Source organism: Micromonospora sp. SD19, from assembly GCF_054462275.1.
In genome coordinates, this window is record NZ_JBTLMN010000012.1 from 1 (window position 1) to 115343 (window position 115343).

The window sequence follows — 115343 nt, forward strand, 5'->3', positions numbered from 1 at the left end:
GGGGCGCGGGCGCGGGGCGCGGGCGCGGGGCGCGGGCGGGGGGCGCGGGCGCGGGGCGCGGGCGCGGGGCGCGGGCGCGGGCGCGGGGCGCGGGGCGCGGGCGCGGGGCGCGGGCGCGGGGCGCGGGGCGCGGGGCGCGGGCGCGGGGCGCGCGAGAACGGACCATGCGAGGCGGACGAGCGGTGCGGGCGGGGGCAGGCGCCCGGGGGCGCTCCGCGTGATCTATCCGGTGCCCACCCACGCCCAGTGCCGCGACCAGGGCAACCCGGTCAGGGTTCCGGGGCAGCCCGACCCACGCAGGGATCAAGCCTGACCGCCCGGAGTGGGTCGGGCTGCCCCGGAACCCCCACACCGCAACCACCCACGGATCCGCCAGCTCCGGCCGTCCCCGTCCACCCGGTCAGAGCGCGCCCGGGCCCAATCCCCAAACCGGAACCACCCGCAAGAACCAACGAGACGATCAGTGATCAGCGCTGTTCCAGTCCCGGCCCAGGCCGACCGACACCTCCAGCGGCACCGACAGCGGGTACGCCTCGCCCATCTCCCGCCGGACCAGTGCCTCCAAGGCCTCCCGCTCACCCGGCGCGACCTCGAAGACCAGCTCGTCGTGCACCTGCAGGAGCATCCGTGAGCGCAGCCCGGCCTCGCGGATCGCGGTGTCGACGTGCAGCATCGCCACCTTGATGATGTCGGCGGCGGAGCCCTGGATGGGGGCGTTGAGCGCCATCCGCTCGGCGATGTCACGCCGCTGCCGGTTGTCGCTGACCAGGTCGGGCAGGTAGCGGCGCCGGCCCAGGATGGTGGAGGTGTAGCCGTCCTGGCGGGCCCGGGCGACCACCTGCTGGAGGTAGTCGCGCACCCCGCCGAAGCCGGCGAAGTAGTTCTCCATCAACCCGCGCGCCTCTTCGGTGCTGATGCTGAGCTGTTGGGACAGGCCGAAGGCGCTGAGCCCGTACGCCAGGCCGTAGTTCATGGCCTTGATCTTGCGGCGCTGGTCGGGGGTGACAGCGTCGAGCGGAACCCCGAAGACCGACGAGGCGGTGGCGGCGTGGAAGTCGGCGCCGGAGTTGAACGCGTCGATCAGCGCGTCGTCCGAGCTGAGGTGCGCCATGATGCGCATCTCGATCTGGCTGTAGTCGGCGGTGAGCAGACTCTCGTAGCCCTCCCCCACCACGAAGGCCCGGCGGATGCGGCGGCCCTCCTCGGTGCGGATCGGGATGTTCTGCAGGTTGGGCTCGGTGGAGGAGAGCCGACCGGTGGCCGCCACTGTCTGGTTGAAGGTGGTGTGGATCCGGCCGTCGTCGGAGACCGACTTGAGCAGACCGTCGACTGTCGACTTGAGCTTGGCCACGTCCCGGTGGCGCAGCAGGTGGGCCAGCACCGGGTGCGGCTGCTGCGCGTAGAGCCACTGCAGGGCGTCGGCGTCGGTGGTGTAACCCGTCTTGATCTTCTTGGTCTTGGGCAGGCCCAGCTCGGTGAAGAGGATCTCCTGCAACTGCTTGGGCGAGCCGAGGTTGAACTCCCGGCCCACCGCCTCGTACGCGCCCTGCGCGGCGGCCTTCACCTCGGCGGCGAAGTGGGCCTCCAGCTCGGAGAGGTAGTCGGTGTCGGCGGCGATGCCGGTGCTCTCCATGGTGGCCAGCACCCGCATCAACGGCAGCTCCACGCCCGCCATGAGCCGGGCGGACTGCTCGCCGTCGCGGGACAGCTCGGCGTCGATCGCGTCGGCCAGGTCGAGAGTGGCACGGGCCTGGAGCATCAGGTTCTGCTCGACGACCCCTTCGTCACCGAGCCCGTCGAGGGTGAGCTGGCCGGACTCCGGGACGTCCACCCGCAGCTCCCGGTGCAGGTAGCGCAGCGCCAGGTCGGTCAGGTCGTAGGACCGCTGGTCGGGCCGGGCCAGGTACGCGGCGATCTGGGTGTCCCGGACGATGCCGGTGAGCTGCCAGCCGTGCGCGGCGCAGGCCAGCACTGCCGGCTTGCTGTCGTGCAGGACCTTGGGGCGCTGCGCGTCGGCCAACCAGCCGGCCAGGGCGGCCTCGTCGGTCGGGTCGAGCTGCGCCGGGTCGATCCAGGCCGCCGCGCCGCCGGCGGTGGCCAGCGCGAGACCGGTGATCGAGGCGGTGTGCCGGCGGTTGGGGCCGGTGTCGAGTTTGACCGCCAACCCGACCGGGGTGCCGGTCGGGACGTGCGTGCTCAGCCACCCGGCCAGCGCGCCGGGCTCGGTGAGCACCTCACCGGCCAGGTCGAAGCCGGACTCGGCCTCCGGCTCGACCGCCTCCAGGTACTGGTAGAGGCGGTCGCGCAGGATGCGGAACTCCAGGGTGTCGAAGACCTGGTGCACCGCCTCGCGGTCCCAACCCGTCCAGCGGGTGTCCTCGGGGAGCAGCGGCAGCTCCAGGTCGGAGACGAGTCGGTTGATCTCGTAGTTGCGGATCACGTCGGCGAGCCGCTCCCGCAGGCTGTCGCCGGCCTTGCCCTTGATCTCGTCGGCCCGGGCGATCACGCCCTCCACCCCGCCGTACGTGGTGATCCACTTGGCGGCGGTCTTCGGGCCGACGCCCGGGATGCCGGGCAGGTTGTCGCTGGTCTCGCCGACCAGCGCGGCGAGATCCCGGTACTGCTGAGGCGGAACGCCGTACTTCGCCTCGATCGCGGCCGGGTCCATCCGGGCCAGGTCGGAGACGCCCTTGCGCGGGTAGAGGACGGTGATCTGGTCGTCGACCAGCTGGAACGCGTCGCGGTCACCGCTGCTGATCAGCACCGACATGCCCTGGTCGCGGGCCTGGCAGGCGAGCGTGGCGATCACGTCGTCGGCCTCGAAGCCCTCCTTCTCGACCACCGGGATCTGCAGCGCGGCCAGGACCTCCTTGACCAGGCTGACCTGGCCCTTGAAGTCGGTCGGGGTCTCGCTGCGGCCGGCCTTGTACTCCGCGTACTTGTCGGTGCGGAAGGACCGGCGGGAGACGTCGAAGGCCACCACGATGTGGGTGGGCTGCTCGTCGCGCAACACGTTGATCAGCATCGAGGTGAAGCCGTACACCGCGTTGGTCGGCTGACCCGTCGTGGTGGAGAAGTTTTCCACGGGCAGGGCGAAGAAGGCCCGGTATGCCATGGAATGTCCGTCGACGAGAAGCAGGCGCGGTGTCGTAGCTGTCACGGCAGCGACTCTAGTCCGTCGCACCGACATCCCCGACCTTCGGCACGGGGTGCCGCAACGACTGCCGACCCGAACGCCGACGGCCGGCCACCCCCGCGAGGGGATGACCGGCCGCCGGCTCGGGTGGCTCAGGCCACGCCGAGGTACGCCTCCTTGACCGACGGGTCGTGCAGCAGGTCCTGACCGGACCCCTCCTTCACGATCCGACCGGTCTCCAGCACGTAACCGCGGTGTGCCCGCGACAGCGCCTGCTGGGCGTTCTGCTCCACCAGCAGGATCGTGGTGCCCTGCTGGTTGATCTCCGTGATGATGTCGAAGATCTGCCGGATCACCAGCGGGGCCAGCCCCATCGACGGCTCGTCGAGCAGCAGCAGCTTCGGTCGGCTCATCAGCGCCCGGCCGACAGCGAGCATCTGCTGCTCACCGCCGGAGAGGGTGCCACCGGCCTGCTTGCGGCGCTCGGCCAGTCGCGGGAAGAGGGTCAGCACCCGGTCCAGGTCGGCGGCGATGCCGGCGGAGTCCCGCCGGGTGTACGCCCCCATGTCCAGGTTCTCCATGACCGTCATACCCGGGAAGATCTGCCGTCCCTCCGGCGACTGGCACAGCCCCCGGACCACCCGCAGGTCGGCCCGGAGCTTGCTGATGTCCTCGCCGTTGAACGTGATCTTCCCGGCGGCCAGCGACCGGGTCCCGGAGATGGCCCGCATGGTGGTGGTCTTGCCGGCGCCGTTCGCGCCGATCAGGGCCACCACCTCACCCTCGTTCACGGTGAGGCTGATCCCGTGCAGCGCCTCGATCCGACCGTACGCGACGGCGACGTTCTCCAGCTCAAGCAGCGTCATCGGCGGGCTCCCCCAGGTACGCGGCGATCACCTTCGGATCGCGGCTGACCTCCGCGGGCGCACCCTCGGCGATCTTGCGGCCGAACTCCAGCACCACGATCCGGTCGGTGACACCCATGACCAGCCGCATGTCGTGCTCGATGAGCAGCACGGTCAGGCCCATGTCCCGGATCTTGCGGATCAGGGTGAGGAGTTCCTCCTTCTCCGCCGGGTTGAAGCCGGCGGCCGGCTCGTCCAGGCAGATCAGCTTCGGCTCGGTGGCCAGCGCGCGGGCGATCTCCAACCGACGCTGGTAGCCGTACGGCAGGTTGCGCGCCTCGTCGTTGGCCCGGTCGGCGATGCCGACGAACCGCAGCAACTCCAGCGCCTTGGCCTCGGCCGCCCGCTCCTCCAGGATGTGCCGGGACAACCCGAACGTCTTGGCGAACGTGCGACGCGTCTCCTGCCACGTCCGCTGGATGCCCGCCTCGGCGGTCACCTGCGGCAACTCGTGCGGCTTCGGCTTCTTCCGGGGCACCCGGAAGAGCGCTCCGGGCACGCTGGTCTTGTGCCGGGAGTCGGTGCCGACCATGACGTTCTCCAGTGCCGTCATCTCCGGGAAGAGACGGATGTTCTGGAACGTACGGGAGATGCCCAACTGGCTGATCTGATGCGGCTTGCGGCCGGTCACCTTCTGGCCGCGGAACCGGACCGCACCGGAGGTCGGCTTGTAGACCCCGGTCATCACGTTGAAGCTGGTGGTCTTGCCGGCGCCGTTCGGCCCGATGAGGCCGAGGATCTCGCCCTCGTAGATCTGGAAATTGATCTTGTCAAGGGCGACCACACCACCGAAGCGCAGCGTGACGTCGTCGACTTCGAGCAGTACCGACCGGGGCCCCGGCTGGGCCGGGATCTTCGGCGCGGACGTGCTGGTGGTCTGGTCAGACATGAGCGGGCGCCTCCTCTGCCTCCGCCGCGCGATCCTTCAACTCGCGGGCTCGCCGCCGGCTCGGGATCAGACCCTGCGGACGCAGGATCATCACCAGCACCATGGCCAGACCGAAGACCAGCCACCGGTAGTCGGCGAAGTCCCGGAACCGTTCCGGCAGGTACGCCAGCAGCACCGCGCCGAGCGAGACACCGAGCATGTTGCCGGAACCGCCGACCACGACCATCGCGACGAAGAGGATCGAGAGGTTCGCGTTGAACTGGGTCGGGTCGATGAACGCGTTACGGCTGCCGAAGAGGAAACCGGACAGGCCACCGAGCGCCGCGCCCATGGCGAACGCCCACAGCTTGAACTTGAACGGGTACACGCCCATCACGGCGGCGGCGTCCTCGTCCTCGCGGACCGCGAGCCAGGCGCGACCGACCCGGCTGTGCTCCAGCCGACGAACCAGGATCACCATCAGCAGGACGAAGGTGATCGCCAGCCAGTACCAGGGCTTCGCGTCGATCAGACCGAAGACCTTGTTGTCCGCCGACGGCGGACCCTCCGGACCCGGAATTGCCGAGATACCGACCGGACCGTTGGTGACCCCGGTGGCGTTGCGGGCCACGATGCGGATGATCTCACCGAAGCCGAGCGTGACGATGGCCAGGTAGTCACCGCGCAACCGAAGCGTCGGCCAACCCAGCAGCACACCGGAGATCATCGTCAGCACGATCGCGAGCAGGAGGCAGATCCCCCAGGTCACCGCCCAGGTCGGCGGCAGGTCGAACTCCTGCTGGATCCACTTGACGACCGGCGAGTTCACCGAACCGAACAGCGCCACGCTGTAGGCGCCGATCGCGAAGAATCCGATGTAGCCGAGGTCGAGCAGGCCGGCGAGGCCGACCACCACGTTCAGGCCGATCGCGACCAGGACGTAGATGGCGCAGACGAAGAGCACGCCCGCCCAGTTGTTGCCGCCGGCGATCGAGTCGGTGCGGAGGTTGTTCAGACCGGGGATCATCAGACCACCGGGCAGCTTGCCCAGGTACGGCAGGGTGTAGACGAAGACGAGCAGGGCGGCCACGCCGATGGCCTTTTGCCACTTCGGCAGGGCCCCCCAACGGTCGCCGATCGAGGTCAGGAAACCGACCCGGCGGCGATCTGCGGAGCGAATCTTGTCGATCATGCGCGGGCCCTCCCGAGCGACTCACCCAACAGGCCGGTGGGCCGGAACATCAGCACCACGATCAGCACCACGAAGGCGATGACGTCCTCCCAGTTGGACGCGAAGAGCGTCGCGCCGTAGACCTCGACGATGCCGAGGAAGAGGCCACCGAGCAGCGCACCGCGCAGGTTGCCGATGCCGCCGAGCACCGCGGCGGTGAACGCCTTCAGACCGAGCACGAAGCCGATGCTGTTCTGGGTGAAGCCGAACCGCATGCTCCACAGCAGCGCGGCGGCGCCGGCCATGATGCCACCGAGCACGAAGATCAGCATGATCACGCGCTCCTGGTTGACGCCCATCAGCGCGGCGGTCTCCGGGTTCTGGGCCACCGCACGCACACCCCGGCCGTAGCGGGTGCGGTTGATGAACCAGTCCAGCAGCGCCATCATCGCCACGGCCGCGACGAAGACGATCAGCTGGATGTTCGTGATCGCGGTGTTGCCGATGGTGAACAGGGTCTCCTGCTGGATGATCGTCGGCATACCGATGATCTGCCGGGGCCGGCCGAACACATCCGGCAACGCGCCACCGAGCAGCTTCGGCAGCACCTGCCCGAAGAGCTCCACGAAGACCAGTGACAGACCGATCGCGGTGATCAGGAAGATCAGCGGCGGCGCGTTCTTGCGCCGCAGGGGCCGGTACGCGACCCGCTCGAGCGCCAGGGCTGTGCCGCCGGAGGCGACCGCCGCGACGATCAGACCGAGCACCAGGAAGAGGATCGCCTGGCCGATGGGCGGGTTATTTTGCACGCCGAGTTGGTTCCACAGGATCAGCACCGCGAAGGTACCGACCATGAACACTTCGGAGTGCGCGAAGTTGATCAGGCGAAGGACGCCGTAGACGAGGGTGTAGCCAAGGGCGATCAGGGCATAGATGGCGCCCTTGGACAGGCCATCGACCGTGTGCTGGCCGAGATGGCCGATCAGTTCATCGAAATGCACCGGGGGTCTCCTTGAATCGAGTGCGGCCGGGGTGAGACACCCCGGCCGCACTCCATTGCGTGGGGCGTCAGCTGAGCTTGAGCTCCTGCAGCGCCTCGATGGCCTCGCCCTTGATCTGGTAGGCCCAGATGACGACCTTGGTCGGGTCAACGTCACCCTTGGCGTCGAACTTGATGTACTTCGACACACCCTGCTTGTCGTACGACTTCACGAACGCCAGGATGTCCGCCCGGGTCTTCTTGCCAGCCTTGAAGGCGTCCAGGTAGATGGTGGCGCCGTCGAAGCCCTCAGCACCGTAGGAGCCCGGCGGGATGCCGAACTTCTTCTGGTAGTCAGCGGAGAAGGTGCCGCCGGCCTTGTCGGCCGGGAGGCACGGGCAGGTGATGATCGCGCCCTCGGCGCCACCGGAGGCACCCTTCGGGAACGCGGTGTCGTAGAGACCGTCCGGGCCGACGAACTTGGCCTGGACACCGGCGGCACGCATCTGCTTCACCAGCGGAGCGGCCTCACGGGTGTAGCCGCCGTAGAAGACGAAGTCCGCCTGAGCGGCCTTGATCTTGGAAACGGTGGCGTCGAACTGCGTCTGCCGCTCCTGGATCTTGTCCTTGTTGACGACCAGCGGGCCGAGCTGCTTGCCCAGCTCGTCGGTGATGCCGGCGCCGTAGGCGCTGGCGTCGTCGACCATGAAGACCTTCTGCGCGTTCTGGGTCTTCAGGTAGCTCGCCACCGCGCCGGCCTGCGTGCCGTCGTTGCCGACCACGCGGTAGAAGGACGTGTTGCCCTTCTGGGTCAGGTCGGTCCGGGTCGCGGACGGGCTGACCATCGCCAGGCCCGCGGCCTGGTAGATCGGCATCGTCGCGTCCGACTCACCGGAGAAGTGACCACCGATGACACCGAGGAACGAGTTGTCCCCAGCGATCTGGTTCGCGAACGGGGTCGCCACCGCGGGGTCACCCTGGGTGTCGAACTCCTGCATGGTGACCTTGCAGTCCGGGTTCGCCGTGTTGAACTGCTCCACGGCGAGCTTCGCGCCGTTCAGCGACGGGATCACCAGACCCGCGTTGTCACCCGTGAACGCGCCGAAGATCGCGATCTTGCCACCGCAGTCGCCCGACGCGGTCCCACCGTCGCCGCCACCGGAATCCTGGCAACCAGCCGCGACCACCAGGGTCGCGGCGAGCGCTACGGTGCCCAGCGCCCGTACATAGCTTCGCCTCACGGCTTCCTGACCTCCTCGAGATGCGGACGCGGCTGACCCGAAGCGACGGCGACAGCAGCAGACCCGCAATTCCACCCACCCCGCAGGGACGCCCCCTGCGTTACGGCTCGTGATGGCGGAGCGTACCGACACGACATACCGTCCCGGAAGGCCTGAAGGCGGGGTCTGCGAAACCGTTACGAAGACGTGGGCAATCATGTCGATGTCCGTAACAGGTGAATCCGCCGGACGGTCCTTAAAACCACGCCCGGTCGACGTCCAGCAGCGCCCACCCCGCCCGCGCGAACCCGACGAAAAGCCGACTGACCTGCGCAAACGCCCGCTCGGGTCAGCTGCCGGGGTGAACCCTCACCGCACCGGCGGCGATCAGGCGCCCAGGCCGGTCGCCGACCACAGCCCGGCCCGGGTGCCGTCGTCCGCCGCCAACCACCACCGGTCACCCACCGCCATCAGCGTCACGTCCCGGTCAACGCCCGCCGGCACATCGAGGGGCATCGTCGCCTCCCGCCACGAACCACCCCGGTCGGTCGACACCCACACCGAGTGCCGTGCCCCATCCGTCACCGCGGCGAACAGACTGCCGCCGGACGACACCAGCGAGCCCACCCCCGGCACCCCGGCCCCACCCCGCCGCCCGAACGCGCCGCCAGCCACCCAGCCCGACGCCTCCTGCCGCCACGCGCCGAACGTCCCCCCGCGCAGCCCGACCGCCACCGGCACGCCGTCGACCAGCACCACCCGCTGCAACTCCTCGTACTCCGGCCCACCCGGCAGCACCGTGCGCCGCCACGACCGCCCGTCCGGCGACGACCACACCGCCGGGTCACGATCGATCCGGCCAGCCGGCAACAGGCCACCCACCGCCAGCCACCCCGACGACGTCGCCACCGCGTCGAACGCCCAGGTCACCCCCGCCGCGTCACTGGCCAGCTCCGGTGCGCCCTCGACCAGCGCGAACTCCGCCGCGGCCGGCGACGCCACCCAGGACGCCGCACCCGCCGACCGGTTACCGACGATCAACCAACCCGGCGGGCCGGCCGTCAGCCGGGACACGTTCACCGCCGTCGGCCCGCCGTACGTCTCGAACGGCGCCTGCACCTCGACCAGAGCGCCGTCGGCCACCTGCCGCCACGTGCTCACCCGCGGGTAACCGTGCGCACCGCCGACCTTCGCGCCGATCAACGCCACCTGCCCGTCCCGGCAGGCCGCCGACAGGAACACGTTCTGCCGGCCGTAGTAGGAATCCGGACGCACCGGCAGCACGCTCCACGTCGTACCGTCCACGCTGGTCCAGGCCGCCGGGCGGGTGCCACCGTCGGCGTCCACGACACCACCGACCACGAACCACCGGCCCGCGCACGACGCCGCGTCCCGCACCAGCGGACGACCCTCGCCACCCGGCGGCGTCGGCAACGTCAGCGGCTGCCAACCCGGCCGCAGCGGCGGCGCCGGGGCCGTCGTCGACCCCGCGCCGCTCGGCGCGGCCGGCCCGTCGCACCCGGCGAGCAGCAGCGCGAAGAGGCCGAACACCGCGATCACCCGTCGGACGGACACCCGTCGATGCTAACCAGCAGAGCCCGCACATGGTGGCCCGGCACGGCCCGGCGTCGCCCGGACCGCTCAGACGGTCGGCTGCTGCGACACCTCGCCACCGGCGGTCTCCGCGAGGATTCGCTCGGCGACCTCTTTCATGGTCATCCGGTGGTCCATGGCCGTGCGCTGGATCCACTTGAACGCCTGCGGCTCGGTCATCCCGTAGGTGGTCATCAGCGCGCCCTTGGCCCGCTCCACCGACTTACGGATCTCCAGGCGGTCGGTCAGGTTCGCGACCTCCGCCTCCAGGGCCGCGACCTCCGAGTAACGCGACAGCGCGATCTCCACCGCCGGGACCAGGTCGCTCTTCTGGAAGGGCTTCACCAGGTACGCCATCGCGCCCGCCGCCCGCGCCCGCTCCACCAGATCACGCTGGCTGAACGCGGTCAGAATGATCACCGGGGCGATCCGGGCGCCGGCGATGCGCTCGGCGGCGGCCAGCCCGTCCATGATCGGCATCTTGATGTCCAGGATGACGAGATCGGGCTTCAGCTCCTCGGCGAGGCGAACGGCTGTCTCACCGTCGCCGGCCTCCCCCACCACCTCGTAACCCTCTTCGACCAGCATCTCGGCGAGGTCCAGCCGGATCAGCGCCTCGTCCTCGGCGATCAGTACGCGCCTGCGCTCGGCATCCGTCGGCGTCTCAGCCACCAGCCCTACCCCCACCATCGATCACTGCACGGCTACCACCCATGCTCCCGCATGAGAGTAGTCGGGTACAGTAGGCGCCACCCGCCGGGATGGTGGAACGGCATACACGGAAGTCTCAAACACTTCTGCCCGAAAGGGCTTGCGGGTTCGAATCCCGCTCCCGGCACTCTTGTCATACGCCTGTTCGACGATGTGGACGTGCATCCACCGCAGATGCGGGCACAGGCCCGCGCGCTCCGCGTTCGCGGACACAGCATTCATTCCGTAGCTCGGAAGCTGTCGTTGCCGTACGCAACCGTCTGGCACTGGTGCGTCGATCGACCCGAACCGGTGCGGCGCGGCACGGAACTGCGCTGCTTCCGATGTCGGCCGGATGTCGACAATCCGACCGACCCCGGGGCCTACGCCTACCTGCTCGGTCTCTACCTGGGCGACGGCCACCTGGTCACGACGGCGCGTGTTCCGGTGTTACGCATCTACTGTTCCGATGCCTGGCCCGGACTGATCGAGGCGTGCGACGTGGCCATGCGAGCCGTGTTGGCCTCCAGGGTGCAACGGATCCAGAAGCAGGGTTGCGTGGGCGTGCAGAGTTACGGCCTCCACTGGCCCTGCCTGCTCCCGCAGCACGGTCCCGGCAAGAAGCACGAGCGACCGATCGTCCTCGCCGACTGGCAACGGCCGATCATCGAACAGCACCCCGGCGACTTTCTGAGAGGGCTGTTCCACTCCGACGGCTGCCGGGTCGCCAACCGGGTGACCGTGCGCGGCAAGGCGTACGTCTACCCGCGCTACATGTTCGTCAACGAGTCGGCCGACATCATGGGGCTCTGCCAGTGGGGCCTCGACCTGCTGGGCATCGCCTGGCGGATGAACCGGCGCAACTCGCTGTCGGTGGCCCGGCGCGCCGCGGTCGTCACCCTGGACCGCCACGTCGGTCCGAAGTCTTGACCGGTCAGGCGATCGTGTCGAGGGCGTGGGCGAGGTCGGCGCGCAGGTCCTCGGGGTCTTCCAGACCGACCGAGAGGCGCAGCAGGGCGGCGGCGGGTTTGGCGTCGCCCTCGACCGGCCGGTGGGTGAGCGAGGCCGGGTGCTGGATGAGGGTGTCCACGCCGCCGAGCGAGACCGCGTGGGTGATGAGCCGGCAGGCACCGGCGACGGTCGCGGCGGCGGGCGCCCCGCCGCGTACCTCGAAGGCGAGCAGGCTGCCGGGTCCGGTCATCTGCCGGCCGACCAGCGCCGCCGGGTCGTGCACCGAGGGGTGGTGCACCCGGTGTACGGCGGGGTGGTCGGCGAGCCAGCCGGCGAGTTTCTCGGCGGTGGCCTGTTGGGCGCGGACCCGCAACGGCAGGGTCTGCAGGCCACGGTGCAGCAGGTAGCCGCCGAGGGGGTGCAGGATCGCGCCGGTGACCGCGCGGACCTGGCGTAGGCGCACGGCCCAGGTGTCGTCGCAGGCGACGACGCCGGCGAGGACGTCGCCGTGCCCGCCGATGCTCTTGGTGGCGCTGTGCAGGACGAGGGTGGCGCCGTGGCGGGCGGGCTGTTGCAGCACGGGGGTGGCGACGGTGTTGTCCACCAGCAGTGGGATGTCGCCGGCCGCGGCGGCGAGGGCGGCGATGTCGACCAGGTCGAGGGTGGGGTTGGCGGGTGTCTCGACGATGATCAGTGCGGTGTCGGGGCGGATGGCGGCGGCGACCTCGTCGGGGTGGGCCCAGGTGACTGTGGTGCCGAGCAGGCCGGTGGCGAGGATGTGGTCGGTGCCGCCGTAGAGGGGTCGGACGGCGACGACGTGCCGGCGGTCGTCGCGGGCGGCGGCGAGCAGGGTGGCGGTGAGGGCGGCCATTCCGCTGGCGAAGGCGACGGCCTGGGCGGTGCCCTCCAGTTCGGCGAGGGCGCTCTCGAAGCGGGCGACGGTGGGGTTCCAGAGCCGTTGGTAGACGGCGCCACCTTCGGCGGGGAGGGTGCCACCGGTGGCGAGCTGCTCGTAGGCGTTGCCGCCGTCGTCGACCGAGGGCAGTGGGTTGGTGGTGGACAGATCGATGGGCGGTACGTGCACGCCGAGGGTGCGGAGGTCGTCGCGGCCGGCGTGCACGGCCCGGGTGTCCATCGGTGTCATGGCGGTAGCGTCGAACATCTGATGCTATGACGGCAATAGTTCGGAAAACTATTCTGTGAAAAGCTCTTGTTTCGGCAGAGAATTCGGCAAAGGATGCGGGGATGCCCCCCGAGCCGAATGATGTGCGGCCGTACCCGGCCCTGGACGAGGTGGATCGCGCGATCCTGACCGAGCTGGCGGCGGACGGCCGGCTGCCGAACAACGCGCTCGCCGAGCGGGTGGGGGTGGCGCCGTCGACGTGCCTGACGCGCACCCGGGCGTTGCGCGAGCGCGGTGCGATCCGTGGTTTCCACGCCGAGGTGGATCCGGCGGCGCTCGGCCTGCCGTTGCAGGCGTTGGTGTCGGTGCGGTTGACAGCGCACGAGCGGGCGGCGGTGGACGCGTTCCGGGCCCGGTCGGTGCGGCTGCCCGGGGTGGTGTCGGTGTTCCACGTCGCCGGTGCGGAGGACTACGTGCTGCACGTGCGGGCGGCGTCCGGCGACGCGTTGCGCGACTTCGTCCTGGACCACCTGGCGGTCGACCCGGTGGTGCAGCACACCCAGACCAGTCTCATCTTCGAGCAGGCCCGCGGGATGGGTTGAGCGGCGGGTGAGCTGGCCGACGAAAACCCGGATGTCGGAACAAAGCCGGTCGGTGCCGGGTTGGCTGACCTTGTGATCACCGTACCGTTGTCTGTTCTTGATCTTGCCCCGGTCGCCAAGGGCGCCACCGCTGGCGCGGCCCTGCAGGCCACCACCGAGCTGGCCCGCCGCACCGAGGAGTTGGGCTACCACCGGTTCTGGGTGGCCGAGCACCACAACATGCCGGCGATCGCCAGCTCCGCGCCCGCGGTGCTGCTGGCGCACCTGGCGGCGAACACCTCGACCATCCGGCTGGGCTCGGGTGGGGTGATGTTGCCCAACCACGCGCCGCTGGTGGTGGCCGAGCAGTTCGGCACCCTGGAGGCGCTGCACCCCGGTCGGATCGACCTGGGCATCGGCCGGGCGCCGGGCACCGACCAGATGACCGCGTTGGCGTTGCGGCGCACCATGGAGGGCCTGTCGGCGGAGCACTTCCCCCGGGAGCTTGCGGACCTGATGAACTATTTCAGCGGGGAGAAGCCGGGGCAGATCGTCGCCACCCCGGGTCGCGGTGAGCAGCCGGCCGTGTGGCTGCTGGGCTCCAGCGGTTTCAGCGCCCAGCTCGCCGGCCTGCTCGGCCTGCCGTTCTCCTTCGCACACCACTTCAGCTCGGCGAACACCCTGCCGGCGTTGGCCCTGTACCGGCAGCACTTCCGGCCGTCGCAGTGGCTGGACAAGCCGTACGCGATGGTGGCGGTCAACGCGGTGTGCGCGGACACCGACGAGCGGGCCGAATGGCTGGCCGGGCCGAGCGCCCTGTCGTTCCTGAAGTTGCGCTCCGGGCGGCCGGAGCCGCTGTCGACGCCCGACGAGGCGGCGGCCTACCCGTACACGGAGATCGAGCGGGAGTTCGTGCTGCAACGCCGCGACGGTCAGGCGATGGGCTCGCCGGAGACGGTACGTCGGCAGCTGACCGAGTTGCAGGAGCGCACCGGCGCGGACGAGCTGATGCTGACCACGCTGGTTTACGACGTGCAGGACCGGGTGCGGTCGTACGAGCTGATCGCCGAGCAGGTGGCGGGTGGTCTGCGCCAGCGGGCGTGAAACACGATCTTCACGTCAGCGTCACCCCGCCGACCCGGACGGTGCCTAATGTTGGTGCCGGTGGTGGTACGGCATTCCCGGTCGGGACGGGTTGGGAATGCCGCGGTGTGGCGCACCGGGCCGGAGCTGAGCGGATTCCGCGGCTGCGGCCCGGTGCCTGCCACCCTAGGCGACCCCGGTCGGGACCGCCAGAGCTCGCATCACCGTAGGTGGATGTCCGGCGTCGGTGGGGTGCCCATTCCGTTGCCGATGAAGAACCCCGGGTGCGGCGGTTGGTTGTAGGCGGTGTTCTGCCACGCGATGGCCACCCGGTACTGCGGGTCGTGCATCAGGGTGTAGATCCGGGTGCTGGTCGGGGTGGGTGTGCTGTAGATGCGCAACGCCCGGCTGTCGGTGGTCCGCCAGATCACCTCCTCGCGCCAGTCGCCCAGGATGTCGCCGGAGAGCGCCGGGGTGGCCTTGGTGCCGTTGTTGGACGCCACCCCGCTGCCGTCGAGCAGCCGGGTCTCGCCGCCGGTGCCGTACTTGTCGATCCTCGTGCCGTCCAGCAGTTCCCGCACCGGGTCACCGTCCCACCAGGCGAGGAAGTTCGCCGAGGACGGCTTGCGGCCGACGTTCTGCCCCCTGGTGTTGGCCAGTCCGGCGACCGCTGACGACCACGACTCCGCGCCAGGACTGCCCGCCCAGATGTCCGCGGAGACACCCCGGCCGTTGTCGCCGGACGCCGGCGTGGACCAGAGGACCTGACCGGTACGGGCGTCGGCGAAGTAGGAACTGGGCTTGCTGCCGTCCTCGTCGACCTTGAACACCTCCAGTCCGGCGCGGCCCGGGTCGAGGTCCCCGACGTGCAGCGCGTCGCCGTGGCCGTTGCCGGTGGAGTGCAGCAGCCGGCCGTTGTCGTCGATGGTGGCGGCCCCGTACACGATCTCCTGGCGGCCGTCGGCGTCGACGTCGGCGACGGAGAGTTGGTGGTTGCCCTGACCGGCGGCGGCGCCGTTGCCGGAGGAGTTCGAGTCGAACGTCCAGCGCTTGGTCAGCGTGCCGTTGCGGAAGTCCCAGGCCGCGATCACCGCGCGGGTGTAGTAACCCCGGGCCATGATCAGCGAGGGGCGCTGCCCGTCCAGGTACGCGGTGCCGGCGAGGAACCGGTCCACCCGGTTGCCGTACGAGTCACCCCAGGACGACACGGTGCCGCGCGGCGGGTCGTAGTTCACGGTGGAGGCGATCGCGCCGGTCTGCCCGTTGAACATGGTCAGGTACTCCGGGCCGGACAGCACGTAGCCGCTGGAGTTGCGGTAGTCCGCCGACGACGAGCCGATGAGCTGACCGGTGCCGGAGCGGGTGCCGTCGGCGGTCTTCATGGCCACCTCGGCGCGGCCGTCGCCGTCGTAGTCGTACACCTGGAACTGGGTGTAGTGGGCGCCGGCCCGGATGTTGCGGCCCAGGTCGATGCGCCACAACCGGGTGCCGGTGAGTGTGTACGCGTCGACGTAGACGTTGCCGGTGTAGCCGGACTGGGAGTTGTCCTTGGCGTTCGACGGCTCCCACTTGAGCACGATCTCGTAGCTGCCGTCGCCGTTGAGGTCACCGACGGAGGCGTCGCTGGCGCTGTAGGTGTAGCTCTCCCCGCTCGGGGTGCTGCCCCCGGCCGGGACCTGCAACGGCACGTCCAGGTAGCCCGCGCCGAACTGCAAAGCCGGTGCCGACGCCGCCTGCTCGGCGCCGCCCACCACGGCCCGCACCGTGTACGTCGACCCGGCCGCCGCGCCGCTGTCGAGGTAGTTGGTGGCGCCGGTGATCGGGCTGGCGTTGACCCTGGTGGATCCCCGGTAGAGGTTGAACGCCACCCCGGAGGTCTCGGTGCCGAGAAGCCGCCAGGAGACCAGGTTGCCGCCGCCGGAGCGGACGCTTATCAAGCCTCGGTCCAGGTTCTCCATCTGCACCACCCCGGCCGCCGGCGGGGGCGTGGTCGGGGGTGGCGGGGTGGTCGGGGGCGGGGTTGTCGGCTCGCCGGTGGGTGGGGCGCCGGTGCAGGTGGTGCCGTTGAGCGCGAAGCTGCCCGGCACCGGGTTGCTGCCGGTCCAGGAACCGTTGAAACCGAACGAGGTGCTGCCGTTGGTGGCGATGGCGGCGTTGTGGTCGACGTTGCGGGCGGTGACCTGGGCACCGGACTGGGTGACCGTGGCGTTCCACGCCTGGGTGACCTGCTGGCCCGCCGGGTACGACCAGGTGACGGCCCACCCGCTGACCGGGTCACCGAGGTTGGTGACGGTGACGTTGGCGCCGAAGCCGCCCTGCCACTGGTTGGTGATTTGATAGTCGACCCGGCAGCCGACGGCGGCGGCCGAGGCGACGACCGTACCGAGGGTGCCGGCCACGACGGTGGCCGCCGTGGTGGCGGCGAGCAGGATCAGCCGATGTCTGGACGGGTGCATGCACTGCCTCCGGGATCCGGTGGTGATCGCTGCGGCACACCGGCCCTGCCCGGGGAAGCACGGTGGACCAACCCCACCGCGACGGCGGCGGACGGCGATCTGATCGGGGGTGAAACGCCCTGGAACTCACGGATCCGACTCACCGCGATCGTAGGGCAAGCGCTTTCCGACACGCAACATCGACGCCTGTCGCTCGCTCTGGATTGAGCTTCCGGTCTTGCCCGGACGATCGATGCCTGGTCAACTCGTGCCGGTGAACCCTCACCACATGGACCCCGCCGAATTCCGTCGCGCCGGGCACGCCGTCGTCGACTGGATCGCCGACTACTGGGCGACAGTGGAGCAACGACCGGTCACACCGACCGCTCCCCCGGGCACCGTGGCCGCCGCCCTGCCCGGCGCCCCGCCCACCACCGGCGGCGAACCGGTCGAGGCGGTCCTCGCCGACCTGGACTCGATCGTCGTACCGGGGCTGACCCACTGGCAGCACCCGAGCTTCTTCGGCTACTTCCCGGCCAACACCTCCGGCCCGAGCGTGCTCGGCGACCTGGTCAGCGCCGGGCTCGGCGTCCAGGGCATGCTCTGGACCACCAGCCCGGCCTGCACCGAACTGGAGACGGTGATGATGGACTGGCTGGCCCACCTGATGGACCTGCCACAACGGTTCCACTCGGCCGGCACCGGCGGTGGGGTCATCCAGGACTCGGCCTCGTCGGCGACGCTGGTGGCCACCCTGGCCGCGCTGCACCGGGCCAGCGACGGCCGGTGGCGTCACGCCGGCATCGACCGGCGCTACCGCGCCTACACCTCCGTGCACGGGCACTCGTCCATCGAGAAGGCCGCACGGCTCGCCGGGCTGGGCGACGACGGCGTCCGGTCGATCGCCGTGGACCCGGACACCCAGGCGATGCTGCCGGGCGCGCTCCGGACCGCGATCGAGGCCGACCTTGCCGCCGGCGACGTACCGGCCATCGTGGTGGCGACCATCGGCACCACCTCCACCACCGCCATCGACCCGCTGCCCGAGATCGGAACCATCTGCGCCGAGTACGGCATCTGGCTGCACGTGGACGCCGCGTACGCGGGCGCCGCCGCCGTCTGCCCCGAGCTGCGGTGGTCGCACGCCGGCCTGGAGTACGCCGACTCCTACTGCTTCGACCCGCACAAGTGGCTGCTCACCGGCTTCGACTGCGACACGTTCTGGGTGGCCGACCGGGCGGCGCTGATCGAGGCGCTGACCGTACTGCCGGAATTCCTGCGCAACGCGGCCTCCGAGTCCGGTGCGGTGATCGACTACCGGGACTGGCAGGTGCCGCTGGGCCGACGGTTCCGAGCCCTCAAGCTGTGGTTCGTGCTGCGCTGGTACGGCGTCGAGGGGCTGCGGGCGCACATCCGCTCCGGGGTGGCGCTGGCCGAGCGGTTCGCCGAGCGGGTCCGCGCCGACGACCGGTTCGAGGTGGCCGCCGCGCACCCGTTCTCACTGGTCTGCTTCCGGCTGCGCGCCGACGACGACACCAACGCGGCGTTGCTGGCCTCGGCGAACGCCACCGGACAGGTGCACCTGACGCACACCCGGGTTGCCGGCCGGTACACGCTGCGGCTGGCGGTCGGCGCACCGCAGACCACCGAGGCGCACATCGACGCGGCCTGGGCCCTGCTCTCCAGGACCGCCGACACACTGCCCACCCCCTAACCCCACGCCGCACCGCCGATCCACGCCCCTCCCCCGACCTTGCGCGGTTCTCGACGACGAGCAGCGACCGACCGGGGCGGGGTTCGGGGCGCCCACCCCCGCAAGGTCACGCTCGATCCTGGATGTAGTGGCCACGAAACCCCCGGATGCCACTACATCCAGGATCTTGCGCGATCTTGCGGCGCGGGGGGCGCGGGGGCGGGGCGGCGGGCGGCAGGGCGGGGCGGCACGGGGTCAGCGTGCGGAGGGGCGTAGCGGTGCGGCGAGGCCGGGCAGGACGGCGGGGCCGAGGTGCGGAGGGCCGGGGGCGCGGACGGCGGGGGGGGTCAACGTGCGGTGGGGGTACCCGTCGCGGCGAGATCGGCCGGGACCTCGCCGGCAGCGGCGGCGCGGGACGTCGCGGCACCAGCGGCAGACTCCCCGGCGGGAGCGGGCGCGGCTTCGGCGTGGGCGTGGCGGGTGCGGCGCAGGGCGCGCACGGCCAGCACCAGGGCGGCCAGCCAGCCGGCGGCCAGGAGCGCGTACACGGCGGGGCGGGCGGGGCCGCCCAGTTCGGCGGAGCGGAGCAGGGTGCGGGCGTTGGTCAGCACGATCACCCCGCCGACCGCAGCGCCGAGCAGTTGGGCGGGCACGATACGCACCAGCCAGGCGGCCAGCGGGGCGGCGATGAGCCCGCCGATGAGCAGCGCGGCGACGGTGGGCAGCAGGAACCCCTCCGAGCCCAACCCGATCAGGAAGCCGATGCTGGCCGCGCCGGCCACGACGAACTCGGCGGTGTCCACCGAGCCGATCACCTTGCGGGGTTCCATCCGGCCGGAGACCAGCAGCGCCGGGGTGGCCACCGGGCCCCACCCGCCGCCGCCGGTCGCGTCGACGAAACCGGCGACCAGGCCCAGGGGGCCGAGGAAACGACCGCGGAGCCGTCCGCCGACCCGGTCGGTGCGCAGCGGGCGGGCGAAGCGGACCAGAAGGTACGCGCCGAGCGTGAAGAGGATGCCGGCCATCCACGGCGCGGCGGCCTCGGTGGAGATCGAGCTGAGCACTGTGGCGCCGGCGAAGGCGCCGATCGCGCCGGGCAGCGCGATGCGGGTCACGACCCGCCAGTCGACGTTGCCGAACCGCCAGTGCGCGACGCCGGCGGCGAGCGTGGTGCCGATCTCGGCCAGGTGCACCGAGGCCGAGGCGGCGGCCGGGGCGACCCCGGCGACCAGCAGCAGCGTGGAGGAGGTCAAGCCGTACGCCATGCCGAGCGAACCATCGATCAGTTGCGCGACGAGCCCGACCAGAGCAAGGACCAACAGCTTGCGCACGAGCGCCCCCTGACTTTTCGGCATCTCCTATCGACTTGGTCGACAATGCGGGATGGGGCAGCCAGGGTCAAGCCCCCGATCGGTGGATGGGACGCGCCGGGTCAGCGCCCGGGTGACGCCGATCCGGGTGGTGGGCCGGCGATCAGATCCAGGCGCGCGGGTCGGCGGCCAGCTCGGTGACCCGCGCGGGTAGCGCGCCCGCTGCCACGTCGGCGACGCTCACCAGTTCCAGGATCTCCCGCTCGCTCGCCCGCAGCGCGATCCAGACCTCCTGGAGGGCGCGGGCCGGGCCGTGGTAGCCGAGCTGCTCGGGGCGCTGCCCGCGGACGTGGGCGAGGGGGCCGTCGATCACCCGGATCACCTCGGCGAGGGAGATCTCCTCGGCGGGGCGGGCCAGCCAGTAGCCGCCCTCCGGGCCGCGCTGGGCGTGCACGATGCCGCCCCGGCGCAGCTGCAGCAGGATGCTCTCCAGGAACTTCGGCGGAATCTCCTGGGCACGGGCGATCTGGTCGGCCGTGACCGGTCGGCCGCGCCCGGGACCGCTGGCCGTCGCGGCAAGCTCGGCGGCCGCGCGGAGGGCATAGTCGACCCGGGCGGAGAGGCGCATGCCGGCAAGGTTAGTCCCTGGTCAACCGGGCAGGCGGGCGACCCTCGGCCGATCGGCCACGCATCGATCAAAAGTGCCGCCGCCGGCACCCGACGCGCGCCGCCGGAACTGACCGGTGCGGCCCGTCATGATCCACCGCGCGGTGGCGGCCGAAATGCCGGCCCGGAGCGTCCCTATGCTGGGCGTGAAGACGAATGTCCGGCCCTTTACCCGGCCGCCAGCAACATATTGATAAACACCCGGGTCCGCTCGGGGGGAAGGCAACACGATGACCGATATCGCGACCCGCACCTGGGATGGCATGACCATCCCGGTCGCCGGCACCTATCTTCTCGATCAGGCGCACAAGCGGATCGGTTTCCTGTCCCGGCACATGATGGTCAGCCCGGTACGCGGCGAGTTCGCCGAGGCCACTGCGCAGATCACCGTCGCCGAGGACCCGCTGCTCTTCTCGGTGACGGCCACCATCATGTCGGCGAGCATCACCACCGGGAGCGTCGATCGGGACACGCATCTGAAGAGTGCCGATTTCCTCGACGTGGAGCGCTTTCCCACCCTCGAATATCGAAGCACCGGTATCACATGGCAGGGCAACGAGGACCCCATATTCCAGTGGGCGCGCCTGCGCAACCACCGGCTGGGCGGACGAGGCCGGAGTCACATTGTTCCGCCGCAGTCCGACGGTATTCCCGGACGATTCGTCCTCACCGGTGAGCTGACCGTGAAGGGAATCACCCGGGCCGTCGACCTGGAGGTGAATTTCGGCGGCGCTCGTCGTGATCCGTACGGGCAGAACATCTTCGGATTCAGCGCGACGGCGAGCATCAACCGCGAGGACTACGGCCTGCTCTGGAACGTCGTCCTGGAGAGCGGCGGGGTGCTGGTCGGCAGGACGGTGCAGATCGAGATCGCCGGAGAGGCCATCTACCAGGCCTGACCCGCCGCATCCCCGCCAGGAGCCTGGCGGGGATGGGTGGACGCGTCAGGCGCCGACGCGGCGCAGCAGACCCTCCTGGACGGCGCTGGCGATCTGCCGGCCGTCAGTGGTGAACATCCGGCCGGTGGCCAGCCCGCGCGCGCCGGACGCGGACGGGCTCAAACAGTCGTAGAGGAACCACTCGTCGGCCCGGAACGGCCGGTGGAACCACAGCGCGTGGTCCAGGCTCGCGCCGACCAACCCGCCCGGCCCCCACACCTCGCCGTGCGCGGAGAGCACCGAGTCCAGCAGGGTGAGGTCCGAGGCGTAGGTGAGCGCGCAGGCGTGCAGCAGCGGGTCGTCGGGCAGTTTGCCGTCGATGCGCATCCAGACGCGCTGGTGCGGGTCGGCGGGCCGGTCGCCGGGGCGGACCCAGCCGGGCTCACCCACGTAACGCACGTCGATCGGACGCGGGATCTGACCCCAGATGCCCAGCCGCTCCGGGTAGCGGGAGAGCCGGTCGCTCATCGTCGGCACGTCCTGCGGCATCGGGACGTCCAGCGGGGCCGTGACCTGGTGGTCCAGGCCCTCCTCGGCCCGCTGGAACGACGCCGACATGAAGAAGATCGGCTTGTCGTGCTGCAGGGCGACGGCCCGGCGGACCGAGAAGGACCGCCCGTCGCGGATGTTCTCCACCTGGTACTCGATCGGCTCGACCGGGTCGCCGGGGCGGACGAAGTAGCCGTGCAGCGAGTGCACGAACCGCTCCGGGTCGACGGTGCGGCCGGCGGCGACCAGGGCCTGGCCGGCAACCTGGCCGCCGTACACCCGTTGTGGGCCGACCGGGGGGCTCATCCCCCGGAAGGTCATCTCCCCGGTCGGATCGAGGTCCAGCACCTCCAGCAGCTGGTCCACCGCCGCCTGGCCGACCGCGACCCGACCGTCGCTCACTGCAGCGCCCGCGCCGACGCGGCGTCGACCAGCGAGCCGAGCTGGTGTACGCGCAGCGTGTTGGTCGAGCCGGGGGTGCCGGGAGGGCTACCCGCCACGATCACCACGTAGTCGCCGGGGTTGGCCCGGTCGAGGCCGAGCAGCGCCTGGTCGACCTGGCGGAACATGTCGTCGGTGTGCTGCACGAACGGCATCAGGAAGGTCTCCACGCCCCAGGTGAGGGCGAGCTGGTCGCGCACCTCGGGGACCGGCGTGAAGGCCAGCAGCGGCAGGTCGCAGTGCAGCCGGGACAGCCGGCGCACGGTGTCACCGGTCTGCGAGAAGGCGACGAGCGCCTTGGCGTTGATGGCCCGGGCGATCGACGATGCGGCGACGGTGAGGGCGCCACCGTGGGTACGCGGGTCGTGCTGCAACCGCGGCACCCCGATCGAACCAGCCTCGGTGGTCGTCACGATCTTGGCCATGGTGCTGACGGTGAGCACCGGGTACTTGCCGACGCTGGTCTCGCCGGAGAGCATCACCGCGTCCGCGCCGTCGAGCACCGCGTTGGCGACGTCGGACGCCTCCGCCCGGGTGGGGCGGGAGTTCTCGATCATCGAGTCGAGCATCTGGGTGGCCACGATGACGGGCTTGGCGTTCTCCCGGCACAGCTGCACGGCGCGCTTCTGCACCAGCGGGACCTCGTCCAGCGGCATCTCGACACCGAGGTCACCACGGGCGACCATGACGCCGTCGAAGGCCAGCACGATGGCCTCCAGGTGCTCCACCGCCTCCGGCTTCTCGACCTTGGCCAGCACCGGCCGGAACACGCCCTCCTCGGCCATGATGCCGTGCACGAGCTTGATGTCCTCGGCGGAGCGGACGAAGGAGAGCGCCACCAGGTCGACACCGAGACCCAGGGAGAAGCGCAGGTCCTCGGCGTCCTTCTCCGACATGGCGGGCACGCTGACCGCCACGTTGGGCAGCGACACGCCCTTGTTGTTGGAGACCGGGCCGCCCTCGGTGACGAGGCAGCGGATGTCGTTGCCGGTGACGTCGGTGACCTCGACGGCGACCCGACCGTCGTCGATCAGCAGCCGGTCACCGGGCTTCACCTCCTGCGGCAGCTTGCGGTAGGTGCAGGAGACCCGCTCCTTGGTGCCGATGATGTCGTCGCCGGTGATGACGACCGAGTCACCGGTGCGCCACTCGTGCGGGCCGTCGGCGAACCGACCGAGCCGGATCTTGGGGCCCTGCAGGTCGGCGAGGACGGCGACCGGCTTACCCGCTGCCTCCGACGCCTCCCGGACCAGTCGATAGACCGCCTCGTGGTCGGCGTGGCTGCCGTGACTGAAGTTCAGCCTCGCCACGTTCATGCCGGCCTCGACGAGACCCCGGATGCGCTCCGGGGACGAGGTGGCGGGACCAAGAGTGCAGACGATCTTCGCGCGGCGTGTCACGCCCATCAGGCTAGTCTCTCCTTCAGGTCGGACTCGGGTCCGACCCCTTGCAGGCAGCGGAACATGTGTCCAACGACGCGCGGCGCGCGTCGGGCCGGCGGGCGGAACCGCACCGGGAACGTTGTGGCGACGGGCATCAGCGACCGCGCGCCGGGAATCGTACGCCTCCGGTGGCGTGCGCTGTCGGGGTGCTCCCGGCGGCGGCTCACTCCGGACGCCCCGACGGCGGCAGGCGGCGGCTCACTCCGGGTGCACCGAGGGCGGCAGGCGGCGGCTCATTCCGGGTGCACCGAGGGCGGCAGGGTCGGCACCGCGTGCAGCAGGTCACGGGGGTCGTAGCGGCGCTTGGCGTGGCGCAGCCGCGCCCAGTTCGCGCCGTAGGCGAGCCGGACCCGGTCGGTCTCCTGCGGGGCGAGCAGGTTGGGGTAACCACCGGGCAGGGCCTGCGGGGCGAGCGCCGCGGAGGTCCGCTCGGCCCACTCCTGGTGCGGGCCGGCCGGCTCGCCGGGCGCCCACACCGCGATGATCTCGGTCATCAGGTGGTCGGCACGCAGTCCGAACGCTGTGTCGGCGGGTCGGACCCGGGTGGCCGCGCCGTGGAAGTGGTGCACTGCCAGCGCGGAGAACGGCGAGGTGACCTGCCGGGCCGCGTCGACGAGCGTGTCCACGGTGCTGTCGGTGAGCGCGGGCAGCCATCGGGTCCGTAGCAGGCAGTGGTTGCCGTCGACCATTCCGCCGTCGAACATCCGCAGCGCGTCCGCGTACGGCATCGGGCCGATCTGGTCGACCAGCGGGGTGCCCAGCGCGCGCAGCCGGTCCATCCACGGCAGCCCGGCGTCCAGGTCCGGGCCGCTGTAGAACGGGCAGACGAAGATCACCGGCTCGCCGGCCGGGCCGGGCAGGAAGCCGGCCATCACTGTCAGTTCGTCCGGCGCCTCGGCGACCAGCGCGCCATAGCCGCGCAGGACGGCCGGGGCCTCGGACAGCGCGAACATGATCATGCCGGCCAGCACCCCGCGCAGCCGGTGCGCGCGGAACCGCAGCTCGGTGACGATGCCGAGGTTCCCGCCGCCGCCGCGCAGCGCCCAGTACAGCTCGGCGTCGTGGCGCGGGTCGGCGGTGACCCGGCGGCCGTCGGCGAGAACCACCTGCGCGCCGAGCAGACTGTCCAGGGACAGACCGAACCGACCGCACAGCGGGCCGTACCCGCCGGCGAGGGTGAGCCCGGCCATCCCCACGGCGTCGACCACGCCGGTCGGCACCACCAGGTCGTACGGGCGGGCGGCGGCGAGCAGCTCGGCCGCCGTGGCGCCGCCGCCGATGGTCACCGTGGCCGCGTCCGGGTCGACCCGGACGGCGCGCAGCCCGGTCAGGTCGAGCACCAGGGCACCGTCGCGCAGCGCCCGGCCGGCCCAGTCGTGCCCGCCGGAGCGGACCGAGACGGGCAGGTGGCAGCGGGCGGCGACGCGGACCGCCTCGGCCACCTCGTCGGCCTCCTGGCAGTGGGCGACCAGCGCGGGCGTCCGCGCCACCGCACCGTTCCAGAGTTGGGTGGTGGCGGCGTAACCGGGATCGCCCGGCTCGTGCAGCCGGTCGCCGAGCAGGGCACGTAGTCGGGCGGCGGCGGACGCGACATCACCGGTGGCGGCGGAGGTCATGGCGACTCCTCGACCGGGGCCGACCCACGACACCGGGTACGCCCCGGCGGCGGCCCGCGCAGGGCGCGACCGTAGCATCGGCAGGCGGGCGAGCGCCGTCGCCATCACGACAGCCACCGATGGACGGCTGCTCAGCTCCCCGCTTTGACCAGCGGAAACTCCAGGGAACCCGCCGGGCAGAGGAAGGTCAGCACTTCCACCCGGTAGAGCCCGGCCTGCACCGCGGGGTCGGCCTCCAGCACGCTGCGGACGTCGTCGACGCTGCCGGTGCGGGCCAGCCCGAACCCGATCGGCGGATCCGGCTCGCGGGCCGGCCCGTCCACTGAGCCGGCGACCAGGATGATGCCGCGTCGCTGCAACGCCTGCATGTGCTCGGTGTGCTCGGCCTGCAACCGCTGCACCGTCTCGGCGGGCAGGGCCCGCCCGGCCGCGCCGGGATAGATCACGATGCACTCGTACGTGTCGAGCGCGAAGTTGACCTGCGGCACTCCCATGGGTGCTCCCTCCGCCGTCGCGCCGGAAACGCACCGGCTCCGGCCAGCGTCGCACGGACACCCCGGTCGTACCGGGTGCTTCCCGGCAACTCGGCTCGGCGCGCCCACGGCGTGTCCGCGCCCACACTCGACCGACCGGCGGCATGGCAGCGGAGTTCCGGGGGATGATCCATCAGTGGCGGGTGGGCTCTTCACGCCCGCGCTGTCCACGCCCGCCACGACGAGACGATTGGGGATCGGGCAATGGCAACAAATATCAGTGAGCAACCCGCGAAGGCGTCCGGCACGTACCGGATCGGTGGCGACGTCACCGTCAACCGGCTCGGCTACGGGGCCATGCAGATCACCGGTCCGGGTGTCTGGGGTGACCCGAAGGACCCGGCTGAGGCCGTTCGGGTGCTGCGCCGGGCGATCGAGCTGGGCGTGACGTTCATCGACACCGCCGACTCGTACGGGCCGTTCGTCTCGGAGCTGCTGATCCGGGAGGCCCTGCACCCGTACGCCGATGACCTGGTCATCGCGACGAAGGCCGGGTTGAGCCGCTCCGGCCCCGGCGACTGGCGGGCGCTGGGCCGCCCCGAGTACCTGCGCCAGCAGTGCGAGCTGAGCCTGCGCCACCTCGGCCTGGACAGCATTCCGCTGTACCAGCTGCACCGGATCGACCCGAAGGTGCCGCTCGCCGATCAGCTCGGTGAGCTGGCCCTGCTGCGGGAGGAAGGCAAGATCCAGCACATCGGGCTGTCCGAGGTGAGCGTCGCGCAGATCGAGGAGTCCCGGGCGATCACCGACATCGTGTCGGTGCAGAACCTGTACAACCTGGCCAACCGCAGCGCCGAGGACGTGCTGGAGTACTGCGAGCGCAACGACCTCGCGTTCATCCCGTGGTTCCCGATCGCCACCGGTGAGCTGGCCCGCCCGGGCGGCCCACTGGACGCCATCTCCACCGCGCACGGCGCGTCGCCCGCGCAGCTCGCGCTGGCCTGGCTGCTGCGCCGCTCACCGGTGATGCTGCCGATCCCCGGTACGTCCTCGGTGGCGCACCTGGAGGAGAACGTGGGCGCCGCCGACGTGCGGCTCACCGACGACGAGTTCGAGGCGCTCGCCAAGGCGAGCTGACCGCTCCCCGGACGCCGCCGAACCAGTCGACCCGGACGCCGTCGACTCAGTCGGCGGCGTCCGTACCGGGCTCCCGGGCCGCCCGCAGCGCCTCGGTCGCCTGGGCCAGCAGGCGCGCCGAGTCGGTGCGCCCGCTCACCTGCAACTCCACCTCGGTGTCGCCGGACTGGATCCGGATGCTGGCCTCGGTGCGCTGCTGGTCCACCCAGGACTGCAGCAGGTTGAACAGACCCGGCAGCAGGCCCTGGGCCAGCACCGCGATGATCACCGCGTCGCTGAAGCCCGGCCGGCCCCCGCCGCCGCCGGCCTGGCGGACCACCGGCCGGTACTCCGGCCGGCGGTGGATCCAGGTCAGCAGGTCGACCGACGGCTGCTGTCGCTGCCGGGGGTTGATGGTCAGCCGTACGGGCAGCCGGGCGGCGGTGTTGCTGTCGGTCACGGACTCTCCCGGTCAGTTGGTGGCGGGGCGGAAGGTGACACCCTCCCCGTCGGCGGTGACGACACCGGTGACGGAGAACGGGTCGTCGTCGGTGAACGGTGAGTCGCCCCCGAAGTAGGTGTTGGTCCCGCTGACCTGCACCTGACCCCGGGTCTCGCTCGGGGTGGTGACCTCGGCGCTGGCCGGGCCGGTCAACTCGATGGCGAGCTTCGGGTACTCCAGGATCTTCCAGGTGACCTTCTGCGCGGACCCGCCGTAGTAGCGGAACGGGCAGCCCGGTGGCGCGGGGACCGTCTGCTTGGCGCACTCGTCCAACCAGGCGCGCACCCGGGCGTCGACGGCCTCGACCGCCGCCGGCTTGAGCACCGGGGCCAGTTGCAGGGTGGCCGTGTCCTGCCCCGGACCGACCGCCAAGGTCTCGGTGGGCGTCTCGCTGAGCGCGCTGGACGGCCCGGTCGCGGTGTAGCCGCCGGGCAGCAGCGCCAGCGCCGGGCCGTCGGTGCCGCCGGGCAGTTCGACGCCGTTGAGTCGTACCCCGGGGCCGCCGATCGCGACACCGAGCGAGGTCAGGCCTCCGCTCACCCGCCAGCCGTGGAACATCCCGGCAGTGGTTTGCTCGTCGCGACGCAGGCCGAGTGTCGCGGTCTGCCGCTCACCGCCCAGCCGGTACGTCACGGTGGCCGTGGCGGTGTCGTCGTCACGCTCCAGCGAACTGATCTCGACGTCGGTCGGTGGTTGGTAGCCCTCGCCGCGCAGCAGTTGGGCGAGCAGCTCGCGGTCGGGGGCGCTGCTCCCGTCGGCCAGGAGGTCGAGTGCGGCGTCGCTGTCCCGGTCGGCGAGCGCGGCGAAGTAGCCGTCGACAGTCGCCTGGGGGCGGAAGAACGCCCACTGCACCACCCCGAGCCCGCCGGTGCCGGCGCAGGCCACCAGCACGAGGACGCCGACCAGCAGCCAGGTGCGGCGGGTGCCGACCGCGCCGGTGTGCCCGAACAGCCGCTCGACGGTGACGTCCGCGGCGGCGTCCGCACCGGCGGACGCGCCGGCCACCGAGGCCCTTTCCAGCGCGTCGAGCCGGAGTTCGTGCGGCGGGTGGGTGGCGCAGACCGCCTCGTCCCAGCCGCTGCGGCCGGACTCGAAGGACAGCCGGCGCTCCAGGATGCGCCGCATCCCGTCGACGTGCCCGGTGAGCACGGCGCCGAGGTCGGCCCGGTACTCCGCGGCCCGGACGTCGCGGGCGTGCAGCGGCAGCACCACGTACCGCATGATGAGCAGCACCGGCCAGAAGAACAGGAAGACCACGAAGTTGGTGGCCGGGTGCGGGAACGTCCGCATCAGCCAGGTCGGCAGGGCGTGCGCGAGGGTGAGCGGCAGACCGACACCACGGACGAAGGCGCTGGTGATCTCGTCCCCGGTACGCCAGTGCACCAACTCGTGACTGAACAGCGCGGCGATCTCGTCGTCCGGTTCGGTCAGCACGGCGGTGGTGACCACCACGTGCCGGGCGTAGGTGCGGGCGTTGCTCAGGACCGGGTCGTCCTCCATCAGCAACCGTGGCACGCTGGGCAGGCCGAGTCGTCGGGCACAGTCGTCCAGCACGGGCCGCAGCCGCGCCGCCTCGCGGCGGCTGGGCTGGCGGGCACCGGAGACGACCAGTAGTCGCGGTTCCAGCAGCACGCGGTAGAGCGTGTAGAGGACCCCGATCAGCGCCGCCGCGGCGACGGTGCCGAGCAGGCCGGCGATCACGGGGAGCGGTCCTTCGGCACCGACCCAGGGCAGCACCAGCACGGAGATGAAGCCGCCCACGAAACCGACGGCGAAGCCGACGACGCCGCCGAGCACTCCGGCGGAGCGGCTCATGAACGTTTCCAGCAGGGAGCCGATCAGCGGCGCGTCGCGCAGCACCTGCGGCACCTGGTCGTCAGCCCCGATGCCGCCGGCGAAGAGGCCGACGACGCCGAGGCTGAGGCCGCCCCAGAACGCCAGCAGCAGCCCGATCGGCAGGTAGAACCAGGTGGCGGCGAAGGCGCCCAGCACACCGCGCCAGTCCCGCAGGATCCCGGCCCGCAACCAGACCAGCGCGCTGGGATAACCCGGTGGCCGGTCGGCGAACCCGCCGACCGACGACGGCGGGTCGGCCGCTGGCGGCTCGGCGGCCCGGACGTCGAGCTGCGGCACTGTCGGCGGGGTGTTCTCCGGCGGCACGGTGTGCGGCTCGGTCATGCGCGCTGCTCCTTCGGGAGGGTCACCCGTCCTCCGTCGCCAGTGGACAGTCGCAGCAGGTTATCGGGAACATCTGATGTCTGCCACACCCTTTTCCGGGAACGTCGGGCAACCGACACTTACCGATCCGCATCCGTGTGCGGGTGGTCCCGGCGGGACCACCCGCACGGGCGGGTCAGAGCGCCAGGCAGTTGGGGCGCACCGGGCCGTCGACCAGGGCGCCGCGCACGATGGTGTACGCCGTGCCGTCGAGCACCAGGCCGAGGTGCCCCACCACCCGCAGCGGGCAGTACGCCTGGATCAGCACGTTCGTCGCACCGTCGTTGACGGCGGCGTTGCCGGTCGGCCGGACCAGTTCGTCCTGCAGCGTGCGGATGGTGGTGTAGCGCACCGCGTCCGGGGTGTCGTCGCCGGCGTTGAGGTCGGCGAGGAACGCCGAGCCGATGGTCATCTGCTGACAGGCCACCACTCCGGCGCAGGTGCCCAGCCCCAGGAACGCCACGATGTTGGCGACGTACGTGCCGTACTGGGGTGTGCCCAGGCTGACGTACCGGCCGACGGCGGCGGTGCCACCGAGCCGCTTGAGGTAGTACCGGCTGACCAGGCCCCCTTCGGAGTGGGCGACGAGGTCGACGGTCGCTGCGCCGGTGCTGGCGCGTACCTGGTTGACGTAGGTGGCGAACGCGCGGGCCGAGGTGGGGATGTCACCGAGGCCCAGTCCGGGAAGTTGGTAGATGAAGGTGCGGTAGCCGTCGGCGCGCAGCCGGGCGGCGATCGGCTCGTACGCGACGGCGACGCCGCTGAGCCCGCCGACCACGATGACGGGGTTGGCCGCCACGGCGGCGGCGAAGGGGGTGGGGGCCGGGTCGGCGGGCGCCGCGGTCGCCGTGGCGGTGGACGCGAGCAGCGCGGCGGTGGCGAGGGCCAGCACGAGGGCGGTCTTTCGGAGCAGCATCGCTGCACCTCCGGGGGGAGGCGCCCGGCGAACCGGGCAGGTGGGTGGGGGTGTCCGGTCGACCGTGCGGCGATGATGCCCGCAACAATTTGGAAACGTCAATGACTTGTTACGCGCCGGTAACCCGTTGTTCCGCCGGGGGTGTAAACGGTCATACCGCCACGCTCCATATCGGACCCCGGACGCTCACTGGCATGCTGTGGCCGTGGCTGTCGACGAACCCACCGAGCGCGAGCTGCGGGTGATGCCGTGGTGGCTGGTCCTGGTCGGCCTGCTGGCCGCCGTCGTCCTGGGCTGGCTGGTGCTGGACCTGCTGCTCACCGAGGCCGACCGGGCCAGCCAACCCGACACCCGTGCCACGCTGCGCATCGACGCGATCCGGACCGGCCTGACCGTCGTCGCCGGCACCGGCGGAGGGCTCGCGCTGCTGCTCGCCGCCCGCCGCCAGTGGATCACCGAACGCGCGCAGCGACACCAGGAGAGCGTCGCCGCCCGCGACCAGGTGCACCGGGACCGGGTGCAGGCGCACGCCGAGGCGGTGGCCGAGGCCGCGCAGCGCCACCAGGATCGGCAGTCCGGGGCGGCCGAGCACGACGCGGCGGAACGTCGGCTGACCGAGCTCTACACCCGAGCGGTGGAGCTGCTCGGCAACGACAGCGCGGCGGTACGCCTCGGTGGCCTGCACGCGCTGGAGCGCCTCGGTCAGGACAATCCGGGGCAGCGCCCGACGATCGCGGCGGTGCTCTGCGCGTACCTGCGGATGCCGGCGCCAAACGGGGAGCCGCGCGAGACGGAGGTCCGGCGCAGCGCGCAGCGCGTGCTCACCCGGCACCTGCGCGCCGCCGACGACGACGCCTTCTGGCCGGAGTTGACGCTCGACCTGGCCGGCGCCGAGCTTGTCGACTTCGACGCCGCCGGCTGCACGCTCGTCGACGCGAACTTCACCGAGGCGGTGTTCACCGGCACGACCACCTTCGCCGGCGCGACGACGCGGGGCCGGCTGCTGCTCGGGGCGGCGACCTTCGACGACGTGCTCTTCGACAACCTCGCGGCCGACGGCGAGGTGATGCTGGACGGCGTTCGCGTCAGCGGTCTGGCCACCTTCGACGGGGCCGCGTTCACCGACGGTCTGTCCTGCCGACGGTCCCGCTTCGCCGGCCCGACCTCATGTCGTCGGGTGACCTTCGGCCAACCGACCAGCTTCGACGCGACCCGCTTCGAGGACGCCACCTCGTTCCGGGAGGCCGTCTTCGACGGCGCGGTGTCGATGGAGCACACCGAGTTCGGCGGGGCGGCCGGCTTCCACTCGGTCCGCTTCACGAACATGGCGCTGTTCCGCTGGACGGTGTTCGGCGCGGAGGCGCTGTTCGACCGGGCGCACTTCCTCGACGCCGCGAACTTCGGCCGGGCCCGGTTCCACCGGATGGCCAGCTTCCGCGACACACGGTTCAGCCGGCCGCCGCAGGTCGAGCAGGCCCGGGCGGTGGCCGACCCCGGTCACCGCTGGCCGGCCGACACCACAGTGGAACGCCTCGACGACGAGTGGCTGCTGCTGGTCGACCGCTGACCGCCGGAGGCGTCGACGCGACCCGGCCGACCAGGGCGCGGCTGGCTCTCAGCGTGGGGCGGCCGGCGGGCGCAGGCCGTCCAGGGCCACGCCGAGCACCCGGTCGCGCTGCTCGGGCGACGGGAACTGGGCCATGGTGAGGCCACTGATCAGCCGCACCACGTCGTCGAAGCCGATGTCGTCACGAACCACGCCGGCGGCCTGCGCGCGACGCATCAGCGGCTCACCGGCGGAGAAGATCTCGGTGCGGCAGCTGGCGAAGATCTCCGAGTCGTGCAGCAACTGCTCGGCGAGCGCCCGCTTGGTGGCGACGTACGCGACGAAGCGGTGCAGCCAGGCGACGAGCGCGTCCCAGGGCGGCAGCTCGGCCAGGCCCTCGGCGGAGTGGCACAGCTCCCGGACCTCCTCGACGTAGACGGCCTCGAACAGGTGCCGGCGGGTCGGGAAGTTGCGGTAGAGCGTGCCGATGCCCACCCCGGCCCGGCGGGCCACGTCCTCCAGCGAGGCGGCGGCCCCGTTCTCGGCGAACGCCTCGCGCGCCGCCGTGATCAGGGCGTCGTAGTTGCGCCGCGCGTCGGCCCGCTTGGGCCGCTGGGCGAAGACCTCGGGCACCTGCCCCGCGCTGGTCATGACGTGCGTCACCTCACCCTGGTTGCATCCGGAGGCAACCCTCCACTAACTTAGTGGAGGCACCCCTCCGGAATCCCGGAGGCCTGCCTCCGGTTAGCTTACCTCGGGACCCGCCCGATCGCCGCCTGGCCACCCCGATCGCCCGGACCCCGACAAACGACCCGTCACAGACGACGGGCCACACGCCTCCATCCCGTACGTAATCAGGGAGTTATCTCTCGTGGCAGTGACCTCCCGACGCGGCTCGCGTCGGCTCACCTTCACCGTGCTCGCGGCCGGCGCCGGGTTCTTCGCGATGCTCCAATCGCTGATCACCCCCGTGCTGCCGACCATCCAGCAGGACCTGCACACCTCCCAGAACACAGTGACCTGGGTCCTGACCGCCTACCTGCTCAGCGCGTCGATCTTCACGCCGATCCTCGGACGCGTCGGCGACATGGTCGGCAAGGAGCGGATGCTGGTCGTCTCGCTCGCCGCCCTCGCCCTCGGCTGCCTACTGGCCGCCATCGCGCCGAACATCGGCGTGCTCATCATCGCCCGGGTCGTCCAGGGCATCGGCGGAGCTGTCTTCCCGCTGTCGTTCGGCATCATCCGCGACGAGTTCCCGGCCGCCCGGGTCTCCACCGCCGTGGCCGCCATCTCGGCGATCGTCGCCGTCGGCGGTGGCCTGGGCATCGTGCTCGCCGGCCCGATCGTCAGCACGCTGGACTACCGCTGGCTGTTCTGGATCCCGATGGTCGTGGTCGGGCTGACCGCCGTGGCCGCGCACCTGTTCGTGCCCGAGTCGCCGGTCCGCACCCCCGGACGCATCGACTGGCGCGCCACAGTGCTGCTCTCCGGCTGGCTGGTCGCGCTGCTGCTGCCGATCAGCCAGGGCGCGGCCTGGGGCTGGACCTCCGCCCGGGTGCTCGGCCTGCTGGCCCTCGCCGTGGTGTTGCTGGCCGGGTGGCTGGTCGCCGAGGTGCGCTCGGCCAACCCGCTCATCGACATGCGGATGATGCGCCTGCCCGGCGTCTGGACCACCAACCTGGTCGCCCTGCTCTACGGCGCGTCGATGTTCTCCGTGTACGCGTTCCTGCCCCAGTTCGTGCAGACCCCGACCGCCGCCGGCTACGGCTTCGGCGCCAGCATCAGCCAGGCCGGTCTGCTCATGCTGCCGATGCTCGTCGCGATGTTCGTCGCCGGCCTCGTCGCCGGCCGGCTCCAGGCCGTGTTCAGCGCCAAGGCGCAACTCGCCACCGGCGCCGCGTTCAACGTGGTCGCCGCCGCGATGCTCGCCGCCGCACACGACACCCGCTGGGAGGTCGCCATCGCCGGTGGCCTGGTCGGCCTCGGCATCGGCCTGGCCTTCGCGTCGATGGCCAACCTGATCGTCGCCAGCGTGCCGGCCAGCCAGACCGGCGTGGCCACCGGCATGAACGCCAACATCCGCACCATCGGCGGGGCGATCGGCGCCGCCGTGGTCAGCGGCGTGATCACCGCCCACCCGCAGGCCAACGGCCTTCCCCGGGAGGCCGGCTTCACGATGGGGTTTCTGGTCCTCACCGCGATCGCCCTGGCCGCCGCGCTCGCGGCCCTCGCCGTCCCGTCCGCCCGGCGGGCGTCGGCCGGTCGCCGGCCGTCCGCCACGACGATCGTCGAGTCGGAGCTAGCCGGCGAGTTCGCCACCATGCCGGCGACCCGCTGACGGACCGTGGCGCAGCCCGGGCGGTTCGCCGCCCGGGCTGCGCCATGTCCCGGAGTACGCTGGCCGCTCCCCCGCCCACCGACCGTCGTCTTTCAGGATGCGCCCATGTCCGAGTTGCTGACCGCCGACCGCATCGAAGAGATCGCCGCCCTGGGCTCCGAGAGCCCGGACCCGGCCGCGCTCGTCGCCGAACTGGTGGGCGCCGTCGACGAGGGTCGGGTGGCGGACCCCGACGAGACCGGGTACGCCCTGCTGGTCGCCGCTGACATCCTGGAGCAGGCCGGTGACCTGGCCGACGCGCTCGCCCTGGCCACCCGTGCGGTCGCCGAACAGCCGGACGACAACGCGTACGCCCGAGCGGTGCGCGGCGGCCTGCTGCTGCGCCTCGGCCGCTCGGACGAGGGCCTGACCGAGCTGACCGCCCTGCGCCCGCTGCTGGAGACGGACCCCAAGTCCATGTACCTGATCGACGAGCTGGCCGAGTCCGGCCACGGCGAACTGGCACTGGAGTGGCTCACCGGGGCGCTGGACGCCATCCTGGAGCGGACCCGCACCCAGCAGCACGCGTCCGAGGACGCCCAGGACGAGGCCGCCGCCATGATCTACGGCCTGGCCCAGCAACGGCACGACCTGCGCGAAGAGGCGGGCCTACCGCACGACGAGTACGACAACCTCGCCGACCGGCTGCGCGCCGCGAGCACCCATGCCCTCGACGCCCTCGACGACGGCCCGGCGACACTGCTGTTCTGGCCGCAGGCGGAGTTCACCGCGCTGCTGCTGCGCTGGCCCACCCTCGTCGACAGCTACCCCGCCACGTGGGACGAGCACCGCGCCCAGATCGAACGCGCCCTCGTGGACGCCTCCGGCATGGGCGGCGCCGACCTGGGCGTGATCGTCGGCACCGTCGACGGACTGGCGGCGTTCGCCCAGACCGCCGGCAGCGACCCCACCAGCGAGGAAACCCTCGACGAGTACGCCGACAGCCTCGACGAGGCCGGCGTGACAGCCTGGCCGCCCGGCCGCAACGACACCTGCTGGTGCGGGTCCGGCAGCAAGTACAAGAAGTGCTGCCTGCCGCGCTCACGCGGCTGACCCTCCCCCGCCGCGTATGATCGACACCCCGCTCGACCGTCCGGGCTCGACGATGGAGGCGATGGCGTGACCACCCACGAGCAGCACGAAACGGTCGAGGACAGCCCGGTCGGCTGGGTCGCCAGCCACATCCGGCGCTACGTGCAGACCGACGGCGCGGACGGGGGCACCTTCCACGGCGTACCCTCGCTGCTGCTCACCACCCGCGGACGCCGATCGGGCACACTGCGCCGCACCGCCCTGATGTACGGGCGCGACGGTGACAACTACGTGCTGGTGGCGTCCAACGGCGGCGCGGCCAGACACCCCGCCTGGTACCTGAACCTGACCGCCGACCCGACAGTGGAGATCCAGGTCGGGGCGGAGCGGATCGCCGGGCGGGCCCGGACCGCGACCGGCGAGGAGCGCGTCCGGCTGTGGCCGGTGATGACGAAGGTCTTCCCGACGTACGCCCGCTACGCGAAGGAGACCGACCGGGAGATCCCGGTCATCGTCATCGACCGCATCGATTGATATCCGTAACTGCCGGGGCAGGCTAGGGTGACCGCAGGTAGGCACCCACTCCGGCAAGGAGGACCATCGTGCGCCGCATCATCACCGCCATCGCACTACTCGGGCTGACCCTCTCCCTCGCGCTCGCGCCGACCCCGGCGAGCGCGGCCAGCAGCGTCGAAGTCACCTCCGCGACCCTTGTCGCACGCGGCGTCGCCGTGGACATCACCCTCACGGTGACCTGCCCAGCCGGCCTGTCCGGCGCCACCGAGCTGATCGTCCGGCAGCGGTCGGGCGACAGAGTCGCCTACGCGGGTGGCTGGGCACCCCTCAACAGCTGCACGGGCGAGCCGCAAGCAGTGACCGGGAGGGCGTGGGCGCAGCCCGACGGGCTGGTCCTGCACAAGGGCGTCGCGCTGATCAGCGGTGGTTTCGAACTCTGCAACCAGGACGTCTGCGACTACCCGACCTTCGAGCAGACGTTCCGCATCACCCGCTGAGCACGGTTGCGCTGCCCTCGCAGGTGGTCAGTTGCCGAGCGCCCGGACCTTGGCGATCGTCTCCTGGACGTGCTGCTTGGCCGGGTCGCCACCCTGGGCGGCCTGTGCCAGCGCCTGACGGTACGAGTCGATCATGCCAACCAGCGGACCAGCGGCAACGCCCTCAAGGGCACCGGCGACCAGCGCCCGCGCCTCGGCCGCGTCCTGTGCCGCCGCTGCGGTCTTGGCCTTCGCCTCGTCCAGCTTCTGCGCCGCCGCCGCCAACCTCGCGATGATCTGTGCCGCGCTCACGCGCACCTCCCCGTGCTCGACCACCAGCTCCACCGCGGAGACCACCTGGGAGCCTACGAGATCCGGGCACCCCACGCGATCGGGCGCTCGTTCCCGCCTCTCCAGGTTCGGACACGAGATCTTGGACAGTTTCCGTCACGTCCTGACGGAAACTGTCCAAGATCTCCAGCAACACCAGCCGGCAGGCCAGGCCGAGGCGGGCTACGGCGACGGCGGGCCGTTCTGGGCCCGGGTGATCAGATCGTGCAGCGGCTTGGTGCCGCTGCCGACCATCACACCGGTCACCACGGCATCGACCCAGACCGCCACCCCGTTCCAGTCGGCACCGGCGACCGCGTGCAGCACGTAGAACCCGCCGGCGCTGGACGCCACGGTGGCCAACCCGCTCGCGAGACCCCACGCGACGATGGTGCGGTTCGCCTTCGCCCGGGCGACCTTGGCCGTGGCCACGGCGATCGCCGCACGGTCGGCCTCGGTGGGGCCGTCGATCCGGCTGTTCGCGTCGGTCATCGTCTGGGACAACGCGGCCTCGGCGGCGCGTCCCGGCAGCCACCGCGAGAACGGTTCGAGGATCCGTTCGACAGCCGCGGCGAAGACCAACAGGGTGAGGAACACGCCGGTGGTGTCCTCGGGCTGGATCTTCGCCGCGGATGCGCCGCTACGCCAGATCAGCCAGCCGGCGACAGCGCCGACGCCGATCAACCCGAAGCCCGCAACCACCGCGCCCACGCCGGCCTGCTGCGATGCGGCGACGACCGACAGTCCGGGCTCCTGTTCGGAGCGGGGCGTGGCCGCATCGGCGTCGACCAGCGAAGCGGCAGTCGCGCCCCCTGCCGGCATCGGCTCAACCTCGGTGGACGACGTGTATCCCTGCAATTCCCTGACCAACCTTTCGACCTGCCACTCGCGAGACGCCGAGGCGCGACGGTCCAGACCCTCGGCGTGCGGACTGCGCACCGACTGCGCTCGGGGCGCGAGACTACGGCAGCGAAGTGGGCACGGTGGACGGCCGGTAGGTGTGAACCCGCTGCCTCTCCCAGCACAGTGGATCACGCGACCGGCGGACAGCGATCCCGGGCTCCGGGACCACACCGAAGTGCGAAGCCTCCTAGACTCGGCGACAGCTTGCTGAGGGAGTAACGGGGCTTGACGGTTCAGAGGACAGACACGACATCGGCTGGTCGCGGTCGCCGGGCCTGCGTCATTGGGCTGTCCGGGGCTCTCCTCGGGCTTCTCGCCCTCCTGCTGGCCGTCGCCGTCGCGACCGGTGACGGGCAGAGCATCCTCAGCAGCCTCCAGTCGTCGTCGGCCACAGCCGCGCCCGGCCCGACCCCGGCGTCTCGGGCAGCGCTCTACCGGTCCTGCATCGCCAAGATTCACGGCGATGACGCGTTGGTCTTCTTCCGGCGGGAGATCCCCGAGGGCCGGTGGGGGGAACCGCTGCGGGGCACTGCCTCGACGAGCAGTGAGCCGTACGTGCTGTGGATCTTCGACGCTCAGTGCGAACCGCGCCGGGCGATCGAGGTGCCACGGCGAAGCAGCCGCACGTTCAGGGCCGAGGTGGGTCAGGTCTGGTACTACGCCGAGGCGTCGGCGGGGCCTCCCGCCGATGGCTGCTCCTGCCGCGTCTTCAGCCCTTCGACCAGCGGCACGGAGCAGGGGTTCAGCGACGAAGGCGGCGTCATCTACCACCTGAGCCAGTCCACGCCCGACAGCGGTTCCCGTGTGCGGTGACGACCACTTCGCGGAGGCCGGGCGACGACGGGCTCACCGCCGGACCCGGGGGACGCCCCGGCACGAACACGCTGACGACCGGTTGCGCGGCGAAGCGCAGACCGGACTCCGGGTCGGTCGTCAGCGCAGGCCGCGCACCAGCAGCAGATAGGCGCAGTAGGCCACCGGCACCAGCAGGAAACAGATCAGGAACCCCAGCGGCAGATAGCGCGGCGGGGTGCCGGCGACCATCGCGGGTCGTCCCCACCGGCCCAGCACCAGGTACCCGCCGAAGAACGCCACCGCCGGCAGCCCCGCGCAGATCCACGCGCCGAGGGTGAACCCGTCGACCAGACCGACGCCGGAGGCGAGCACCAGCATCAGCATGAGCACCCCGGCCGCCGCGCCGCAGCCGGCGTAGACGGCGACCGCCCGGGCCAGCGGCGACCACGTCGGCAGCAGCACCGGCCGCTGGGCCAGCAGCTCCGCCTGGTGCCCGTGCCGGTCGGCCTCGTCGGCCATCCGCCGGGCCAGTTCCAACTCCACCGCCGGGTCGGCAGCGGCCGCGCGTTGCGCCGGCACCCCACCGCCCGCCGGGGTCACCGCCGTCGGCAGCGCCAGCCGCGCCTCCCCCGCCGGCAGCTCGGGGTACGCCTCGACCCCCGCCCGCCCCGGGGCGCCGGCTGCGCCGGCGGATTCCCCGCCCCCGGTTCCGGGTGCGGTGGCGGGGCCGAACCCCGTGGCGGACGCCGAACCGGAGCCGGACGGTGGCACCGAGCCGGCAGCGGACGCCGATCCGGGGCCGGACGGCGGGCCGGGCCAGGTGGCGGCGTTGCCCGACGCCCCGGCCCCCGGGCCAGCGGTCGGGGATGGCTGGTCGACGCCGATCGCCCGGCCGAGCTGGTCGAGGCGCTGCCCCTGGGCGGTCAGCCGCTGCTCGAGGGAGTCGACGGCGGCGTGCAGGTCACGACGGCGCGCGGATTCGGTGGCGGCGTGTTGTTCACCGGCGCGGCGCTGCTCGGAGAGCTGCCGGGCCAGCGCCGCGTACTCCTCGAAGGACACTGTCACCGCTCCCCGTCCGGCTCGTGCCCGTCGCCGACGAACGGGACTATCAGCCGGGTCCGCTGGTCGTGCCGGTCGATCAGCAGCGCCCGGTCGGCGCGGGGCGTGTAGGTCAGGTCGTGTGCGCCGAGGTGCACTGCCAGCTCGGCGCCGGGCACGTTGAGCGCGACCAGGCAGGCGACGTCGTCGCGGTTCTGGGTGCCGCCGAGGTCGTCGGCGAGCCGGCGCAGCCCCCGCCACCAGCCGAGCAGGTGCACCCCCTGCCCGGGGCCCTGACGCAGCACGGTACGCAGGTCGTCCAGCCCGGAGCGGAACGTGTCGGGGTCGGTGGCGCCGAGGACGGGCGCGGCGGCGTCCATCCCGAACACCACCAGGTATTCGCGGCCGGTGGGCTCGGCGGCCAGCGCGGCGATCCGGTCGCGCAGCCCGGTCGCGTCCAGGCGCTGCACCGGGTGGCCGGCGGCCCGCAGCGCGGCCTCGGTGTCGTCGGCGACCGGGTCGGCGGCGGTGACCAGGCAGGCCAGCTGGAACCGGGCGTCGCCGGGGGTGTGCTGACGGGCCAGGCTGAGCGTCGCGGCGCGCAGCACGTCCGCGCCGGTCGGTGCGGTGCCCACCACGGCGAGATGCCGGCCGGGGGTGGTGTCCATGAGGAACAGTGCGGTGGTGCCGTGCACGTCGACGGTTCGGCCGACCAGGGCCATCGGGCGTCGACCACCGGGGCGCAGCCCCGCGAAGGTGCTGTCGTCCTCGATCCGCGCGGCTTCGTACCCCTTGAAGACCGCCGGTGCCCGCGAGCCCGGCGGGCGGGCCTGCCACAGCTCGTGGCGCAACGCGGCGAGGTCGGCCGCGGCGGCGTGCGCGTCGGGGAAGCGCAGCACGGTGTCGGCGCCGACCGCGCCGGCGGCGGTGTTGACCACGGCGGAGCCGATCGGCAGGGCCGCGGCGGCGTCGTTGAGCTGGTCGAGCACCCCACCCCCGCCGGGCAGCGCCACCCGCAACGCGAACTGCCCGAAGATCGCCTCGGCCCGCCCGTAGAGGGCTTCGATGCCGGTCATGCTCTGGCTGGCCAGCACCAGGTGGATGCCGTACGAGCGGCCCTTGCGGGCCAACTCCTCCAGCAGGTCGACCGCCTCGCGGGCCAGCGCGTCGTTGCCGGCGAGCAGCACGTGGAACTCGTCGATGACGGTCACGATGCGCGGCAGCGGATTGTCCCGGGGCAGGTCGGCAAGCTTGGTGACGCCGTGCCGTTTGAGCGCGGTGGCCCGGCGCTGGGCTTCCCGGCGCAGCTCGCGCAGCACCGCGAGACCGTACTCGCGGTCGGACTCGATGCCGACGGCACGGGCGTGCGGCAGCCAGGACGGGTCCCGACCGGTGGGCACGAACTCGGTGAAGCTCACGCCCTCCTTGAAGTCGAGCAGGTAGAGCTGCAACTCGGCCGGCGAGTAGCGGGCGGCCAACCCGTAGAGGACGTCGAGGAGGAAGACGGTCTTGCCGGCACCGGTGCGCCCACCGACCAGCCAGTGCGGGGTGGCGTCGTCGAAGGCGAGCGTCAGCGCGGTGGCGAAGGCCGCCGTCGACCCGCCGCCGGCCCGGCCGATCACCGTACGCAGACCGGTGCTGGCGGACTCGGCCCAGCGCCGTTGCGGCAGCAGGTCGGTGAAGGGCAACGCGTCGGCGCGACGGGTGGCGGTGCCGAGGTGCTCGGCGAGCGCGCGGACCGAGGCGGGCGGCGGGTCGCCGTCGAGCAGGACGCGGGCGGCGAGGCCGCTGCCGTCGGCGCTGAACGGCGCGCCGGGCGGGTCGCCGACGTGTGCGTACCCCTGGTTGAACCGCACCGCCGTGGTGCCACCCAGCGGCGGCGGGGTCTCGCCGGGCTGCCGGGACGGGTGGCCGGCGAGCAGCACGCACACGGCGGCGGCCGGGCCGGCGTGGGTGAGCGCGGCGAGCCGGGCCAGCTCGCGCGGCGGCGGCGCGGCGGTGGCGACGACCAGCAGCAGGCGGCGGGCGGTCGCCGCACCGTGCTGCGCGGCACGGGCGTGTTTCTCGGCGGCGTCCAGCAACGCGGCCACCTCGGCCTCGCTGGTGGCCGGCGGGTCGAGCACCCCGGCGTCGAGCAGCGGTCGTAGCGGGCCGAAGGTGGCGCCGAGCGTGGCGGTGTCGATGCCGACGACGCGAACCTGACCGGGTGGCGCGGTGGCGACCAGCCGCAGCACCAGCGCCCGCAGCAGCCCGGCGACCTGCGACTCCCGGGCGTCGGCGTCCAGCGCCAGGTGGTGGCCGCCGCCGAGCGGGACCAGCACCGGGAAGCCGCCGTCCGCTGTGGACGCCGCACCGATCCGCACCGCTGCCGGCTGGTCCGTCAGCGGGGTGGCACCCGGGGCGGGGTTGGCCAGCGCACCGCCGAGGCGGGCGAGGCGGGCCACCACGTCGTCGTCGACCGGTGCGACGGTCGGTGCCGCCCCGAGGACACCGCGGACGGTGTCCAGGTGCGCCCGGGCCGCCCGGTGGGAGTTGACCGCCTGCCCGTACGCCGACGCGAGCCTGCCCACCCTCTGCCCCCAACGCCACGGCCGCCTGGTCCCAGGAACCCTAACGGACACCGGCGGCGCCCGGACAGTCCTGCGAGGACGTGTCGGTCAGGCCGGGCCGCACACCGCCGGGCCGGGCACGTCGGCCACCCCGCAGCGGAACACCTCCACCGGCGCCCTCGCCACATCGGGCACCTGCTCCACCCGCATCAGGGCCAGTCGCTTGTCGACCGGCTCCCCCGAGTCGGCCGTGAACCGGATCAGCCCGGCCACCCCCGGATAGCCCTGACCGGCGTTCTGCCGCAACACCTCGGCGTGCACCGCCACCGGGTTGACGGCGCTCGGCTCCCAGCGTTGCCGGGGGTCGGCGTGGTGCAGCCGGGCGGCGAGGCTCTCCACCGCCCGGATCAGCATCATCGCCGCGTCGTAGGCGAGGCTGACCCGCTCGCCGACCTGCACCTCGGCGCCCGGCCGGCAGCGCGGCGGGTCGAGCAGGTCGTCGGCCTGGATCCGGGACAGGAAACTGGCCCGCGCGTCGTCGCGCCGGTCCTGGGCGGCCCGCAGCGCGGCGCAGGTGGCCAGGGCCGCCTTCGAGACGTACGTGACGGGCAGGTTGCCGGGTGCGGCGGCGCGCAGCCCGGGGTTGGCCATGTACCGGTTGGCCGAGTCGTCGGCGACGAGATGTCGGGGCGGGTTGCCGCCGCATTCGCGCAGCGCCCGCAGGAAACCGTCGAACTCCGACCATCGGCCGGCGTAGAAGAGCAGCCCGGTGTAGCCGCACTCGTCAATCAGCCGCTGCCCGGTGTGCCACTCGTCGAGGCGGGTGATCCGGGGGCCGAACCGTTGTCGGAGCCCGTCGACGAGGGTGCCCACGTAGAGGTCCTCGGTGAGCGAACTGCCCTCCAGAGTGGTGTAGAAGACGTGCGCTTCGTTGACCTTGAGCACCTGGGTGGCGTACGCGTCGACCAGCTTCACCTGATCGGTGTTCGGCGCGGAGATCTGCAGGTAGAGGCGGGAGTTGGCGTCCATCCTGTCGGCGGAGAGAGTGGGCGCCAGCGCCGGCAGCCCGGCCTGGTTCAGCTCGCGCAGCGCGCGGGCGGTGCTGGTGCGACTCTCCACCAGCCCGACCACCCCGAGCACCGTGGGGTCGTCGCGGGCCAGCCCGGCCAGCATCGCCACGGCCCGGTCGGCGTAGATCATCTGTCGGCCGGCGTTGGCCACCACGATCCGCAGCAGCGCCGCGCCGTCGGCGCCGGCCGACTCCTTCAGCAACGCGTACTGGGCGGTGGCCATCCCTTCGAGTTCCTCGCGCTCGGAGACGTACGACTCCTCGTCCGCGCGGGTCAGGTTTCCGGTCAGGGTGCCGAGGTAGACCAGGGTGAGGAAGGGTCGACGTCGGTCGCTGCGCTGCCAGACCTCCTCGGCGGCCCGGTTCTGCGCGAAGATGCGCCGTTGGACGGTGCGCAGCCGGTCCTGGCCGGGGTCGTTGTTGAACACCTGCGCGGCGCTGTCGCTGTAGCCGACACACTCACCGCTGGGGGCCACCTCGACGGAGACCTGACCGGTGAGCGAGGGGTGACAGCCCGGCCCCCACCGGCTGGCCACCCACAGGCCGAGCGCCGCCACCAGCACCAGACAGAGCGCCGCCGGCAGGAAGCGCCGCGACCACCACGGCGGGTCGGGCGCGGAGAACGGCCGCACTCCGCCCCGCGACGGTGGGCCGGTGTCGGTCTCGTCGGGGCGCAGCGCCACCAGCCAGGTGGCCGGGCGGCGCAGCCGTCGCATCTCCGGCAGCGCCTCGGCCCACTCGTCGTACGCCTCCTCGGCCTCGGTCAGCGGGTGCGGTTCGGGCAGGTCCGGTGGGGGTTGCCCACCGGACGCGACGATCAGCAGCGGGTCGTTGCGCCCGGTCTCGGTGCGGACGTCGCCAATCAGGCGGACCAGTTCCCCGCCGACGTTGCCGGGGGCGACGTGATCGATCAGCAGCGCCGGGTACGCGGTGCGCCGCCAGTCCGACGGGCGCCACGGCCGACGCCGGTACGCCTGCCGCAGGTCCTCCAGGAAGGCGTGCAGCAGCAGCTTGTTGACCTGGTCGGGTTGCTCCCCGTCGCGCCAGCCGGCGGTGAGGCGCTCGGCGAAGCCGAGGAAGGTGACCGACTGCCGGGGCGCCAGGTACTGCTGGCGCATGAACCAGTTGTAGTGCCGGCCGAGCACCGGCACCCGACCGGAGACGGCAGCCCGGAAGACCACCCCCGGCACGGCGCGACGGACCAGCCAGAGCAGCACCTGCGAGACGATGCTGACCGCGTCACCGCCGGAGGGCAACGCCTCCGGCGTACGCGGGCCCCTGCGGTCGCGCAGCCGGCGGACCAGAGCCGCGCGGCTGTCGTCGGCGTCGACGCCGAGGGTGAAGCTCTGCTGCATGAGCCAGTCGGCGAGTGGATAGTGCCGGAAGCGCAGTCGGGCGGCGCCGAAGGCCTCCAGGGAGAGCTGCCGGTGCAGCTCGCGCAGCAGCGCCGGCACGTCCCCGGCACCGGGCGGCACGTCAGCGTCCAGCACGGCGTGCGGGACCCGCCGTCGGGGGCCCTGGCCGAAAAACCGGCGCAGCGGCACCATCAGATCCGCGGTGTCGGAGCGGACCAGCCACAGCAACGGCAGCCGGCGGTCACCGCGACGGGGCCGCCGCAGCAGCCGGGCGAGCAGCGCGAAGAGCTCCAACCCGCCGGGCGGCAGTCGCTCCCGGGCCGCGGTCGACTGCCGTTGGCTGATCAACTCCCGCTTGGGCAACTCCGAGCGCCGCACGCGTCACCTCCGATCCCACTCAGTGTGACGCATCGGGTACAGACGCGACGCCGGCCGGCGGCCGAGCGCCCACAGGGGACACTCGGCCGCCGGCCGGTGCGGGGGCACGAGGACGGATCCGCGTTGGATCCGGTGGCGCGGAATCGTCAGCCGGTGACCGCGTTCAGCGCCGGCAGGTACCCGTAGCGGTAGCCGTCGGCGTCCGGGTGGTAGGCCTCGATGATCCCGGAGACGTCGTTGATCCACGGGTCGCCGGCGCAGACGCCGTGCCCGGAGAAGGAGGACCGGGTGTCGGCGAAGGTGGCTCCGGCCGCTGTGGCCCGGGCAGACGTGACCGAGGCGAGCACGTCGGCGGCCTCGTTGAGGATGGTGCGCTTGTAGGTGCTCATCGCGAGCCAACCGCAGGAGTTCGTCTCGAACAGGCGCGGGTAGCCGAGGACGATCAGGCGTGCGTTGGGAGCCCGGTTGCGGATGGCGGCGTAGGTCGCGTCCAGTCGGGCGGGCAGCGTCGTCGTGGCGAAGGTCTTGGCCGTGTTGACGGCGTTGGTGCAGGACGAGGTGCTGCCGAACCGGCAGCTGGTGATGACGTTGACGAAGCCCGCGTCGTTGCCGCCGATGGTGATGGTGACCAGGGTGGTGCTGGCGCTGAGGGCGCCCACCTGGTTGTTGAGCACGTCGGCGGTGACAGCGCCGCCGCAGGCCGGGAAGCTGAAGGTGGTCACGCCGTGGGCGGCCGCCCAGAGCGGGGCGTACGACTTCTGACTGCGCAGGCAGCCGGACAGATCGTACGGACCGGCGCCGACGCCGGAGGAGTACGAGTCGCCGAGCGCGACGTAGTTGACGGCGGCGGCCTGCGCGGTGCCGGGCACGAGCACGGCGCCCAGAGCGGCGGTGAGGACGGCGACCAACGCGGCCAGCGCGCGGGCCAGCGGACGGTGGGGCATGACGGACCTCCACAGAACGGGGGTGGTGGGATCCTGCGACCGCGCGCGTGGCCAGGGGCGGAACGGTTGTTACCAGGCGGTAATGCTATCGAAACATCGACATCAATGGAATAGCGCGACCACGCCGCGCGGCGGGTCGGCGACGTTCACAGTTGTCGATTAGGTTGACGAGGCGAACACCCCGATGGAGGGAGTCCACCCCGTGCGACGAGTCCTCACGGCGGCCACCGCCGCCCTGACCCTCACCACCGCCGGCACCATGCTCGCCGGCACCCCCGGCCAGGCGGCCCCGACGGGCTGGGGCCGGCCGGTCGTCACCGCCGCGCCGCAACCCGGCGCGCCCGGCCTGGGCGACACCTACTTCCCCGACTACGGCAACGGCGGCTACGACGTCGAGCACTACGACGTCCGGCTGCGCTACGACCCGGCCACCGACCTGCTCACCGGCACCACCACCATCCTCGCCACCGCCACTGAGGACCTCTCGACGTTCAATCTGGACTTCCTGCTCGACGTCGAGTCGGTCCGGGTCAACGGCTGGGCGGCGACCACCAGCACCGCGGGGGCGCACGAGCTGGTGGTCACCCCGGCCCGCACGGTGACCCGGGGTCAGCAGCTCACCATCGTGGTGCGCTACTCCGGCGTGCCGTCGGAGACGCTGGTCGGCGGCTACACCGGCTGGACGCGCACCGACGACGGCGCGCTCGCCGTCAACGAGCCCGAGTCGGCGTGGTGGTGGTTCCCGAGCAACGACCACCCACTGGACAAGGCCACCTACGACATCTCGGTGTCGGTGCCCACCGGCGTCGAGGTGATCAGCAACGGCGTGCAGCCGAGGCCCCCGGCGGCCGAGGCCGGCAACCGCACCCGGTGGATCTGGCGGACCACCACCCCCACCGCCACCTACCTGGCCTTCATGGCCATCGGCCAGTACGACATCGTCACCGACACCACACCGGGCGGCCAGCCGGTGATCAACGCGTACAGCACCTCGTTGGGGGCGCTCGGGCCGGCCGCGCGGGCCAGCATCGAGCGGACCGCCGAGATCGTCGACTGGGAGAGCGGGATCTTCGGCCCGTACCCGTTCGAGGCGCAGGGCGGCGTGGCCGGGCCGGTGGACGGCATCAGCTTCGCGTTGGAGACGCAGACCCGACCGGTGTACGGGCCGGGTTTCTGGCGACGCGGCGCCAACACCTACGTGGTGGCCCACGAGAACGCCCACCAGTGGTTCGGTGACTCGGTCTCGGTGGCCGAGTGGCGCAACATCTGGCTCAACGAGGGCTTCGCCTCGTACGCCGAGTGGCTGTGGTCGGAGGAGCAGGGCGAGGGCACCGCCCAGGAGGTCTTCGACTTCACCTACGCCAGCTACCCGGCCGACGACGAGTTCTGGCAGGTGCTGCCCGGTGACCCGGGTGCCGCCCGGGTCTTCGACAACGCCGTCTACGACCGGGGCGCGATGACCCTGCACCAGCTGCGGTTGGCCGTCGGCGACGACGCGTTCTTCGAGATCCTGCCGGCGTGGACCGCCGAGCACCGGTACGGCAACGCCACCATCGAGCAGTTCCAGGCGCTGGCCGAGCGGATCTCCGGTCTGGACCTGGACGACCTGTTCACCACCTGGCTGTTCACCGCCGGCCGCCCCGACGTGGCCAGCGTCGCCCGCAAGGCCGCCGCGCCGACCGAGCCGAAGTCCTGGGCCAAGATCCGCGAGGCCCACGACCTGATGTCGCACTGAAGGTTCGACCACTGCTGAAGATCCGCGCAACTTCAGGGAGGCGCCACGTTCCTGTTGTTGCGCGGATCTCGGCGTGGGGTGGACGCCGCGCTCACCGCGATGTCGGTGCCGGCCCGGCGGTGGCCAGCTCCCTGAGCTGGGTCCTGTTCGACGCGACAGCACCGGCGTCGGCGGGCGCGATGACACAGACCGCACCGGTGGGCCGCACGATGCGGGCGGCCCGGAACGCCGCCCGGTGTACCGGATGGCGGGGCCGCGGCACGACCAGTGCGAGGGTAGCCGTGCGGGCGCGCTGCCGGTCCAGCGCGACGCTCGCCGCCACCGTGGCGATCGCGGCGGCCGATCCGGCGAGGACAAGCGTCTGACGGGGCCCGGCGTGTTCGGCGAGCCAGCCCAGCAGCGGGGCGCCGACCGCGGCGGAGACCGAGCCGGTGACCGCCAGTGCGGCGAGCACCCGCCCCCGCATCGCGCTGTCGGTGTCGAGTTGGGCGCGGGTGCCGACGGTGGTGTCGATGACCACCGCGGCGGCGGCGATCGGCAGGATCACCGCGGCGAAGCTCCAGGTGCCCGGTGCGAGACCGGCGACGATCTGCAACCCGCTGGCGAGCAGGCCGGCGACGACAAGCGTCCGGTAGCCCAGCGATCGCCGTCGGGCCGCGACGAGCGCGCCCACCACCGTGCCGACAGCGAACACCGTCGACAGCAGGCCGTACCCGGAGGCGCCGGCGTGCAGCGGGCCGTCGCTCATCGCGGCCATCGTCACCTGGTAGTTGCGGCCCAGGCTGCCGAGCACGAACGACAGGGCGAGCGCGAGGAGCAGCACCGGCTGCCCCCGCAGGTAGGTGAACCCGGCGCGGACACCGCCCCGGTTCGGCCCGGCGTCGGGCACCGCGAGTCCGGGCACGGCTCCCTGGCGTACGGCGAACAGCGCCACCACCACGGCGATGAAGCTGGCCGCGTTGATGCCGAACAGCAGGGCGGGGCCGACGGCGGCCACCACCACGGCACCGAGGCTCATGCCGAGGATGCGGCCGGCGGAGTTGGTGAGCGAACCGAGCGCCAGGGCGTTGCCCAGCGTCTCCCGGTCGACGAGGCTTGCCGCCCAGCGTCCCATCACCGGGCCTTCGACGGCCGAGACGGCACCGGTGGCCAGCGAGATCGCGAAGATCAGTGGCAGGCCGCCGACCCCGGTCAGGGCGACCGCCGCCAGTCCGGCGGCGAGCGCCGCGTGGGCGCCCTGGGCGGCGATCAGCAACGGGCGGGCGGGCAGCCGGTCGGCCAGCACGCCACCCCAGACGCTGAGCAGCAACGTGGGCGCCGCCTGGAGCAGCACGGCGAAGCCCATTGACGTCGCCGAGCCGGTCTCCTTCAGCACGTACCAGTTGACCCCGAGGACCTGCATCCAGGTGCCGACGACGGAGACGAAGCCGGCGATCGCCCAGATCCGGTAGTTGCGGTGGCGCAGCGCGGCGAAGGTGGCACCTCTGGCCACGGCGATCCTCCAGCGATCGGCAGCACGAGCATTCACACCGATCGCGGCGCGGTTCGGCAGCCGACAAGTCTTGCCGGCTTAAACCCTTTTACCCACTTTTGTGAGCGGCTTCACCAGCGGGAATACCCGGCCGGTGCGGCAGCGGACCTGCCGCACCGGCCGGGCGCCCGCAGCTCAGCGAGCGGCGAGAGCCTGCGCGTCCGGGCCCACCGGGGCCGGCAAGGCACCGACACCACCCAGATAGCCGTGGATGGCGGCGGCCGCCGCCCGCCCCTCGGCGATCGCCCAGACGATCAGCGAAGCGCCCCGGTGCATGTCACCGGCCACGAACACCCCGTCGGCGGCGGTCTGCCAGTCGTCGCGGGCGTCGACGGCGCCCCGTGGGTTGCGGGCCACGCCGAACTGGGCCAGCAGCGGCTGCTGCTCGGTGCCCTCGAAGCCGATCGCCAACAGCACCAGATCGGCCGGCAACTCCCGCTCGGAGCCCGGCACCACCGTGACGATCCGCCGGCCGTCGCGCTTCTCCACCGTCACCTCGGCGATCCGCACCGCCCGCACCTGACCGGTGCCGTCGTCCACGAACTCCTGCACCGCCACGGCGAAGACCCGCTCGCCGCCCTCCTCGTGCGCCGGGTAGCTGCGCAGCACCCACGGCCAGGTCGGCCACGGGTCCCGTGCCTCGTCGCGCTCCTGCGGCGGCTGCGGGTACAGGTCGAGCTGGTGCACGCCCGCGGCGCCCTGGCGGTGCGCCACCCCGAGGCAGTCGGCCGCCGTGTCCCCACCACCGATGATCACCACGTGCTTGCCGGCCGCGTCGATCGGGGTGCCGTCCGGCAACACCGCCCGACCCGGCCGACCCTCGCCGGTCACGGCGACGCCCGGCTGGTCGGTGGTCGCGGTGGCGACCGCGCGATTCGCCGCGACCAGGTGCGCCATCGCCTGGTGTACGCCCCGAAGCGCCCGCCCGCGGGTCTCCGGGGTGTCCCGGCCCTGCAACGCCCCACACGCCAGCAGCACCGCGTCGTGCTCCGCACGCAACTGCTCGGCGGTGACGTCCACCCCGACGTTCACGCCCGTACGGAAGCGCACCCCCTCGGCGGTGAGCTGCGCCAACCGGGCGTCGATGTGCCGCTTCTCCAACTTGAAGTCGGGGATGCCGTACCGGAGCAGACCACCGATCGCGTCGTCGCGCTCGTACACCGTCACCGCGTGACCGGCGCGGGCCAGCTGCTGGGCGGCGGCGAGGCCGGCGGGCCCGGAGCCGACGACGGCGACCGACCGGCCCGACGGCGCCGGCACGGCGCGGGGGGTGAACCCACGCGCGGCGGCGGCGTCGGCGATCTCCACCTCGACCTGCTTGATGGTCACCGGTTGACCGCCGGAGATGCCGAGCACGCAGGCCGCCTCGCAGGGTGCCGGGCAGAGCCGGCCGGTGAACTCCGGGAAGTTGTTGGTGGCGTGCAGCGACTCCACAGCGGCGTCCCAGTTGCCGGTGCGCACCAGGTCGTTCCAGTCCGGGATGCGGTTGCCCAGCGGGCAGCCGTCGTGACAGAACGGGATGCCGCAGTCCATGCACCGGGTGGCCTGCTCGCGGATGAGGTCCTCGCCGGCCGGCGGGTAGACCTCCCGCCAGTCGCTGATCCGCACCGGCACCGGGCGGCGGGCCGGCAGTCGCCGGTCGTAGCGCAGGAAACCGTTCGGGTCAGGCACGTGCCACCTCCTGGGCAGCCACCCGCGGGGCGGGCGGCACCGGCATCGCCGGCACAGCGGGTGCGGTCAGTTCTGTCATGACCGCGTCGTCGACGTCGCGGCCGGCGGCTTCGGCGGCCCGCATGATCTCCAGCACCCGGCGGTAGTCGCGGGGCACCACGGCGGTGAACTCCGCGACCGCCTCCGGCCACCGCTTGAGCAGTTCCTCGGCGACCGCCGACCCGGTCTCGGCCACGTGCCGTTGGACCAGCTCGTGCAGCAGCGACTGCTCCTGCTCGCCCAGCGGCATCAGGTCGACGAGCTCCGCGTTGACGCGGGCCCGGTCCAGGTGGTGCACGAACGCCGTGCCACCGGACATGCCGGCCGCGAAGTTCCGGCCGGTCGCGCCGAGCACCACCACCGTGCCACCGGTCATGTACTCGCACCCGTGGTCACCGACGCCCTCGACGACGGCGACCGCGCCGGAGTTGCGCACCGCGAACCGCTCCCCGACCCGGCCGCGGAGGAAGACCTCGCCCGCGGTGGCCCCGTACAGGATGGTGTTGCCGGCGATGATCTGGTCCTCCGCGCGCTGGCCGGGCGCGGCGTCCGGGTCGAGGAACGGTGCGGCGGCGTCCGGACGGACGATGAGGCGACCGCCGGAGAGGCCCTTGCCCACGTAGTCGTTGGCGTCGCCGTGCAGGCGCAGGGTCACCCCGCGCGGCAGGAACGCGCCGAACGACTGCCCGGCCGTGCCGTGCAGCACGAACTCGATGGTGTCCTCGGGCAGGCCGGCGCCGCCGAAGCGACGGGTCACCTCCCCGCCGAGCATCGCGCCGACGCTGCGGTGCTCGTTGCGCACCGCCACCTCGACCCGCACCGGCGCCCCCTCGGCCAGCGCCGGACGGGCCAGCGCGATCAGCTCGTTGTCGAGGGCGTGCCTAAGGCCGTGGTCCTGGGCGCGGACCCCGCGGCGGGCCGCACCGGCGGGCAGCTCCGGCAGGTGCAGGACGGGCGCCAGGTCCAACCCGTGTGCCTTCCAGTGCGCGACCGCCGGGGCCACGTCGAGCAGCTCGGACTGCCCGATCGCCTCCTCGATGGACCGGAAGCCCAGCTCGGCCAGGTAGCCCCGGACCTCCTCGGCGAGGAAGAGGAAGAAGTTCTCCACGAACTCCGGCTTGCCGGTGAAGCGCTCCCGCAGCACCGGGTTCTGGGTGGCGATGCCGACCGGGCAGGTGTCCAGGTGACACACCCGCATCATCACGCAGCCCTCGACGATCAAGGGCGCGGTCGCGAAGCCGAACTCCTCCGCGCCGAGCAGCGCCGCGATCAGCACGTCCCGGCCGGTCTTGAGCTGACCGTCGACCTGCACGGTGACCCGGTCACGCAGCTTGTTGAGCAGCAGCGTCTGCTGGGCCTCGGCCAGCCCCAGCTCCCACGGGGTGCCGGCGTGCTTGAGCGAGTTCAGCGGAGACGCGCCCGTGCCGCCGTCGTGCCCGGAGATGAGGATGACGTCGGCCTTCAACTTGGCCACGCCGGCAGCGACCGTGCCGACACCCACCTCGCTGACCAGCTTGACGTGCACCCGGGCGGCCGGGTTGACGCACTTCAGGTCGTGGACGAGCTGCGCCAGGTCCTCGATGGAGTAGATGTCGTGGTGCGGCGGCGGGGAGATCAGACCCACGCCGGGGGTGGCGTGCCGGGTCCGGGCGATCCATGGCCAGACCTTGTTGCCGGGCAGCTGACCACCCTCGCCCGGCTTGGCGCCCTGGGCCATCTTGATCTGGAGGTCGTCGGCGTTGACCAGGTATTCGCTGGTCACGCCGAACCGGCCGCTGGCGATCTGCTTGACCGCCGAACGGCGGGCCGGATCGTGCAGCCGATCGACGTCCTCGCCGCCCTCGCCGGTGTTGGACTTGCCGCCGAGCCGGTTCATGGCGATGGCCAGCGTCTCGTGCGCCTCCGCCGAGATCGACCCGTACGACATGGCGCCCGTGGCGAACCGCTTGACGATCTCGGAGGCCGGCTCGACCTCGTCCAGGGGCACCGCCGGGCGGACCCCGGTACGCAGGGTGAACAGCCCGCGCAGCGAACCGGCCTGCGCGGCGAGCGCGTCGACTTTCGCCGTGTACTGGCGGAACACGTCGTACTGCCGGCTGCGGGTGGCGTGCTGGAGCAGGAAGACCGTCTCCGGGTTGAACAGGTGCAGCTCACCCTCGCGGCGCCACTGGTACTCGCCGCCGACCTCCAGCCGGTCGGAAGCCGCCGCGCCGGCCGGCGGCCAGGCCAGCGCGTGCCGGGCGGCCACCTCGGTGTGCACGCCCGCGAGACCCACCCCGCCGATGCGGCTGGGGGTGCCCCGGAAGTAACGCTCGACCAGCCGGGTGTCCAGGCCGACCGCCTCGAAGACCTGCGCGCCGCAGTACGAGGAGACCGTCGAGATGCCCATCTTGGACATGATCTTCAGGACGCCCTTGCCGAGCGCCTTGGCGTAGTTGCGCACCGCGGCGGCGGGCTCGATGCCGGCCAGCGCGCCGGTGGAGATCAGATCCTCCACCGACTCGAACGCCAGGTACGGGTTGACCGCCGCCGCGCCGTAGCCGATCAGCACCGCCGCGTGGTGCACCTCCCGGCAGTCGCCGGACTCGACGATCAGCGCCGCCTGCGTACGTGTCTGCTCCCGCACCAGGTGCTGGTGCACGGCGGCGGTGAGCAGCAGCGACGGGATCGGTGCCAGGTCGGCGTTGGAGTCCCGGTCGGAGAGCACCAGGATGCGCACGCCGTCCTCGATCGCCTCGGAGACGTGCCGGCAGATCTCGGTCAGCCGTGCCTTGATCCCGGCGGCACCCTCCCTGATCCGGTACAGCCCGGAGACCCGCACCGCCTTGAAGCCGGGCAGGTCGCCGTCCTCGTCGATGGAGAGGATCTTCGCCAGCTCGTCGTTGTCGATGATCGGATGCGGGAGCACGATCTGCCGACAGCTCGCCGCGCCCGGGTCGAGCAGGTTGCCCTCCGGCCCGATGGTCGACGCCAGGCTGGTCACCAGCTCCTCGCGGATGGCGTCCAGCGGCGGGTTGGTGACCTGGGCGAAGAGCTGGTGGAAGTAGTCGTAGAGCAGCCGCGGCCGGGTCGACAGCGGCGCGATCGGGGTGTCCGTACCCATCGAGCCGAGCGGCTCGGCGCCGGTGCGGGCCATCGGCGCGAGCAGGATCTTCAGCTCCTCCTCGGTGTAGCCGAAGGTCTGCTGCCGGCGGCGCACCGAGTCGTGCGTGTAGACGGTGTGCTCGCGGGCCGGCAGGTCGTTCAGCTCGATCAGCCCGGCGTGCAGCCACTCGCCGTACGGCTCGGCGGCGGCCAACTCGGATTTGATCTCCTCGTCGTGCACGATCCGCCCGGCCACGGTGTCGACCAGGAACATCCGGCCCGGCTGGAGCCGCCCCTTCGCGACCACGTGGGCCGGGTCGAGGTCGAGGACGCCCGCCTCTGAGCCGAGCACCACGAGCCCGTCGTCGGTCTGCCACCAGCGCCCCGGGCGCAGCCCGTTGCGGTCCAGCACCGCGCCGACGATCTCGCCGTCGGTGAACGCCACCGAGGCCGGACCGTCCCACGGCTCCATCAGGCTGGCGTGGAAGCGGTAGAAGGCACGCTTGGCCGGGTCCATCCCGGGGTCGTTCTCCCAGGCCTCCGGAATCATCATGAGCACCGCGTGCGGCAGGCTCCGCCCGGCCAGGTGCAGCAGCTCCAGGACCTCGTCGAAGTTCGCCGAGTCGGAGGCGGCGGGCGTGCAGACCGGGAAGATCCGCCGGATGTTGCCCGGCACCTTCGGCGAGCGCAGCAGCGCCTCGCGGGCCTGCATCCAGTTGCGGTTGCCCCGGATCGTGTTGATCTCGCCGTTGTGGGCGATGAACCGGTACGGGTGCGCCAGCGGCCAGGACGGGAAGGTGTTGGTGGAGAAGCGGGAGTGCACCAGCGCGATGGCGCTCTCCACCCGCTCGTCGCGCAGGTCGGGATAGAACGCCGGCAACTGGTCCGGCGTGAGCATGCCCTTGTAGACCATGGTGCGGCTGGACAGCGACGGGAAGTACGCCGGAACGCCCCGCTCGGCGGTCTCCCGTTCGGCCTGCTTGCGCAGACAGAACGCCACCCGGTCCAGCTCGATGCCGCGCAGCGGGGAGCCGGCCGGCCCGCCGGGCGCGTCGGTCAGCCGGTGCGCGGCCAGGAAGATCTGCCGGACCCGGGGCATCGCCGCCAGGGCGGTCTCGCCCAGGTCACCCGCGTCGGTCGGCACGTCCCGCCAGCCGAGCAGATCGGCGCCCTCGACCAGCGCGTACTTCTCGACCACCCGCCGGGCACGCGCCTCGGCGGCATCGTCGTCGGGAAGGAACACCAGCCCGGTGGCGTACTCGCCCGCCGGGGGAAGCGCGACGTCGGCCACCGCGCGCAGGAACGCGTCGGGCACCTGGATCATGATGCCGGCGCCGTCGCCGGTGTTCGGTTCCGCGCCGCGGGCGCCCCGGTGGTCCAGCCGACAGAGCGCGCCGAGCCCGTTGGCGACGACCGAGTGGGAACGCCGGCCGTGCAGGTCCGCCACGAAGGCCACGCCGCAGGCATCGTGCTCCTGCGCTGGGTCGTAGAGGCCCTGGGCGGCCGGACGGGGGTGGGGCGTCGGGGACGCCTGCGGGCTGTGCGGGTGCGGCTGTGCTGTGTCCGCGTACGGCTGAGCCACCGGGCCTCCTGTCGTCACTCAGGTTGGATCATGATGGGGACGACGTCGGCCCGTGGGTCTATTGAGTCTACGTTAGGGCCGGGGTCGCACGGCCACCCGAGATTGATCACACCGTCCACTGGCTGGGACGTGTAGTCTCGCGCGGTGGATCCGCTACACAAGCACGTCTTCGACCGGTTGGAACGCTTCTACGACGCGGTGCCCCGCGACGCCGCCGGTGCGGAGGAGCATGGTGGGCTGGTGCTGTTCGTCCGCGATGGCGCCGGGTGGCCGTTCTACGCCCGCCCGCGCATCGACGCCACCGAGCCGCCGTCGCTCGCCGACGTGACGTCGGTCCGCGAGCGCCAGCGGAAGCTGGGTCTGCCGGAAGCCTTCGAGTGGGTGCACGAGACGACGCCCGAGCTGCTGGCGGTGGCCCGCTCGGCGGGGCTGAACGTGCTGGAGGCGCCGCTGATGGTGCTCGACCCCAGCGCGCTGCCCGACCCGGCGACGCTGTCCGACGCGGCGGTGCGGGTGCTGGCGGCGGACTCCCCCGGCTTCGCCGCCGATGTCGCCGCCCGGCGTGCGGTGGCAGCGGTGTCGTTCGCCGCCGCCGGCACCGCGCGCGGTGAGGCCGGCCCGGCCGAGCGCGACGCCGCCGTCACCGAACTCGAACTGGCCGCGCTCGACGAGGAGCGCGCCCGGATCGCCGACGGCCGGCGGATCTCCGCGCTGGCCGGCACGCCGACCGAGGGCGCGCTGGCCAGCGGCATGGCGATGCGGGTGGACGACGTCGCGGAGATCGCCGGGGTGGCCACCCTGCCGTCCGCCCGGCGACGCGGGCTGGGCGCCGCGCTCACCGCCACCCTGGCCCGGGAACTGCTGGCCGCCGGCACCGACCTGGTCTTCCTCTCCGCCGGCAGCGAGGAGATCGCGCGGGTCTACCTGCGGGTCGGCTTCCGCCGCATCGGCACCGCCTGCATCGCCGAACCCGCCGCCCTCATCTCCTGACCCGCCGCGCCCGCCTGCCCTGCCCGGCGACCGAGGTCAGGTCGGTGGGCGCCACTGCGCGGCGGAGGCGGCGGCGCTGGAGAGCAGCCGCGAGTTGATCGTGCCGAGGGCGGCGTCCCGGGCGCGCAGCGCCAGTCGGCCCCGGGTCTGCAGCACCGCCGACATCCGCCGGGTCTGCCGGACCACCGTCGCGGCCCGGGGACGGCGCACCCGGTCGTACGCCACGACGGCGTCGGGCAGCCGCGCCTCCCGCAGCAGCGAGGAGAGAGTGGCGGCGTCCTCGAACGCGAGGCAGGCGCCCTGCCCGAGGTGCGGCGGCATGGCGTGCGCCGCGTCGCCGAGCAGCACCACCCCACCGGGACCGACCGGAAAGCCGTACGCCCGGGGCAGCGGGCGCAGCTCGCGAACTTCCTGCTGGACCAGGTCGGCCGGGTTGGTGGCCTCGAGCAGCGCGCCGACCGGCGCCGGCCAGTCCGCGTACCAGCGGCGCAGCAGGGCGAGCTGGGTCTCCGGTGGTTCCGGGCGTGGCGCGCCGGCGGCGGTGGCCACCCAGTAGATGCCGCCACGGCTGGACCCGCCCGAGGAACCGCGCTCACCCAGCGACGCGGCCACGAACCGGTAACCCGCGCCGAGAATCTCACCGGCCAACGGCTGGTCGTCGGGGAGTCGAGGGGCCTGGTACCAGGGGATGACGGCCCGCCAGGCGGCGCACCCGGAGCTGACCACCCGGGACTCGGGTGCGAGTTGGCGGCGGATGCCGCTGTCCGTGCCGTCGGCGGCGACCACCAGATCGGCCTCGATGGTGTGCCGCCCCTCGCTGACGCCCGGTCGCTCGCCCGGCTCGACACGGACGTGGCGCACCGTCACCCCGGTCCGCAGCTCGACCCGGTCACCGAGGCCGGCGATCAACGCGTCGTGCAGGTCCTCCCGGTGCACCACCACCGGCATCCGGTCGGCCGGGATCGGCCGGGGCTGCACCAGCCAGTGCCCGTCCGGGCGACGGACGCCACCGTCGGGCAACGGGGTGGCGATGGCGGCCAGCCCGGCGCCGAGACCGAGGGCCTGCAGCGCGCGGACACCGTTGGGCCAGAGCACCACGGCGGTCGGTTCGGGGCGAACCCGTTCGGCGCGTTCCAACACTGTGACCTGCCAGCCGGAACGGGCCAGCGCGCCGGCCACCGCGAGGCCACCGACCCCTGCGCCGACCACCACCGCGCTTCGCATCGGTGCCGCCTCCGCTCAGCTGTCCCGGTCGGCGGGACGCGCGCCAGTGGCGTCGGCCCGCTCGGTGCGCTCTGCGGACGGCTCGTCCGTCGGCTCGTCGTCGCGCGACGCGACGTCGGCGGGAACCGTGTCGCCGGACGGCTCGCCGTCGTCCGGCCGGGAGTCGTCGGCGCTCGTCGGCGGTACGACGCCGGTGTCCCGCCAGGCGGCGTACTGCTCCTCGCTCACCACCCGGTAACCCTCCGGCGCGGCGGCCCGCGCGGGGGTCTCCCGCTCGGAGAGGTCGACCTGGGAGAGGTCGGAGGTGGGGGGCGGGGTCGTCGTCGCCGCGCCCAGCGGGATCAGGTAGTCCCGAGGGCCGCGCACCCGGACGAAGTAGATCAGGGCACCGAGGAAGACCAGGGCGGCGGTCCAGACGTTGAGGCGTACGCCGAGGATCTGGTTGGCCTCGTCGGTGCGCATCAGCTCGATCCAGAACCGGCCGGCGGTGTAACCCATCACGTAGAGCGCGAACGCCCGGCCCCGGCCCAGCTTGAGCCGGCGGTCGAGGATGAGCACCAGGGCCACCACGCCGAGGTTCCACAGCGCCTCGTAGAGGAAGGTGGGCTGGTAGAGGCCCGGTTCGAGGATGGGCTGCCCGGCGTCGTCACGCAGCGCGTGGCCCGGGTTGTCCGGGTCCATCCGATGGATCTCCAGACCCCACGGCAGTGTGGTCCGGGCACCGAAGAGTTCGTTGTTGAACCAGTTGCCGACCCGGCCGACCGCCTGGGCCAGCGGCAGCCCGGGGGCCAGCGCGTCGGCCACCACGCTGAACGGAATGCCGAGTTGCCGGGCGGCGATCCACGCGCCGACCGCCCCACCGGCGACAGCACCCCAGATGCCGAGACCGCCCTCCCAGATGGCGAACGCCTTCATCGGGTCCCCACCGGCGCCGAAGTACTTCTCGGGTGAGGTGATCACGTGGTAGATCCGGGCGCCGATGATGCCCGCGGGCACCGCCCAGACGGCGATGTCGAGCACCGCGCCGGGCGCGACGCCGCGTTGCCGCAGCCGGCGCTCCGTCACCCAGCAGGCCAGCACGATGCCGGCGATGATGCAGAGCGCGTAGGCCCGGATCGGCACCGGCCCGAGCTGCCAGACCGCGGTGCTGGGACTGGGCAGGGCCGCCTGGGGAGAGAGCGAGGCGAGGGTCACGGGTGCACACGCTACCGCTGCACACCCCCGCAGCGGCACCCCGGGCGGCGGGAGCGCGCATCCCGATGACTTCTGGTTTGCACCGTCGTAGGCTCTTTGTCCATGAGCGCGCTCACCTGGGCGGTCGCCGCGGTCGTCACCGACGACACCGGTCGGGTGCTGCTCTGCCAGCAGGGCCGGGGCACCCGCCGCTACGCGTTGCCCGGCGGGCGGCTGCGTCCGGCCGAGGGCCCGGTGCGGGCCGCCCTCCGGGACATCCGCGCGGAGACCGGCTGGGACATCGAACTGGTCGACCTGGTCGGCGTCTACCACCTTGCCGGCCCGGCCGGGGTGGCCGCCGCCGGGCGCGCCGGGCCGCTGCCGGACGTCCTCGCGCACGTGTTCCGGGCCCGCGCGGCCGGGGCCCGACCTTCCTGCGACCCACCGCCGGGCTGCCGGTTGTCCTGGCACTCCCCCGACGCGCTGCCCGCGGTGGTCACCCCACTCACCCGGGCCGCCGTCACCGACGCGACCGCCGGCCGCTCCGGGGTGCTCCGCGACGTCCCCTGGGCACCCGACACCGCCGACCCCGCGTCACTCCCGGCGGCTCGGCCCGCCGAGGAGGGCCGGCCGGCAGCCGACCAGGGCACGCAGCCGCCGCGAACCAGCCAGGACAGGCAGTCGCCCGGGACCAGCCAGGACGGGCAGCGGCCCGGCACCGGCCAGGACGGGCAGCGGCCCGGCACCGGCCAGGACGGGCATCCGGGGGCGGGGCAGCCGCCGGAGCAACGCGGCGAGGCCGCGAACCCGTCCCTGCACCCCTGACAAGCAGCAACCGTTCCGAGCTTCGTCGCGTGCCCGCAGACACCTTCGCCGCCGCCTCATGCGAATGAGCGACAGGCAAAATGCCCCCACGCGGCGCGGACGGCCGCCGCGAGCGGCGAGGGGTCGTCGAGGGCGGGCTCAGCGGCTGGGGTTACGGACGCCCTCGGCCAGCTCGGCGCTGAGGGTACGCAGGGCGGCCAGCCCCTCCGCCTCGGTGGGCGCGTCGAGCAGGCACCGGATCAACGCGCTGCCCACGATCACCCCGTCGGCGTAACCGGCGACGGTGCCGGCCTGCGCGCCGGTGCCCACACCAAGGCCGACACCGACCGGCAGGTCGGTCACCGCGCGGGCCCGCGACACCAGCGTCGGGGCGGCGTCGGAGGTACGCGCCCGCGCACCGGTCACCCCCATCACGGCGGTCGCGTAGACGAAGCCGCGGCAGTGCCGCACCGTCATCGCCAGCCGGGCGTCAGTGGACGACGGCGAGATCAGGAACGTGCGGTCCAGACCGTGCGCGTCCGAGGCGGCCAGCCACTCGTCGGCCTCGTCGGGGATGAGGTCCGGGGTGATCAGGCCGGTGCCGCCGGCCGAGGCGAGGTCACGGGCGAAGACATCCACGCCGTACCGCTCGACCGGGTTCCAGTAGGTCATGGTGACCACCGGGGCACCGGTCGCCGCCACCGCCTCGATGATGCGCATCGTGTCCGCGGTGCGTACGCCCCCGGCCAGCGCGATGTCACTGGCCCGCTGGATCACCGGACCGTCCATCACCGGGTCGGAGTAGGGGATCTCCACCTCGATGACGTCGACGCCGGCCTCGACCATGGCGGTCATCGCGGCGATGCTGCCCTCGACGGTCGGGAACCCGGCCGGCATGCAGCCGACCAGCAGTGCCCGTCCGTCGGCGCGGGCCTTGTCGAAGGCCACCCCGATCCGGCTCATCTCACCGCTCCTTGTCGAGGATGCCGAAGTAGTCGCCGGCGGTGTGCACGTCCTTGTCGCCCCGCCCGGACAGGTTGACCACGATGGTGGGCTCCCGGCCCAGCTCGGCGGCGAGCTTCGGGGCCAGCGCGACGGTGCCGGCGAGCGCGTGGGCGCTCTCGATCGCCGGGATGATGCCCTCGGTGCGGCAGAGCAGCTCGAAGGCGGCCATCGCCTCGTCGTCGGTGACCGGCAGGTAGCTCGCCCGGCCGGTGTCGTGCAGCCACGCGTGCTCCGGCCCGACACCGGGGTAGTCCAGGCCGGCGGAGATCGAATGCGACTCCAGGGTCTGCCCGTCGGCGTCCTGCAGCACGAAGGTGCGGGTGCCGTGCAGCACCCCGGCGGACCCGCCGGTGATGCTCGCCGCGTGCCGGCCGGTGGCCACCCCGTCGCCGCCGGCTTCGAAGCCGTACAGCCGCACGGCCTGATCGCCCACGAACGCGTGGAAGATGCCGAGCGCGTTGGAGCCGCCGCCGACGCAGGCGGTGACGGCGTCCGGCAGCCCACCGGTGAGGTCCAGGCACTGCTGGCGGGCCTCGTCACCGATGCCCCGGACGAAGTCGCGCACCATCGCCGGGAACGGGTGCGGGCCCGCGGCGGTGCCGATCAGGTAGTGCGTCTCGTCGACGTTGGCCACCCAGTCGCGCATCGCCTCGTTCATCGCGTCCTTGAGGGTGCGCGAACCATTGGTGACCGGAACGACCGTCGCGCCGAGCATCCGCATCCGGGCCACGTTGAGCGCCTGCCGCTCGGTGTCGACCTCGCCCATGTAGACCACGCACTCGAGGTCGAACAGGGCGGCGGCGGTCGCGGTGGCGACACCGTGCTGACCGGCACCGGTCTCCGCGATCACCCGGGTCTTGCCCATCCGCTTGGTGAGCAGCGCCTGGCCGAGCACGTTGCGCACCTTGTGCGCGCCCGTGTGGTTGAGGTCCTCGCGCTTGAGCAGCACCCGCGCGCCGACCTTCGCCGAGAACCGCCGGGCCTCGTAGAGCAGCGACGGTGTGCCGGCGTAGTCGCGCAGCAGCGCGCCGAACTCGGCCCGGAAGGACTCGTCCGCCATCGCCGTACGCCACGCCCCGTCGAGCTCGTCCAACGCGGCCACCAGGGCCTCGGGAACGAACCGACCGCCGAAGCGGCCGAAGTGACCGGCGGAGTCGGGCTGCGGGCCGGCCACCGGGGCCAGCGCGTCGGCGCTCATCGCGAATCCTCTCGGTGGTACGTCAGGCCGGCGCGGGGTCAGCGCACCGGCCGGGGCGTTGCCGGGTGGTTGCCGGCGTTGACCAACTCGGCGACCGCCTCGCGGGGGCTCTTCTGAGTGACCAGGCCCTCGCCCACGAGGACCGCGTCGGCGCCCGCGGAGGCGTACCGGATCAGGTCGTGCGGGCCACGAACGCCGGATTCGGCGATCTTGACGACGCTGCTGGGCAGACCGGGCGCGATCCGCTCGAACACCGACCGGTCAACCTCCAGGGTACGCAGGTCACGGGCGTTGACCCCGATCACCTGCGCGCCGGCCTCCAGCGCGCGGTCGGCCTCCTCCTCGTCGTGCACCTCGACCAGAGCGGTCATGCCCAGCGACTCGATCCGCTCCAGCAGACCCATCAGGACGTTCTGCTCGAGTGCGGCGACGATCAGCAGGACCAGGTCGGCGCCGTGCGCGCGGGCCTCGTGGATCTGATAGCTGGAGACCACGAAGTCCTTGCGCAGCACCGGCACGGTGACCGCGGCACGGACCGCCGCCAGGTCGTCCAACGAACCGCCGAACCAGCGCCCCTCGGTCAGCACGCTGATCGCCCGCGCCCCACCGGCCGCGTAGTCGACGGCGAGATCGGCCGGATCGGCGATCTCGGCCAGCCGGCCCTTGGACGGCGACGAACGCTTCACCTCGGCGATCACGGCCACGCCGGGCTTACGCAGCGCCGCGTACGCGTCCATGGGCGGCGGCGCCGCCGCTGCCAGTTCACGGATCCGCTCCAGCGGAACCTGCTCCTGGCGTCGGGCGACGTCTTCACGCACGCCGGCCAGAATCTCGTCGAGCACGCTTACGGACGCTGCCTGGCCGGCCTCGTCCCCCTCCGCGTGCGCATGCTCAGCAGTCACGAACGGACTCCCCTCTCCGGGCGTCATGGGCCGATGCTAGGGGCAGCCGACCGACGCCGGACGCCGGGGGTATGGCGCTGCTCACGAAAAGGGCTGCGGCATAATGGCCGACCTGCCGTGAATGGGTTGTCACGCAGCGCCACCTCCGGTATCGACCACCGTCACGCGGTACGGAGCCTGACGGCCGCAGTCGGACCGGGCCGATCCATCGATCATGCCACCAGTTGCCGCCCGCCGCCCGACGGCAACGATATGGATCGATGCTGTGAGCAAGCTCAAGGCCGAACGGCCGGTCCCAGGTCACGACCGAGGCGGGACAGTTGACCGGGCGGTCACCTCGGCGAAACGTCGACGGGCCAGCATCGTCCTCGGGCAGACTCGATGGCGCGCCTGCCCCACGCCACAACTCCTCGTGCGAGGTGACCATGAACATTTCCGAACCGCACCCGACCATCGGACTGACCACCATCTCGCGGACGGTCGCGTCACTCGCCGTCGGGGTCGTGCACACCGTGGAACGGGCCGTGGTGGGCGAGGCACGGATGCGGACGGCACGGGGCAACGCCTGGGAGGCGGTCTGCGCCGACCGGGCCCGCGCCGACCAGCGCGCGGAACTCAACCGCCTGGTCGCCGAACTGACCGCCGCCCGCGCCGCGAGTCGCCGCGCCGAGTGGGAGCGCCAGCCGGTCGGCTGACAGCCGCCGACCGCCGCGCCCACCGCGTCAGTCGGCCGTCGGATCCTCGCCCCGGTCCAGCGCGTCCCACGCCTCGGTGGTCCGCCGCCCCGCCAACGGGGTCGACGACCCGGCCGGGTCACCCTGCGCCGACGCCGCCTGCGCAGTGGTCCGCGCCGGACGTTCGTACCGGGCGCCCATCGCCGGCCACTCACCGCCCCGCAACGCCGTCCACCAGCCGCCCACCGCGGCCAGCAGACCGCCGAGCAAGCAGAGCGCCGGCCACTGCCGGCTCACCGCGCCGCCCACGTCGGCCACCAGCCCGTACCCGCCGCCGGCCGCCACGGCCAGGCCGAGCACGCCGAGCAGCACACCCAGTGCCCGCCGCAGGCGGCCCCGGGTGGCCAGCACCGCACCACCCCCGGCCAGGGTCACCAGCGCCAACGCCGGCAGCCAGGGCAGCAGACTCGCACCGCTGCGCGTGTCGCGCACCGGCGGCAGCGGCGCCGGACGTACCGACATCTCGACCGACCAACTCCGCGTGGCCGCCCACAGCGCCAGGCCCGCGCCGGCCAGGCAGAGCAGCACGGCGTACGTCAACGCCCGCCGGCCCACGACGGCCCGCTCCCCACTCACTGAGTCTGCCTTTCGTTCGCGACTGCGGGGCTCCGCTGCGCTGCACTCCTCGCGCTCACCGAGCGGGCCGGAGGGTCTCGGCGGCCGCGATCGCGGCCAGCACGGCCGCTGCCTTGTTCCGCGTCTCCTGATCCTCGGCGGCCGGGTCCGAGTCGGCGACCACACCGGCCCCGGCCTGCACGTAGGCGCGGCCGTCGCGGATCAACGCGGTCCGGATGGCGATCGCCATGTCCAGGTCGCCGCCGAAGCCGAAATAGCCGACGGTGCCGCCGTAGAGACCACGACGGACCGGCTCCAACTCCTCGATGATCTCCATGGCCCGCACCTTCGGCGCCCCGGAGAGCGTGCCGGCCGGGAAGGTCGCCGCCAACGCGTCGAAGGCGCTCTGGTCGTCACGCAACGTGCCGGTGACGGTGGAGACGATGTGCATGACGTGGCTGTACCGCTCGATGGTCGCGAACTCGGGCACCTCCACGCTGCCGGGCTGGCAGACCCGACCCAGATCGTTGCGGCCGAGGTCGACCAGCATCACGTGCTCGGCCCGCTCCTTCGGGTCCGCGAGCAGCTCGGCGGCGAGCGCCGCGTCGGCGGCGGGGGTGCCACCTCGCGGCCGGGTGCCGGCGATCGGGTGCAGCAACGCCCGGCGCCGCCCGTCCGCGCCGCCGGTGACCTTCAGGTGCGCCTCCGGAGACGAGCCGACGATGTCGAACCCGTCGAAGCGCAACAGGTACATGTACGGGCTGGGGTTGCTGGTGCGCAGCACCCGGTAGACGTCCAGCGGGTCGGCGTGGGTCGTCCGCTCGAAACGCTGGGAGAGCACGATCTGGAAGCACTCACCGGCCCGGATCGCCTCCTTGGCCGCCTCCACCGCCTTCGGATAACCGCCCTCCGGCGTACGGCAGAGCACCTCTCCGGCCGGCGGACGCTCGACGGTGGAGATCATCGGCGGGATGGGCCGGGACAACGCCGTGGTCATCGCGTCCAACCGGCCCACCGCGTGGTGGTAGGCGGCGGCGACCTGCGGGGCGCGGTCCGGGGCGTCCAACGGCGGCAGCACCGCGTTGGCGACCAGGATCGCCGAGCCGTCGTAGTGGTCGAGCACCACCAGGTCGGTGGCGAGCATCATGCCCACCATCGGGACGCCCAGGTCGTCCTCGGTCAGCTCGGGCAACCGCTCGAACCGCCGGATCAGGTCGTAGCCGAGGTAGCCGACCATGCCCCCGGTCAACGGCGGCAGACCGTCGGACGGGTCCCCGACCGGCCCGGCCAGCGCCGCGACCGTCTCCCGCAACATCCGCACCGGGTCACCCTCGGTGGGCAGCCCGCTCGGCGGCTGGCCGAGCCAGGTCGCCACGCCGTCGCGTTCGATCAGGGTGGCGCTGCTGCGTACCCCGATGAACGAGTACCGCGACCAGGCCATCCCGGCCGAACCAACGCCCTGCTCAGCCGATTCCAACAGGAACGTGCCCGGCCCACCGGCCAGCTTGCGGTAGACGCCGACCGGGGTCTCCGCGTCGGCCAACAGCCGCCGGGTCACCGGCACCACCCGCCACTCGGCGGCCAACGCGGTGAAAGTGGCCAGGTCAGGGCTGAGCGAGCCGTCGGTCATGAGTGCGCCTCCGTCCCGGTGACGGGCAGCTCGGTGAAGAAGCAGGTCCGGTGGCCGGTGTGGCAGGCCGCGCCGACCTGGTCCACGCTCACCAGCAGCGCGTCCCCGTCGCAGTCCAGGGCGACCGACCGCACGTACTGGTGGTGCCCTGAGGTGGCGCCCTTGACCCAGTATTCGCGTCGGCTGCGCGACCAGTAGGTGGCCCGGCCGGTGGTCAGGGTGCGGTGCAACGCCTCGTCGTCCATCCAGGCGACCATCAGCACCTCACCGGAGTCGTGCGCGCGCACCACGGCGGCGACCAGACCGTCGGCGGTGCGGCGCAGCTGGGCCGCGATGGCCGGGTCGAGCCGGGAGGGGCGCGCCGGCGCGGGCGCGGCCAGCTCGTTCGGGTCGCTGGGTACGCCGGTCACCGGCGGGTCAGGTACGGGCACAGTGAGCAATTCTCCCGCACGCGGCGCGGGCGCCGCCGACCGCTCCCGCCAGGGCTGCGGCGAGGGCCCCGAGGGCCGGGTCTGCGGCGGGGACGAGGGCTGCGGCGCGGGCCCCGCCGGCCGCGCCAACTGGGCGACGTAGCGGTCCAACCGGCCGTCGACCAGGGCGGCGGCCAGGTCCGCGCCAGCCGTGTCGGCGATCTCCTCGGCGTACGGCCGGATCAACGGCAGGGTGCCGGCGACCAACCGGACGGCGGCGGCCCAGAGCTGCCCGGTAGCGCCCGGGCGCAGCCCGAGGCAGAGCAGCATGTCCGACCGGTAGCCCGGTGGGGTCACCGGCAGTTCCAGGGCCGCCGCGAAGGCCGCCCGGCGGGAGTGGACCCGCACGGACGGGTTGGCCGGGCGGAGCACCGAGGGGCAGAGCCGCGCCAGGTCGGCGACGGCGAGCCGGACCCCGAGGCGGTCGTTGGCCGCGCGGGCGGCGGCGGCCTTACCCAGCGTGGCGATCATCTCTTCCAGCCGGGGCGGCTCGGCGGGCTGACACAGCACTGGCAGGTCGATCCGGGGCCGCCAGTGCGGGTCGGCCCAGAGCAGCCGCGCCGGCGCGGTGACCGGTAGCCCGAACGCCCAGTCGGCCGGTTCGCCGAGGCGGTGCACCCAGGACCGGACGTCACGGGCGGCCACCGAGACGTGGGTGAGCTGGCCTGCGGACTCGGCCAGGTAGGCCCGGCGGGCCGCGTACGGGGCGCCGCCGACCAGCACGTCCAGGTCGACGTCGCTGTGCGCGGTGGCGGCGCGGCGGGCGTGGCTGCCGCGCAACAGGATGCCGACGACCGGCCGCTCGGCGGCCTGCCGCAACCGCGCGGCCCAATCCTCGAGAAAACCGCTATCCGGTAACGGAGCGTGACCCACGGCGCCATCGTGCCGCACGTCCGATCGGTGCGCAATGCCCGTTGGCGGACTTCGTGTCCGGTCCGGAGCTTACTGCCCGTTCTCGCACTGGGCGCAACGGTCGGCGCCCAGTTGTCGATTCCGGGCCGTTGCGTGCGGCGCGGTATTTCATCTAGCGTTGAGTTCAACAGATGATGAGTTTCTGTGGAGGTGTGCGATGGACGATGCGATAGCCGTCCGGGACCTGGTCGTCGACCGGGGTGGGCGGCGGGTGCTGGACGGCATCAGCTGCCGGGTGCCGCGCGGCGCGGTCACCGGGCTGCTCGGCCCCAGTGGCAGCGGCAAGACCACCTTCATGCGCGCGGTGGTCGGGGTGCAGGTGGTCGCCAGCGGGACGGTCACCGTGCTCGGCCAACCGGCGGGCACTCCCGCGCTGCGACACCGGGTGGGCTACCTGACCCAGGCGCCGAGCGTCTACGCCGACCTGACCGTCCGGGAGAACGCCCGCTACTTCGCGACCCTGTACGGGCGTGGGCGCGCCGAGGCCGATCGGGCGATCAGCGATGTCGGGCTGGCCGAGGCGGCCGGTCAGCTGGTCGGCACCCTCTCCGGCGGTCAACGCAGCCGAGCCTCGTTGGCGTGCGCCCTGGTCGGGGAGCCGGAGCTGGTCATCCTCGACGAGCCGACCGTCGGTCAGGATCCGGTGCTGCGCGCTGACCTGTGGGCCCGGTTCCACGCGATGGCCGCCGCCGGCACCACACTGCTGGTGTCCAGCCACGTGATGGACGAGGCGGCCCGGTGCGACCGCCTGCTGCTGATCCGTCAGGGGCGGTTGATCGCCGACGACAGCCCGGCGGCGATCCGCGCCGCCGCCGGTGTGGACGACCTCGACGAGGCGTTCCTGCGGCTCATCCGGGCCGGCGAGGCCGCCTCCACCAGCACCGACGCGACCGCCGCACGGGAGACAGCATGAGCCCGCGAATCCTCGCCGCCACCACCGGCCGCATCCTGCGTCAGCTCCGGCACGACCGGCGGACCATCGCGCTGCTCGTGGTGGTGCCGGCCGTCCTGCTCACCCTGGTCTACTTCATGTACGCCGACCAGCCGACCCCGCCCGGTCAGCCGAGCACCTTCGACCGGATCGCGCTGGTGATGCTCGGCATCTTCCCCTTCGTGATCATGTTTCTGGTGACCAGCATCGCCATGCTGCGCGAACGCACCTCGGGCACGTTGGAGCGGCTGCTCACCACCCCGCTGGGCAAGCTCGACCTGCTCTTCGGGTACGGCATCGCGTTCGGGCTGGCCGCCGCCGTGCAGGCCGCCGTCGCCGCCGCCGTGGCGTACTGGATCTTCGGTCTGGAGACCGCCGGCAGCATCGGGCTGGTGATCGGGATCGCCGTGCTCGACGCGGTGCTCGGCGTCGCCCTCGGGCTGCTGTGCAGTGCCTTCGCCCGCACCGAGTTCCAGGCAGTACAGTTCCTGCCGGTCGTGGTGATCCCCCAACTGCTGCTCTGCGGGCTGTTCGTGGCCCGCGACCAGATGGCCGGCTGGCTCCAGGCGCTCAGTGACGCCTTCCCCCTGTCGTACGCCATCGAGGCTTTGCAGGAGGTCGGTGCCCACGCCGAACCGACCGGCCGGATGTGGCGGGATGTCGCGGTGGTGCTCGGCGCGGTGGTGCTGGCGCTGGTGCTCGCGGCGGCGACCCTGCGCCGACGCAGCGGCTGACCGCCGACGCCGGGGGCGGCGGCCGGCACGGCTGCTGACCCCGGCGTTGACCGGGCCGGCCCACCACGGGCCCAGGCGGACGAACGAAGGGCGGCGATGACGCGGCGAACCGGCCGGCGACCCGGCAAACCGGGCACCCGGGAGGCGATCCTCGACGCGGCGCGGGCGGCGTTCGCCGAACGGGGCTTCGACGCCGCCTCGATCCGGGCCATCGCCGGCACGGCTGAGGTCGATCCCGCGCTGGTGCACCACTACTTCGGCAGCAAGGACCAGCTCTTCCTGGCCGCGATGAACTTTCCGGTCGACCCCGGTCAGCTGGTGCCGAAAGTGCTCGCCGGTGACCGGGACGCCGTCGGCGAGCGGATGGTGCGTACGTTCCTCGGCGTCTGGGACTCCCCGGCCGGGAGCGCCGCGCAGGCACTGCTGCGCTCCGCGGTGAGCAACGAGTGGACGGCTCGACTGCTGCGGGAGTTCGTCACCACCCAGGTGCTGCGCCGGGTACTCGAAAACCTCGACGTCGATCCGGCCGAGCTGCCGCTGCGGGGCTCCCTGGTGGCCAGCCAGATGATCGGCCTGGCCATGATGCGGCACGTGGTACGCCTTGAGCCGGTCGCCTCGGCCGACCCGGAAACCCTGGCGGTCATGGTCGGCCCCACGATCCAGCGTTACCTCACCGGCCCGCTGCCGACCTGACCCCACCCCACCTAGCCCCCTCGACCCCAACCCCCTCCCGCGATCTTGCACTTTCTGCGCCGACATAAGGGATGCAACTCGCATATCGGCAACCGAAAGTGCAAGATCGGCGCGGCGGAGGGCCGGGGCCTGGGGGGGCTAGTGGGGTGGGTGGGTGGCGGCAGTGAGTCGCAGTGGGGGGAGCAGACGGGGGAGGTCGGCTGGGTCGGCCAGCGGGTTCGGGAAGGTCAGCCGGACCCGACGTCGGGCACCGGGTCGACCGAGGGCGACCAGCAGCCCGTAGCGGTCGATGCGCACCACCCGGGGAGGTCCGTCCGGGGTCTGCCCGGTCAACCCGAGCTGCTGGCACAGGTACTCGGTCACCTGGGCGCCGTGGCACTCGGCGAGGTCGGCGAGCAGACGGGCCTCGACCGGGTGCACCGGGTCCGGCTCGGCCTCGGCGTACGCCACCGGGTCGATCCGGTGCACGACGCCGGCCCGCTCCCAACGGACCTCGACCACCTCGAAGCGGAACAACCGGAACCGGGTGCCCAGGTCGAGCAGGTCCCCGGTCGGCTCGACCGCGGCGAAGTCGACAGCGCCCTGGCGGGCCTCGTCGCCGCGCAGCTCGGCCGCCCAGCCGGACACCCAGGCCCGCCCCAGGCCGGGCGCACCGGCGGCGGGCGGCAGGTCGAGCACGTCGAGCACCACCGCGACGTCACCGCTGCCGGGCGCCGGTTGCAGGGCGGCGGCCAGGTGACTGGCCACCGGCACCAGCAACAGCACCCGCCCGTCCGAGTCGGTGACGTGCCGGGCGTGGTGCGGGCCCGGCCGGTGGGCCAGGTGCACCAGACCGGGCAGGCGGCCGGCGACGAGGGTACGGACGATCTCGGCGGAGTTGGGCCGCATGGGCGCGACCTCCTTAGAAGGTTAGGCTTACCTAACCCGGAGCCTAGAGCACCCGACCGTCGGCGTCCACCACACCGCAGCACCTCACCTGGTCTGCTCCAACCAGGAGGCGTAGAGCAGCCCGTACACCGAGTCGGCGTCGCGGACCAGCTCGTCGTGCGGGCCGCGCTGCACCACCCGACCCCGGTCCACCACGATCACCTCGTCGGCGGCCTGCGCCGTGGAGAGCCGGTGCGCGATCGCGAGGGTGGTCCGGCCCCGGGTGACCGCGTCCAGCGTGCGCTGCAACCGCACCTCCGTCGCCGGGTCCACCGCGCTGGTCGCCTCGTCGAGCACGAGCAGATCCGGGTCGGCCACGTACGCGCGGGCCAACGCGACAAGCTGACGCTCGCCGACGCTGAGCGCCTCGCCGCGCTCCCCGACGGGAGTGTCCAGGCCCGCCGGCAGACCCTCCAGCCAGTCCGACAGACCCAGCTCGGTGAAGGCGGTGCTCAGCTGCTCGTCGGTCAACTCCGGACGAGCGAAACGGACGTTGTCCCCCACTGTCGCGTCGAACAGGAACCCGTCCTGCGGCACCATCACCACGCGCGAGCGCAGCGAATCGAACCGGACATCCGTCAACGGCACCCCGGACAGCAGCACCGCCCCGGCCGACGGGTCCATCAGCCGGGTCAGCAGCTTGGCGAACGTGGTCTTGCCGCTGCCGGTCTCACCGACCACCGCCACCCGACTCTTCGCCGCGATCTCCAGCTCGATGTCGTGCAACACCGGCGGCCCACCCGGATAGGCGAACCGCACCCCGGTGAACCGGATGTCCAGCGGCCCGCCCGGCAACTCCCGCCCCTGCTCCCCCGGGTCGGCCACGTCCGGGGCGACGTCCAGCACGTCCAACACCCGACGCCAGCCGGCAATCGCGTTCTGCGCCTCGTTGAGCACCTCGGTGGCGATCTGCACCGGCTGGATGAAGAGCGTCACCAGGAAGAGGAACGCGGTCAGCTGGCCGATCGACAGCGTGCCGTCCACCCCCAACACCACACCCAGCACCACCACGCCGGCCAGCGCCAGCCCCGCCGCCAATTCCCCGACCGAGCTGCCCACGATGCTGATCCGGATCGCCCGTTGCTGCGCCAGGCGCTGCTTGTCGATCGCCTCGTCCAGCCGCCGCTCCGTACGCCCGGCGATCCCGTACGCCCGGATCACCGGCGCGCCCACCACGCTCTCGCCGATCGCGCCGAGCAGCGTCCCGGTGCGCTGGCGCACCGTCGCGTACGCCGAGCCGAGGCGACGTTGCAACTGCCGGATGACGAACACCGCCGGCAGGAACGCGGCCAGCACCACCAGTGTCAACTGCCAGGAGTACGCCAGCATGACGGCGGTGGTGACCACCAGCTGACCCAGGTTGACCAGCAGGATCACCCCGCCCCACTGGAGGAACTGGGTGATCTGGTCGACGTCGCTGGTCACCCGCGAGACCAACGAACCCCGCCGCTCCGACTGCTGGTGCAACATCGACAGGTCGTGCACGTGCCGGAACGCCCGCGTCCGGACATTGGCCAACGCCGTCTCGCTGACCGTGAACAGCCGGCGCATCATCAGGTAGCCGCAGATCGTGGTGATCGTCAGGATCGCCGCGGTGATCGCCACCACCGTCCAGACCACGGTCAGGTTCAGACCGCCGACGAGGCCCCGGTCGATGCCCTGCTGCACCGCCACCGGCACGGCGACCCGACCGACCATGTAGACCAACGCCAGGCCCAACGTGCCGGCCAGACCGATCCGTAGCTCCGGCGAGAGCGCCAGGCCCCGACGCAGGGTCTGCCAGGTCGTCTCCTCCCGCTGCCCGCGCTCCTCGACACTCACCGGGTCACGCCTTTCGTTCGCGACTGCGGGGCTCCGCTTCGCTGCACTCCTCGCGCTCACCGGGCCCGCCTTCCGTTCGCGACTGCGGGGCTCCGCTTCGCTGCACTCCTCGCGCTCACCGGTCCACCTCGATTTCCAGGCCCGACGGCAGCGGCGCCACGTCGTCGCCGTACGAACTCTCCTGCGCGCGCTCGACCTCGGCCTGCTCGTAGGCGGTGACCAGGTCGACGTACCCGGGCACGGTGGCCAACAACTCGCTGTGGGTGCCCCGGGCGACCACCCGTCCCTGCTCCACGTAGATGACCTCGTCGGCGAGCGCGATGGTGGCCCGCCGGTACGCCACCACCAGGATCGACGCGGCCGGAACGCCCGCCGCCGCGGTCGACGACCGCAGCCCCGCCAGGATGGCCGCCTCCACTCGGGGATCGACAGCGCTCGTCGCGTCGTCGAGCACCAACAGGCGCGGTCGGCCGGCCAGCGCGCGGGCCAGGGTGAGCCGTTGGCGCTGACCGCCGGAGAGCGAGGTGCCCCGCTCGCCGACCATGGTGTCCAGACCGTCGGGCAGCGCGGCGACGAACCCGTCCGCCTCGGCCAGCCGCAGCGCCGCCCAGACCACCTCGTCGTCGACGCCGGGCCGGTCGAGGGCGATGTTGGCGCGGACCGTGTCGTCGAAGATGAACGGCACCTGGGCGACCAGGGCCACCGTGCCGGCCAGCGAGGCGGAGGTCAGCTCGCGCACGTCCACGCCGTCCAGGCTCACCGTGCCGGAGTCCGGGTCGACGAGCCGCACCGCCAGCGAGGCGATGGTGGACTTGCCGGCGCCGGTGGGCCCGACCAGGGCCACCGTCCGACCGGACGGCACCGTGAAGCCGACCTCGCCGAGGACCTGCGCGCCGGGCGGGTGTGCTTCGGCGGGCGGGTAGGAGTAGTGCACGTCGTGGAAGGTGAGGGTGGCCGGCGCGGTCTCGTTCGGGTCGAGCACCCGCTGCCCGTACGGCATCTCGCCGGTGGCGTCGAGCACCCGGCGGACCCGGTCCCAACCGGCGACGCTGCGCGGCAGCTCGGCCAGCACCCAACCGATGGCCCGCACCGGAAACGCCAGCACGGTGAAGAGGAAGGCCACGCTGACCAGCTCGGTCACGCTGATCGCGCCCTGGCGCAGCCGGAACGCCCCGACCACCAGCACGGCGAGGGTGCCGAGGCTGGGCAGGGTCTCCAACAGCGGGTCGAAGATGCCGCGCAGCCGACCGACCGCGATCAACGAATCGCGCAGCTCACCGGCTCGGCCCGCGAACCGGGCGGTCTCCTGGGCCTCGCGACCCATCGTCTTGACCACCAGGGCCCCGTCGAAGCTCTCGTGGGCGATGCCGCTGACCTCGGCACGCAGCCGCTGCGCCCGGGCCTGCCGGGGTGCCATCCGGCGGGAGTAGATGACGTTGAGCGCGAACAGCGCGGGGAAGACCGCGAGGCCGACCAGGGCGAGCGCCCAGTCGGTGGCGAAGAGCGACACGATCGCGCCGACCAGCATCACCAACGTGCCGACGGCGAACGGCAGTGGCGCGATCGGGTACCAGGCCGCCTCCACGTCGGAGTTGGCGTTGGACAGCAGGGTGCCGGTGGAGTTGCGGTGGTGCCAGGACAGCGGCAGCTCCAGGTACCGACGGGTGACCCGGCGGCGGTAGGAGGCCTGGAGGCGGTACTGCATGTAGCCGGCGCCGAGGCGGCGGCCGAAGATGCCCGCGACCCGCAGCACGCTGATCCCGAACAACGCGGTCGCGGCCAGCGCCAGGGTGCCGGCGCCCACCTCGCCGCGTTCGATGGCCGGAAGCGCCACCTCACCGACGACCGACCCGACGACCCGGGCACTGACGATGATCATCCCGCCGAAGAGCACGCTGCCGACGACCGCCACCGAGAAGATCCGCGGCTGCTCACGGATCGCCTGTCGCAGAACCCCCAGCCCTCGACTGAGAACGTCCCGACTTGTCTTGCTCGCCACGCTCTCCCCCGCCGTAAGCCGTAATTATCTCCCTCATCCTTACCGGTCAGGGCCAGCACCGCCGACCCTGACTGGATATGTCGACCGTCACGTACCGGACGACGGTGTCCGCGGGCGGCGACCGGCGTCCGTCGGCGCGCGCCGACGGGCCACCGGGCCTACGATCGGGCCATGCCGCGGTACGCCCGAGCCGAGCGCGAGGCGCTGGCCGATCTTCTGCTGGCCCTCGGGCCGGACGCCCCGACGATCAACGAGGGCTGGGCGACCCGTGACCTCGCCGCTCATCTGGTGCTGCGGGAGCGCCGTCCGGACGCGGCGGGTGGGATCCTGCTGCCGCCGCTGCGCGGATACGCCGAGCGGGTCCGGCAGCGCCTCGCCGCACAGGGGTACCCCGAACTGGTGGCGCAGGTACGGCGCCCGCCGCTGTGGAGCCCGGTCAGCAATCCGCTGACCGACGAACTGGCCAACACGATGGAGTTCTTCATCCACCACGAGGACGTCCGACGGGCCGGCTCCGGGTGGCAGCCGCGCGATCTGCCCACCGGTTTGCAGAGCGCACTCTGGAAACGCGTGGCCCCGATGGCCCGGCTGGCCCTGCGCCGTTTTCCGGCGGACCTCCTCGTGCAGGCGCCCGGTCACGGTGAGATCTCCGTCGGTCGCGGCGGTGAGCCGCTGCGCCTGGTGGGCTCCCCGGGGGAGTTGGTGCTGTTCCTGTCCGGCCGGCAACGGGTGGCCCGGGTCCAACTGAACGGCTCGACGGAGGTGGCGGGACGACTGCGCGACGCCAGCCTGGGAATGTGACCGTCTGTACGGAAACGGTCACTGAATAGCTGTCGGATTCCCCACACCCAGCGAAGCACGCTGATACGCCCTCCCGTACGCTTCACCGCGCCGCGCCGCGCCGGGCGGCACGGAGTGGGGGCACACTGTGCGGGACTTCGCGATTTCGGCGCTGCGGGAACCGCCGTTCCCCACGGGGCGCCATGGTGCCACGGACCAAGTGGCGAGTGAGAGCATCGAGTGGGCACGCACGTTCGGGCTGGTCGATTCCGGCCAACGTGTGTACCGGCTGGAACGGGCCGACGCCGCCGGCCTGGCCGGCCGCGCCTGCCCGGACGGCTCGGTGGAGGGGCTTCGGCTGCTCACCGACCTGATCAGCTGGCTCTTCGTGATGGATGACGCCTGCGACGAGGACGGCCTCGGCGCCGACCCGGCGCGGTTGGGACCGGCGATCAGCACCCTGCTCGACGTGCTCGACCGGTGCGGTGACCCGGACGTGGCACCGCCCGCCGTCGGGCCCCTGGGTGACGCGCTGCACGACCTCTGCCGCCGGACCCGGCTGCACGATCACGCCGGGCTGCTCCTGCGGTTCGTCAGCCAGATGCGGGAGTATCTGTTGGCGCTGCTCTGGGAGGCGGGCAACCGGGAACGTCGGCGCGTGCCCGAGATGGCGGAGTACGTCCAACTGCGCCGGCACATCGGCGGTGTGCACCCCTGCCTCACCCTGACCGACCTGGCGTCGAGGCGACCCTCCGGGCCGACCCAACGCGCCGACCCGGGCCTGGCCACCCTCGACCTACTGGCGGTGGACCTGGTCTGCTGGTGCAACGACCTGTTCTCGTACGGCAAGGAGAGTCAGGCCGACCCGGACGCGCACAACCTGGTCACGGTGATCGCCCAGGACAGCGAGGCGGACGAGGCGACCGCGCTGCGGAGCGCGGCGCACCGGTTCAACCAGGGTTTGGCGACGTACCTGGACGCGGAGGAGGCGCTCCGCGCCACCGGCGACGACCGGCTGCGCGACGCGTTGGTGGTCCGGCGCAACTGGGTCCGGGCCACCTACGACTGGTCAGTGGTGGCTGCCCGGTACGCCTGATCGACCGTACCGGTTGGTGGGATGGGACGGCCGGACGATCACCAGGGCTAGCCGATGCATGGCGACAGGCAATACTCTTCGGTAACCATCATGACGTGACGACCGTCACGCCACCACCCCCGAAGGCGGCTACAGCGATGGCTCTCGATGTACCGTACCGCTCCATCCCGGACATGTTTCTCAAGCGCGTGGCGGCCACCCCCGACCGAAACGCGTTCGCATCCCCGAACCCCGACGACTCGGGGCCCGTCTGGCTGACCTGGGCGCAGGTCGGTCAGCGCGCCAAGGCGGTCGCCGCCGGCCTGCACGGCCTGGGCGTCGGCCAGGAGGACCCGGTCGCGATCCTCGCCAACACCCGGCTGGAGTGGGTGATCGCCGACCTCGGCATCATGTGCGCCGGCGGCGCGACCACCACCGTCTACCCGACCACCGAGCCGACCGACGCGACGTACATCATCGCCGACTCCGGTTCCAAGGTGCTGTTCGCGGAGAACCCGGCCCAGGCGGCGAAGATCGCCGGGGCGACCCTGCCCGCGCTCACCCACGTGGTGCTCCTCGACGGTGCCGCCGACCCGACCGCGGCGATCGCGCAGCTGACGCTCGCCGAGCTGGAGGAGCGCGGCGCCCAGGCGCTGGCCGCCGAACCGGATCTGATCGACATGCTGGTGGCCGGCATCGGCCCGGACCACCTGGCCACCCTGATCTACACCTCCGGCACCACCGGGCAGCCCAAGGGCGTCGAGCTGCTGCACGGCGGCTGGTGCTGGGAGGCGGTGGCGCAGGCGGACGTGGGGCTGCTACGCGACGACGACCTGCAGTACCTGTGGCTGCCGCTGGCTCACTCGTTCGGCAAGACCCTGCTCTGCGGCGCCATCCACGTCGGCCTGCCCACCTACGTCGACGGCCGGGTGGACAAGCTGGTCGACCTGCTCTCGGTCATCCGTCCGACGCTGATGTGCGGCGCTCCCCGGGTGTTCGAGAAGGTCTACAACAAGGCGGTGACCACCGCGCAGGGTGCCGGCGGCGCGAAGGCGAAGATCTTCGGCTGGGCGGTCGGCATCGGCAAGGAGAAGGTCACCCTTGAGCAGGCCGGCAAGCCGGTGCCGGCCGGGCTGAAGCTGCGCTACGGGTTGGCCGAGAAGCTGGTGTTCAGCAAGCTCCAGGCCCGCCTGGGCGGCCGGATGCGGGTGCTGGTGTCCGGCGCCGCGCCCCTCAGCCCGGAGATCGCCACCTTCTTCGCCGCCGCGAACCTGCCGATCTCCGAGGGCTACGGCCTGACCGAGACCAGCGCGGGCAACTTCGTCAACCCCCCGGCCGGGCTGCGGATCGGCACCGTGGGCCGGGCGATGGGCGACCTCGAGTGCAAGATCGACACCGACGGGGAGATCCTGGTCCGTGGTCGGCCGGTGATGCGCGGCTACCACAACCTGCCGGAGGAGACCGCCGCCGCGTTCACCGAGGACGGCTTCTTCCGCACCGGTGACATCGGCACCCTCGACGAACAGGGTTACCTGCGCATCACCGACCGTAAGAAGGACCTGGTCAAGACCTCGGGCGGCAAGTACATCGCGCCGTCGCACATCGAGGGGATGTTCAAGGCCATCTGCCCGTACACCTCGCAGGCGGTCGTCGTCGGTCAGGCCCGCAACTTCTGCACGATGCTGGTCACCCTGGACCCGGACGCGATCCGCGGCTGGGCCGCCGGCGGCCCCCTCGAAGGGCGCAGCTACTCCGAGATCGTCGCCTCGGCGGAGGCCCAGACGATGGTCGAGGAGTACGTCGCCCAGCTCAACGCCAAGCTCAACCGCTGGGAGACGATCAAGAAGGTGGCGATCCTGCCGCGCGACCTGACGATCGAGGACGGCGAGATCACCCCGTCCTTGAAGATCAAGCGGCGGGGCGTGGAGAGCAACTTCGCCGCCGAAATCGACAAGATGTACGCCGGCACCCTCGCCGAGCTCTGACGCCGTCGAGGGCCCCGTGCCCGGCTCCCGGCCGGCACGGGGCCCTCACAGGTGGTGGCCCCGCCACCTCGTCTGGTCCTCCTCCACGGCGAGCTGCTCCGCCAGCGCCACCTCGCGGACCCCGCGTCGGCGCTGGGCGTCGACGATCGTCTGCGCCCCCACTGCCAGCCAGGCGGCCACGGCCAGCATGGTCAACGCGGACAGCTCGGGCAACGACCCGGCCACCGGCACCAGCACGAGCAGCAGCAGGATTCCGCCGATCGTGGGCCAGCGGGGGGCGGCGAGCATCTTCCGGCCGAGCACGATGAGCGCGAGCAGATAGAGCGCGACCCCGCCGTAGAGCGCGAGCAGGTCGAAGCCCGGCAGCGGAACCCCCCAGTTCGGCGTGCTGACGTCGGCTTCGTCGTTGATCAGCCCCTTGAGTCCGAGCGCGAACAGGATGACGCCGGCGATGACCGGCAGGTGCAGGTAGGTGTAGGCGTCGCGGGCCAGGGCGGCGCGGGCGACGGGGTCGCGGGTCCGGTGCAGAGTCTGTTCCATGCCGAGCGCCAGGGTGTCGAAGTAGGCCCACCACAGCGCTGCGGCCACCGCGATGCCGAGCACTGCGGCGATCAGCGCCGGCCAGGTCAGCGGCAGGCCGGCGCTGCCGCCGGGAGCGAACCCGAGCGCGATGATGGCCTCGCCGAGGGCGATCAGGACGATCTGGCTGTGCCGCTCCGCCCAGTGCCCGGCGGAGAGCACCGTCCACCCGGTGCCGCGCAGCGCCAGCCCGGCCCCGTACTCGACGGCCAGGGCGGCGAGCCACAGCGCCAGCCGGAACACCCCCTCGGCGGTGCCGTCGAAGAGCCGCTGCGGCACCAGGGCGGCCACGACGATGAGCGACGTGGCGAGCACCACCGGCAGGGCGAGCATCCGCCAGCGTCGACGCACGTCCCGGTCCCGACGGCCCAGCCACAGGAAGATGGACGTCTCGCCGACCCGGACCAGGAAATAGCCGGCCGCGAAGACCAGCGGGCCGGGCAGCCCACCGGGACGGTCGGTGAACGCCTTCGGCAGGCTCAGCGCCAGCACGAAGGCGGCGGCCATGGTGGCGAAGCCGACCAGCGGGACGATGCCCTGGTCGGTACGGACCAGGTTGCCCAACACGGCGAATCCCGTCCAGCACCACCAGGCACCGGATCAGCCCGGCAACCGTCGGATTGCCGGCGGTGACGGTGGTGACGTTCAGAAAGGCGAAGACGAAGATCAGGTCGTAGAAGAGTTCGAGGCGGGTCGCCCGGGAGCCAGGCGCGCTCCGCTGGACCCCACGCACTCCCGCGCCCTCGACCACCAGGAGAGTGTGGCAGCCGGACCAGGTCGGATGACATATTCCCGGCATAACGGTGCCGGCGGATGCCCCTGGTGTGTTCGGTGCCGGCTCAGGCGATGACGGCCGGCTCGCGCCACCGCTGACGGGCGGCACGGTCCAGGTCGTAGCGGATCGCCGCGATCCGCCCGACGGCCTCCACGAGGTCCGCTGCGGGCAGGGTGAACGGCAGCCGCAGGAAGCGCTCCAGGGTGCCGTCCAGGCCGAACCGGGGGCCGGGCGCGAGTCGTACGCCGACCTCCTCCGCGGCGCGGGCCAGCGCGCTGGAGACCGGGCCGTCCAACTCGGCCCACAGCGTCACGCCACCGCGTGGCACGGTGACCCGCCACTCGGGCAGTTGGTGCGCCAGCGCGCCGAGCAGGGCATCACGCTGCACGGCCAACTGGACGCGGCGGTCGGCGACGATGGCCTCGGCGTCGGCGAGCAGGTGCACCGCGACCAGTTGGTCCAGCACCGGGCTGGCCATGTCGACTCCGACCCGCACGGCGGCCAGTCGCTGCACCTGCGGCGCGGACGCCCGCACCCAGCCGATCCGCAGGCCACCCCAGTAGGGCTTGCTCATCCCCCCGATGCTGATCACCCGACTGTGCCGGTCGTAGGTGGCGACCGGGGGTGGCGGCTCGGTGCCGTCCATCGACAGGTCCACGAACGACTCGTCGATGACCAGGTCGGTGCCGACCGCGTGCGCGGCGGCGACCACGCGCTCGCGCAGCGCGGCGGGCATCAGGTGCCCGGTCGGGTTCTGGAACTCCGGAATCAGGTACGCCAGCTTCGGCCGGGTCTGCCGCAGACTGCCCAGCAGCAGGTCGGGCTCCCAGCCGGCGTCGGCGGCCAGACCGTGGGTGGTGATCCGGGCCCGCCGGCCGGCCAGCGCGGCGAGGGCGTTGGGGTAGGTCGGGGACTCGACCAGCACGGTGCCGCCCGGGGCGAGGGCGAGCCGCAGCACCAGGTCCAGTGCGTGCTGGGTGCCGCTGGTGACCATGATCTGGTCGGCCGAGGTGGGCAGACCCCGGGCGCTGTACGCGTCGGCCACGGCCTCACGCAGCTCGATGATGCCGGTCGGGTGGTAGCCGGCCCCGCTCAGGTAGCGGGGCAGGTCCTCGGCGGCAGCCCGGGCGGCCGACAGCAGCTGCGGCGGGGCGGCCAGCGCCGCGACGCCGAGGTCGAGCATCTCCCGGTCGTCCAGCGGGGTCCACAGCCCGGTGCTGGCCACCCGGTGGTTGCCGGGCAGCATCGTCCAGCTGCCGGCGCCTCGGCGGCTGGCCAGGTGCCCGCTCTCGCGTAGCTGCCGGTAGGCAGCGGTGACAGTGGTCCGGCTGATCCGCAGCGCCTCGGCCAGTTCCCGTTCGGCCGGGAGGCGGACGCCCAGCGGCAGACGGCCGTCGGCGAGCAGCCCGCGCACCGAGCCGGCCAGCGCGGCGTAGTCGGGGCTGCGTCGCCGACCCGGGAGCGCATGCCACTGCCCGAGCAGACGGGCCAATTGGACACCGCGTACCTGCCCAGTCATGGCCACTCCTCGGATATTGGCTTCTTCCTCGATGAGGATTGGCACCTAGGGTGGCATGCATGGCACTGCTTGGCAATCTGCGGCACCGGCCGGTTCGACGGCTGGTCCAGCTCTACCTCGGGCTCACGCTCTACGGCGTCAGCATGGCCCTGATGATCCGCTCCGATCTGGGCCTCGACCCGTGGGACGTGTTCCACCAGGGGCTCTCCGAGCTGACCCGGCTCTCCTTCGGGACGGTCACCATCGGCGTCGGCGCGCTGGTCCTGCTGCTCTGGATCCCGCTGCGGCAGCGGCCCGGCCTCGGCACGGTCAGCAACGTCGTGGTCATCGGTCTGGTGGTGGACGCCACGGTGGCCCTGCTGCCGGAGGGTGGCCCGCGCAGTGTCCGGATCGCGATGCTGATCAGCGGGATCGTCGCCAACGGCGCCGCCACCGCTCTGTACCTCGGCGCCCAGTTGGGCCCCGGCCCGCGCGACGGCCTGATGACCGGGTACGTGGCCCGCCGGCCCGGCCGGTCGGTCCGGCTGGTGCGCACCGTCATCGAGGTCACCGTGCTGGCGCTGGGCTGGCTGCTCGGCGGCACGGTCGGGGTGGGCACCGTCGCGTACGCGTTGGCCATCGGTCCGTTGGCCCAGTTCTTCATCCCGCTGTTCGCCGTGCCGGAAGCTCCGGCACCCGAAAGCGCCGTGCCGGAGGGCGGCACACCCGACAGCCCCGCACCGCCACCGGGCAGTCCCGCGCCGGTCACCCCCGCCGGCTGAAGCCTCACCGACCGTCCGCGAACCGGTACGTGGTGGTGGTGCTGCACACCGGTTGGCGGGTGGGTGTTCCCTTCCGCGACGCGCGCCGTCATCATCTCTGCATGGGGGAGAACGGTTGGCGCTGGACGGACGCCTGGATCTTCGTGTCGCTCGTCATCGCGAGCGGCGCCGGACGGCACCGTCGGTCGGCGACAAGCCGACGACCGGAGGGCGTTCGCCTGGCCGACGTGCTCTCCACCGCCGACCACCTCAACCACGCGATCCCGCAGCGGCACGAGGTGGAGGCCGCGGTCCAGCGGCTGGTCGGCGCCGGGCTGGTCAGCGTCGCCGACGGCTGGTTCCGGATCACCGCCGAGGGTGAGACGCTCTGGCGTACCCGCCCGCGCGCGGGTGTGGCGACCATGGTGGACACCGTGCAGGGTGTGTTGACCCGCCGGCACGCGCCCGGCAGCGCCGACTGGATCCTGGACGAGGCCGACCACGCGGCGGCTGTCCAGGAGTACGCGGTCCGTTCGATCCCCACCCCGCGTCGGTCACCGGAGGGGCACTCCGGCGAGCGCTGAGCGGCTCAGCGCACCGGGTGGCCGTCGAGGCGCAGCGCGTCCTTGACCTCGGCGACGGTCAGCTCGCCGAAGTGGAAGACGCTGGCGGCGAGCACCGCGTCCGCGCCGGCGCCGATAGCGGGCGGGAAGTGGGCCACCTCACCGGCACCCCCGCTGGCCACCACCGGCACGTCCACCACCGCCCGCACCGCGGCGATCAGCTCCAGGTCGAAGCCCGCCTTGGTGCCGTCGGCGTCCATCGAGTTGAGCAGGATCTCCCCCGCGCCCAACTCGGCGCTCCGGTGTGCCCACCACACGGCGTCGATGCCGGTGCCGCGTCGACCCCCGTGCGTGGTGACCTCGAAGCCGCTGGGCGTGGCACCGGTCGACGACCGACGCACGTCGAGGGAGAGCACGAGCACCTGCCGGCCGAACCGGTCGGCGATCTCGGCGATCAGCTCCGGCCGGGCGATGGCGGCGGTGTTGACGCCGACCTTGTCCGCCCCGGCGCGCAGCAACGTGTCCACGTCGGCGACCTGCCGGACCCCACCGCCGACGGTCAGCGGGATGAACACCGACTCGGCGGTGCGGCGCACCACGTCGAGCATGGTGCCGCGGTCGCTGGAGGACGCGGTGACGTCGAGGAACGTCAACTCGTCAGCGCCGGCCCGGTCGTACGCGGCGGCCAGCTCCACCGGATCGCCGGCGTCCCGCAGGTCGAGAAAGTTGACCCCCTTGACCACCCGCCCGGCGTCCACGTCCAGACAGGGGATCACCCGTACCGCCACCGTCATGCCGCGAGCCTATCCTCCGCCCGCGGCACGGCGGTCGACCCGATCGGGTCGACCGCCGTGAACGAGGCCTCGGTCACACCTTGACGAGCATCTTGCCGAGGTTGTCGCCGCGCAGCAGGCCGAGGAACGCCGCCGGGGCGTTCTCGATGCCGTCCACGATCGTCTCGTCGTAGGACAGCGTGCCGTCGCGCAGCCAGCCCGCGACGTCGCGCACGAACGCCGGCCGGACGTCGTGGTGGTCGTTGACCAGGAAGCCGCGCAGGGTGAGCCGCTTGCCGATGACCAGCGCCAGGTTGCGCGGCGCGGGCGACGGCTCGGTGGCGTTGTACTGGGAGATCATGCCGCAGATCGCGGCTCGGCCGTGCAGGTTCATGGCCGAGATCGCGGCTTCCAGGTGGTCGCCGCCGACGTTGTCGAAGTAGACGTCGACGCCGTCCGGGGCGGCCGCGCGCAACGACTCACGGACCGGCCCGTCGTGGTAGTCGAAGGCGGCGTCGAAGCCCAGCGCCCGCAGCCGCTCGACCTTGGCCGGCGAGCCGGCGCTGCCGATCACCCGGCCGGCGCCCTTGAGCTTGGCGATCTGGCCGACCAGGCTGCCGACCGCACCGGCCGCGGCGGAGACGAAGACCGTCTCGCCGGGCTTCATCGCGGCCACCTCCAGCAGCCCGGCGTACGCGGTCAGCCCGGTCATGCCGAGCACGCTCAGGTACGCGCTGACAGGGGCGACGTCCGGGTCGACCTGACGGGCGGCGGTCGCGTCGAGCAGCGCGTACTCCCGCCAGCCGAGCCCGTGCTGGACGGTGGTCCCGACGGCGATGTCCGCCGCCTCGCTGGCCACCACCTCGCCGATCGCGGCCCCGTCGAGCGGCGCGTCGAGCGCGTACGGCGGCACGTACGACTTGACGTCGTTCATCCGTCCGCGCATGTACGGGTCGACCGACATGAACTGGTTGCGGACCACGATCTGGCCCGGTCCGGGCGTCGGGACGTCGGTCTCGACGAGCCGGAAGGTGTCTTCGGTGGGCCAGCCCTGGGGGCGGCTGGCCAGGTGGATCTCGCGGTTGCCGGTCACTGGATGGTTGTCCTCTCGTCCGCGGGTGGGGGCCGGGTGCCGCGGTGTCACGCGGGCAGGGTCTCGCGGACGGTCAGCGTGACGTCGACGTTGCCACGGGTGGCGTTGGAGTACGGGCAGACCTGGTGCGCCTGCTCGACGAGCTGCTCGGCCACCTCGCGGGACGCGGCGGGAAGGTCGACGACGAGCTGCACGGTGAGCCCGAAGCCGCCGCTGCCGTTCGGGCCGATGCCCACCTCGGCGGCGACCACGGAACCGGTCACGTCGGCCTTGGCCCGGCGGGCCACCACCCGCAGCGCGCTGTGGAAGCAGGCCGCGTAGCCGGCGGCGAAGAGCTGCTCGGGGTTGGCCGCACCGCCGGCACCGCCCATCTCCTTCGGCACGGCCAGGTCGAGCGCGACAGTGCCGTCGGAGGTCTCGACGTGGCCGTCCCGGCCGTCGCCGGTGGCGGTAGCGGACGCGGTGTAGAGAACCTGCATGGTGCTCACTGCTCCTTCTGTCGGTGGATGGTGTCGGTGACCCGGGTGAGGGTGTCGCGCAGCGCCACCAACTCGCCGAGGCCCAGCCCGGTGGCCTGAGCGATCCGCAGCGGGACGTCGCAGAGCTGCTCGCGCAGCGCCCGGCCCTGCTCGGTGAGGCCCACCTCGACCCGCCGCTCGTCGCGGGCCGACCGCCGCCGCACCACCAGGCCCGCCCCCTCCAGCCGCTTGAGCAGCGGGGAGAGCGTGCCGGAGTCCAGCCGCAGCTCGGCGCCCAGCTCGGACACCGTGGGGGCGTCGTCGGGACGCTCCCAGAGCACCAGCAGCACCAGGTACTGCGGGTAGGTCAACCCGACCTCGTCGAGGATCGGCCGGTAGACGTCGGTCAGTGCGCGCGACGCGGCGTAGAGCGCGAAGCACACCTGCCGGCGCAGCACCAGGTCATCGGTCACCGTTGAAAAGTAGCTCACAATTAAGTTGTGCACAACTTATCTGTCCGTGAGCCGGCCGGCAGGCCGACCGGACGCGTGCCTCAGCGATCGCCGAGGTACGCCTCCAACTCCACCTCGACCAGATGCTCCGGGTCCAGCAGACCGGCCACCACCACCAGGGTCGCCGCCGGCCGGACCGCACCGAAGACCGCGTTGTGGGCCCGACCCACCTCGTCGGCGTGCGACCGGTCCGTCACGTACATCCTCGTGCGCACCACATCGCCCGGCTCCGCACCCACCTCGGCGAGCGCGGCCAGCCCGATCCGCAGCGCCTGCGCGGTCTGCGCGGCCGGATCACCCACGTGCACCACCCGGCCGTCCACCGTCGCCGTGCACCCGGCCGTCCAGGCCCGCTCACCGGCACGGACCACCCGGGAGTAGCCGTAACGCTGCTCCCACGGGCCACCCGACCCGAGCCGGGTCGTCGTCACGCCTGCGCCAACGTCCGCAGCGCCTCGGCCACCGTGAAGGCACCCGCGTAGAGCGCCTTGCCAGCGATGACACCCTCCACCCCGACCGACTCCAGGGTCGCCAACGCCCGCAGGTCGTCCAGAGTGGACACCCCACCGGAGGCGATCACCGGCCGGTCGGTACGGGCACACACCTCGCGCAGCAGATCCAGGTTCGGCCCGCGCATGGTGCCGTCCTTGGTGATGTCGGTGACCACGTACCGGCTCGCGCCCGCCTTGTCCAACCGCTCCAGCACCTCGTACAGGTCACCGCCGTCGCGGGTCCAACCCCGCGCCGACAGGGTGTGGCCCCGCACGTCCAGCCCGATGGCCACCCGGTCGCCGTACTCCGCCACCACCCGGTCACACCAGACCGGATCCTCCAACGCGGCGGTCCCGATGTTCACCCGGGCCGCCCCGGTGCCCAGCGCCGCGCGCAGCGACTCGTCGTCCCGGATGCCACCGGAGAGTTCCACCTTCACGTCCAACTGGCGCACCACCTCCGCCAGCAGGTGCGCGTTGGTGCCCCGACCGAACGCCGCGTCCAGGTCGACCAGGTGGATCCACTCCGCGCCGTCCCGCTGCCAGGCCAGCGCGGACTCCAACGGGTCACCGTAGACGCTCTCGCTTCCGAGGGCGCCCTGCACGAGCCGGACGGCCCGGCCGTCAGCGACATCGACGGCGGGTAACAGGGTGAGGCTCACGGTCTTCTCCTCGATCAGGTACGACGGTCCAGGGCGATCACGACGATCGCCGGCAGTACGAGCAGCAAGAGCACGATCAGCGCGATACGCAACGCCAGGTTGTCAACGAACGTCCAGATCAGGATCAACGCCGCGCCGGTGAGCAGCACGATCGCGGCCCGCTCACCCCGACTGTGCCGGGCCAGCCGCCCGGAACGACCCCGCCGCAGCCGCGGCGTCAACCGACGGACCACCGCCCGACGGCGCTGCCGGCGAGCGACCTGGCGCTGCCGGACCGCCCGCTCCCGGGCCTGCTCCGCCTCCCGCTGCGCCCGCCGGCGGGCCCGCTCCCGGCTCACCGCGACACCCGCCGACCGGGCACCGCGCGACGACGCTCACCCACCGTTGGGCAACGTGGCGAGCCAGTTGCGCAGCAACGCGGCACCGGTCTCGGCGGACTTCTCCGGGTGGAACTGGGCCGCCGACAACGAGCCACGCTCCACCGCCGCGACGAAGTCCGTGTCGTGGTGGGCAATGGTCACCGTGGCCCCCGCGGCGGCCAGCGCCGCCGGGTCGCCCATCGCGTACGAGTGGACGAAGTAGAAACGGCTCTGCTCCGGCAACCCGGCGAACAGCACCGACTCCCGGGGAGCCCGGACCGTGTTCCAGCCCATGTGCGGCAACCGGGCGGCAGCCAGCCGGGTCACCCCGCCGGGCAGCAACCCCAGCCCCTTGGTCACCACGCCGTGCTCGTCACCGTGCTCGAAGAGCACCTGCATGCCCACGCAGATGCCCAGCACCGGCCGGCCAGCAGCCACCCGCTCGGCGATCACCGGACCGGCGCCCAACGCCTCGATCCCCGCCATGCACGCCGCGTACGCGCCCACACCCGGCACCACCAGACCATCGGCGGCAGCCGCGGCGGCCAGGTCGTCGGTCACCCGGACATCCGCTCCGGCGGCGGCCAGCGCCCGCTCCGCCGAGCGCAGGTTGCCCGAGCCGTAGTCGAGCACCACCACGTCACTCATGCCGTCACCCCGATCATCCGTTCTCCGGCAGCAGCCGCAGAACCCCGGCGACAGTGGCGAGCACCGCGAGCGCCGCGGTGACGAACACGGCGACCTTCGGCGCGCCCTGCCGGTAGAGCGACCAGGTGCCACCCACCAAGACCCCGGCCAGGATCAACAACAACGTCGGCAACGCCGCACCCATCAGAGCCACCGTCCATTCGCGACTGCGGGGCTCCGCTGCGCTGCACTCCTCGCGCTCATCAGAGGGCACCCTTCGTGCTCGGGATCGCACCTGCCGAACGCGGGTCGATCGAGGTCGCCTCGCGCAGGGCGCGGGAAACCGCCTTGAACTGTGCCTCCACCACGTGGTGCGCGTCCGGGTGACCGCCCGGCCGGGCCGCCCGCAGCACGTCCACGTGCAACGTGACCCGGGCCGTCTGGCCGAAGGACTCCCAGATGTGCCGGGTCATGCTGGTCGCGTACACCGGACCGATGTACGGGGCGAGCACCGGCTCGTCGTGCACCACGTACGGCCGACCGGAAAGGTCCACAGCGGCCCGGACCAGCACCTCGTCCATCGGCACCGTCGCCGAGCCGTAGCGCCGGATGCCGGCCTTGTCGCCCAGCGCCTGGTCGAACGCGGCACCCAGGGCGAGCGCGGTGTCCTCGATCGTGTGGTGCGCGTCGATCTCCAGGTCGCCCACGGTGCGCACGGTCAGGTCGAAACCACCGTGCCGGGCGATCTGGTGCAGCATGTGGTCGTAGAAACCGACGCCGGTGCTGATCTCGGCGGCACCGGTGCCGTCGAGGTCGATCTCGACGAGGACCTTGGTCTCCTTGGTGATCCGCTCCACCCGGGCGGTCCGGCTCATTGAACAGTCTCCATCGCAGAAAGGAAGGCGTCGGTCTCGGCGGCGGTGCCGGCGGTCACCCGCAGCCAGCCGGGAAGGCCGACGTCACGGACCAGCACCCCCTGCGCCAGCAGGGCGTTCCAGACTACGGTCTGGTCGCCGCCCACCTCGAAGAGCACGAAGTTGGCGTCACTGTCAGCGACCCGCAACCCCCGCTCGCGCAGCGTCGCCACGATCCGGTCCCGCTGCGCCATGATCGCGCTCACCGTACCGAGAAGGGCATCGCGGTGGGCCACCGCCGCGCGGGCGGCGGCCTGGGTGAGCGCGGAGAGATGGTACGGCAAACGGACGAGCTGCACCGCCTGCACCACCGCCGGGTCGGCGGCCAGGTAACCCAGCCGGCCGCCGGCGAAGCCGAACGCCTTGCTCATCGTCCGGGTGACCACCAGCCGCGGGTGCCCGGGCAGCACCGCGAGGGCGCTGACCGTCCCGGGCCGGGCGAACTCGGCGTACGCCTCGTCGACGACCACCATGCCGGGCGCGACGTCGAGCACCGCGGCGATCACCGCCGGGTCCAGTGCCGTGCCGGTGGGGTTGTTCGGCGAGCAGAGGAAGACCACGTCCGGCTGGTGCTCGCGGACCTGGGCGACCGCCTCCTCGGCGGTCAACCCGAAGTCGACGCCGCGCTCGGCGGGCACCCAGCGGGTGCTGGTGCCGAGGGCCAGCAGCGGGTGCATCGAGTACGCCGGAACGAAACCGAGCGCGCTGCGCCCCGGACCGCCGAACGCCTGCAACAACTGCTGCTGGATCTCGTTGGAGCCATTGGCCGCCCACACCTGCTCGACGGTGAGCCCGTGCCCGAGATATTCGGCCAGGTCGGCGCGGAGCGCCACCGCGTCCCGGTCCGGGTAGCGGTTCAGCTCGCGCAGCTCGGCCGCGACGGCCTTGCTGATCGCCTCGACCACCGGCTCCGGCACCGGGTGGGAGTTCTCGTTGGTGTTGAGCCGCACCGGCACGTCCAGTTGCGGCGCCCCGTACGGCGACAGCCCCCGCAGGTCGCCGCGGATCGGCAGGTCGTCCAGGCCGCTCACGCCGACCCTCCCGGGAAGCGGGCCTGGACCGCCTGGCCGTGCGCGGGCAGGTCCTCCACGTTGGCCAGGGTGACCACGTGCGGGGCCACATCGCGCAGCGCGGCCTCGGTGTATTCGATCAGGTGCACGCCGCGCAGGAAGGACTGCACGGACAGTCCGGAGGAGTGCCGGGCACAACCGCCGGTGGGCAGCACGTGGTTGGAGCCGGCGCAGTAGTCGCCGAGCGACACCGGCGACCACGCGCCCACGAAGATCGCCCCGGCGTTGCGGACCCGCAGCGCCCACTCCCGGGCGTCGGCCGTCTGGATCTCCAGGTGCTCGGCCGCGTACGCGTCGACCACCCGCAGCCCCGCCTCGAGGTCGTCGACCAGGACCACGCCGCTCTGCTCACCGGTCAGCGCCGTGGTGACCCGCTCGGTGTGCTTGGTCGCCGGCACCTGCCGGGCCAGCTCCGTCTCGACCGCCTCGACCAACGCCACCGACGGGGTGACCAGCACGCTCGCGGCGAGCGGGTCGTGCTCGGCCTGACTGATCAGGTCGGCGGCCACGTGCGCCGGGTCGGCCGTGTCGTCGGCCAGGATGGCGATCTCGGTCGGACCGGCCTCGGCGTCGATGCCGACCACGCCGCGCAGCAGCCGCTTGGCGGCCGTCACCCAGATGTTGCCGGGCCCGGTGATCAGGTCGACGGGGTCGCAGCGCAGCTCACCCGCCGGGTCCACCGCCGCGCCGTACGCCAGCATCGCCACCGCCTGGGCCCCGCCCACGGCGTACACCTCGTCGACGCCGAGCAGCGCGCACGCGGCGAGCACCCGGGGGTCGGGCAGGCCGCCGTTGTCCTTCTGCGGCGGGCTGACCACCACCAGCGAGCGCACCCCGGCCGCCTGGGCGGGCACCACGTTCATCACCACCGTCGACGGGTACATCGCCAGGCCGCCGGGCACATAGAGGCCGACCCGGTCGACCGGCAGCCACCGCTCGGTGACCGTACCGCCGGGCACCACCTGGGTGGTGTGGTCGGTGCGCCGCTGGTCGGCGTGCACCCGACGGGCCCGGGCGATGGACTCCAGCAGCGCGGCCCGCACCGCCGGGTCGAGCACCCCCTCCGCCTCGGTGATCGCCTCGACCGGCACCCGCAGCACCTCCGGGGAGATGCCGTCGAACCGGACACTGGCCTCCCGGATCGCTGGGTACCCATGCTCACGGACGGCCTCCACCAGGGGCCGGATGCGCTCGACGGCGACGGACACGTCGAGCTGGGCGCGGGGCAGCAGACGGCGCGGGTCTCCGAGACCGTCGCGCAGGTCGATCCGATTCAGCACCCTTGCGAGTCTAGGCGGCCGACCGGAGGTCCACCCGAGCCGCCCGTCCGCCGGGACGGTGAGCCGGGCCACGCCCCGGTGGGCGAGATTGGTTAGGCTCGACCCTGTGACCGCACGGCTGCCGGTGTTCCCGCTCGCAACGGTGCTCTTTCCCGGGTTGGTGCTGCCGCTGCACATCTTCGAGGAGCGCTACCGGGCGCTGGTCCGACACCTGGTCGGCCTGCCCGAGGGCGCCCCGCGTGAGTTCGGCGTGGTGGCCATCCAGGCCGGCTGGGAGGTGGCGCCGGCCGGTCCCGGCGCCCGGGCGACGCCGGGCGTCGGCGAGGTCACCCTGCATGAGGTGGGCTGCACCGCCGAGCTGCGGCAGGTGACCGAGCTGGCCGACGGTGGTTTCGACATCGTCACTGTCGGCCGCCGCCGGTTCCGGATCGCCGAGGTCGACGACAGCACCGAGCCCTACCTCACCGCAGACGTGGAGTGGCTGCCCGACCCGGGTGGCCCGGACGAGTTGGCCGACCTGCTGGCCGCCCGGGTGATCGCGGTGTTCCGGCAGTACCTCGGCCTGATCCGCTCCGACCCGGAGGAGATCTCCGAGCAACTGCCGGAGGACCCGACGGTGCTCTCGCACCTGGTGGCGGCGACGGCGGCGCTCACCGTCGACGACCGGCAACGGCTGCTGGCGATCGACGACACCGCCTCCCGGCTCCGCGCCGAGCTGCGGCTGCTCAACCGCGAGGCGGCTCTGCTGCGTCAGGTGCGGGCGGTTCCGGTGCCGCTGGCGGAGCTGGCGTCCCCGCCGACACCCAACTGAACTCTCCCGGCTCGGGTTCCGGGCGCAGCCCCGGCCACCGTGACCAGCCGGCCAGCAGGGTGTACATGACCGCGGCCCCGAACGCCGGCAGCAGCAGGTTGCCGTGCGGCACCGGCAGCACCCCGAGCAGCCAGTCCACCCCGCCGGCGCGCAGGTCGGCGGGCTTGTTGAAGGCCTGCCCGGCCGGGGCGGTCACCAGTAACCGGTCGAAGGTGGCCAGGCCGATCCGCCGTCCCACCTGCCAGGCCACCGGCGCGGCAACCAGAGTGCCGAGCACCGCGGCGACCAACCCGACCGGGCCCCGCCGCCGACGCAGCACGACCCACACGGCGAGCGCCACGAGCAGCCCGAAGGCGAGCCCGAGCAGGCTGAACCAGCCGTCGGCGGCGATCGGCTGCTCCGGTTGCGGCTCGGCGTAGATCGCCCCCTCGGCGGTCTTCAGCACCGGGGTGTCCGGCGCGAGCGCGGCCCAGAGCAACCCGAGCGGGACACCCAGCGCGGCCAGCGCGAGCACGGCGCCCACCACCGTCGCCACGGCCCGCAGCGGACGACGCGGTTCGTCGAACCGAAGTTCCAAGGAGCTCTGGTACGCCGCCGAGGTGGGCGGCTGACCTGGGTCGAACCCATCCGGCGCCGCCCCGGGCGACGGGTCGGCCTGCGGCGGATCCGCTTCCGGCGTGCGGGGTGGCGCGGGTCGGTCGGGCTCGTCGACGGGCCGCTCACTGTCGGGGTTGTCCGGGCTCACCCGATGATCCTCTCAGGCCCGGTGCGGGACCGGGGCTCCGGTGGCGGCAGACCAGCTCACCGGGCGAACGGCTCCACCATCATCGCCGCGGCCCGCAGCCACGCCTGCCGGGTCTCCGGCTGGAGTTGGTGGTACTCGATCGACGACCCGGTCTCCAGAGCCGGGTCGTACGGCACGACGGCGACGCCACGGGTGCGGGTGGCGAAGTGCCGCTCCAGGTCGTCCTGGAGCGTCGAGCGACCCGGGGTGGGGCAGGAGATGAGGGTGATCGCGTTGTCCGCCAACTCACCCATGCCCTCCTCGTGCAGCAGGTCGAGCATCCAGTCCGCGCTGAACGCCGCGTCCTCCCGGGGCACCGTGGTCACCACCAGCTGGTCGGCGGCCTGCATCACGGTGCGCCAGTTGGGGCTCTCCACGTTGTTGCCGGTGTCCACGCAGACCACGTCGTGGGTACGCCGCAGCAGCTCCAGCACCCGCCGGACGGTGAACTGGTCCAGTCGTTGGGCGAAGCGCGGGCTCTCCTCGCCGGCCAGCACGTCGTACGAGCCGTCGGAGGCGTGCCGCAGATAGTCGTCCAGCCGGTCCAGCAGGGTCGCGCCCTCCAGGATCTCGATCTGGGCCAGGTCGCTGATCAGGTGCCGGATCGTCCGGGCGTGCCGGGCGCTGCCGGCGCGCAGGCCGAGGGTGCCGCGCAGTTCGTTGTCGTCCCAGGCCAGCACGCCCTGGCCGCGGACACTGCCGACCGTCGCCGCGGCGAGCACTGTGGCGGTCGTCTTGTGCACGCCGCCCTTGGGGTTGGCGAAGGCGAACACCCGGGGCGTGCCCAGGTCCCGCTTGAGCACCCCGTTGGCGCGTTCCTGCTCCTGGTCGACGGCCTGCGGCCGCCACTCGATCCGGGCCGGGTAGGCACGTTCGGCGACCGCCGAACCGATCGCCGGGGCGGGTGGCGGAGTGACCGGCGGGACGACCGGCGGTGGCGGGGCGACGACCGGCGGCGCAGCGACGACCGGCGGCGGGGCGACCGGCGGTGGCGCGGCCGCCGGGTAGCCGGTTTCCGGCTGGTAGCCGGTCTCCAGCAGGGCGTACCGCGACTCGACCGGCGGTTGACCCGACCGGTAGCCGTTGTCCAGCAGGGCGTAGCGCGACGGGACCGGCTCGGATCCGCGGGCCGGCGGCTCGGGCTCGGCCCGGTACGTCGGCTCGGCCCGGTAGCCCGGCTCAGCCCGGTACTCCGGCGTGACGCGGTAGTCCGGCTCGGCGCGGTAGCCGGGATCGGCGCGGTAGCCCGGCTCGGCCCGGTAGCCGGGTTCGGCGCGGTAGTCGGGCTGCTCGGTCCGGTACGCCGGCTCCGCGCGGTAGTCCGGCTCGGCCCGGTAACTCGGCTCGGCCCGGTACGCGGGCTCCGCCCGATAGTCCGGCTCGGCCCGGTAGTCCGGCTCCGCGCGGTACGCGGGCTCGGCCCGGTAGGCCGGGTCGACCCGGTAGCTCGCCTCGGCCCGGTAACCGGGCTCCGCGCCGTACGACAGGTCGGCGGGATGCCCGATGGCCGGTGCCCGCCCGGCGTACCCGTTCGGGGCCGCCCGCCGGGGCAGCGGGTCTGGCGGCGGCTCCTCGCCGCGCCGCTCGGGCTCGGTCTGCTCGGCGCCGCGACCGCCCAGCCGGGCTCGGTCCAACAACGCGCGCCACCGCGGCGCTGGTTCGGCCGGCCGGCCCCAGCCGGTCTCACTGCCCTCCACGGCCCGCCCTCCCAGCGCCATCGATCTCTGTCTGACAGGCTACGAACCCAACCCTATTCGGACCACACCTCAGAGCGCACACCAGCCGGCGCAGATCACGACGACGGCGACGGCGACGGCGGCTCGGCGACGGTGGCGTCCGGCGAGGTGGTGACGCTCGGCGGCGTCGACTCGGTGGGCTCCGGCTCCGACGGTTCGGGTGACGGGGTCGTCACGGCTGGTGCGGGTTCCGACGATTCGCCCACGGTCGGCGAGGGCGCCGGTGCGCTGATCAGTGGCGCGGGCGGCTCGGACCGGGTCGGTGTGGGGCTCGGCCCGGTGTCGGCCGGTGGGCGTACCACGTCGCGCTGCTCGGGCAGGGGCGGCGTGAAGACCGTGCGGTCCAACCGGTACACCTCGGGGGCGGGGTCGACGGCCCGTACGTCCGGCCGGGTCGCGACGCCGCGCAGCGCCACCGGCGTCGCGCGGACCACCGCCGCGTAGACGCAGGCGCAGCCGGCCCGGTAACCGGCCGCCTCGGCGGCGGCCACCTCCGCGCCGCTGGTGTACTGCTCCCGCAGCTCCCGCTCGCCCTCCCCGTCGCCGTCGACCGCGGCGGCCCTGGCCCGGTAGTCGGCGGCCTCGGTCTCCTTGCGGGCCGCCACCTGTCGCATTCCGGCGACCACGTCGTCGGGCACCCGCATCGCGGGGATCTTGACGATCTCGGTCTGCCGGCCAGGCAGCGGAACCCGCCCGAAGACGGTCGACACCCCGACGTCGCCGAGCACCGTCGCCAGCCGCTGCGGAGGCAGGTACGCGTCGAGCGTGACCAGCGCGTACGTCGTGCCCTCGGCGGCCGGGGTGGACGCCGGCAGCGCCGCCAGGTCGGCCGCGGCCGACCGCAGGTAGGCGGGGACCGAGTCGCCGTCGACGACGCCGACCCGGGTCACCTCACCGACCGTCCGGTCGCCGACCGGGGCGTCATCGACGGCCCAGACGGCGGTGCCCAGCACCGCCGCCGCGGAGAGCACGGCGGCCCAGCTGAGCACGCCGAACCGCGCCGACCGGTCGCCCAGCCGGGCCACGGCCCGGGTCAGCGGCGGCAGCAGCCGCTGGTCCAACTGCCGCAGCAGGTTGCCGGCGCGCACGGGCGGGATCCCCTCTGTGGATCGGTGTCGGGCGGTCGCCGCTCAGTCACGCAGGATCTGGAGCGCACGGTCCAGGTCGTCAGGGTAGTCGCTGACGAACCGGACCTCGTCCCCCGTTCGGGGGTGCAGGAAGCTCAGTTCGCGGGCGTGCAGCCACTGTCGGGACAGGCCGAGACGGGCCGAGAGGGTGGGATCGGCACCGTAGGTGAGGTCACCCACACAGGGGTGCCGCAGGGTGGAGAAGTGGACCCGGATCTGGTGCGTCCGGCCGGTCTCCAGCCGGACGTCGACCAGGCTCGCCGCCGGGAACGCCTCCAGGGTGTCGTAGTGGGTGATGCTCGGCTTGCCGCCGGAGACCACCGCCCACCGGTAGTCGTGGGTGGGGTGCCTGTCGATCGGCGCGTCGACGGTGCCCCGCAGCGGGTCCAGGTGACCCTGCACCACCGCGTGGTAGCCCTTGTCGACCTCGCGGTACTTGAAGGCCCGCTTCAAGGCCGTGTACGCCTGCTCGCTCTTGGCCACCACCATGATCCCGGTGGTGCCCACGTCGAGCCGGTGCACCACGCCCTGCCGCTCGGCGGCGCCGCTGGTGGAGATGCGGTGCCCGATCGCGGCAAGCGCGCCGATCACCGTCGGCCCGGTCCAGCCGGGGCTGGGGTGCGCGGCCACCCCCACCGGCTTGTCGACCACCACGATGTCGTCGTCGGCGTAGACCACGCGCAGGCCGGGCACCGCCTGCGGCACCACTGTCGGCGGTGCGACCGGGGCGGGCAGCGTGACGTCCAGCCAGGAGCCGGCCTTGACCTTGTGCGAGTTGGGCCGGGCGGCGCCGTCGACCAGCGCGTCTCCGGCGTCGACCAGGGCTGCGGCGGCGGTGCGGGAGAGCCCGAACAGGCGGGACACGGCCTGGTCCAGGCGCATGCCGTCGAGGCCGTCCGGAACCGGAAGGGAACGGTGGTCGCCGCCAGCGGCGAACGCGGAGGTCATGCCCGCTCCCGCTGCTCGGCGCCCGACGCGGCGTCCGTGGTGGCCGGGTCGTCGTCGCGCCCCGCCCGCCGGCCGTCACGCTGCCGGCCGGTCAGCTCCAACAGGACGGCCAGCAGCACACCGCAGACCAGCGAGCTGTCGGCCAGGTTGAACACCGGCCAGACCTGACCGTACGGGTCGAAGAGGCTGATCATGTCGACCACGTGCCCGTGGAAGGGGGACGGCGCCCGGAAGATCCGGTCGACGAGGTTGCCCAACGCGCCACCCAGCACCAGGCCGAGGGAGACCGCCCAGGGCAGCGAGCGCAGGCGCAGTGCCATCCAGACGATCCAGCCGACCACACCGATGGTGATCAGCGGGAAGACCCAGGTGTGGTCGGCACCGATGCTCCAGGCCGCGCCGCTGTTGCGGGTCAGGCTCAGGTAGACGAACCCGCCGAGCAGCCGGACCGGTTCCCGGTCGGTCAGCGCGGCCAGCGCGAGGTGCTTGGTGACCAGGTCGGCCAGCAGGGCCACCAGGGCGACTCCGGCCAGAATCGCGACGGCCCGGGGCCGGCGTTTGCCGCCGCCCGGGTCGGTGCGGCCGGGTTCGGCGGACGGTGCTGCGGTCATGCGCTCCCCATCGACAGTCTTGGCGGTGATCGCTCACCGTCTCATCGCCGCCGGGGAGCGGACCTCAGCGCCGCTCCTCCAGCTGCTTGCACGTCACACACAGGGTGGCCGACGGGAAGGCGGCGAGGCGCTCGACCGGGATCGGGTTGCCGCACCGCTCGCACCAGCCGTAACCACCCTCGTCGAGACGCTCCAGAGCGCGCTCCACCTGCGTGATCCGTTCCAGAATGCTGTTGGCGAGAGAGATCTCCTGCTCCCGCTCGAGCGTCTTGGTGCCCGTGTCGGCCTGGTCGTCCCCGGCCGAGTCGGTCAGCCGATCGCGCTGCAGCTCGGTGATCTCACTCAGCGTCTGATCGTACTCGGCACGAAGCTCGTCCCGCCGCGCCGCCAGCGCCGCCCGGATCTTCTCGGTCTCGGCCGTGCTGCGGGTGGCCTTGGCCACCGGCTTGCGCCCGGCGGTCCTGGTGTCGGCTGGCTTCGCCATGGGGTCGCTCCCTCGGCCGGGGAACCGCGCGGTCCGCGGCGCCTGGGTCAGGGGGCGCCGCCCAGGGCGTCCCCTATGTACGAAAAGGGGCGCGCGGCGACGATGGCCGCGCACTCCGGAGGTTGGCAAGAATACGGAACGTACAGGCGTCCGACAACGTGCCGCACCGTCGCACCGTCTAACAGCCCCGAGCCCTGCCAAACTGGGGCAAAGGGAACGCTAGCAGATCAATTGACCACCTCATCCCCGTACTCACCAAACCATCGGGCCAGGTGACCCCGCCGACTGACCGCCCGCAACCGCCGTTCCGCGGCGTCCCGCACCCCGGCGGTCGCCACGATCAGCAGACTGTCGCCGGTCTTCAACCGGGTGTCCGGTGCGGGCACGAAACCCACCCCGTCGCGCAGCACCAGGGTCACCGACGCGCCCACCGGGAGCCGCAACTCGTCGACGTGCACACCCGCCAGTCGCGAGCCCGGCGGCACCTCCACCTGGAGCAGATCCGCCCGCATCCGCTCCAGCGGCGCGGTCTCCACATGAATCTCGGCGGCCTCGGCCGGCGCGGTCACCCGCAACCAGCGGGCGAACGACCCCAGCGTCCCGGTCTGCACCAGCGTGAAGATCACCACCAGCACGAAGACCACGTCGAAGAGCCGCTCCGCGCCGGGCACCCGCTCGGAGAGCGGAATGGTGGCCAGCACGATCGGCACCGCCCCGCGGAGCCCGGCCCAGGACAGGAACGCCTGTTCTCGAAGCCCGACCCCGAACGGCAACGCCGAGACGGCCACCGACAGCGGTCGGGCCAGCAGCACCAGCGCCAGCCCGGCGACCACCGCGGGCAGCACCGCCGCGTCCAGCCGGCCCGGCGAGGCCAGCAACCCGAGCAGCACGAACAACCCGATCTGGGCGAGCCACGCCAGCCCGTCGGCGAAACCGAGAATCGCCTGCCGGTGCGACAGGCGGGCATTGCCCAGCAGCACCCCGGCCACGTAGACGGCGAGGAAACCCGAGGCGTGCAGAACCGCCCCTGCGGCGTACGCCAGCACCGTGATGCCCACCGCGGCGATCGGGTAGAGCCCGGCCGAGGGCAGGGCCGCCCTGCGCAGCGCCCAGGTGCCGGCGACACCCGCGCCCACCCCCACCGCCGCGCCGACGCCCAGCTCGTAGCAGACCAGCGCGACCTCGTACCACCACGGGTGCGAGAAACCCCGGTGGGACAGCAGCACCACCAGCAGCACCACCGGGGCGTCGTTCATCCCCGACTCGGCCTCCAGCGTCGCCACCAGCCGGGGCGGCAACCGCAGCCGGCGCAGGGTGGCGAAGACGGCGGCCGCGTCGGTGGACGAGAGCACCGCTCCGTAGAGCAGCGCCAACCGCCAGTCCAGCCCCAGCAGCAGGTGCACGGCGACGCCGACCACCACGATGCTGACGATCACGCCCACAGTGGAGAGCGCGGAGGCCAGCCCGAGCACCGGTCGCAGCGTGGTCCACCGGGCGGTGAGGCCGCCCTCCGCGATGATCACGATCAGCGCGCAGAAGCCGAGGGTCCGGGTCAGCTCGACGTCGTCGAAACGGATGCCCAGCCCGCCCTCGCCGATCGCCACACCCAGTGCCAGATAGACCAGGAGGCTGGGCACGCCGAGGCGGGTGGAGAGTCGCACCGCGCCGACCGCTACCAGCAGCACCGCCGCACCGAGCAGCAGCGCGATGTCCAACCCGGGGGTCACGGCTGCCTTGCCCGGGCTGTCCTCACTCGGCGGATCCGTCGCGCAGGCGGCGCAGCACCTCGGGCAGCTCCGGGCCGGGCCGATCGACGATGAAGAGTTTGTCCCGGCTGGCCGCGCCGGAGCGCAGTGACACCGCGGCCCGCCGGACGCCCAGCGCGCCGGCCAACGCCCGCCGGGCCGCCTCGGTGGCCCTACCGTCCACGGCCGGATCGTGGACCGCGATCACGAGCGCGGGGCCGTGCGGGCCGTCGAAGCGGCCACCCACCCGGTCCCGGGAGGCGCCGGGCTTCACCCGCACCGCCACGGTGAGCGTGTCCTGCGCGGGCACCGGGCGCCGCTTCAGATCGGCCGGACGTCGGCGAGGAGAGCGGTCGCCGGCGCGCAGTGCGCGCACGGCGTGAAGCCGAGCTCCACGGCCTCGGCGACCGGTAACGTCTCGGGCTGCCAGCCAACCAGGTGGGGGCAGGTGGCGAGGTGGTAGCGGGGGCGGCCGTCGACGACCTCGACGGCGTCGTGCAGTCGGGCCACCCGGGCCGCCTCGGCGGCAGTGATCTGCTGGGCGGCCGGCTCGTCGACCGCCGTGACCGCGCCGTCGAACCCGTCGTCGGTCGAGGCCACCGTCGGCGACGCCGGACTGACGGGCCGGGCCCGCGAGGACACCTCGTCGGCCACGACCGGCGACGCCTCGTCGACGCGCGGCGGGTCGTACGGCGACGCCTCGTCGATCGGTGGGACGTGGTCGACCGGCGGCCCGGGTGGTTGCCGCCACCCGGTGCCGCCGGTACCAAACGTCGTGGGCACGTGCTGGACCGGCACCTCCGGCTCGACCAGCGGCGGCCCGTACGCGACATCCGGCGTGGCCTGGCTGGCCGTGCGGGGTGCGTCGGGGTGCCGCCGGTCGGTCCGGCCGGGATCCGCCATGGCGCGGTTGGCGGCTGCCTGGCGAGCGCCCACCACCAACGCCACGGCGGCCAGCAGACTGGCCGCGATGGAGATGACCAACAAGAAGCTGGAGCCACCGGCCAGGCCGAGCACCAGTAGCACCACCGCGACGAGGATGAGCAGCAGACTTGCGACTATCACGGCTCACCCCCGCCGCGTCGAACCGTCCAGGCCGGGCCGGCGACCGTCACCATTGGCGGACAGCGATCGCCGGCCGGTGCTCAGCGTCCGGCTTCGAGGGCGCCGGAGCGCCCGCCGCCGCCGTACGAACCAGCGAGGCCCGCTGCGGCCAGCCCGTTGCCGCCGGCGACCCGGCCGGCTTCGGAGCGGGTCATCTCGGCCTCGAGGCCCTGGCCACGACCGTCGAGGTCACGCAGCTGGCTCTCCAGGTACGCCTTGAGCCGGGTGCGGTACTCGCGCTCGAACTGCTTGAGCTCCTCGATGTGCTTCTGCAGGGCCGTGCGCTTGGCGTCCAGGCCGCCCATGGCCTCCTGGTGCCGCTGGCGGGCGTCCCGCTCAAGGGCGTCAGCCTTCGCGCGCGCCTCCCGGGTCACCTCCTCGGCCTTGCTGCGAGCCTCGGACAGCAGCTGGTCGGCCTCGCGGCGCGCGTCGGACACGTGGTCGTCAGCGGTGCGCTGGGCCATCATCAGCACGCGCAGAGCCTGCTGCTCACCGTCACCGGTGACGCCGCCGGCCGGGCCGCCGGTCGCGCGGACCTGCTCCAGCTCGGCCTGCATCGCGCGGGCAGCCTGCTCGGCCGCCGACTTGTCGCGCTGCACCCGGTCCAGCTGGGCCTTGACGTCGTTGAGCTCCGCCGCCAGTCGGGCGTCGCCGCCGGGGCCGGCGGGGGCACCGCCACGGCCGCCGCGCTCCACCTGGGCGCGCAGCTCGTTGTTCTCCTCGATGAGACGGGCGAGCTCGCGCTCGACCTCATCCAGGAAGGCGTCGACCTCCTCCTCGTCATACCCCCGTTTGCCGATCGGCGGCTTTTTGAAGGCGACGTTGTGGACGTCGGCCGGGGTCAGCGGCATCGAAACTCCTCGGGTCAGTTGCGGCCGCGAAAGCGCGTCGGTCATCAGGCAGATGCCCTGATCGACGGCCCTAACACGAACTCCATCAGCACGAACAGGATAACCAGGAGCACAAGGGAGGCCAGGTCGATGCTCACGGTACCAATTCGCAGCGGAGGGATCACACGCCTCAACGCGTTGAGAGGGGGATCAGTGACGCTCCACACGGATTCCAATCCTGCCGATGCTCCACGCCCCGGTTGCCAGCGACGGCCGTACTGCAGGACGGCGCTCAACACGAACCGGGACAGAAGAAGGAGCAGGAAGACATAAAGGATCAGGTACAGCACTTGCAGTAAGATCGACAACACGGTCAGCGACGTCCCTCGGGTCGGGCGGGGTCAACTCAGACTGAAAAAGCCGCCCTCAGCGATCTTGGCTTTGTCCTCAGCGGTGACCTGGACGTTAGCCGGTGAGAGCAGGAACACCCGATTGGTCACGCGCTCGATCGTACCGCGCAGGCCGAACGCCAGCCCGGCGGCGAAGTCCACCAGACGGCGGGCATCGGCCTCATCCATCTCGGTGAGATTGATGATCACCGGGACGCCGTCGCGGAAGTGCTCGCCGATGGTGCGCGCCTCGCGGTACGTGGTGGGGTGCAGCGTCGTGATCTGGTACCGCTGCTCCTCCTCGGGCAGGGCCCGCTCGCGCGCCGTGACCTGCGGCGCGAGAGCCAGGTTGTCCCGGGTGTGATAGGTCAGCGCGCCGGAGGTCTCGCCCGCCGACGACCGGGTGATCGACCGTACGCTGGACCGCTCGATCCGCTCCGGACGCTCACCGTCACCGCGCTCGGACTCGCTCAACCGCCCGCTCGGCCGCTCGGAGAGTCGACCCCGCCCGCTGTCGCGCGGCCGCGGAGCCGGCGGCTCCTCGGCGTCGTCCTCGTCGTCGTCGGCGAACTCCTCGGCGTACCGGCTCTGCCGGTAACGCGAGTCGCGGTAGCCACCCTTGTCGTAGCCACCGTCGTCGTAGGCCCGCTCGTCGTCTTCTTCGACCAGACCGAGCCAGACCCCCGCCTTGCGCAGTGCACCCATCCCGCGCCCTTCCGTCCGCCGTGCGGCACGCGCCCCCGTGCCATGTCGCCCGTCGCGAGTGGACAACCATGCCCATCGGACCGGAACGGCAATCCCCCCGGCGCGCGATTCGCGTCGCGCGCCACGACCCCCGACTAGGAGACGCCCGCCCCTGAAACAACACTGATGTAATTTGCTTGTCTCGCGGTCAGGCTACCGCAGCGTGGGACGCATTCCGAGCAACGCGCTACCGACGCGGACATGTGTCGCGCCGTAACGGATCGCGATGTCGAAATCTCCGCTCATTCCGGCGGACAACGCGGTCGCTCCCGGATGGACGACCCGAAAGGCGTCGGCGACCTCGGCGAGCCGGGCGAACGCCCGCTCCGGCTCCCACCCCAGCGGGGCGACCGCCATGAGACCGACCAGACGCAGCCCGGGCGCCTCGGCCACCGCCTCGGCCACCGGTTCCAACCCGGCGCCCGGATCCGCCGAGCCGGGCAGTGCCCCGCCCCGGGCCGCGTCGCCGTCGATGCTCACCTGAACCAGGGCGTCGAGCGGCGCCTGCCGTTCGACGGTCGCGGTGGCCAACGCCCGGGCCAGCCGGACACTGTCGACGGAGTGCACCACGTCGGCGTAACGGACCACCGAGCGGGCCTTGTTGCGCTGCAACTGGCCGATGAAGTGCCAGCGGGGACGCACCCCGGCGGCAGCCACCTCGGCGGCCTTACCGGCCGCCTCCTGGTCGCGGTTCTCCCCCATGTCGGTCACCCCGAGCCCGGCCAGCGCCACCACGTCGCTGGCCGGGTAGGTCTTCGTCACCGCGATCATCGTGACCTCGGCGCGGTCCCGGCCGGCCTGCGCGCAGGCGTCATCGATCCGGGACCGAACCTGTGCGAGACCGGCCGCGAGTTCGGCGCGCCGATCCGGTCGTACCGTGGCTGAGCTGTCGGTCATCGGCGGTGCTCAGGACCCGTTCTTGAGGAAGTCGGGAACGTCGACGTCGTCGAAGAGCACGCGACGTGGCGACTGGGCCGGCGCCGGGTTGGTGGCCGGAGCTGGCACCGGGGTGCTCTGCGGTGCCGGCTGGTTGGTGTTGCTCTTGCGGGTCGGCTCGGCCGCCTTGTACGCGGGCGTGCCGCCGTCGAAGCCCGCCGCGATGACCGTCACCCGCACCTCGTCACCGAGCGCGTCGTCGATGACCGCGCCGAAGATGATGTTGGCGTCCGGGTGGGCCGCGTCGGTGACCAACTGGGCGGCATCGTTGATCTCGAACAGGCCCAGGTCGGACCCACCGGCGATGGAGAGCAGCACGCCCCGCGCGCCGTCCATGCTCTGCTCCAGCAGCGGGCTGGAGATGGCCGCCTCGGCCGCCTCGACCGCGCGGTTCTCGCCACGGGCGCTGCCGATGCCCATCAACGCGCTGCCGGCGCCGCTCATCACGCTCTTGACGTCGGCGAAGTCCAGGTTGATCAGACCCGGGGTGGTGATCAGGTCGGTGATGCCCTGCACACCCGAGAGCAGCACCTGGTCGGCCGTGCGGAACGCGTCCATCATGCTGATGTTGCGGTCACCCAGGGCCAGCAGCCGGTCGTTCGGGATGACGATCAGCGTGTCGCACTGGTTGCGGAGTTCGTCTATTCCCGACTCGGCCTGCACCTGGCGGCGCTTGCCCTCGAAGGAGAACGGCCGGGTCACCACGCCGATGGTCAGCGCGCCGAGCTTGCGGGCGATGTTGGCCACCACCGGCGCGCCGCCGGTGCCGGTGCCGCCGCCCTCGCCGCAGGTCACGAAGACCATGTCGGCGCCCTTGAGCACTTCCTCGATCTCGTCGCGGTGGTCCTCGGCGGCGTTCTTGCCGACGTCCGGGTTGGCCCCGGCCCCCAGGCCACGGGTCAGCTCGCGCCCGACGTCGAGCTTGACGTCGGCGTCGCTCATCAGCAGCGCCTGCGCGTCGGTGTTGATCGCGATGAACTCGACGCCCTTGAGCCCAACCTCGATCATCCGGTTGACGGCGTTGACGCCGCCACCCCCGATGCCGACGACCTTGATGACCGCCAGGTAGTTGTGCGGAGGTGTCATCTCCGGTCCTTTCCTTCGAGATTGGCTTCGGCCGACCGGGTACGGCGTGGCCAGCCCAGCGGCCGACAACAGCTGTCACCAGCGAGGATCAGGGGTGAACCCTAACCCTCTACTAGAGGCTTACAGTTATGTCAACCACTGATCCTCTTCGGGGCAACGTAAGCGCCACCGCCCGATGAGCCAAGGACCCGGGCGGCGTGTCGCCGAGCGGAGCGCGACGGGTCACCTCCCCGCACGCTCACCGGTCAACGGAAGGTCACCACATCCGGCGCACTCACGTCGATCCGGTCGGTGTCCTCGTCGAGCAGCGCGGTGGCCACTCGGGCCTTGTCAGTGCCCCGCGTCGCGTCCCCCCAGATCACCGTCCGGTCCCCCCGCAACCGCAGGCTGATCCGGGCCAGCCCTTCCACGTTCACGTCCACCAGCTCCGCGCGCAGCTGCGGCGTCAGCGCGACGAGCACCTCCAGCCCGGCCCGGGTGCCCGGGTCGTCGGCGGCCGGCCGGGCCACCGTCACCTGCGGCAGGCCGGCCGGGCGTCGCTCCACCGTCCGGAACGCCACCCCGCTCCCGTCGATCATGGCGAACGCCTCCCCCTGCGGCACCACCGCCACCGCGGTCCGCTCGGTCACCCGCACCACCAGCGCGTCGGGCCAGTCCCGGGACACCGTGGCCCGCTCCACCACCGGCAGCGCGCCGACCCGTCGGGCCGCGGCGGCCAGGTCCACCCGGGCCAACGGCACCCCGTCCGGAACGCCGACCGCGTCGTGCACCTGCACCGGAGTGGCCAGCTTCGCACCCTCCACCCGCACCTCACGCACGCCGAACAGCCCGGTGCCGAGCACCGTCCAGGCGACCAGCCCGGCCAGGGCGAGCACCCCGGCGGCCACCGCCCACGGCAGCGCCGCACGCATGCGACGCTGCCGGGCACGCGCCATGAACCGGCGGGTCGACGGCGGCACCGCGTCGCGGCCCGCCCGGACCAGCTGCCACCGCCGGGCCGGACCTCGGCGCGGGGCGCCGCCGTCGGCGGCGCTGGTCCGCCCCCGGGCCGGGCCGGGACTCATCCGGCCGTCGGCGCCGAGCCGCCGGGCACGGCGGTGCCACCGAGAGCCGCACCGTCGCCACCGGACGTGGCCCCACCCGGCACCGGATCACCGATCGCCGGGGAGGTGGCCACCGGGTCGACGGTCGCGGTGGATGCCGAGCCGGCCGTACGCTCACCCAGGGCGGCCAGCAGCTCGTCGCCCATCAGCGAGATCGGCGGGGCGCCCATGGTGACCACCACGTCCCCCGAACGGGCCCGACGGGCCACCTCGACCGGGGCCTGCTCCCACGACTCCACAAAGACCTTGCGGTCGGCGGGCAGCTCCACCGCCGCGATCAGCGCCGCCGAGCCCTCGCCGGGCTGACGCAACTCACCCGGCCCGAAGACCTCCAACAGCACCACCTCGTCGGCGATGGCCAACGCCGCGGCGATCTCCGCCTGGTTGTCGCGGGTGCGGTACAGCCGGTACGGCTGGAAGACCACGATCAGCCGGCCGTCCCCGGCGACCTCGCGCAGCGTCTGCATCGCCAACGTCATCGACGTCGGGTGGTACGCGTACTCGTCGTAGACCAGCACGCCGTCCGCGACACCCTTGCGCTCGAAGCGCCGACGCACGCCGGGGAAGACCGCCAGCGCGGCCTCCGCCGCCTCCAGCGGCAACTCCAGCAGGTACGCGGTCAGCACCGCGGCGGCGCTGTTCAGCCCCATGTGCCGTCCCGGCACCGGCAGCCGGAACTCGCCCAGCGACCGTCCGTCGATGGCGGCCAGGTAGCGCACCCCCCGGGCGGAGGAGACCATCTCGGTCAACCGCAGGTCGGCGTCGTCCGCCTCGCCGTAGGTGAACACCCGCCGCCCCTCGGACCGCAGGCTCTCGGCCAGCCGTCGACCGCCCGGATCGTCGGCGCAGGTGATGATGAAACCGTTCGGGTCGGTGAGACGGGCGAACTCCACGAACGCCGCCTCCAGCGTCGCGTAGTCACCGTAGGTGTTCAGGTGGTCCGCCTCGATGTTCGTGATGATCGAGACGTACGGGCGGTAGATGAGGAACGAGCGGTCGCTCTCGTCCGCCTCGACCACGAAATGCTCGCCGGTGCCGTGGTGCGCGCCCGAGCCGACCTCGGAGATCTCCCCGCCGATCACGAAGGACGGGTCCACCCCGGCCTGCTGGAGCACCATCGTCACCATCGAGGTGGTGGTGGTCTTGCCGTGCGTGCCGGCGACGGCCACGGCGCGACGGCCGGTCATCGCCGCCGCGAGCGCCTCCGAGCGGTGCAGCACCCGCAGGCCGCGCCGACGCGCCTCGACCAGCTCCAGGTGGTCCTGGGGAATCGCCGACGAGTAGACGACGGTGTCGACCCCGTCGAGGTTGCTGACCTCGTGGCTGAGGTGGATGGTGCCGCCGAGCGCCCGCAGGCCCGCCAGCGACGGCCACTCCCGCAGGTCGCTGCCGGAGACCCGGATGCCCCGGGTGAGCAGCAGCCGGGCCACGCCGAGCATGCCCACCCCACCCACCCCGATCAGGTGGACGGCGCCCAGGTCCTCGGCGGTGAGCGTGCCGGCCGGGGTGAACTGCGCGGTCACCGGGCCACCGCCGCCAGTACGAAGGAACGCAGGGCCTCGTCGCCGTCGCGCCGGCCGTACGACGCTGCGGCGGCACCCATCGTGTACAGCCGCTGCGGGTCGCGGATGAGCGGGATGACGGTGCGCTCCAGCCAGTCCGGGGTGAGCTCCGCGTCGTCGACCAGCAGCCCTCCACCGGCCTCCACCACCGGCAGCGCGTTGCGCCGCTGCTCCTGGTTGCTGTGCGGGTACGGCACGTAGATCGTGGGCAGCCCGATCGCGGCCACCTCGGCGACGGTCATCGCCCCGCCCCGGGCCAGCATCAGGTCGGCGGCGGCGTAGCCCAGCTCCATCTCCGACAGGTACGGCAGCGTCACGTACGGCACCGGCAGGTCGGTGGGGATCGGCACCGGCTCGTTGCGGGCACCCATCACGTGCAGCACCTGCACGCCGTTGCGGGCCAGTTCCTTGGCCGCGCCGGAGACCGCCAGGTTGATCGAGCGGGCGCCGGACGAGCCGCCGGAGACGAAGAGCACCGGCAGGTCCGGGCGGAGCCCGAAGTGGGCGCGGGCGGCGTTGCGCAGCGCGTACCGGTCCAGACCGGTGATGGCGCGGCGCAGCGGCACCCCGACCACTGTGGCGTCCCGCAACGACTCGGCCTGGCTCGGCTGGTTCGGGAAGCCGACGGCGACGTTCTTGGTGAACTTCATGCCCAGCCGGTTGGCCACGCCCGGTGGCACGTTCACCTCGTGGATCACCATGGGCAGCTCACGACGCCACGCGGCCAGGTAGGCGGGCACCGAGACGTACCCGCCGAAGCCGACGACCACCTCGGCGCGCACCTCGTCGATCACCTTGCCCGCCGCGCGGGCCGCCGTCCACATCCGGCCCGGGGTACGGACCAGGTTCATGTTGACCGACCGGGGCAGCTGGTACGCCGGGATCTGCCGCAGGTCGTAGCCCTGCGGCGGGATCAGGTCGTTCTCCATGCCCCGGGGTGTGCCGAGGCAGGTGATCCGGACGCCCGGGTCGTGTCGGCGCAGGCAGTCGGCGAAGGCGAGCAGCGGGTAGACGTGCCCCCCGGTGCCACCTCCCGCGAGCACCACCGAACGCAGCGGACCCATCAGCGTCTCCTCTCGCTCGCCGTACCCCTGCGGTTGCGGTCCTGGCGGACCCCGCGCGGCACGGCCTGGTCGTCGTGGCGCCGCTCGCGGGACCGGGGCACTGACCCTCGGCCAGCGGGCGGCGACGCCGGCCGGCGACGCCGGCCGGGAAGCGGCGGCAACGGGGCCCAGAGTAGTCGGACCCACCGGGCCGGCGGACGGGCATGCAGTGCTCTGGCCGCATCGGGTTCGGCGCGGGCGAAGGACGCCAGCATGCCGATGCCGGCCAACGTCACCACCAGGGCACTTCCGCCGTCGGAGATGAACGGCAGCGGCAGGCCGGTGATCGGCAGCAGCCCGACCACCCCACCGATATTGATCACGGCCTGGCTGACCAGCCAGGTGGTCACGGCCGTGGCGGCGAGCCGGCGGAACGGGTCGTCGACCCGTCGGGCGATCCGGAACCCGGTGTACGCGAGGACCGCGAACAGGCTGAGCACCACGGTGCAGCCGATCACGCCCAGCTCCTCGGCGATGATCGCGAAGATGAAGTCGTTGTGCGCCTCGGGCAGCCAGTCCCACTTCAGGCTGCCCTTGCCCAGCCCGACACCGAACCAGCCGCCGTGCTCGATGGCCAGCCGCCCCTGGTAGAACTGCAGGCAGTCGTTGAGTTTGCAGGTCTCCGGGTCCGGTGGGTTGAAGAACATGTCCAGCCGCGCGAGCCGGTAGTTGTCCGCGCCGCGCTCGCCGGAGCCGGCGCCCAGCGAGGCCACCGCGACGAGCAGGCCGATCCCGACCAGACCGGCCGCCGCCAGGGCGCCGAACACCCGCATCCGCACCCCCGCGGCCCAGAGCAGGCCGACGACCAGGGCCAGCAGGCAGAGCATCGTGCCCGTGTCGTTGTAGCCGACCAGGACGAAGAGCAGGCCCACGATCGGGAACAGCGGGGTGGCCAGCTCGCGCCACCAGCCCAGCGCGGCGCCCTTGCGGGCGACCAGGTGCGCGCCCCAGAGCACCATCGCGAACTTGGCCAGCTCGGACGGCTGCAGCTGGATCCCGCCGATGAACAGCCAGTTCAGCCGTGCCTCGACCGGGCCGATCTGCCCTGACTCCTGCCGGGTCAGCCGGGCGTAGGCGAGCAGCAGGTTGAGCAGCAGCAGCAACCCGATCGAGGTGAACAGCAGCGGCCGGCCCAGCGACCGGTAGGTGCTGGCCGGCAGGCGCTGGCAGATCCAGAAGGCGCCGATGCCGATCACCGCGAAGATGGCCTGCTTGGTCACCGAGGCCGAGGCGTTGCCGTCCTCGGCGTAGTCCTTGACGCTGGTCGCCGAGAAGACCATGGTCAGCCCGATCAGCAGCAGCAGGCCGGCGCAGGACAGCAGCAGGTAGTAGGAGGTCAGCGGTCGGTCCAGCAGGCCGCGCAGCGCGGCGAGGCCACCGGCCGCGTCGATGCCGCGCAGCGGGGTGGCCGCCACGGCCTCCGGCTCGCGTCCCGCCGGCCCGGACTCCCGCGCCCCCGGCCCGGACTCCCGGGCCGCCGCGCCGGGCTCCGGGCCGCGCGCCCCGGCGGTCACCGGTGTACGCGCCGCGCTCGGCGACCGTCGCGGCCGTCCGACAGTCCCATCCCCGGTGCCGATTTCCTCCCCCACCCCGACATCATCACCGCTGAACACGCCCCACCGCCCCACAACGCCCCACCGGGCGTGTCGAACCCGCCCCACCGCACTCCCCCGACACCGCCCACCCACGTCGATCTTGCACTTTCTGTGCCGACAAAACACCCGTGAAAGGACGTTTCGTCAACCGAAACTGCAAGATCGACGGGTGAGAGGGTGAGAGGGGGCGGGGGCGGGTCAGGTCATGTTGGCGAGGAACTCGCTGTAGAACAGGCCCAGGGCGATGGCCACGCCGATGCCGGCGATGATCCAGAAGCGCACCACGATGTTGACCTCACTCCAGCCGGCCAACTCGAAGTGGTGCTGCAGAGGAGACATCCGGAAGACCCGTTTACCGGTGGTCTTGAAGGAGATGATCTGGATCACCACGGACATCGTGATGATCACGAAGAGTCCGCCGATGATCGGCAGCAGCAGGATGGTGCGGGTGGACATCGCCATGCCGGCGATCAGACCGCCCAGCCCGAGCGCCCCCGTGTCACCCATGAAGATCCGGGCCGGAGAGGTGTTCCACCACAGGAAGCCCACACAGGCCCCGGCCGCCGCCCCGGCGATCAGCGCGATCTCCAACGGGTCGCGGACCTCGTAGCAGTACGGCTGGGTGTAGTTCGGGTCGGCGCACCAGTGCCGGTACTGCCAGAACGCGATCAGCGCGTACGCGGCGAGCACCATCACCGACGCGCCGGTGGCCAGACCGTCCAGACCGTCGGTGAGGTTGACGCCGTTCGTCGCCGCCATCACCACGAAGATGAAGATGATCACCGCGCCGACCTTGCTGACCTCCAGGAAGTCGATGTCCCGGATGAAGCTCAGCGTGGTGCTGCCCACCGTCTCGGTGTTGGTCGCCAGACCCGAACCGTTGGTCATCGTGCTCGGGAACCACAGCGCGATCACCCCGAAGACCGCACCGACCAGGATCTGCCCGAGCAACTTGCCGCGCTTGTTCAGCCCGGCACTGTTGCGCTTGCGCACCTTGAGGAAGTCGTCGAGGAAACCCACAGCGCCGGAGAAGACCATCAGACCCAGCAGCACCAGGGCGGTGATGGTCGGCTCCACCTGGGCGATCTGCTGGTCCGGCAGGGTGGTCAGGGCGAGGTGCCCGGCCACGTACGCGATCACCGTGGCCAGGATGAAGACCACGCCGCCCATCGTGGGCGTGCCCTTCTTGCCCTGGTGCATGGCGGGGCCGTCGGACCGGATCGGCTGACCGGCCTTGAGCCGGGTGAACACCTTGATCGCGATCGGGGTGCAGAAGAGCGAGACGAGGAAGGCCACCCCGATGGCGACGATGACCGCCCTCATCGGGTCGACTCCCCGTCGGCGTCGGCGCGCAGGGCGTCGGCCACCTCCCAGGTCCGGTACCGGGAACCCTTGACCAGGACGACGTCACCCGGTCGTAGCTCGTTCCGCAGCACCTCGACGGCCGCCGCCTGATCGGTGAGCAGCACCGACTCTCCTCCCCAGTTCGCTACCGCTGTCGCGCCTTCGTGGATCGGCGCAGCCGGCTCACCCACCACGAGCAGCCGGTCGACACCCAGCTCGGCCGCGAGTCGGCCGACCTCGGCGTGGCCGTCGTACTCGAACGGGCCCAGCTCGGCCATGTAACCAAGCACCGCGACGGTACGCCGCCCCTGACCCATGCTGGCCAGAGCCCGCACCGCCACCGCCATCGAGGCCGGGTTGGCGTTGTACGAGTCGTCGATCACGGTCACCCCGTCGGGACGGTCGAAGACGTCCATCCGGCGGGTCGAGACCAACCCCAGCTCGCCCAGGGCCGTGGCCAGCTCGGCCAGCGGCATACCCAGCTCCCGGGCGACCGCCGCCGCCGCGAGCGTGTTCCCGACCTGGTGACGGCCGGCCAACCGAAGCCGCACCGGCGCGCGTCCCTCCGGGGTGACCAGGGTGTACGACGGGTGCCCCCGCTCGTCGAGCGTGACGTCCTCGGCGCGCACGTCGGCGTCGGGCGCCTCGCCGTAGCGGACCACCCGGGCCCGCGTACGGCCCGCCATCGCGTCCACCCTGGGGTCGTCGGCGTTGAGCACGGCCAGCCCGTCCGGCGGCAGCGCCTCCACCAGCTCGCCCTTGGCCTGCGCGATGGCGTCCTGCGAGCCGAACTCACCGATGTGCGAGGTGCCGACGTTGAGCACCACGGAGATCTGGGGCGGCACCAGCTCGCACAGGTACCGCACGTGCCCGACCCCGCGCGCGCCCTTCTCCATCACCAGGTAGCGGGTGTCCGGGTCAGCCTGCAGCGCGGTGTACGGGTGGCCCAGCTCGTTGTTGAACGAGCCGGGCGGTGCCACGGTGGCCCCGAGCCGGGCGGTCAGCTGACCGATCAGGTCCTTCGTGGTGGTCTTGCCGGACGAACCGGTCACGCCGATCACGGTCAGCCCGGGCAGCCGGTCCACCGCGGCGCGGGCCAGTCGACCCATCGCGGTCAGGGCGTCGTCGACGAGCACCATCGGCACCCCGGGCACCTCGCGGCTGCCGAGCACCGCCACCGCGCCGGCCTGGATCGCCGTCTGAGCGTAGTCGTGCCCGTCGACCTTCTCCCCCGGGAAGGCCACGAAGAGCGAACCGGGGCCCACCTTGCGCGAGTCGAACTCCACCGAACCGGTGACGGTGACGTCCGGGTCGGCGGACACCAGCCGACCGTCGACAGCGGCGGCCACCTCGGCCAGGCTCAGCGCGATCACCGCTGGCCCGCCAGGTCCCCGAAGCGGGCCCGCAGGGCCTCGGCCAACTCGGTGCTGTCGTCGAACGGAAACACCTCGCCCGCCACCTCCTGGCCACGCTCGTGTCCCTTGCCGAGCAGCGCGATCACGTCGCCCGGCTCGGCCAGCCGGACCGCCTCGTCGATCGCGGCACGGCGGCCCGCCACCTCGATGATCCGGGCGGACGTGCCGGCCCGGTACGCCCCGGCGAGCACCTCGGCGCGGATCTCCCCCGGGTCCTCGGTACGCGGATTGTCGTCGGTCACCAGCACCACGTCGGCTCCCTCCGCCGCGGCGGCACCCATCACCGGCCGCTTGCCCCGGTCCCGGTCCCCGCCGGCGCCGATCACACAGATCAGCCGGCCGGCGCTCAACTCGCGCAACGCGGCCAGCGCGGCCACTATCGCGTCCGACTTGTGGGCGTAGTCGACCACCCCGCGCACCGGCGCGGCCACGTCGACAAGCTCCAGCCGGCCCGGGACGCCACCGCAGGCGGCCACACCGGCCGCGGCGGTCACCGGGTCGACCCCGGCGCCGACCAGCGCGGCGATGGCCAGCAGCGCGTTGGCCACGTTGTGTCGACCGGGCAGCGCGACACCGGCGGAGAGGGCCACCCCGTCCGGGCCGTGCGCGGTGAACCGCTGTGCGTACCCCTCGCCGCCCACCCCGTCGGCCCACCAGGTCGCACCCTGGTCACCGGCCGCCGAATAGGTGACGGTGCCCGGCTTGAGCAGCGGCTTCAACGCCGGGTCGTCGTGGTTGAGCACCTCGACGGCGCAGCGCCCGTCGAAGAGCTGGGCCTTCGCGGCGAAGTAGTCGTCGCTGTCGGCGTGGAAGTCCAGGTGGTCCGAGCCGAAGTTGGTGTAGCCCCCGACAGCGAACCGCACCCCGCCCACCCGGCCCATGGCCAGGGCGTGGCTGGAGACCTCCATGACCACGGCGGTGACCCCACGCTCGCGCGCGGTGGCCAGCATGGCGTGCAGGTCGGTCGCCTCGGGGGTGGTGCGCACACTGTCGATCACCAGGTCACCGAGCCGGGTCTCCACCGTGCCGACCAGCCCGGTGGTGTGCCCGGCGGCCCGCAGCCCCGACTCGATCAGGTACGCGGTGGACGTCTTGCCGGCGGTGCCGGTCACCCCGATCACGGTGAGACCGGCGGTCGGGTCGCCGTACACGGCCGAGGCCAGTTCGCCGAGCACGGCGCGCGGGTCGGGCACCACCAGGGCGGGCAGACCACTCTGCGCCGCCAGCTCCGCGCCCGCCGGGTCGGTCAGCACCGCCACGGCACCCGCCTCGGCGGCACCGGTGGCGAACTCCGCACCGTGCCGGCGGGCACCGGGCAGCGCCGCGTACAGGTCGCCGGAGCGGACCTCCTGGCTGGCGTGGGTGACCCCGGTGACGACCACCGCGGCGGCGTCCGCCGGGAGGTCGACGGCGAGCCGGATGGCGAGATCACCGAGCCGAACTCCGGTCACGGTACGTGGACGTGGATTGCCGGGCACGGCGTCAGACCCTACCCGGTCGTCCGGTTCCGGCCGCACAGCCGCCCCGGTGGTTCGTCGGCACTCACCGATGATGTCCCGCCATTGCTGCTCAGCGCGGATAGACCACAAACTTGGGCGCGGATCCGGCGGCGGAAGGTGGCACCCGGTAGTGACGCAGAGTGAACTGCATCATGTCCCGGAACGCCGGCCCGGCGACCGCCGCGCCCCCGTTGTTGGGTGCGTACACGAAGACCGAGATCACGTACCGGGGGTTCTCGGCGGGAGCCATCCCGATGAAGGAGGACACCTCACCGGGCTGCTTCTTGCCGTTCACCAGCCGCCACCCGGTTCCGGTCTTGCCGGCGACCCGGTAGCCGGGGACGGCGGCCGTCAGACCGGTGGCGCGGTCGACGGTGGTGACCGCCTCCAGCATGGTGCGCAGGGCCGCCGCGTTCTGTGGGCTGAGCACCGAGCGGGTCACCGGGGCCGGCGCGGGGGTGCGCTTGCCGTCCGGGCCGATCACCTCCTTGACCAGGTGCGGCTGCACGTACGTGCCGTTGTTGGCGATGGCGGCGTACGCGGCGGTCATCTGCAGCGGCGTGGCGTCGACGCTGTGCCCGATCGGCACCGACCCGTACGACGACCCGCTCCACTCATCGGCCGGCAACAGGCGCCCGCTGGCCTCCCCGGGCATCCCCTCACCGGTGGGCTTACCCAGCCCGAACCGCTTCTGGTAGTCGATCAGCCGGTCCCGGCCGAGCCGGTCGGCGACAGTGATGGCGCCGACGTTGGACGAGTAGGCGAGCATGCCCGGGATGCTCATCCGCTTGCCGTCGGCCGGGTGGGTGTCGGGGAACCAGGTGTCGCCCATCTTGATGCCGTTGGCGACGGGGAACGTGGTGTCCGGGGTGATCACCCCCTCCTGCAGCGCCGCGCCGTAGGTGATCGCCTTGTGCACCGAGCCCGGGTCGACCACGAAGCTGGTCGCGGCGTCCTCCCGGGCGACCGGGTCGCTGGGGAGCGGCTTCGCCGCGTCGTAGGTGGGGTTGCTGGCCTGGGCCAGCACCGCGCCGGAGGGAATCTCCATGATCACGGCGGCGCCGGTGCCGCCCGGCACCTTGGCCATGCCCGCGCTGAGGATCTGCTGGGTGCGGAACTGCAGGTCACGAACGATGGTGAGGCTCAGGGAGCTGCCCGGCTTGGCGGGAGTGGTCCGGCTGTAGCCGCCCGGGATCGGCGCTCCGAGGTCGCCGAGGCCGGCCTCGTACACCCGCTTGCCGTCCTGCCCGGCGAGCACGTCGTCGTAGCGGGCCTCCAGCCCTTCCAGGCCGTCCATGTCCTGGCTGGTGAAGCCGATCAGGTTGGCCGCCAGGTCACCGCCGGGCACGTCGCGACGTTCGTCGCGGTGCACCCCGATACCGGGCAGCTCCAGCGCCTGCACCCGCTTGGCGGTCGGGATCTCCACACCCCGCGCCAGGTAGGCGAACGTGGACGCGATGCCGTTCTCCAGCTTGCGCGGCCTCATCAGCTCCATCAGCTTCGACACCGGGATGCCGAGCAGCGGCGAGAGCGCCTTCGCGGTGCCGGCGGAGTCTTCGACCTTGGTCGGGTCGGCGTACACGTACCGCGCCTCGACGCTGCGGGCCAGCGGCGCGCCGGTGCTGTCGTAGATCGCGCCGCGCGGCGCCGGCAGCTCGACGGTGCGAGTCCGGTCGGTGACGCCGCCCCCGGCGTAGGCCGGGGCGTCGACCGCCTGGAGGAAGATCAACCGGATCCCGATGACGGCGAACAGGGTCAGCGCGAGCACGGTGCCCAGCCGCAGCCGCAGCCGCGAGTCGGCGAGCTTCGGTGGGCGTCGCGGCTTGCGGGACGGCCGCCGGGCCGCCGGTCGGTCGGTGCGACGCGGCGCGCGTGGCGTGGTGCGGCGACGCGGCGGCGGCTCGTCCCCACCGGGACCCCGTGGGG

The 115343-nt window shown here is 72.5% G+C and carries 100 protein-coding genes, 1 tRNA gene and 2 pseudogenes (1 of these 103 running past the window's edge); 26 read left to right on the forward strand and 77 right to left on the reverse strand.

The window, feature by feature from the left end:
* Positions 1-460: 460 nt before the first annotated feature.
* From polA to ACX27O_RS28925, 8 genes are all read right to left on the reverse strand, one after another.
* The gene (polA, locus tag ACX27O_RS28890) at positions 461-3160 is read right to left on the reverse strand and encodes a DNA polymerase I (RefSeq protein WP_030334334.1); all 2700 of its coding nucleotides are present in this window, start codon (positions 3158-3160) and stop codon (positions 461-463) included.
* 128 nt (positions 3161-3288) lie between these two features.
* Entirely contained in the window at positions 3289-4002 is a 714-nt protein-coding gene (locus ACX27O_RS28895; RefSeq protein WP_030334337.1) for an ABC transporter ATP-binding protein, read from the reverse strand.
* The gene (locus tag ACX27O_RS28900) at positions 3989-4930 is read right to left on the reverse strand and encodes an ABC transporter ATP-binding protein (protein WP_036411954.1); all 942 of its coding nucleotides are present in this window, start codon (positions 4928-4930) and stop codon (positions 3989-3991) included. Before ACX27O_RS28900 ends, ACX27O_RS28895 begins: the two co-directional genes overlap by 14 nt.
* Positions 4923-6101, reverse strand: coding sequence for a branched-chain amino acid ABC transporter permease (locus ACX27O_RS28905; RefSeq protein WP_030334340.1), 1179 nt, complete (start codon positions 6099-6101; stop codon positions 4923-4925). The genes ACX27O_RS28900 and ACX27O_RS28905 overlap by 8 nt, the downstream gene beginning before the upstream one ends.
* Positions 6098-7081: a branched-chain amino acid ABC transporter permease gene (locus tag ACX27O_RS28910; RefSeq protein WP_030334342.1), complete on the reverse strand. Its 984-nt coding sequence runs from the start codon at positions 7079-7081 to the stop codon at positions 6098-6100. Before ACX27O_RS28910 ends, ACX27O_RS28905 begins: the two co-directional genes overlap by 4 nt.
* 67 nt (positions 7082-7148) lie before the next feature.
* Positions 7149-8300: a branched-chain amino acid ABC transporter substrate-binding protein gene (locus tag ACX27O_RS28915; protein ID WP_030334344.1), complete on the reverse strand. Its 1152-nt coding sequence runs from the start codon at positions 8298-8300 to the stop codon at positions 7149-7151.
* Between the two features lie 366 nt (positions 8301-8666).
* On the reverse strand, positions 8667-9854 hold the full coding sequence (locus ACX27O_RS28920) for a hypothetical protein (protein ID WP_458940410.1): 1188 nt from the start codon (positions 9852-9854) through the stop codon (positions 8667-8669).
* Positions 9855-9920: 66 nt separating this feature from the next.
* Positions 9921-10544: an ANTAR domain-containing response regulator gene (locus tag ACX27O_RS28925; protein ID WP_030334352.1), complete on the reverse strand. Its 624-nt coding sequence runs from the start codon at positions 10542-10544 to the stop codon at positions 9921-9923.
* An 83-nt stretch (positions 10545-10627) separates the two neighbouring features.
* On the opposite strand from ACX27O_RS28925, the gene ACX27O_RS28930 reads away from it, so the two are divergent.
* Together ACX27O_RS28930 and ACX27O_RS28935 are read left to right on the forward strand one after the other, a co-directional pair.
* Positions 10628-10710: transfer RNA gene (locus tag ACX27O_RS28930), tRNA-Leu, on the forward strand.
* A 116-nt stretch (positions 10711-10826) separates the two neighbouring features.
* Positions 10827-11492, forward strand: coding sequence for a transcriptional regulator (locus ACX27O_RS28935; RefSeq protein WP_247675102.1), 666 nt, complete (start codon positions 10827-10829; stop codon positions 11490-11492).
* Positions 11493-11496: 4 nt separating this feature from the next.
* Here ACX27O_RS28935 and ACX27O_RS28940 read toward each other — a convergent pair whose 3' ends face one another.
* Complete coding sequence (locus ACX27O_RS28940) at positions 11497-12675, reverse strand: trans-sulfuration enzyme family protein (RefSeq protein WP_358128161.1); 1179 nt, start codon at positions 12673-12675, stop codon at positions 11497-11499.
* An 83-nt stretch (positions 12676-12758) separates the two neighbouring features.
* Here ACX27O_RS28940 and ACX27O_RS28945 point away from each other — a divergent pair, with 83 nt between their 5' ends.
* Both ACX27O_RS28945 and ACX27O_RS28950 read left to right on the forward strand, forming a co-directional pair.
* A complete protein-coding gene (locus ACX27O_RS28945) occupies positions 12759-13238 on the forward strand; it encodes an Lrp/AsnC family transcriptional regulator (protein ID WP_030334356.1) in 480 nt (159 codons plus the stop codon).
* 60 nt (positions 13239-13298) lie between these two features.
* Positions 13299-14321, forward strand: a complete 1023-nt coding sequence (locus ACX27O_RS28950; RefSeq protein ID WP_036411957.1) for an LLM class flavin-dependent oxidoreductase — start codon at positions 13299-13301, stop codon at positions 14319-14321.
* Between the two features lie 200 nt (positions 14322-14521).
* On the opposite strand, the gene ACX27O_RS28955 is transcribed toward ACX27O_RS28950, so the two are convergent.
* Positions 14522-16756, reverse strand: coding sequence for a rhamnogalacturonan lyase family protein (locus tag ACX27O_RS28955; protein WP_458940412.1), 2235 nt, complete (start codon positions 16754-16756; stop codon positions 14522-14524).
* Between the two features lie 268 nt (positions 16757-17024).
* Here ACX27O_RS28955 and ACX27O_RS28960 point away from each other — a divergent pair, with 268 nt between their 5' ends.
* The gene (locus ACX27O_RS28960) at positions 17025-18449 is read left to right on the forward strand and encodes a pyridoxal-dependent decarboxylase (protein ID WP_458940413.1); all 1425 of its coding nucleotides are present in this window, start codon (positions 17025-17027) and stop codon (positions 18447-18449) included.
* Between the two features lie 326 nt (positions 18450-18775).
* Here ACX27O_RS28960 and ACX27O_RS28965 read toward each other — a convergent pair whose 3' ends face one another.
* On the reverse strand, positions 18776-19759 hold the full coding sequence (locus ACX27O_RS28965) for a sulfite exporter TauE/SafE family protein (protein WP_458940414.1): 984 nt from the start codon (positions 19757-19759) through the stop codon (positions 18776-18778).
* Positions 19760-19901: 142 nt separating this feature from the next.
* Positions 19902-20366, reverse strand: coding sequence for an RrF2 family transcriptional regulator (locus tag ACX27O_RS28970; RefSeq protein ID WP_030334362.1), 465 nt, complete (start codon positions 20364-20366; stop codon positions 19902-19904).
* A gap of 268 nt (positions 20367-20634) precedes the next feature.
* Between ACX27O_RS28970 and ACX27O_RS28975 the strand changes: the two genes are divergently transcribed.
* The gene (locus ACX27O_RS28975; protein ID WP_458940416.1) at positions 20635-21303 is read left to right on the forward strand and encodes a YceI family protein; all 669 of its coding nucleotides are present in this window, start codon (positions 20635-20637) and stop codon (positions 21301-21303) included.
* Between the two features lie 45 nt (positions 21304-21348).
* Here ACX27O_RS28975 and ACX27O_RS28980 read toward each other — a convergent pair whose 3' ends face one another.
* The 4 genes from ACX27O_RS28980 to ACX27O_RS28995 all read right to left on the reverse strand — a co-directional run bounded on the left by ACX27O_RS28980 (position 21349) and on the right by ACX27O_RS28995 (position 25824).
* Positions 21349-22233 (reverse strand): acyl-CoA thioesterase, encoded by an 885-nt coding sequence (locus ACX27O_RS28980; RefSeq protein WP_030334365.1) that lies wholly within the window; start codon positions 22231-22233, stop codon positions 21349-21351.
* Complete coding sequence (pyk, locus tag ACX27O_RS28985) at positions 22230-23678, reverse strand: pyruvate kinase (protein ID WP_030334367.1); 1449 nt, start codon at positions 23676-23678, stop codon at positions 22230-22232. The genes ACX27O_RS28980 and pyk overlap by 4 nt, the downstream gene beginning before the upstream one ends.
* Positions 23679-23947: 269 nt before the next feature.
* Positions 23948-25330, reverse strand: coding sequence for an FAD-binding oxidoreductase (locus ACX27O_RS28990; protein WP_458940417.1), 1383 nt, complete (start codon positions 25328-25330; stop codon positions 23948-23950).
* Positions 25331-25461: 131 nt separating this feature from the next.
* Positions 25462-25824 carry a YciI family protein gene (locus ACX27O_RS28995; protein ID WP_030334370.1) on the reverse strand — a complete coding sequence of 121 codons (363 nt, stop codon included), beginning with the start codon at positions 25822-25824 and terminating at the stop codon, positions 25462-25464.
* A gap of 243 nt (positions 25825-26067) precedes the next feature.
* Here ACX27O_RS28995 and ACX27O_RS29000 point away from each other — a divergent pair, with 243 nt between their 5' ends.
* Positions 26068-26940 carry an aldo/keto reductase gene (locus ACX27O_RS29000; RefSeq protein WP_030334372.1) on the forward strand — a complete coding sequence of 291 codons (873 nt, stop codon included), beginning with the start codon at positions 26068-26070 and terminating at the stop codon, positions 26938-26940.
* 46 nt (positions 26941-26986) lie between these two features.
* On the opposite strand, the gene ACX27O_RS29005 is transcribed toward ACX27O_RS29000, so the two are convergent.
* The 3 genes from ACX27O_RS29005 to ACX27O_RS29015 all read right to left on the reverse strand — a co-directional run bounded on the left by ACX27O_RS29005 (position 26987) and on the right by ACX27O_RS29015 (position 30554).
* Entirely contained in the window at positions 26987-27379 is a 393-nt protein-coding gene (locus tag ACX27O_RS29005) for an effector-associated constant component EACC1 (RefSeq protein WP_030334374.1), read from the reverse strand.
* 12 nt (positions 27380-27391) lie between these two features.
* Positions 27392-29599 (reverse strand): M48 family metalloprotease, encoded by a 2208-nt coding sequence (locus tag ACX27O_RS29010; RefSeq protein WP_210866177.1) that lies wholly within the window; start codon positions 29597-29599, stop codon positions 27392-27394.
* Between the two features lie 175 nt (positions 29600-29774).
* Positions 29775-30554, reverse strand: coding sequence for an esterase/lipase family protein (locus ACX27O_RS29015; RefSeq protein ID WP_458940418.1), 780 nt, complete (start codon positions 30552-30554; stop codon positions 29775-29777).
* A 205-nt stretch (positions 30555-30759) separates the two neighbouring features.
* Between ACX27O_RS29015 and ACX27O_RS29020 the strand changes: the two genes are divergently transcribed.
* Entirely contained in the window at positions 30760-32121 is a 1362-nt protein-coding gene (locus tag ACX27O_RS29020; protein ID WP_358128151.1) for a pentapeptide repeat-containing protein, read from the forward strand.
* Positions 32122-32169: 48 nt separating this feature from the next.
* On the opposite strand, the gene ACX27O_RS29025 is transcribed toward ACX27O_RS29020, so the two are convergent.
* The gene (locus tag ACX27O_RS29025; RefSeq protein WP_156057719.1) at positions 32170-32751 is read right to left on the reverse strand and encodes a TetR/AcrR family transcriptional regulator; all 582 of its coding nucleotides are present in this window, start codon (positions 32749-32751) and stop codon (positions 32170-32172) included.
* Positions 32752-32971: 220 nt separating this feature from the next.
* Between ACX27O_RS29025 and ACX27O_RS29030 the strand changes: the two genes are divergently transcribed.
* The 4 genes from ACX27O_RS29030 to ACX27O_RS29045 all read left to right on the forward strand — a co-directional run bounded on the left by ACX27O_RS29030 (position 32972) and on the right by ACX27O_RS29045 (position 36522).
* A complete protein-coding gene (locus ACX27O_RS29030) occupies positions 32972-34438 on the forward strand; it encodes an MFS transporter (protein ID WP_030334385.1) in 1467 nt (488 codons plus the stop codon).
* Positions 34439-34543: 105 nt separating this feature from the next.
* On the forward strand, positions 34544-35530 hold the full coding sequence (locus ACX27O_RS29035) for an SEC-C domain-containing protein (RefSeq protein WP_458940419.1): 987 nt from the start codon (positions 34544-34546) through the stop codon (positions 35528-35530).
* A 66-nt stretch (positions 35531-35596) separates the two neighbouring features.
* Positions 35597-36043 carry a nitroreductase family deazaflavin-dependent oxidoreductase gene (locus tag ACX27O_RS29040; protein WP_030334388.1) on the forward strand — a complete coding sequence of 149 codons (447 nt, stop codon included), beginning with the start codon at positions 35597-35599 and terminating at the stop codon, positions 36041-36043.
* 68 nt (positions 36044-36111) lie between these two features.
* Positions 36112-36522, forward strand: coding sequence for a hypothetical protein (locus ACX27O_RS29045; RefSeq protein WP_030334390.1), 411 nt, complete (start codon positions 36112-36114; stop codon positions 36520-36522).
* Positions 36523-36549: 27 nt separating this feature from the next.
* On the opposite strand, the gene ACX27O_RS29050 is transcribed toward ACX27O_RS29045, so the two are convergent.
* The gene (locus tag ACX27O_RS29050; RefSeq protein WP_030334392.1) at positions 36550-36813 is read right to left on the reverse strand and encodes a DUF6244 family protein; all 264 of its coding nucleotides are present in this window, start codon (positions 36811-36813) and stop codon (positions 36550-36552) included.
* Between the two features lie 201 nt (positions 36814-37014).
* Complete coding sequence (locus tag ACX27O_RS29055) at positions 37015-37653, reverse strand: hypothetical protein (protein WP_358128147.1); 639 nt, start codon at positions 37651-37653, stop codon at positions 37015-37017.
* Between the two features lie 306 nt (positions 37654-37959).
* Between ACX27O_RS29055 and ACX27O_RS29060 the strand changes: the two genes are divergently transcribed.
* A complete protein-coding gene (locus ACX27O_RS29060; RefSeq protein ID WP_458940420.1) occupies positions 37960-38547 on the forward strand; it encodes a hypothetical protein in 588 nt (195 codons plus the stop codon).
* A 120-nt stretch (positions 38548-38667) separates the two neighbouring features.
* Here the strand turns inward: ACX27O_RS29060 and ACX27O_RS29065 are convergent, their stop codons facing one another.
* The 4 genes from ACX27O_RS29065 to ACX27O_RS29080 all read right to left on the reverse strand — a co-directional run bounded on the left by ACX27O_RS29065 (position 38668) and on the right by ACX27O_RS29080 (position 45862).
* Positions 38668-39588, reverse strand: coding sequence for a hypothetical protein (locus ACX27O_RS29065; RefSeq protein ID WP_358128143.1), 921 nt, complete (start codon positions 39586-39588; stop codon positions 38668-38670).
* A 2-nt stretch (positions 39589-39590) separates the two neighbouring features.
* Positions 39591-42137, reverse strand: a complete 2547-nt coding sequence (locus tag ACX27O_RS29070) for an FtsK/SpoIIIE domain-containing protein (RefSeq protein ID WP_458940421.1) — start codon at positions 42135-42137, stop codon at positions 39591-39593.
* 87 nt (positions 42138-42224) lie between these two features.
* Positions 42225-44918 (reverse strand): hypothetical protein, encoded by a 2694-nt coding sequence (locus ACX27O_RS29075; RefSeq protein ID WP_358128139.1) that lies wholly within the window; start codon positions 44916-44918, stop codon positions 42225-42227.
* Positions 44919-45064: 146 nt separating this feature from the next.
* Complete coding sequence (locus ACX27O_RS29080) at positions 45065-45862, reverse strand: SGNH/GDSL hydrolase family protein (RefSeq protein WP_030334407.1); 798 nt, start codon at positions 45860-45862, stop codon at positions 45065-45067.
* 202 nt (positions 45863-46064) lie between these two features.
* On the opposite strand from ACX27O_RS29080, the gene ACX27O_RS29085 reads away from it, so the two are divergent.
* Complete coding sequence (locus tag ACX27O_RS29085; protein WP_358134454.1) at positions 46065-47597, forward strand: M1 family metallopeptidase; 1533 nt, start codon at positions 46065-46067, stop codon at positions 47595-47597.
* 91 nt (positions 47598-47688) lie between these two features.
* Here ACX27O_RS29085 and ACX27O_RS29090 read toward each other — a convergent pair whose 3' ends face one another.
* The 3 genes from ACX27O_RS29090 to gltB form a co-directional block, all read right to left on the reverse strand.
* The gene (locus tag ACX27O_RS29090) at positions 47689-49089 is read right to left on the reverse strand and encodes an MFS transporter (protein ID WP_458940422.1); all 1401 of its coding nucleotides are present in this window, start codon (positions 49087-49089) and stop codon (positions 47689-47691) included.
* A gap of 174 nt (positions 49090-49263) precedes the next feature.
* Positions 49264-50799 (reverse strand): glutamate synthase subunit beta, encoded by a 1536-nt coding sequence (locus ACX27O_RS29095; RefSeq protein ID WP_030334412.1) that lies wholly within the window; start codon positions 50797-50799, stop codon positions 49264-49266.
* Positions 50792-55504: a glutamate synthase large subunit gene (gltB, locus tag ACX27O_RS29100; RefSeq protein WP_458940423.1), complete on the reverse strand. Its 4713-nt coding sequence runs from the start codon at positions 55502-55504 to the stop codon at positions 50792-50794. The genes ACX27O_RS29095 and gltB overlap by 8 nt, the downstream gene beginning before the upstream one ends.
* Positions 55505-55648: 144 nt before the next feature.
* Between gltB and ACX27O_RS29105 the strand changes: the two genes are divergently transcribed.
* Positions 55649-56494 (forward strand): GNAT family N-acetyltransferase, encoded by an 846-nt coding sequence (locus tag ACX27O_RS29105; protein ID WP_357636354.1) that lies wholly within the window; start codon positions 55649-55651, stop codon positions 56492-56494.
* 36 nt (positions 56495-56530) lie between these two features.
* Here the strand turns inward: ACX27O_RS29105 and ACX27O_RS29110 are convergent, their stop codons facing one another.
* Positions 56531-57718, reverse strand: coding sequence for an FAD-dependent oxidoreductase (locus ACX27O_RS29110; protein ID WP_210857749.1), 1188 nt, complete (start codon positions 57716-57718; stop codon positions 56531-56533).
* Positions 57719-57733: 15 nt separating this feature from the next.
* Positions 57734-58912: a prolipoprotein diacylglyceryl transferase gene (gene lgt, locus ACX27O_RS29115; RefSeq protein WP_210857750.1), complete on the reverse strand. Its 1179-nt coding sequence runs from the start codon at positions 58910-58912 to the stop codon at positions 57734-57736.
* 102 nt (positions 58913-59014) lie between these two features.
* On the opposite strand from lgt, the gene ACX27O_RS29120 reads away from it, so the two are divergent.
* The gene (locus ACX27O_RS29120; RefSeq protein WP_210866165.1) at positions 59015-59716 is read left to right on the forward strand and encodes an NUDIX hydrolase; all 702 of its coding nucleotides are present in this window, start codon (positions 59015-59017) and stop codon (positions 59714-59716) included.
* 138 nt (positions 59717-59854) lie between these two features.
* Here the strand turns inward: ACX27O_RS29120 and trpA are convergent, their stop codons facing one another.
* From trpA to trpC, 3 genes are read right to left on the reverse strand one after another with little or no spacing between them, the layout of a single operon-like run.
* Positions 59855-60658 (reverse strand): tryptophan synthase subunit alpha, encoded by an 804-nt coding sequence (gene trpA / locus ACX27O_RS29125; RefSeq protein WP_210866164.1) that lies wholly within the window; start codon positions 60656-60658, stop codon positions 59855-59857.
* Between the two features lies 1 nt (position 60659).
* Positions 60660-61898, reverse strand: coding sequence for a tryptophan synthase subunit beta (gene trpB / locus ACX27O_RS29130; RefSeq protein ID WP_030334426.1), 1239 nt, complete (start codon positions 61896-61898; stop codon positions 60660-60662).
* 38 nt (positions 61899-61936) lie between these two features.
* Positions 61937-62740, reverse strand: coding sequence for an indole-3-glycerol phosphate synthase TrpC (gene trpC, locus ACX27O_RS29135; protein WP_030334428.1), 804 nt, complete (start codon positions 62738-62740; stop codon positions 61937-61939).
* Between the two features lie 485 nt (positions 62741-63225).
* On the opposite strand from trpC, the gene ACX27O_RS29140 reads away from it, so the two are divergent.
* A complete protein-coding gene (locus ACX27O_RS29140; RefSeq protein ID WP_210862336.1) occupies positions 63226-63495 on the forward strand; it encodes a hypothetical protein in 270 nt (89 codons plus the stop codon).
* A 27-nt stretch (positions 63496-63522) separates the two neighbouring features.
* Here the strand turns inward: ACX27O_RS29140 and ACX27O_RS29145 are convergent, their stop codons facing one another.
* The 4 genes and pseudogenes from ACX27O_RS29145 to ACX27O_RS29160 all read right to left on the reverse strand — a co-directional run.
* Positions 63523-64110 carry a Trp biosynthesis-associated membrane protein gene (locus ACX27O_RS29145; protein ID WP_358128129.1) on the reverse strand — a complete coding sequence of 196 codons (588 nt, stop codon included), beginning with the start codon at positions 64108-64110 and terminating at the stop codon, positions 63523-63525.
* 55 nt (positions 64111-64165) lie between these two features.
* Positions 64166-65719 carry an anthranilate synthase component I gene (locus ACX27O_RS29150; RefSeq protein ID WP_030334434.1) on the reverse strand — a complete coding sequence of 518 codons (1554 nt, stop codon included), beginning with the start codon at positions 65717-65719 and terminating at the stop codon, positions 64166-64168.
* Positions 65716-66150 (reverse strand): phosphoribosyl-AMP cyclohydrolase, encoded by a 435-nt coding sequence (hisI, locus tag ACX27O_RS29155; RefSeq protein ID WP_030334436.1) that lies wholly within the window; start codon positions 66148-66150, stop codon positions 65716-65718. The genes ACX27O_RS29150 and hisI overlap by 4 nt, the downstream gene beginning before the upstream one ends.
* A 225-nt stretch (positions 66151-66375) precedes the next feature.
* Positions 66376-66660 (reverse strand): annotated as a pseudogene (locus ACX27O_RS29160) (phosphoribosyl-AMP cyclohydrolase); the annotation flags it as partial.
* Between the two features lie 598 nt (positions 66661-67258).
* Here ACX27O_RS29160 and ACX27O_RS29165 point away from each other — a divergent pair.
* The 3 genes from ACX27O_RS29165 (at position 67259) to ACX27O_RS29175 (ending at position 69459) form a co-directional block, all read left to right on the forward strand.
* Entirely contained in the window at positions 67259-68014 is a 756-nt protein-coding gene (locus ACX27O_RS29165; RefSeq protein ID WP_030334438.1) for an ABC transporter ATP-binding protein, read from the forward strand.
* Positions 68011-68766, forward strand: a complete 756-nt coding sequence (locus ACX27O_RS29170; protein ID WP_030334440.1) for an ABC transporter permease — start codon at positions 68011-68013, stop codon at positions 68764-68766. The genes ACX27O_RS29165 and ACX27O_RS29170 overlap by 4 nt, the downstream gene beginning before the upstream one ends.
* Positions 68767-68862: 96 nt before the next feature.
* On the forward strand, positions 68863-69459 hold the full coding sequence (locus ACX27O_RS29175; protein WP_030334442.1) for a TetR/AcrR family transcriptional regulator: 597 nt from the start codon (positions 68863-68865) through the stop codon (positions 69457-69459).
* A gap of 138 nt (positions 69460-69597) precedes the next feature.
* On the opposite strand, the gene ACX27O_RS29180 is transcribed toward ACX27O_RS29175, so the two are convergent.
* The 3 genes from ACX27O_RS29180 to ACX27O_RS29190 form a co-directional block, all read right to left on the reverse strand.
* Positions 69598-70347: a DUF2470 domain-containing protein gene (locus ACX27O_RS29180; protein ID WP_030334444.1), complete on the reverse strand. Its 750-nt coding sequence runs from the start codon at positions 70345-70347 to the stop codon at positions 69598-69600.
* Positions 70348-70431: 84 nt separating this feature from the next.
* Positions 70432-72207 (reverse strand): ABC transporter ATP-binding protein, encoded by a 1776-nt coding sequence (locus ACX27O_RS29185; RefSeq protein ID WP_030334446.1) that lies wholly within the window; start codon positions 72205-72207, stop codon positions 70432-70434.
* A gap of 115 nt (positions 72208-72322) precedes the next feature.
* Positions 72323-74206, reverse strand: a complete 1884-nt coding sequence (locus ACX27O_RS29190; protein WP_030334448.1) for an ABC transporter ATP-binding protein — start codon at positions 74204-74206, stop codon at positions 72323-72325.
* 171 nt (positions 74207-74377) lie between these two features.
* On the opposite strand from ACX27O_RS29190, the gene ACX27O_RS29195 reads away from it, so the two are divergent.
* From ACX27O_RS29195 to ACX27O_RS29205, 3 genes are all read left to right on the forward strand, one after another.
* Positions 74378-75007, forward strand: coding sequence for a TIGR03085 family metal-binding protein (locus ACX27O_RS29195; RefSeq protein WP_030334450.1), 630 nt, complete (start codon positions 74378-74380; stop codon positions 75005-75007).
* A 199-nt stretch (positions 75008-75206) separates the two neighbouring features.
* Positions 75207-76082: a terpene synthase family protein gene (locus ACX27O_RS29200; RefSeq protein WP_245233685.1), complete on the forward strand. Its 876-nt coding sequence runs from the start codon at positions 75207-75209 to the stop codon at positions 76080-76082.
* A 137-nt stretch (positions 76083-76219) separates the two neighbouring features.
* Complete coding sequence (locus tag ACX27O_RS29205; RefSeq protein WP_030334453.1) at positions 76220-78046, forward strand: AMP-dependent synthetase/ligase; 1827 nt, start codon at positions 76220-76222, stop codon at positions 78044-78046.
* A gap of 45 nt (positions 78047-78091) precedes the next feature.
* On the opposite strand, the pseudogene ACX27O_RS29210 reads toward ACX27O_RS29205, so the two are convergent.
* Both ACX27O_RS29210 and yczR read right to left on the reverse strand, forming a co-directional pair.
* Positions 78092-79508 (reverse strand): annotated as a pseudogene (locus tag ACX27O_RS29210) (low temperature requirement protein A).
* Positions 79465-80919, reverse strand: a complete 1455-nt coding sequence (yczR, locus tag ACX27O_RS29215) for a MocR-like transcription factor YczR (protein WP_030334455.1) — start codon at positions 80917-80919, stop codon at positions 79465-79467. The pseudogene ACX27O_RS29210 and the gene yczR overlap by 44 nt, the downstream one beginning before the upstream one ends.
* 59 nt (positions 80920-80978) lie before the next feature.
* Between yczR and yczE the strand changes: the two genes are divergently transcribed.
* Together yczE and ACX27O_RS29225 are read left to right on the forward strand one after the other, a co-directional pair.
* The gene (gene yczE / locus ACX27O_RS29220; protein WP_357636379.1) at positions 80979-81680 is read left to right on the forward strand and encodes a membrane protein YczE; all 702 of its coding nucleotides are present in this window, start codon (positions 80979-80981) and stop codon (positions 81678-81680) included.
* Positions 81681-81781: 101 nt separating this feature from the next.
* The gene (locus ACX27O_RS29225; RefSeq protein WP_030334457.1) at positions 81782-82243 is read left to right on the forward strand and encodes a hypothetical protein; all 462 of its coding nucleotides are present in this window, start codon (positions 81782-81784) and stop codon (positions 82241-82243) included.
* 5 nt (positions 82244-82248) lie between these two features.
* On the opposite strand, the gene hisF is transcribed toward ACX27O_RS29225, so the two are convergent.
* From hisF to hisD, 12 genes are all read right to left on the reverse strand, one after another.
* On the reverse strand, positions 82249-83016 hold the full coding sequence (gene hisF, locus ACX27O_RS29230; RefSeq protein WP_030334459.1) for an imidazole glycerol phosphate synthase subunit HisF: 768 nt from the start codon (positions 83014-83016) through the stop codon (positions 82249-82251).
* A 73-nt stretch (positions 83017-83089) separates the two neighbouring features.
* Positions 83090-84088 carry an NADP-dependent oxidoreductase gene (locus ACX27O_RS29235; protein WP_210860671.1) on the reverse strand — a complete coding sequence of 333 codons (999 nt, stop codon included), beginning with the start codon at positions 84086-84088 and terminating at the stop codon, positions 83090-83092.
* 47 nt (positions 84089-84135) lie between these two features.
* Positions 84136-84567 carry an organic hydroperoxide resistance protein gene (locus ACX27O_RS29240; RefSeq protein WP_030334464.1) on the reverse strand — a complete coding sequence of 144 codons (432 nt, stop codon included), beginning with the start codon at positions 84565-84567 and terminating at the stop codon, positions 84136-84138.
* A gap of 5 nt (positions 84568-84572) precedes the next feature.
* Positions 84573-85019, reverse strand: a complete 447-nt coding sequence (locus tag ACX27O_RS29245) for a MarR family winged helix-turn-helix transcriptional regulator (protein ID WP_030334465.1) — start codon at positions 85017-85019, stop codon at positions 84573-84575.
* 80 nt (positions 85020-85099) lie between these two features.
* On the reverse strand, positions 85100-85489 hold the full coding sequence (locus tag ACX27O_RS29250; RefSeq protein WP_030334468.1) for a RidA family protein: 390 nt from the start codon (positions 85487-85489) through the stop codon (positions 85100-85102).
* Entirely contained in the window at positions 85486-86211 is a 726-nt protein-coding gene (gene priA / locus ACX27O_RS29255) for a bifunctional 1-(5-phosphoribosyl)-5-((5-phosphoribosylamino)methylideneamino)imidazole-4-carboxamide isomerase/phosphoribosylanthranilate isomerase PriA (protein WP_030334470.1), read from the reverse strand. The genes ACX27O_RS29250 and priA overlap by 4 nt, the downstream gene beginning before the upstream one ends.
* A gap of 14 nt (positions 86212-86225) precedes the next feature.
* A complete protein-coding gene (locus ACX27O_RS29260) occupies positions 86226-86549 on the reverse strand; it encodes a hypothetical protein (protein WP_030334472.1) in 324 nt (107 codons plus the stop codon).
* A 36-nt stretch (positions 86550-86585) separates the two neighbouring features.
* Positions 86586-87218, reverse strand: a complete 633-nt coding sequence (hisH, locus tag ACX27O_RS29265) for an imidazole glycerol phosphate synthase subunit HisH (RefSeq protein WP_358134435.1) — start codon at positions 87216-87218, stop codon at positions 86586-86588.
* Between the two features lie 13 nt (positions 87219-87231).
* On the reverse strand, positions 87232-87402 hold the full coding sequence (locus ACX27O_RS29270) for a hypothetical protein (RefSeq protein WP_167337319.1): 171 nt from the start codon (positions 87400-87402) through the stop codon (positions 87232-87234).
* 58 nt (positions 87403-87460) lie between these two features.
* The gene (gene hisB / locus ACX27O_RS29275; RefSeq protein ID WP_458940424.1) at positions 87461-88072 is read right to left on the reverse strand and encodes an imidazoleglycerol-phosphate dehydratase HisB; all 612 of its coding nucleotides are present in this window, start codon (positions 88070-88072) and stop codon (positions 87461-87463) included.
* The gene (locus tag ACX27O_RS29280; RefSeq protein WP_458940425.1) at positions 88069-89142 is read right to left on the reverse strand and encodes a histidinol-phosphate transaminase; all 1074 of its coding nucleotides are present in this window, start codon (positions 89140-89142) and stop codon (positions 88069-88071) included. The genes hisB and ACX27O_RS29280 overlap by 4 nt, the downstream gene beginning before the upstream one ends.
* A complete protein-coding gene (hisD, locus tag ACX27O_RS29285) occupies positions 89139-90461 on the reverse strand; it encodes a histidinol dehydrogenase (protein ID WP_357636390.1) in 1323 nt (440 codons plus the stop codon). Before hisD ends, ACX27O_RS29280 begins: the two co-directional genes overlap by 4 nt.
* 106 nt (positions 90462-90567) lie before the next feature.
* On the opposite strand from hisD, the gene ACX27O_RS29290 reads away from it, so the two are divergent.
* Positions 90568-91272, forward strand: coding sequence for an LON peptidase substrate-binding domain-containing protein (locus tag ACX27O_RS29290; protein ID WP_210861638.1), 705 nt, complete (start codon positions 90568-90570; stop codon positions 91270-91272).
* On the opposite strand, the gene ACX27O_RS29295 is transcribed toward ACX27O_RS29290, so the two are convergent.
* The 22 genes from ACX27O_RS29295 to ACX27O_RS29400 form a co-directional block, all read right to left on the reverse strand.
* Positions 91187-92017: a DUF2567 domain-containing protein gene (locus tag ACX27O_RS29295; RefSeq protein WP_357636395.1), complete on the reverse strand. Its 831-nt coding sequence runs from the start codon at positions 92015-92017 to the stop codon at positions 91187-91189. The two genes, ACX27O_RS29290 and ACX27O_RS29295, sit on opposite strands and share 86 nt — an antisense overlap.
* Positions 92018-92073: 56 nt before the next feature.
* The gene (locus tag ACX27O_RS29300) at positions 92074-93753 is read right to left on the reverse strand and encodes a MinD/ParA family ATP-binding protein (protein ID WP_458940426.1); all 1680 of its coding nucleotides are present in this window, start codon (positions 93751-93753) and stop codon (positions 92074-92076) included.
* 95 nt (positions 93754-93848) lie between these two features.
* On the reverse strand, positions 93849-94880 hold the full coding sequence (locus ACX27O_RS29305; RefSeq protein ID WP_030334486.1) for a hypothetical protein: 1032 nt from the start codon (positions 94878-94880) through the stop codon (positions 93849-93851).
* Between the two features lie 42 nt (positions 94881-94922).
* Entirely contained in the window at positions 94923-95867 is a 945-nt protein-coding gene (locus ACX27O_RS29310; RefSeq protein ID WP_030334488.1) for an RluA family pseudouridine synthase, read from the reverse strand.
* Positions 95864-96478: a signal peptidase II gene (lspA, locus tag ACX27O_RS29315; RefSeq protein WP_279518187.1), complete on the reverse strand. Its 615-nt coding sequence runs from the start codon at positions 96476-96478 to the stop codon at positions 95864-95866. The genes ACX27O_RS29310 and lspA overlap by 4 nt, the downstream gene beginning before the upstream one ends.
* 64 nt (positions 96479-96542) lie before the next feature.
* Positions 96543-96962: a TraR/DksA family transcriptional regulator gene (locus tag ACX27O_RS29320; protein WP_030334492.1), complete on the reverse strand. Its 420-nt coding sequence runs from the start codon at positions 96960-96962 to the stop codon at positions 96543-96545.
* Between the two features lie 227 nt (positions 96963-97189).
* Complete coding sequence (locus tag ACX27O_RS29325; protein ID WP_210866151.1) at positions 97190-98689, reverse strand: potassium/proton antiporter; 1500 nt, start codon at positions 98687-98689, stop codon at positions 97190-97192.
* Positions 98690-98711: 22 nt separating this feature from the next.
* Complete coding sequence (locus ACX27O_RS29330; RefSeq protein ID WP_210862042.1) at positions 98712-99017, reverse strand: DUF167 domain-containing protein; 306 nt, start codon at positions 99015-99017, stop codon at positions 98712-98714.
* Positions 99018-99028: 11 nt separating this feature from the next.
* A complete protein-coding gene (locus tag ACX27O_RS29335; protein ID WP_358128114.1) occupies positions 99029-99772 on the reverse strand; it encodes a hypothetical protein in 744 nt (247 codons plus the stop codon).
* An 80-nt stretch (positions 99773-99852) separates the two neighbouring features.
* Positions 99853-100662: a DivIVA domain-containing protein gene (locus tag ACX27O_RS29340; RefSeq protein ID WP_036411965.1), complete on the reverse strand. Its 810-nt coding sequence runs from the start codon at positions 100660-100662 to the stop codon at positions 99853-99855.
* A gap of 44 nt (positions 100663-100706) precedes the next feature.
* Positions 100707-101012, reverse strand: a complete 306-nt coding sequence (locus ACX27O_RS29345; protein WP_030334503.1) for a YggT family protein — start codon at positions 101010-101012, stop codon at positions 100707-100709.
* A gap of 30 nt (positions 101013-101042) precedes the next feature.
* A complete protein-coding gene (locus ACX27O_RS29350; RefSeq protein WP_210862902.1) occupies positions 101043-101735 on the reverse strand; it encodes a cell division protein SepF in 693 nt (230 codons plus the stop codon).
* 192 nt (positions 101736-101927) lie between these two features.
* Complete coding sequence (locus ACX27O_RS29355; protein WP_030334507.1) at positions 101928-102671, reverse strand: YggS family pyridoxal phosphate-dependent enzyme; 744 nt, start codon at positions 102669-102671, stop codon at positions 101928-101930.
* A 9-nt stretch (positions 102672-102680) separates the two neighbouring features.
* Complete coding sequence (ftsZ, locus tag ACX27O_RS29360; RefSeq protein WP_030334509.1) at positions 102681-103796, reverse strand: cell division protein FtsZ; 1116 nt, start codon at positions 103794-103796, stop codon at positions 102681-102683.
* 245 nt (positions 103797-104041) lie between these two features.
* Entirely contained in the window at positions 104042-104860 is an 819-nt protein-coding gene (locus tag ACX27O_RS29365; protein WP_210866150.1) for a cell division protein FtsQ/DivIB, read from the reverse strand.
* A complete protein-coding gene (gene murC / locus ACX27O_RS29370; protein WP_210866149.1) occupies positions 104857-106422 on the reverse strand; it encodes a UDP-N-acetylmuramate--L-alanine ligase in 1566 nt (521 codons plus the stop codon). The genes ACX27O_RS29365 and murC overlap by 4 nt, the downstream gene beginning before the upstream one ends.
* Positions 106419-107525 carry an undecaprenyldiphospho-muramoylpentapeptide beta-N-acetylglucosaminyltransferase gene (murG, locus tag ACX27O_RS29375; protein ID WP_030334514.1) on the reverse strand — a complete coding sequence of 369 codons (1107 nt, stop codon included), beginning with the start codon at positions 107523-107525 and terminating at the stop codon, positions 106419-106421. Before murG ends, murC begins: the two co-directional genes overlap by 4 nt.
* Positions 107525-108979: an FtsW/RodA/SpoVE family cell cycle protein gene (locus tag ACX27O_RS29380; RefSeq protein ID WP_030334516.1), complete on the reverse strand. Its 1455-nt coding sequence runs from the start codon at positions 108977-108979 to the stop codon at positions 107525-107527. Before ACX27O_RS29380 ends, murG begins: the two co-directional genes overlap by 1 nt.
* A gap of 378 nt (positions 108980-109357) precedes the next feature.
* Positions 109358-110482, reverse strand: a complete 1125-nt coding sequence (mraY, locus tag ACX27O_RS29385) for a phospho-N-acetylmuramoyl-pentapeptide-transferase (RefSeq protein WP_030334519.1) — start codon at positions 110480-110482, stop codon at positions 109358-109360.
* Positions 110479-111876 (reverse strand): UDP-N-acetylmuramoyl-tripeptide--D-alanyl-D-alanine ligase, encoded by a 1398-nt coding sequence (locus ACX27O_RS29390; protein ID WP_210866148.1) that lies wholly within the window; start codon positions 111874-111876, stop codon positions 110479-110481. Before ACX27O_RS29390 ends, mraY begins: the two co-directional genes overlap by 4 nt.
* Positions 111873-113435, reverse strand: a complete 1563-nt coding sequence (locus ACX27O_RS29395; RefSeq protein WP_030334523.1) for a UDP-N-acetylmuramoyl-L-alanyl-D-glutamate--2,6-diaminopimelate ligase — start codon at positions 113433-113435, stop codon at positions 111873-111875. The genes ACX27O_RS29390 and ACX27O_RS29395 overlap by 4 nt, the downstream gene beginning before the upstream one ends.
* Before the next feature lie 52 nt (positions 113436-113487).
* A protein-coding gene (locus ACX27O_RS29400; RefSeq protein ID WP_210866147.1) for a penicillin-binding transpeptidase domain-containing protein crosses the window boundary here: on the reverse strand, positions 113488-115343 show its 3' portion. Its footprint extends 352 nt past the window's final position; 1856 of the gene's 2208 nt are visible here — the last part of the coding sequence; the start codon falls outside the window, past its right edge — the gene reads right to left on this strand; the stop codon is at positions 113488-113490.

What these genes read in the sequence shown, in the direction of transcription:
- ACX27O_RS28895 (WP_030334337.1), bottom strand. Translation starts at nt 4,002, where the DNA reads ATGACGCTGCTTGAGCTGGAGAACGTCGCCGTCGCGTACGGTCGGATC.
- ACX27O_RS28900 (WP_036411954.1), bottom strand. Translation starts at nt 4,930, where the DNA reads ATGTCTGACCAGACCACCAGCACGTCCGCGCCGAAGATCCCGGCCCAG.
- ACX27O_RS28905 (WP_030334340.1), bottom strand. Translation starts at nt 6,101, where the DNA reads ATGATCGACAAGATTCGCTCCGCAGATCGCCGCCGGGTCGGTTTCCTG.
- ACX27O_RS28940 (WP_358128161.1), bottom strand. Translation starts at nt 12,675, where the DNA reads ATGTTCGACGCTACCGCCATGACACCGATGGACACCCGGGCCGTGCAC.
- ACX27O_RS28945 (WP_030334356.1), top strand. Translation starts at nt 12,759, where the DNA reads ATGCCCCCCGAGCCGAATGATGTGCGGCCGTACCCGGCCCTGGACGAG.
- ACX27O_RS28955 (WP_458940412.1), bottom strand. Translation starts at nt 16,756, where the DNA reads ATGCACCCGTCCAGACATCGGCTGATCCTGCTCGCCGCCACCACGGCG.
- ACX27O_RS28960 (WP_458940413.1), top strand. Translation starts at nt 17,025, where the DNA reads ATGGACCCCGCCGAATTCCGTCGCGCCGGGCACGCCGTCGTCGACTGG.
- ACX27O_RS28970 (WP_030334362.1), bottom strand. Translation starts at nt 20,366, where the DNA reads ATGCGCCTCTCCGCCCGGGTCGACTATGCCCTCCGCGCGGCCGCCGAG.
- ACX27O_RS28975 (WP_458940416.1), top strand. Translation starts at nt 20,635, where the DNA reads ATGACCGATATCGCGACCCGCACCTGGGATGGCATGACCATCCCGGTC.
- pyk (WP_030334367.1), bottom strand. Translation starts at nt 23,678, where the DNA reads ATGGGCGTGACACGCCGCGCGAAGATCGTCTGCACTCTTGGTCCCGCC.
- ACX27O_RS28990 (WP_458940417.1), bottom strand. Translation starts at nt 25,330, where the DNA reads ATGACCTCCGCCGCCACCGGTGATGTCGCGTCCGCCGCCGCCCGACTA.
- ACX27O_RS28995 (WP_030334370.1), bottom strand. Translation starts at nt 25,824, where the DNA reads ATGGGAGTGCCGCAGGTCAACTTCGCGCTCGACACGTACGAGTGCATC.
- ACX27O_RS29000 (WP_030334372.1), top strand. Translation starts at nt 26,068, where the DNA reads ATGGCAACAAATATCAGTGAGCAACCCGCGAAGGCGTCCGGCACGTAC.
- ACX27O_RS29010 (WP_210866177.1), bottom strand. Translation starts at nt 29,599, where the DNA reads ATGACCGAGCCGCACACCGTGCCGCCGGAGAACACCCCGCCGACAGTG.
- ACX27O_RS29015 (WP_458940418.1), bottom strand. Translation starts at nt 30,554, where the DNA reads ATGCTGCTCCGAAAGACCGCCCTCGTGCTGGCCCTCGCCACCGCCGCG.
- ACX27O_RS29025 (WP_156057719.1), bottom strand. Translation starts at nt 32,751, where the DNA reads ATGACCAGCGCGGGGCAGGTGCCCGAGGTCTTCGCCCAGCGGCCCAAG.
- ACX27O_RS29035 (WP_458940419.1), top strand. Translation starts at nt 34,544, where the DNA reads ATGTCCGAGTTGCTGACCGCCGACCGCATCGAAGAGATCGCCGCCCTG.
- ACX27O_RS29055 (WP_358128147.1), bottom strand. Translation starts at nt 37,653, where the DNA reads ATGCCGGCAGGGGGCGCGACTGCCGCTTCGCTGGTCGACGCCGATGCG.
- ACX27O_RS29080 (WP_030334407.1), bottom strand. Translation starts at nt 45,862, where the DNA reads ATGCCCCACCGTCCGCTGGCCCGCGCGCTGGCCGCGTTGGTCGCCGTC.
- ACX27O_RS29110 (WP_210857749.1), bottom strand. Translation starts at nt 57,718, where the DNA reads ATGCGAAGCGCGGTGGTGGTCGGCGCAGGGGTCGGTGGCCTCGCGGTG.
- ACX27O_RS29120 (WP_210866165.1), top strand. Translation starts at nt 59,015, where the DNA reads ATGAGCGCGCTCACCTGGGCGGTCGCCGCGGTCGTCACCGACGACACC.
- trpA (WP_210866164.1), bottom strand. Translation starts at nt 60,658, where the DNA reads ATGAGCCGGATCGGGGTGGCCTTCGACAAGGCCCGCGCCGACGGACGG.
- trpB (WP_030334426.1), bottom strand. Translation starts at nt 61,898, where the DNA reads ATGAGCGCCGACGCGCTGGCCCCGGTGGCCGGCCCGCAGCCCGACTCC.
- ACX27O_RS29140 (WP_210862336.1), top strand. Translation starts at nt 63,226, where the DNA reads ATGAACATTTCCGAACCGCACCCGACCATCGGACTGACCACCATCTCG.
- ACX27O_RS29150 (WP_030334434.1), bottom strand. Translation starts at nt 65,719, where the DNA reads ATGACCGACGGCTCGCTCAGCCCTGACCTGGCCACTTTCACCGCGTTG.
- ACX27O_RS29165 (WP_030334438.1), top strand. Translation starts at nt 67,259, where the DNA reads ATGGACGATGCGATAGCCGTCCGGGACCTGGTCGTCGACCGGGGTGGG.
- ACX27O_RS29170 (WP_030334440.1), top strand. Translation starts at nt 68,011, where the DNA reads ATGAGCCCGCGAATCCTCGCCGCCACCACCGGCCGCATCCTGCGTCAG.
- ACX27O_RS29175 (WP_030334442.1), top strand. Translation starts at nt 68,863, where the DNA reads ATGACGCGGCGAACCGGCCGGCGACCCGGCAAACCGGGCACCCGGGAG.
- ACX27O_RS29180 (WP_030334444.1), bottom strand. Translation starts at nt 70,347, where the DNA reads ATGCGGCCCAACTCCGCCGAGATCGTCCGTACCCTCGTCGCCGGCCGC.
- ACX27O_RS29195 (WP_030334450.1), top strand. Translation starts at nt 74,378, where the DNA reads ATGCCGCGGTACGCCCGAGCCGAGCGCGAGGCGCTGGCCGATCTTCTG.
- ACX27O_RS29205 (WP_030334453.1), top strand. Translation starts at nt 76,220, where the DNA reads ATGGCTCTCGATGTACCGTACCGCTCCATCCCGGACATGTTTCTCAAG.
- yczR (WP_030334455.1), bottom strand. Translation starts at nt 80,919, where the DNA reads ATGACTGGGCAGGTACGCGGTGTCCAATTGGCCCGTCTGCTCGGGCAG.
- yczE (WP_357636379.1), top strand. Translation starts at nt 80,979, where the DNA reads ATGGCACTGCTTGGCAATCTGCGGCACCGGCCGGTTCGACGGCTGGTC.
- ACX27O_RS29225 (WP_030334457.1), top strand. Translation starts at nt 81,782, where the DNA reads ATGGGGGAGAACGGTTGGCGCTGGACGGACGCCTGGATCTTCGTGTCG.
- hisF (WP_030334459.1), bottom strand. Translation starts at nt 83,016, where the DNA reads ATGACGGTGGCGGTACGGGTGATCCCCTGTCTGGACGTGGACGCCGGG.
- ACX27O_RS29240 (WP_030334464.1), bottom strand. Translation starts at nt 84,567, where the DNA reads ATGCAGGTTCTCTACACCGCGTCCGCTACCGCCACCGGCGACGGCCGG.
- hisH (WP_358134435.1), bottom strand. Translation starts at nt 87,218, where the DNA reads ATGAGTGACGTGGTGGTGCTCGACTACGGCTCGGGCAACCTGCGCTCG.
- ACX27O_RS29270 (WP_167337319.1), bottom strand. Translation starts at nt 87,402, where the DNA reads ATGGGTGCGGCGTTGCCGACGTTGTTGTTGATCCTGGCCGGGGTCTTG.
- hisB (WP_458940424.1), bottom strand. Translation starts at nt 88,072, where the DNA reads ATGAGCCGGACCGCCCGGGTGGAGCGGATCACCAAGGAGACCAAGGTC.
- ACX27O_RS29310 (WP_030334488.1), bottom strand. Translation starts at nt 95,867, where the DNA reads ATGACCTCCGCGTTCGCCGCTGGCGGCGACCACCGTTCCCTTCCGGTT.
- lspA (WP_279518187.1), bottom strand. Translation starts at nt 96,478, where the DNA reads ATGACCGCAGCACCGTCCGCCGAACCCGGCCGCACCGACCCGGGCGGC.
- ACX27O_RS29320 (WP_030334492.1), bottom strand. Translation starts at nt 96,962, where the DNA reads ATGGCGAAGCCAGCCGACACCAGGACCGCCGGGCGCAAGCCGGTGGCC.
- ACX27O_RS29340 (WP_036411965.1), bottom strand. Translation starts at nt 100,662, where the DNA reads ATGCCGCTGACCCCGGCCGACGTCCACAACGTCGCCTTCAAAAAGCCG.
- ACX27O_RS29350 (WP_210862902.1), bottom strand. Translation starts at nt 101,735, where the DNA reads ATGGGTGCACTGCGCAAGGCGGGGGTCTGGCTCGGTCTGGTCGAAGAA.
- ACX27O_RS29355 (WP_030334507.1), bottom strand. Translation starts at nt 102,671, where the DNA reads ATGACCGACAGCTCAGCCACGGTACGACCGGATCGGCGCGCCGAACTC.
- ftsZ (WP_030334509.1), bottom strand. Translation starts at nt 103,796, where the DNA reads ATGACACCTCCGCACAACTACCTGGCGGTCATCAAGGTCGTCGGCATC.
- ACX27O_RS29365 (WP_210866150.1), bottom strand. Translation starts at nt 104,860, where the DNA reads ATGAGTCCCGGCCCGGCCCGGGGGCGGACCAGCGCCGCCGACGGCGGC.
- murG (WP_030334514.1), bottom strand. Translation starts at nt 107,525, where the DNA reads ATGGGTCCGCTGCGTTCGGTGGTGCTCGCGGGAGGTGGCACCGGGGGG.
- mraY (WP_030334519.1), bottom strand. Translation starts at nt 110,482, where the DNA reads ATGAGGGCGGTCATCGTCGCCATCGGGGTGGCCTTCCTCGTCTCGCTC.